This is a genomic window from Parachlamydiales bacterium (assembly GCA_041671045.1).
Lineage (GTDB): Bacteria > Chlamydiota > Chlamydiia > Chlamydiales > JABDDJ01 > JABDDJ01.
Genome location: JBAZCF010000002.1, coordinates 288,357 through 403,699, shown reverse-complemented (window position 1 = coordinate 403,699; position 115,343 = coordinate 288,357). Strand labels below are relative to the sequence as shown.

The following is a 115,343-nucleotide window of genomic DNA, read 5'->3' as shown; positions in this document are numbered from 1 at the left end:
ACCACATATAACCATCTTCAATTATCATTCCATAAACAACATAGTTTTTATTCACTTTAATAGGGAATTTCATATCCCTATATTTTTCAGGTAATACATCTAACGGTAATTTTGTTGCTTCATTATATAATGTTTTAATAATCATTTTAAGTTGTCTTTGTTTTTCTCCCAGAAAACATACCCTTCACTGTCGTATGCTCCCACTATGATATATTGGACATTCTCATAGATTTTTTTAAAATCAGATTTCGCCATTAATGCTGGGATATGAAGAGGTTGATCCATTAATATACATAGAAAATGCCATCCTTCTAATGAAGCATAAATACATTCCTCAATAACACCAACATTAGGAACAGGACCTTGAATTAAAGTAGCGAGGATTATTCATAATAGTTTGACACTTAGGGCAACGGACAAGTGCATCAAGTTTATTGGTAGACTCCCATGCATCAATACAGAGAGGACAAAGTAGCCAGCTTTCATCTCCAATTTCAGCTTTTATGGTTACGGTTGGATCAGGAAACTCTAAATCCATGAGTTCTTTATACCTCTTGAAAATTTCAATTTCTTTATCAAAACCATCTGTAAGTCTATCATAGTAATCATAAGGATTTTCAGCCCATTCTGGAAATGCAATAACAGATATATAATCAAATTCTTTTTTACATGAATATACCCAATAACGAGAAAGCTGATTATTAATAACTTCAAAAAGCGGAGAAGGTTTCCACACGGGATAATATGAATATGTCTCATCACAGATGTAATACCACATATAACCATCTTCAATTATCATTCCATAAACAACATAGTTTTTATTCACTTTAATAGGGAATTTCATATCCCTATATTTTTCAGGTAATACATCTAACGGTAATTTTGTTGCTTCATTATATAATGTTTTAATAATCATTTTAAGTTGTCTTTGTTTTTCTCCCAGAAAACATACCCTTCACTGTCGTATGCTCCCACTATGATATATTGGACATTCTCATAGATTTTTTTAAAATCAGATTTCGCCATTAATGCTGGGATATGAAGAGGTTGATCCATTAATATACATAGAAAATGCCATCCTTCTAATGAAGCATAAATACATTCCTCAATAACACCAACATTAGGAACAGGACCTTGAATTAAATGAAAAACTTCATTTTCGTAGATAATTGTTTTTGTATATTCGATATCAATATTTTTATAATTGGGCCTTGAAACAGAATGTTCAAATATTGCACCATTGTATTCGCTACTTTGTAAAAATTCGCTAATGAAATTAGTTAATTGTGAATTTATATTGGGTATTGGCCATGCATTCATATAAGGTGCATTTTCATCTTTTTCAAGTTGTGGAAGTACACCACCGTACTTAAAAGCATATAGGCTTTCATTACGAACATTTTCAGGAAGCAAAGTAAAAAAATTCCCTTTTTGGAAATCAATATTTCTAAAGGACTCTTCAGATAGTGTAAACCAATTTAATAAAAAATCGTGAAAATAGGAAATAGCCTTACTATAATTCAATTCATATTTGAACAGAGTGCCTTGAAAGTTATCCATGTAATTCCTTTTGCTTTAGCTATTCCTTTTTAGTTTTTCCTCAAATTTTCCATCTGGAAATAACCTCCAGCTTCTTCTATCTGTATTTTTTCCTTTTGAATAATCCCAATGAGGTCCTACAGGTGGAGAATGATTTAGATCAGGATTTAAACTTTCCTGAGTTTTACCATTATGCCAATTACCTCTTGTTCCTGGAGGTCCGGTCCCTTTTCCAAACAAATCCTTCAGCAGGGCATTTTGTAGGATCGTTTTCAGGGAGATAGGGTGATTTTAATTTACCTTCATCCTCGATAACAATATCTTCTTGAACATGTTCATTGATCGTAGTTGCCACTTCATACGCTAACACAGCCACGAAGCAAGTGTACGCAGCAGTTGCTATAGTTTCTATAGTGGCTATTGCAACAGTCTGTTCTGCAGCGCTAAAGCCTTATGTAATTAAGCTATTCATTTCACTTTCCATAAAAATTGCACAGAAATATTTACTGGAAATATTAGCCTACAAAGGCTTCTTATACAGTTGTGCATAGGGTATTATCTTATAGCGAGGATTATTCATAATAGTTTGACATTTAGGGCAACGGACAAGCGCATCAAGTTTATTGGTAGACTCCCATGCATCAATACAAAGAGGACAAAGCAACCAGCTTTCATCTCCAACTTCAGCTTTTAAGGATATGCTTGGATCAGGAAACTCTAAATCCATGAGTTCTTTATATCTCTTAAAAATTTCAATTTCCTTATTAAAACCATCTGTAAGTCTATCATAGAAATCATAAGGATTTTCAGCCCATTCGGGAAATGCAATTATCGGTATATAATCAACTTCTTCTTTGCATGAGTATACCCAATAACGAGAAAGTTGACTGTTGATGACTTCAAAAGCAGGAGAAGGCCACCAAGCTGGATAGTATGAATAATACTCGTCACAAATGTAATACCAAATAAATCCATCTCTTATAGTGGATCCATAGACAACATAATTCTTATTAATTATTAATGGAATTAGGCCATGTTCAACTTCTTCTGAAAATACTCCTGTGGGCATTTTATCTGTATCATTATATAAAGCATTAACAATCATTGAGTTATTTCTTCTATTTCTTTTTGCCAGAAAATATATCCCTCATTGTCATAAGCCCCAATAATTATATATCGTGCCTTTTCATATATTGTTTTAAAGTCTTCTTCAAACATTGTAGACCCTATTTTTGGCATGTTTTCTGTAAGAATACACAAAAAATGCCAGCCCCTTCCTGAGATGAAAATACAATCTGCTAACACATCAACAGAAGGATATCCTTCTTGAAAAATGTAATAAACCTCATCCTTGTAAAAAGACATAAGGCCCCCCTCTACTCCTATATGAATATTAGTAGGCTTTGCAATTGTATGTGCGAAAATTGCAGAATTATCATTTCCAGCACGAATAAATTCGCTTACAAATTCCGCTAATTGAATATCTAATGTTGGAGTAGGTTGAAAATTAGAAAATCTTTCTATTTCTTTTTGAGGCAATTGAGGAAGGACACCGCCATATGAGAATTCGTACAGTTGCTTTTCAGTGATACTTTCAGGGAGTAGAGTAAAAAATACTCCCTTTTTTAGATTTATATGCTGAACTACATCAGTTGAAAGAGTATTTCCACCTAGTAAATAGTCCACAAAATGATCTATTGTTTTATCTAGATTTAGAGGATATTTTATTAATTTTCCAAGATAATCATTCATAATTAATTGCTTTGCACTTTTTATATTTATTATTTTTTAATATAAGTTCCATCGGGATATATTCTTCCTACTTCACCATTTTTTTTGTTACCCTTAGAGTAATCCCAATGAGGTCCAATCGGTTTTCCATGATTCAAATCAGAACGTAAACTTTCATCTGTGTTATCATTATACCAACTACCTTCTTTTGATCCTGGAACTCCTGTTCCATTCCATACAAATCCTTCGGCAGGGCATTTTGTAGGATCGTTTCCAGGGAATGGATAGGGTGATTTTAATTTACCTTCATCCTCGATAACAACATCTTCTTGAACATGATCATTGATCGTAGTTGCCACTTCATACAATACCACCCCCACGATGCAAGTGCACACTGCGGATGCTATGGTTTCTATAGAGGCTATTGCAACAGTCAGTTCTGCAGCGCTAAAGCCTATGGAAAAGAAACATAATACGAAAGCAACTCTTCCGTCAGGATCAATATATTTCAGGGGGTTATTATGAATATAGGCATAAATATTATTGCCATCCATAAATTCTGCAGGGTCGGGTGTTGTCCATCGGCCTGTTTTTGGATTGTAGTATCTTTCACCGAAGTATAGCAAACCTGTCTCAGGATCCACACGTTTAGAGGAAAAGCGCCAAGGGGTAAAGAAGGTTGCGTTAGTTTCTTCTCCATAGACAGTGTAGGATAGGCTTTCCACAATTGTGCCTTGCATATCCAGAATCTGAACAATGTTCCCAAAGGAATCATGAATAGGGATAAACACCTTATCGTGTAATTCAAGGACAACAGCAGCGCCTATTTCCGCGCCTAACCCTAACCCGAGAATGCGTAACTCCTCTATTTTCCCTTCGGAATTGATCAGACCGATCTCATTATTACCCTCGTATAAATAGTAGGAAGTGGTATTCCCGCTAGTTTTTGATAAGCGGCGGTTGAAAGCATCGTAAGTATACTGATAGTCACCGGAAGGGGTTTTAGCCGAAGTCAACCTATTCAAGGCATCATAGGAATAGGTTAGTTTTTTACCTGCGGTTATTTCTTCGATAAGGTTACCGTTGAGATCATAAGTATAGCGTGTTTCATTCTCTTGCAAGAGCTGGTTCAAGCTATTAAGCGAGTAAGGGGTCTCATCTTTAGAAATACGGTTGCGCAATGAATCGAAGGAATACCGGTGAGTTATTTTGCCTGATTCAGAAGTAAGATTATACAAGTTGTCGTAGGTATATCCGTACTTATCATTTTGGACTCCTCTTTCTTTCACGTTACCCACAATATCGAACGTTGTTTCTTCACGGTAATGTGGGGAAGTTAATATGGTACATTGTCCATTAAGATTGTAGGTAGTGTTAATTTCACCTAGCTGAAAAGGGAGTTGGGAAGTGGCGATTTTGCCATTGAGATCATAATGCGAATACCTATGTTGGTACGCTATTTTTCCGGTACGTGTAACAGTCGTGAGATGAACAGAGTTATAGGCATAGTGAACTTGAGTGCTATCAGGAAGTGTGAGTACCAAAGGCCGATCAAAGGCATCATAGGACTTGTACAAAGACTGTCCGTGGCCTAAGGTCTCCTGTAAGCAATTACCAAACGCATCATATTGACGGTAAGTTGTTTGCTTTTGGATGACATCATAAACAGAAAGGAGGTTGTCATTTAGATCGTATATATAGGTGTAATGTACACTCCCATCCGAAGAAGATAATTCCAGGAGGCGACCTAAGCTATCATATGTGTAATTAAGGATTGTTCCATCTGGCTTGATGATCTTTGAACGTTGACCATTTGCTGTATAGGCATATTCCGTAATTTTATTTTCAAGGTGGCCATCGCCTTCGGATAGGCGAACAAGTCTATTCATCGCATCATATTTACGAGTCAGGACATATCTGCGTGGGGGTGCATCCAGCGAGTAGACGACTTCGGTTTCTACTTCGAGGTTACCTTTCACATCATAATGAAAGAGAGTAGTATGCAAAGTCACCCCCTCAGAATCTACTTTAACAACTCTATTTACACGCTGCATAGCATCTAGAATGGTCAAAGTTTTATTCTTTTGGGCATCGATCTCCACACGACAAGCTACCTTTTGCCCTTCATCATTGAAATGGTAGTAGTTATTGAAAGCTGTGCTTTCGTTGCCTTCTGCATCGACTATGCGGGTGAGTTGTCCGTGCGTATCGTAGTCTTTTACTGTCAATGCGCTTCCATGATCTGTCTCCCTAAGTGTGGAGGAGCAGTTACCTTTTGCATCATAAGAAAAGGATGTTTTGCTATAGAGCGTCCCTTGATCATCTTCTACTTTCTCTTGGAGGACTTGTCCTAATAAGTCGTAGTCTCTGAGCGTAATACGCTGGCTTCCGGCGCAATGGTCAATTATGTGGCGTAAGCGGTTTTGTAGGTCGTAGGTATACTCGCTTTTCTTATTCTCTTTTGTTTTGGCTGTTAACCTGCCTGCAAAGTCATACTGGTAATGTGTAACATAGCCTAAAGCGTCTGTCTCAGAAAGAAGATGAAAGGCGTTATACGTGGAAAAGGTCTTTTTGAGTAATTCGCCTGTTTCTGAATAGACGCTCGTATTTATGATCCGACCTTGTTCATCCTGCTCATAAGTCGTCGCTACTCCTTGCCGGTTCATTTCTTTGACGAGCCACCCTTCTAGACTATAACGATAATGTTCACTGGTTCCGTCCGGATGTTCTACATCCAAAATATCACCACGGATATTTCTGTTATAGCGTGTGGAATTCCCTTGGGCGTCTATTTTTTCCACGAGCTGATTTAATGTGTTATAGAGATACTTCTCGGTAGCCCGGATGCATTCGCCCTTGCTATTCGTCGTAGGAGGATGGATAAGTTCTATTAATCTTCCTAATTCGTCATATTTATAGTTTGTTTCATTTCCATAGATATCGACAGCGGCCACTTTATTCGAACAAGCATCATAGGCATATCTTTTCTCTAGGATCCTTCCAGAAGGAAAGACTTCACATTCTTTTACAAGGCGGTTCATCGCATCATATTCATAGGTGAAGTAGCTGTCTAGACAAGGTCCCTGTTCAAAGACTAAGTTGTCGTTAGGGTCAAAGCGCTTTTTCGTGCAGCGGGACAATAGGTCATTCTCTTCTATGCAATGTCCTTTGGAATCATATTGGCGAGTTATTGAACCTAAATATGTTTCATTTGCGTTAAAGTGCTTTTCTTCAATTAATTGTCCTTGAGGAGAGTATGCACGCTCTATTCGACTTAAGGTAATTTCTTTACCTGTAGCTAAGTCGAGGCATTTTTCGGTAATGCTTTGTTGTAAACCATAAGGGGGGCTTTGTGTATAGGTGATCTCTTTGATATGTCTTTCTGTAATTCCTGCAAGGCTATCCGCTTCTTGCTGGCAGCCATCATCTTCAATTTCTCTCGATAGAAATCCATCCTGGTCGTATTGATAAAAAAAGCGGCGCTGAATTCCTGAGCTTGTCCAAACAAGTTTTGCAATAAGTTGATTCGTGCCGGGAGTATAGGTATAAACAGTTTGGGTTCTGTCATCTGTTTCTTTTAAGAGTAGATTTAGACCGTCTTGACTATAGGTAAAGTGTTTTTCTAAGCAATCGCATCCATTGGAAAGGGGGGTATAATCGATACCCACGCAGAGTGCATTTTTATTGTTTCCGGTTAAATTACCCCACAAGCTTTCGCTGGTAATATTCCCCTGCACATCATAGTCTAAATGCCTGCAAAATAAGGGTGTGCTGTTGGATGTAAAATGGATTCTATTCGTTAAATTACCTTTGTATTCTCCGGTTCCCCATGTCAAGTGGTCAGTGGAATAACATTTTGTCTGGAAATGCCTCTTAAATGAAGTTAGCCTAAATTGCTTGTCAAAGAAGTAGACTGTAGGGTTATTAGCTGCATTAACAACCACTGTGCGCCTGTCGTGGTAAATGAACTTCTTTGTAGTTAGAGGTAAGCCTAATATATTTGCAGGTGCACAAAGAGTTCTAACTTTTCCACTATCTTTGCCTTCGTAATAGTAATTCAAGAATACATACCGTCCATCGGGCCTTGTAATGTTCGATAAGCAGTATGTTCCATCATTTAGCTGGGTGTAGGTATAGGATTCATCCGGACCGGCAGGTCTTTCCACAGAACAAAGTAAGGATGTATGGGCATCTTTTTGGAAATGGTTCTTCACTTCTCTTAAACCAATAACGTCTTGATAATGTGTAGATTGAAACTCTCGATTTTTCTTCCGCAGAGTCCTTATCATCGGTTGTCGGAGTTCTGCACAGGTTTGTGTAGAGAGGGTTTGTCCATCAAACAATGTTTTAAAGCCGTCAGGATGTCTCTCTTCAAACCATTTGTACGTAAAATGGTTTGAAGCTTTTTTAAAGCTAAATGTACTGCCGGAACCTGTGTGAATCTTGGCGTTATCTATATCTGCAAATTGTATTTGTGTGTTTTTGGGATGTGTTTTCCCATTGATGCGTCCGTGTGCATTAGTCAGGCCTTTTTTAAAGGCTTTTTCGTCCAGCTTTAATACATTGTTTTTTGACACATATGTCAACCCTATATAGGGACCGTGGATAATGTGGGCTTTGTTGAAGGATTCGTTCAATTCGAACTCGCCTGCAAGACTTGTTTCCCAACATTTTCCTAAACTTCCAGAATATCCTTGTAGGTATGTGCGTTTTAACCGCACAGATTTGGGGCCTTCTACGGTCATATCTGTGGTAGAATAGGTAAAATGACCGGATATGACATTCACGCCATCGACATAAGTCGTGGGTTCTGAAAACAAATCATAAGGAATTAGCGTTAAATCAACGTCATCTTCGGCGGATAAATTGAATAGGATGCAGAGTGCGAGTAGAAAAGTAAAAAAACGCATAGTTCCTCCTTGGAAAAGTGAAGGAATTAAAATGTGTTCTTGCAATAACTTCAAGAAGTATTTTTGCGCTTAATATAATTTTCTCTTTGCGAAGTAACTAGTGGGCTTTAGAATGCCCAGATAAGGTTCATATTAGCAAAATAGACATACATATCCCGGAAGTTTCCGGATACTACCCCTGCCAAAGGACCTCTGCCTTGGCTGCATCTCAAATTACCCTGCCATTGCAGCTCAGTAGCAAAATCTAGTTTCAAGTCATCCGTTAGTTTCCAACGGAAGCCTGTCCCATAACGCCACTGATGTCCCACAGGAAAATCCAGCACCATATTGACCGGTTTCACGATAGAAGAATCGTAGGCGATGCCTGCAGAAAATGTCCAATCTTCGTTCCAACGAAATTCTGCACCCAAAGCAGCATGCCAACAATCCTCAAGTTTTGGAGTAAATGATAGGGTAGTATCGGCAGGATTGGTTACAGCGATAGAAATTCTCTGAAATTTGGACCATTGCTGCCAGCCAATATCTGCCATAAGGGACCAGCAATCCAAGTCATGATAAGCGCTTAAAATCAGACTTTGGGGAATATTTGCATCTAAGTTTATTTTGGAATTCCCGGCTCCTGTATCTGCGAGGGCTCGAGTGAGCAAGGGTCCAATATTTCTAAATTCCGGTTTATTCTTAAAACCGATATGCACGCGCGTTAGATATTGGGCTCCAAAGCGTGTACAGGGTGTCATCTCATAGAGCAGACCTATCACGCCCCCAACACCGAAACGATTATTGCTTACTTTTAGGCTACCATCCCCAGCACCAGGCTCCAAATTACGGACAGCAGACTTCTGCAAAAACATGCCGTACATCACATTGACTCCGACACCTACTGACAATTGATCATTGATGCGATAAGCTGCGGAAGGAACACAAGAAAAAGTTTGCAACCTAGTTTTGCGCACATAGTAGCGCCCTACCCAGTCGCCATTATAAACAAGCTCTGCCCCTAAATAACTCAGAACGCTTAGTCCTAAAGTCAAGTTATCGCTTACCGGCTGCACATAGAAGGTTCCGCCACTGGGGAAAAATTTACACCCCTCCCCTTTACTGCCTGATACTGTGGTGCTGCTATTCGGATAAAAATCTACATGCTGATAAATCGCTTGGGATCCAAATTCGATTTGGCGTCCGCAAAGGCGCGACATCCCAGCAGGATTGGTGAAAGCTGTCGAAGGGTCTTCCGCACGGGAGCTCCAACCGGCGGATCCTAGGCGGGTGTCAGCAGAAGAAATTTCATAAAGCATCACTCCCCCCGCCTTGAGGGGGTCATGGAAAACTAGAAAAATCAATAGCCATAGAATATAACGCACTATTACGACTCTTTTTTGTTGTTTCTGCCCCGGAAGATTCCTTTTGGCTTTTTTGTCTTCATTTTCTCATGCAGCATTTGCATGGTTTTGACACCTATCTCCACATGTTCTTGAGTATGGTTCTGATAGACTTTTTCACTTAATTCTTTAGTTTTTATTCCCTCTAGTTCCAAGGGGAGATCCGAAATTAACAACAATGCTCCCAAGGGCAGCTTATGATAGTAGCTTGCTGTAAACAATGTCGCGCACTCCATTTCGACAGCTTGGGCGCGGCTTGCTTCCAAACGGGCACGGAATTCGGCATTGAATTCCCAAAAGCGCTTATTGGTCGTATGGGTAATGCCGATATGGTAAGGGATATGGTCCTCTTCCAAAATAGTTGTCGCAGCTTTCTGCACAATAAAGTTAGCCATCGCAGGTACTTCCGAAGGGAAATAGAAATCCGATGTTCCTTCGCCGCGTATGCCTGCAATAGGAACGAAGAACTCCCCTACTTTATAGTGATCTCTAAGGCCGCCGCACATCCCTAATAATATGGACGCTTTGATCGGTAGATGGGCGCATAAGTCGACAACCAGTGCTGCAGCTGGAGAACCAATCTTAAAGTCTAAAATAGTGATATGCTCTTTGGGCGAATGGGCCACTTTGAACATAGAACCTTCCGAAGTCTCCAGCTTCCTGCTTTCGGCAAAATATTGGACATAGCGTGGAAAGTTTGTCAGGAGGAGAAAAGGCTGAAATTCACTTGCAGGAGAACCGCAATAGCGCTCCAAAGTATCACGTGCAACTGCTTCTTCACGTTGACTAATTTCTTTTTCATGGTATTTTCTTGTTGCCACTATCAGCTCCAATCAATTTCAGAGGGTTGGTGTTTATCATCCAGCAAAGGTCCAAAAGTTTGTTTCTTTCGTTTTTCATCCTTAAAAAGGCTGTTGCATCGAGGACAAGTGAAATCAGCTGTACGCTGCCGGCTTTCAAGAATATAACCGCACTGCGGACAGCGGACATAGCGGACATATAAATCCCAGGTATGGTTTCCTTTATCCATGCGGCTTCGCCTTTTTTATACCCATAAAGTACTCTATCCACCTTCTGAAAAAGCCTTTTTTCTTTGGGCGATAAACATGCACGGTGTTTCCCCATCCATTGATGTCATGCATCTCACAACCGATGATCCCCTTGCCAGGTTCTAATCGTTCATGTTTGAGGGGCAGGTCCGTAGGGTAGTCTTTATATTCTCTGTGCCACATAATCTAATCTTTCATACTCGACACATAATTATTTTACTATAGAAACGAGGCTCCTTCGGTACTAAAATCACAAGTGTATAGACACTGAGTCGCGTAATATGGTATCTTTTTAACTATCTTAATTTATCTATACAGGAAATTTTATCATGGCTCAAATAAGCACAAGTGATTTAAAAACAGGCTTAAAAGTTGAAGTTGACGGCGCACCCTTTAACATTATCTCCAACGAGTTTGTTAAGCCCGGAAAAGGCCAAGCCTTTAACCGCGTTAAATTAAAACACCTTTTCACAGGAAGGGTCATTGAACGCACTTATAAATCTGGTGAGAAATTAGAATTAGCCGATGTAGGCGATGCTCAGATGCGCATGCTCTATCGCGAACCCGACGGCGTAGTGTTCATGGACGATAACTCTTTTGAACAGGTCAAAATACCCAACGAAAATATCGGCGAAAATGACAGATGGCTTATGGAAGATAAGCTTTACGGTATTTTATTCTATAAAGGCGAGCCCGTAGCCATCGATCCGCCTACTTTCATGGATATGCGTATCGTGGAGACAATGCCCGGCGACCGTGGCAATACTGCTTCAGGCCGTGTCCTAAAACCTGCTAAAACAGAAACCGGTGCAGAAATCCAAGTGCCGATATTCATCGACCAAGATGAAATCGTTAAAGTGGATACACGCACGGGTGAATATGTCTCACGCAGCACGTCATAGCGAACGCTCAGCTACTTCTAAGATAACCCTGCTCAAAGACCGGGCCGCCATGTTAGCTGCGGCACGGGCCTTTTTTTTAAGCAGAAATGTCATGGAAGTAGATGTTCCTTTATGTACTTCGCATGCTTGTATTGATGAAAATATAGACCTTATGACTGTGGTGGATGGACAAGGGAGCAAACGTTACCTCCAGTCCTCGCCGGAATATGGCATGAAAAGGCTCTTATCTGAAGGCAGCGGAGACATCTATCAGATCGGTCACGTCTTCCGCGATGGGGAAGTCGGCTCCCGCCATAACCCTGAATTCTCCATGGTTGAATGGTACCGATGCGGATTTACTCTGGAACAGCTTGTCGCAGAGACAGCTTTATTCATCGAACTCTTCCTAGGACAACAGCCTTGCAGCATCCTCACCTATCGCGCCGCCATGCACACCTATGCAGGTATTGACTATGTGAATGCTGATGAAGAACAACTACTTCAATGCATCCGTAAACACGGTATAGAGCTTTCCGCTGAACTTGCTGCCGGTAATAAAGACGACCTTTTAAATATTCTCATCGGCAGCGTCGTGGAACCTCATCTAGGGCGCCGGCAGTTGACAGCGATTACGGATTTCCCAGCTACTCAATGCGCTTTAGCCGAGATTGAGATAAGTGAAGGTGCCCCCGTAGCTAAGCGCTTCGAATTCTATTATGAAGGGAATGAGCTTGCTAACGGCTACCGTGAACTGCGCGATCCCCAAGAGCAGAAAATGCGCCTCGAGAGATCTAATCAAGCGCGTCTTAAAAAAGGAAAAGAGGCTCTGCCTGTCGACCCTCTCTTTTTAGATTCATTGAGAAAAGGGTTTCCAGCCTGCTGTGGTGTTGCCGTCGGATTTGATCGATTAATGATGCTTAGGCATAGCGCCGCCCATATCAAAGATATCATTCCCTACTGCTGGACAGAATCCTGACAGCAGATTCGCTGATGTTTCGGTATGATTATGTTATCATAATGTGAAGTTAAACTTCGCGAATCAAGTGGTTTTGGATACAATATTTTCAAGTAAATTTTTAAGTTAAGACAGTCAAAAGTTCGAAGTGTCCCAGTAAAACTGAAGGAGTTCCGTCACGTAACACTTTTATAGACTCTTCTACACCCCCATCAAATTCCTATCCCAAATACCACGGACGTAGAAGCCCTATGCCCTAGATTTCCAATCTTGTTGGAAAACCGCTTATAGGGAAAAGATTCACTGACTTCAATGAAAGGTTGGAATAATAAAATACTTTCAAACTGCATTCCCACGATGAGCTCTCCTACCAGTCCTGAATAGCCGGTGTTCCGTTTTGAATTGACGATATAAGCCCAGCTAGCAGCTGCCCCCACATAAATACGGTTGGAATGCATAGGATTAACATAAAGCAGTGCTGCGATCCTAGGAGAACTGTAAAAAGCAACTTTATGTTTTTTGCTAGCTGCAATGCTCCACGAGAAATCCAGCGCAACCAGGGACAAATCATACCGCTGGCCTATCCCTGCCACGGGTGCTATCACCTCTTCACCCAAAAATGCTACGCCTCCTTTAACATAACTGAAGGCAGACAAGCTAGAAAAATGGAGGATTAGTACAACCAATAGACACACTAATTTATTCGCTTTGGACATGTTTTATTTTACCCAGCGTTGTACGATAGGGAATTTCCTTCCTATCGAAAAGGCACGCTCAGTTACTCTAAGTCCAGGAGCGCTTTGTCGGCGTTTATACTCCGAACGATGGATGCGTTTTACAATGTCGTGAACTATTTCCGGCGGGATGCGGTATTCCAAAATAATGGCCTCAGGTGAACGGTGCTTTTCTAAATATTGCTCGAGTACAATATCAATGTAATCATAATCAGGCAATGAGTCACTATCTTTCTGGTTCTCGCGTAGTTCAGCAGAAGGTGGTTTATCAATAGTACTTTTAGGGATCACTTCTTTATCACGGTTGATCCATTCCGCAAGGGCATAGACGCGTCGTTTCGAAAGGTCGCTTATCACCCCCAGACCGCCGCACATATCGCCATAGAGCGTTGCATACCCCATTGCAAGTTCGCTTTTATTGCCGGTATTCAACACAACATAGCCGAATTTATTCGAATAGGACATTAGGATAATTCCGCGGATGCGCGACTGTAAGTTCTCCTCCGTTACATCAAAGGGGCGCCCCTGAAAATCTTTTTCCAGCAGCGAAAGAAAGTTGCCGTATGAGGAATCAATAGGAACATTCAAGAGGCGAATCCCCAAATTATCAGCTAATGCTTGCGCGTCCGTAATGCTCCCTGGAGATGAATAGCGAGAAGGCATAGAAATTCCTAGCACATTTTCTTTACCTAGGGCATCGACAGCAATGCAAGCGACCAAGGCGGAGTCAATTCCCCCTGAAAGGCCCAAGCATGCCGTAATAAAGCCTTGTTTCGAGAAATAATCCCTTACTCCCATAACCAAAGCATTGTAAAGTTCTTCCAAGACATCCCCTTCATGCAAGGATATTTTAGGCGGCATGTCATCGATATCTACCACAAAACCATCCTCTGCAAAGCCTAATGCGCGATAGACCAAAGCTCCTTTTGCATTGACAGCGATGCTTCTACCATCAAAAATCAAGCTATCATTCCCCCCTACCTGATTGCAAAGGATCGCCGGGCAATGGAGCGCTTTAGCTGCTTTTTCCAGGGCATAGGTACGCAATGGAGCTTTAAGGACGCTGTAAGGTGAAGCGGAAAGATTCAATAGGACATCCGGACGCTGAGAAGTCTGTCTTAGTTCCATTACAGGATCGCGTGCGTAGCGGTCGAAGAATATCTGCTCACTGTGTTCCCAAATATCTTCGCAGATGGTAATAGCCACCTGCTTACCTGCAATATGCCAAAGGCTTGTCTGTCCACCGGGCTCAAAATACCGTCGTTCATCGAAAACATCATAGGTAGGTAAAAGGATTTTATCCTGGTATCCTACGACTTTTCCATTTGAAATGACGACAGCGCTATTATGCAAAGGTTTGCCCACGGGCGTATGGCTTTCCCTAGGCGCTCCTATGATAGCAACAATATCGTATACACTCTGTGCTAATGTTTTGAGAGCATCTTCCGCGGCATAGATAAATTTGGGCATCAAAAGGAAATCGTCGGGAGGATACCCCGTTAGCACCAACTCGGAAAAGAGGACTACATCGGCCTGCTGGTCTTTTGCCTTATGAATCGCTTCCAATATCTTCACACAATTGCCCTCGATATCGCCAATGATAGGGTTGAGCTGGGCAACATAAATCCGCATGTTATCGTCCTTATAGGGAGTTATATCCAACAATTTTTACAGTGTGCAATTTAGTAAATCAATGGTTATAATCGCAGACAAAAAAATCTATGGAGTGTTTATGAGCAAGGGTACTTTAGAAATACACAGCGAGAACATTTTGCCCATCATAAAAAAGTGGCTTTATTCGGATAAGGACATTTTCGTGAGGGAACTCGTGTCCAATTCCTGCGATGCCATTCTTAAAGTCAAACATCTTCAAGAACAAGGCGCCCTCCCCAAAAACGGCGAAGAAGAAAACCGCATCGATGTGACCGTCGATAAGGAAAAGAAAACTCTTGTCTTCAGCGATACCGGTATCGGCATGGACGAAGAAGAAGTCAAAAAGTACATCGCACAAATCGCCTTTTCCAGCGCCGAAGAATTCATGGAAAAGTACAAAAGCAACAAGGAAGGCGACCAGATCATCGGGCATTTCGGACTAGGCTTCTACTCCGCATATATGGTCGCAGAAAAAGTGGAAGTCAATACCCTTTCCTACAAAGAAGGAGCTAAACCTGCTTTATGGACTTGCGACGGTTCCAGAGAATATGAACTTAAGGAAGGCACTCGCACCCAAAGAGGTACGACTATTACTCTCTTCGTTAGCTCCGAAAATGAAGACTATCTGGAAAGGGCCACCATCGAGAAAATCCTAAAGCATTACTGTACTTTCCTCCCCTATCCTATCTATCTCGGTGAAGAAAGAATCAACCCCAAAGAACCTTTATGGATAAAGGCGCCTTCCGAATGCACAAAAGAAGATTACCTAGATTTCTACAAGCATCTTTATCCTTTCGAAGAAGCTCCCCTCTTTTGGGTCCACCTTAATGTCGATTACCCATTCCACCTAAAGGGGATTCTCTATTTCCCAAAAATCAACCGTCAATTCGACTACCAAAAATCTAGTGTGCAGCTCTATTGCAACCGTGTTTTTGTGTCCGACAATTGCAAAGACATCATCCCTGAATATCTGATGATGCTGCGCGGCGCTATCGACAGTCCGGATATACCGCTCAACGTATCTAGAAGCTATCTTCAAATGGATAAGACAGTTAGGCAGCTATCCAGCCATATCTCCAAAAAAGTATCTGACAGCCTCGCCACCCTCTACCGCAATGAACACGAGCGCTACGTATCGGTATGGGAAGATATCTCTCCTATCATCAAATTAGGGGCTTTGGAAGATGAAAAATTCTATGACCGCGTCAAGGACGTCATCATCTGGAAAAATGTGGAAGGCGAATGGACTACCATCCATGACTACCTAGAGCGCAATACAGATAAAAACAGCAACAAAGTACTCTATACCACTGAATCTAAACATTTTGGACATATCGTTCACCTATACCGCGAAAAAGGGATCGAGATCCTCATCGCTGCAGGTCCGGTAGACAACTACCTTATCCAATTTTTAGAAAGAAAACTCGCCCCCACAGAATTTAAACGTATCGATGCCGAGATCAGCGACCATCTTTTAGATAAAGACAGAGAAAAAACCGCATTGGATGAATCAGGTCGCAGCGAAGCTGCGAAAATCGCGGAACTCATCTCTCAATGCCTAGGAAATGAGAACATCGAAGTCGTCGCTAAAAGCCTAAATGCTAATGCCTTACCGGGCTTTATCGTAATAGATGAACAACAAAGGCGCATGCGCGACTATATGCTGCAAATGGCAAAAGGCGATGCTAATTTAGACTCAATGGGCGACCTCATTGGAAAGAAAACTTTTGTCATAAATACTAACAACCCTCTTGTCAATACTTTGGAAAAATTGCATAGTCAAAATCCGGAATTAGCAAAAGATTTAGTCCAAGAAATGTACGATTTGGCATTGTTAGAACAGAAAGAACTTTCTCCACACGATTTGGCAGGATTTATCCAGCGCAGTAACCGTGTATTAGAGAAGTTAGCTGAAAAAGCGACACAACACTAAAGAGAATGTTCACAAACTTTGATCGGATGACTTAACTTAGCCGCAAAGCACCCGGTCATAGTTTGTGAACCTCTCTAAAATGCTAGCATGCTAGCAAATGAACACAAAACGATTACGACGGGAGACCTTGTGCTGCGCATCATCCTATTCTTTTTACTCATTCTCCTACCCTCCACTACAGGAGCTGACCAAGGAACTCTTATCGTTACTTACCAAACCGGCTCCTTAGGGGAAAGGCTGGACCGTATCCGCTTCTGGCTTAAAGATGAAGATGGACATTCCCAGTTCTTCCCCAAAAGCGGCGGCTTTTTCGAAGACGACGCAGGCCCCTCACGCAAGGTCGTGATAGAGAATCTTCCCGCAGGAGATTACTCCCTTACTTTTGCACTCCCCAACTATGATAACTTTTTTGAAGGCATCCCTCCACGTTCTGTTCATATTCAATCCGCAAACGTTACTAAAGTTGACCAGCACATCAAATTGATAGAAAAACCTGTTCCTTTTGTCAAATCCCCTCCTGAGGAATTGATCCCGGGCTTCATCGCCCAGAATTTTTTCCCCTACAACAGACCGACAAGCGTTACGACCTATCCCCGATCAGGTTTAAGGGTTTATAATTACTCCCCTTATGACGATGGATACTTCAATGCAACATACAAAGTGAATACTAATTTATCCGATGCCCGTTGGGATATCTCTTCCGGACCATATAAAGTACAGAATGGACAGGGCAGTTCCATGTATGGAAACATCCAACCCTACGTTCCTTATGCTGTCAGGGCCGAGCAAAAAGAGGGCTATCGTGTCTCTATCTATCCCGAAACTTTCACTCCGAATCCCGGCGATACGATCAATATTATGATCGACTATAAAGCAACTAGGGGCAAAATCGAATTGCAAGCTCCTCTCCCCTCCGGCGATGCTATTAAAGTGACCATCAAACCTGTTGTGCTTAAATCCAACCCTATCGTCGCCCCTATACGCTCTCTCAATGGCAAAGCTTCCTGGCGCAGCTCCTCTATCCCCACGGGACGATATGTTGTTTCCTATGACCTGCCTGCCTATTTTACTGCTATTCCTCCCCATACTATTGCTGTCAATGAAGATCAAACTACCTTCCTCACTCCTCAATTCATCCCCGCTCGCTCTCTGACAGTGCAAACAAATAATCCGGACGCGCTTTACACCCTTTCCTCCGCAAATAACAGTATCCCTCTCCAACACGGCGGAGGTACCAGCTACACTTTTCGCAATCTCCTCCCCGGGCGCTATACCGTTACCTACTCCACTAACAACCCTGCAAATTTTCTCCCGCCAGAGCCACAAAGAATTGAAGTCACTGCACAAAAAGATGCTGTTATCAATGCTGATTTCCGTGCTATGGGGCAGCTTACCATCTCAACCAACGTCCCCAATGCCCCTGTAAATATCTCTTCTTTGGAAGGCCCCCGTTACGAAGCCAGTGAGGTCATCTCTCAAGGACGCTATACTGCCAATCTTCCTGCCGGAAACTACCGTGTCTATTTCTATCCTCCTAAAGGCGATGCTCGCATTGAATTTAGCAATAAACCTGATCCCATAGATGTTCAGGTTTCTGCAGGTAGGGAAACGATGATTAGCGGACAATACTCCGGCAATTCATTGCCCACTCAAACTAAAGAAATCGCACCCACAGTCCCCGCAGAACAACCTATAGAAAAAGAAGACTCTTCAATACCTGCTGTACAAAATCCTGAAGCTCCATCCGACACTGAAAATACTATCTTAGCAATTCCCTCAGGCGAGTCCATTGTCGGAGACCTGAAAAAAGCCGGTAACTCTGACCAACAACCTGCACGCAGAGTTTTTGTCGACGCCTTCAAAATAAATAAATATGAAGTGACTAATACCGAGTTCATCGCATGGCTTAATGAAGCCTTCGATAATGAAGAAATTACCTATATTTCCTCCGGTGGACAAAACGGCATTGTCTTCGATAAACAAGGCAATCCTATCTGCAAAACATTCAACTCGACCAACACCAGCCAAATCATGGTTTCCCTCAAGGATGATCTGTGGAATTTCTATCCACTGCTAGGAAAGGAAGACTTCCCTGTGATTAATGTCACATGGTTTGGGGCCAATGCCTATTGCCAAAGTAAAGGCGGGCGCCTTCCTTCAGAAGCCGAATGGGAAAAAGCAGCCGGAATGGCCGTCGCTAAGCCGGGTGAAGAACTTATAAAATTCCTCTATGGAACAGGAACCGACACGATCGATCGTCAAATGGCCAATTTCAAAGCTAACGACAACCCCCTTCAGACAGAAAAAGTACTCACTTCCCCTGTAGGTTTTTATAATGGAAAAAATATTCTCCCTCTAAAAATGGGTGATAAAACTTCTGTATCTACTTTAGATGCCCACAGTCCCTATGGCGCTTATGATATGAGCGGAAATGTCTGGGAATGGACGAATGACTGGTATAAAGCTGATTATTTCTCACATATGCCCGAACGTAATCCTAAAGGCCCAGCTGAAGGGACACAAAAAGTTGCTAAGGGCGGATGCTATGATAGTTTATCTGATGGTGTGAGAGTTGCAGAACGACTCCCCCTTCCACCGGAATATTCCGATCAATTTACTGGTTTTAGAGTCGCCTACTAAAAGGCGCTTTAAAACATCGCCGTTTTCTCTTTTCTTATCTCCAGTTATCACTCTATGGAAATTAATAAAACCCCATAAGTATAAATTATTAATTTATTAACGAATTATTAATCTATTGCTCAACATTTATGCTTAATAATAGAATTAAAGTAGAAACTAACATGGTTGGATTATGCCAGAATTAAGAGCATTGAAAGTATTTGATGACTATTCGCATGATAAGTTCAAAACTGACCATAAGCAAGGAGCCAGTCCTTCAAAACACTGGACTGCTAAACCACAACCTATTGCAATTCAAACACTTCTAAACTCTCCACCTACAGATTCTCCTAAACGCGACCTAAAATCCTCTACCACTGCAGCGCCCTTTCAAACTGAACGCCATAGGATTCCTTCTGAACTACAATCCGCTTTAAATGAACTACTTCCAGAACAAGCCGCATTTTATCTGGGAGAAAAAACCGACGTTTTCGACCTTCAATATCAAAAAGATAAGGAAGCCTCTAAGAAGAAATATGAGGGTTTTACAGGCTCCATGAAATACTACGCGATCAAAGTCGGTCAACAAGCCCTAGACTGGATAAGTACTATCTTATCTTCTCCTCTAATGCAAAGCACAGGTTCCCATGTAGGAGTGCTCATCGATCCTGCTCTCCAAGGAGTTGCCTGGAATGAAGCACGCCTAAAGAACAAACACCACGCAGAACAAACAAAAGAAAGTGAGGGATTAGGTAAAAGAATTCTAGATAACAGCCAACTTACTGGCCATGAATTGGAGGAAATAAAAAAGGTCAGGCTAGATAAAATCAAAGAGAACAAAGAAGTAGAAAGTATTTTCCAATTAGAAAATCCCAGCGCCCATGAAAGATTTACAGCCCAACAATTAATACAATCTATTACTAACAATACCTCATTAACTTCCACGCATGTTCGTCTCTTAAATGGTTTCATAAAAGAGCTTAATCTCGATGAAGAAAAAACCATAAGCTTTGCAGATCTTCAGGATAAGTATACAAACCATACTGTAGGCCTATCTATAATGGCAAGACACGCCCTCATTGAACAAAACAAGATCAAAAACAAAACTGAAAAAAAGATTTTCCAATGGGAACGCACAAATAACGGCATACAATTCAATATATCTGTGGCAACCGCTATCACTTGGTTCACCTTAAATGTGGTCATGTGGGCAGGAGTGGGCGTTTCAAGCGCAGCGTTGCCCGCCGTAGGTTACACTGCCCTGGGTATAGGCTGTGCGCTATCCCTTATAGGTTTAGGTATCCTTGCCTACCGCTCTCCCCACCAGTTCATTGAGGTCATGAAGCTCACATATATTCGTAAGTCTATAAACTGGATGAAAAATTACACTCTTAAACATATTCTCGGGAATAATAAACAGGCAGTAAAAAACGCCCAAGTCAGAGTAGAGCAGTATTCTGAACAACTCCAAGCTCTGCGTGTCAGTGAAGATAAATATAGCAGCCTGGCGAAGAGAGCAAAAGATAAGCTTACTCTAATGGAGATTGACGATACAAAATTTTACATCGACACCAAAGAATTTAAGCATATTAATAAGAAATTACAAAATGAACAGAAAAATATTGAAAAAATCAAAGGTCGTCTTGAAAGCATCTCAGCAGGAGCTGCCTACTATGAAGATAAAATCACTACAGCAAAAATAAAAGACCACCAGCGGACCCACCGCATGTATGAAAAAGTCGAGGGAAAAAAACAGTACATAGAATCTTTCATGGATGAAGTAGCTCTTATCGCTGCCAACGATATCTCCCGACACGCTGATGACAAGCTTGCTAACGATCTAGCCCACCTGTTAGTCCGTCAATATGGTGTTGCTATAGCTGTAAACAAAGACCAGGCTCTTACTCCTGCCGAGTTGCATAAAAGCATTCACAAAGGAATTGAAACTTTTGTAGGCGGAGATAATGACCGCATAAACAAAATTAATTTGCGGCTGCGTCATGCACAAAAATCTACTCATCGCATGGTACTTCATGGAGCTCTCTATCATAAAAGGAATCAAACTCAAGCTAGACAAATACTCAATAAATATGGATTTGATGTACAGCCTGTCAAAAAAGAAACACCTGAAAACCTCAAAAAACAAGCAGAATTTTTACGTCGCCAGATAAGCAATAAGTTGCCAAAAGAAGAAGCTATGGTATTGTATGGTGAATTATGGAATTTAATTAGGACGAACAATGCCACAAAATAAAAATCCCCCTAAAACTACCTCTGAAGAAGAAAAAGTGTATCTTCTAAAAATAAAGGAATACCTCGCTACCACTGGACTGCCTGTAGAAATCGCTGAGAATGAATCCGGTGCAGCTATCATCATGCCCCTTGCTCCTACAGGTCCGACTGCTGAAGCACCTTTAATGATCCAAATAAAAAAACAGGTCGTCGCTAATCTTGATTTAGAGTCGGGACAAGAAAGCCCCACGATGATCTCCGCAATTTTCATGGTGCACCTCCCTTTCACAGTCAAAGCTTCTGCCCTAGCAGATACTGTTCTCCTAATGAACTTTATCAATAGCACTTTTCCCGTGACTGGTTTTGATGTGGAAATGGGTGAACTGAAACCAAAGTTTAAATACACACTTCTAAATTCGGTAGACCATATTGACAAAACCGTTATTCTCAGCGTTGTGGGAATTATCATGTATGCTATGGATCTGTTTCTAACTCATATTAGAAACGTAGCTGAAGGGAAGTCAAAATTCCAAGATACTATCCAACAGCTTATTCCTCCTCAAGAAGGATAGCTCCAACAATTACGGGTTAAATAGAAGGAACTATTTTTTCCCGTGATTGCTTATTCATCCTCTCCTTCAATTAACTGAAATCTCCCCTTGTTGTAATAGTCTTCTTTCAAAATTCCATTTGATTGCCGCTTGACTAAAGTTGTAATGCAGACTATGGATTATGGAAATAGGGGGTCCTCCTATGCAGCCCATTGTTTGCTTTACAGCTCATAATCAGCATGAAAACGCTATCTGCATTCAAAATAGCAAAGATCAGAGGATTTTTGTACCTAAAGAAAGAACGATAAATGCCATTATTCCTAGCATCTCGCTAACTCATACTACCATTAAAAAAGGTGCTTGGCGCTGCTATCATACAGATTTGCCCATGGATACCATTAAACCTTCTAATGGATACCACGCCCATATCCATAAAGTTCCCTATATGTACATTTTTCAAGACGAAGAGACGAAAGCATTATGTTATTCTCACGATGGGTGCTCCATCATAAAACTGAATGATCCTCAGACGCAAGATCCTATGCTCTTAGATGCAATCTTTTACTTTAAAGATAATAAGGTGACTATCAAGAGTTATCACAAACTGAAAAAACCCTTCCTAAAACAGGATGACGGCTGTAGAATACTTTAAAATTATTTTCTCCAACCTTCTTCGCCAATCAGGGGGACAAAACGCACTCCTTCCAATTTTTCTTCGGAAAATGTGTCTTCGCTTATCCGTTTTATGCGTTTTAGTTCTTGCGAAACTGTGCCCCCCACCGGAATGACTAAAGTGCCGCCTATTGCGAGCTGCAACTTAAGATTTTCAGGAACAACAGGAGCGCCTGCAGTGACAAGGATACAGTCGTAAGGAGCATGTTCTGCAACGCCGACACTGCCATCCCCCACCTTGAATGTGATATTGGTAAACCCAAGATCCAACAATTTTTTCTGCGCCGTCGCCGCTAATTGCGGTAAACGTTCTATCGTCACCACACTTTTACAGATATGTGCAAGGATCGCAGCAGCATAGCCGGACCCTGTACCTATTTCCAATGCTTTTGCGTCTTTATGCGCACGGACAAATTCTGTCATCAATGCAACAATAAATGGCTGGCTTATGGTCTGCTTTTCGCCAATAGGTAAGGGATTGTCATCATAGGCGTATTTTTGAAGTTCCAAAGGGACAAAATAATGACGTGGAACCGTCAACATTGCTTCAAGAACGAGAGGGTCTTTGATACCACGAGGTATTAGCTGCTCAGCCACCATGTGTTTTCTTTCCTGATCCCTCTCCATCTTTTACTCCTCTTTAGCAACGTCTCCGTTGGATTTCACTTCGCCTTCAGTAGAAGGTAGTGTCTCTGATATAGCACCTTTGACAAATTCTAGTTTAGAACCATCGTACATTTTTACGATAACGCTATTGTCATTGACGCGGATGATCGTACCGATGATACCCATTGCATTGACGCGATCGCCTTGTTTCAGCGAGGAGCGCTGCTCTTCGGCGGCTTTACGTCTTTTTTGCTCAGGACGCCATAGGATAAAATAGAAGAAAGCTACTGCTAAAGCCAGCATAGTAAATGTCTGATACATTCCCTGATCACTTACAGGAGTGTCATCTACAGGCGCTTCTGCAAATAGGGATAGCTGAAGGCAACAAAAAAGGCCTGTAAGCAGCCATGTCATTTTTTTATTCATAATCACACCTTTAATTCGGATAAATTTGGCACACATGTTGATATAATTCATGCAAGGTCCCACATCGGATAGCTTGCCGAATGCGTCGCATGAAATCAAGGTAAAAGGCAATATTTTGCATCGTCACATAAGTCAGGCCCGTAATCTCGTCCACATTAATAAGATGTCGTATATAGGCTTTACTGTGGAACGCTGCTTCATGGCTGAGCTCGGGATCGAACGGAGTAAAATCGGCTGCGTACCTTCCCGCTTTTATATTGATCTTCCCGTTCCAAGTAAAAGCTGTCCCATTACGGGCATTGCGTGTCGGCATAACGCAATCAAACATATCGATACCGCGCATCACAGACTCGATTAAATTGCGCGGTGTACCGACTCCCATTAAATAGCGGGGCTTCTCTTCAGGAAGCAATGGCGCTGTGGCATCTAATAGTGCATACATCATATCCATGGGTTCGCCTACTGACAAGCCGCCGATAGCATACCCCTCAAAATCCATCCCTCGTAAAGCTTCTGCGCTTTGACGGCGTAGATCTTCAAACATGCCCCCTTGGACAATGCCAAAAAGATTTTGGTGCGGCTTCAACGTGTAAGCACGGCATTTCTCCGCCCAACGATGCGTCCGGTGCATCGCTTGCTCTACCTCTACTCTGCTGCATGGATAAGGAGCGCATTGGTCAAAAACCATGACAATGTCTGAACCTAATGTCTTTTGGATGAACATGCTTTCATCCGGTCCCAGAAATAACTTTGCCCCATCGATGTGGGATTGGAACTTGACCCCTTCTTCTGTAATCTACTTAACGCTGCTAAAGAAAAAACTTGAAATCCACCCGAATCAGTAAGAATCGGCCGGTCCCACTTCATAAAAGAATGGAGCCCCCCGGCTTTTTCCATGATGTCCATACCGGGACGTAACATCAAATGATAGGTGTTGCCTAGGATTATCTGTGCATCCAGCTGTTCTAAATGATGCTGGGTCAGTGTTTTCACTGAGCCGCGCGTACCCACTGGCATGAAGGCAGGTGTTTCGATCACTCCATGTGCTGTCTCAATCGTCCCTAATCGGGCAGCGCTATGTGTGTCTTGCTGATGAATTGTATAACGGAATGAAGGCATGATTATTGACGAACTAATAGTGCGATAGTTTCTATATGCATCGTTTGTGGAAACATATCGACAGGTTGTAATGAAATAAGTTTATACCCAAGGCTGGTCAAAACTGTAATATCTGCGACCATAGTGCTGGGATTGCAAGAAATATAAAGAACCCTTTCAGCATTTAAACCGGCGATCAGCCGTTGACCTACATTCTCCATCCCCACGCGCGGAGGATCGACGATCACTACATCAGGTGTGGATTCGTGGCGATCCTTCTGGATCTGCTGTAAAATGTGATGGACCGCCCCTGCAAAAATGTTCACATTGGTCAAACCATTCAGCTTGGCATTTTCGCGTGCATCTAAAGCTGCCTCCGGCGAAACTTCAATGCCTATCACTTCCTTCACAGAGGAAGCTGCACTGATCCCGATTGTTCCTGTACCGCAATAGAGATCGTAAACGACATCCTGCGGTTTTAGTTGGGCCGTCTGCAGGGCCAAAGAATAGAGTTTTTCCGCCTGCAACGGATTGGGCTGAAAAAAGGATGCAGGACTAATTTTAAATTGAAGTGTTTTTGCAGGCTGGTCGCTGTAAAGCTGGATGTGCATCTCTTCACGCACAACATCGGGTCCATAGAGAAGCATCTCATAGAAATTGGTCGCCATCCCCGGAGCTATCTGCTGTATGCGCAAAAATATGCTCAGCCTCGATTTCCCATCGTGAAGCTCGATCGCGTTGCGTAATGAGGAAACGAAACTATTGAGCTGCTGTTTTTTGGGAGCATAATCGGGATTGCCTGAGACGGTAAGCATCACAAGACGATCCCCGGTTCTTACACCTTCCCTCACAATCAAAGTCCGCATCGTCCCCGTATTTTTGTAAGGATGATACGCCTGTAAATCTGTCGATTCCCACCACTGACGCACTGTATCCAAACACTCTGTATACCAAGGAGCCACTAAATGGCATTCTGTCAAATTCAAGACCTTTCCTTTCGATCCCTCCATCACCAGACCAAGATAACGTGTGCCATTCAGGTCGCTAGAAAAACTATACTCCATCTTATTGCGGTATTGCCAAGGACTGACCGAGGGAACAATAGGCTTGATTTCTACTCCTGGAACAGCAATTTCCTGGAATAGTTTTCTGACAAAAGCCTCTTTGTATTGAAGTTGCGACTCGTAGCTCATCTGCTGCAAACGACAACCGCCGCAGACGCCAAAATGTTTGCACAACGGCTGCACCCTCTCCGCTGAAGGGGAAAGAACTTCTTCCAACCGCGCTTTCTCTTTACCATGCTTTTTTTTAACCACAGTAGCGCGAACAGTGTCTCCCGGAATGGCAAAAGGAACTTCAACGATCCGTTCCGATCCATCCGACCTTACTGTCTGTCCTATGCCATTGCCTTTAGGACTTAAACGATCGATGGGGAGTTCAACCGAACTGCCAGTGCTTTTCTGTTTCATGGAGTGGATTTAATATGGGGGTTGCTAAACAAATAGTTTAGCTTATGGAAACGTATATTGCAAAAAAAAAGGGAGGTCATAAACCTCCCTCCCAAATTCTGAATCTTAAGCGTTAAGATTAACGGAAAGACAATGAGCGTGATGGCAGCTTAGCTGTTGGACGCTTTACAGAAAGTGCGCGTGGACGTGCTTTAGCAATAGCAGCTTTTGGCTTCGCTTTTACTTTTGCAGAAGAAGCTGAAGATTTGGCGTGGCTTGGGCTATGTCCATGAGACTTAGCTTTTGCAGCTGGCTTATGTGCTGGTTTTTTAGTTCCATGAGAAGAGGTCGACTTTTTTGAAGAACGTGGCTGCTTCTCGCTGTGAATAGATTCTTTACGGTATTGTTTTGCAATCTTTTCAAGTTTAACTGTACCAGTGCGCACGCGCTGTGATGCAGCTTTGTTTCCACCTTCGGCTTTTTCAATGTCCGTAGTGATGTGGTTTAACAATTCTTTTAAATGCTTGGTTGTATCTTTCAAGGCCATGTCATTTCTCCTTTTTCTTGTTTGGATTTGACAATAATTTCTCTATATTAACTTTGGTACTGTTGCGCAACATAATTCGATAGTCACTAGCCATTAAAACCAGGGTCAGATCTAATGTTCCTTTTCGAACCAAACCTTAAAAACCCTCAGCTATTCCCCAATAGCACCTGCGAACACCGTATGTTACATCATCATACTCACAACTGCACCATTTCATATTTTATATTTTTTTCCAAACAAGAAATGTGTTGGAAAGCAATTTTACGCCAATTTTTTTTCTGGATGGTCATTTTTCAGTCATTTTTCCAAGGGCTGGCTGCCTTTTCGATCGATTCCGAACCTAAAAAAAATCCGGAAGAATTCTTCAAAAAATACGCTTTTGACTCAAAAAACATACAAATAAAAAATTTAATCGCCTTTCCAAAACATTTTCCTGATCATCCGCTTCAAATCTATGTTTATTATTACATGGGCTGCAACGAAATGATGCAAAGCAGCTCGGACAAAAATTCCGAAAAATATTTGTTAAATGCCCTAAAAGCATTTGACAATGTGGAAATAGCATGGATACGACTAAACTCTAAAAACGATATCCCGATGGAACACTCCCAAGAATATGCTGAAGTCAAAGACGCTGCCCTCATCCAATCTGCAAACATCTACCTCACACTAGCAAAACAATCCCATGGCATAAAAAAAGACACTCTCCTCCTCAAAGCCAGATCCTATCTTGAAAAACACCAAAATAAAAATTTCTTTCCTAAATCCCAATTCATCCATGTAGCCATCCTGCTCGAAGAAAATAAATCAAACGACGCCCTCGCCACCCTCAACCTCATGGAAAAGGAACTCCAACCCTCCAACCACTATCTAAATAAAGCCCGCCTCATCGCCGCACACCACCTCTCCTCACTATATCAACCTCAGCAAGCCCTACTCTTTCTTAACGCTATCCCCGAAAACTCCCTCTCCCCCACGGAAGCGCTTGACCTTTGGATACTACAAAGCCTATGCTTGCGAGACCAACAAAATTACCACGCTGCCCACCTTGCCCTCTCCAAGGCAATAAACAGCTCCGTAGCATCTTCACAACGCCTACGCGCCATGTGCCTCCGCGCCGCTTTATACGAAATCGAAGGCCGCGATGACCTCGCAATAAAACAATGGGATGCAGTAAAAAATAAAAGCGGAAAATGGGGACAGCTCGCTAAACTGAAGCTAAAAAGGCCATAACATTATGCTCGATATCTTAACTCAGCTCAATAGCAATGCCCTCATCCTATGGATTCTTATCCTCTGCTCCCTCATCGCTATGGCCGTTTTCATCGAAAGGCTATGGATCCTCCGACAGTCTGAAATCAATACCGACCAATTCATCATACAACTAAGACAATCCATTCAAGACGGCAACATCGTCGAAGCTATCCAACAATGTGATGATGCCGGCGGCTCCCTCGCCTCCATCATCAAAGCAGGCCTCCTCCGACACAACAGCACCACCGAACGCATCGAACGCAGCATGGAAGCCGCCGGCAGGCTCGAAATATCTCAACTCGAACGCAACGCCCGCGTACTATCTATCATCAGCTACGTCGCACCCCTCATCGGACTCCTCGGCACCGTCCTAGGTTTTATGCAAGCCTTCAGCGAAATGCGGCTCAGCGGCATGGTCGACATCACTGCCTCACGCATCGGCTCCGCCCTAGAATACGCCCTGCTCACCACCGCCGTCGGTCTCATCGTCGCCATTCCCGCCATGATAGCCTACAACTACCTCGTCAGTAAAATCGAAGCCTTCGTTCTAGAAATCGAAACCACCTCCTCCGAAATCGTCGATATCCTCCTCGCTCGACAGGAAGATTACTAAAATGAAATTCCAAACCCGACTCAAACACACCGGATCCCTCATCGACATGACACCCCTCGTCGACGTGATATTCCTCCTGCTCGTCTTCTTCATCATCACCTCCGATACTCTCCCCCTCAAATCCATCCACCTTGATAAACCCAACATCTCCCTCAACGATACCCCCCTAACAACTCAACTCGTCCTCGTCATCGACAACGAAGAAGTCATCTACCTCGGTTCATCTAAAGATATTGTCGACTTGGAAAGCCTCCAAAATAAACTGCATGACGAAATCGAACTCTACAAAAAAAGCCACTCTAACATAACTCCCACCATCACCCTCAATATCGACAAATCCATCCCCTATGACACTTTTCTCCAAGTCCTAAACAAAGTATACTCCACCGGCGCCACTATCCGACTCGCCTACAACGACGAAACACCCTAACCATGCTACACCTCACCCAACACAAATCCTCTATCCTCATCGAACCCCGCCCACAAAAAAACCGCATCTCTAAAATTTTCTTCCTCGCACTCCTCATCACCGCCTCACTACACTGCATCCCCCTCATCCTCTTCACCGTCGAATCCCAAACCCCTCCACCCACCTCCAACATAAACCTCCTCCACCTCGCCGAAATATCCTCCTCCACCCCAATGAAAATTTGGAACGAACCCCTACCTTACCCCTCTTTCCTACAATGATCCCTATATCACTACCTACCCTCCTACTCCTCTACCTCACCCTCACTACCCTGTCCATCCTCATATGGTGGGCCTACGACCAACGCCTAAAAAAATCCCCCCCTCCTCCAGAACACAAACTCACCACCTGCGAATTCTGCTCCTTCCAATACCTCGCTCCACACAACAAACCCATCTCCAAATGCCCCCAATGCTCCTCCCTAACCAGGGGACTCCGTCCCCTGGACCCCTGCCAAAGGGCAAAGCCCTTTGGAAACCGCTTTCCTCCCTCCGGGCAGTAATACTCTTCTCACCCCCGTAAGCTATTCCACCCACTTGAAAAGCTATTTTCTAAAAAGATGTGAGATGAATTTTTACTATTTTTTTGAAAAAGCGCATGAGTCTTTATAAAAAATATTATTGATGAACTGTAGATTTTATTTTCTAGCTCAAAAGTTTGGCTATCTCTCTTACAAGTTAAATTTAAATTTTTAGCTCGTTAAAATGACTTACAAGGATGAGAAGAGTATTACTGCCCGGAGGGAGGAAAGCGGTTTCCAAAGGGCTTTGCCCTTTGGCAGGGGTCCAGGGGACAGAGTCCCCTGGCGCGGGATATCCAGGTGTGATGGGAGATGACTTTTTGGCGGCCGTTGGAGATGAGTGTTTGGAGTTGTTGGGGGTTGGAGAGGAGGTTTTGGATGAGTTCGTTGAGGTGGGAGTAGGAGTTGGGGGTGTATATTAGGATATCGTTGAGGTGTGAGAACTGTTCATGCGTCCATATGGAGTCTGAGGTTAGCGGGAGGGCGCCGGCTTCTAGGGAGGTTAGGATGCGTTCGTGGGAGCCATTTTTGAAGAAGGGCATACTATTGAGGCATATTTTAGCTTGGCGTTGAATTTTTAGGGCGTCGGAGAAATTGAGAGCTGGGTGAAGGGTGATGTTAGGGAGGTTGCCGAGATAGTAGTCCCAGCTTTTCTTAGCGGAGGGGTGGTCTTGTCCTAGTTCGCCGAAGATGTGGACTTTGCAGTCTTTGAGGGATTTGACAAGGTTGATCCTATCTAGGCCACGGGTGTAGTAGTCGATGAGGTAGAAAAGTTGTTTGAAGTCGATCTCTTGCTGGGGGAGGTTGGCGAGGTGCCAGGTGGAGTGGATGGCTTGAGCTATGGAGATGCAGTTGGGGCCTAGGACGAGTTCTGTTGCAGCGTCTAGGATAGGTAGGAGTTGGGGGGGAGCGCTTTCCTTTAGGCTTTCGTAGTCATAGCATGATCCTGTCAGAACAACATCGTAGATGCGTTCTTCATAAGTTAGAGGTTTTGTGGAGGTAGCGTGGGGCCAGAAAAAAACATTAGTGTAGCCATTATCTGCAAGCATTTGGGCATCATTACGGTCGACGCATGAAAGGTATAGGTAGGGGCTGGGAGGAATGTTAGCGTAGTAGATGACGGGGTCGACGATCACGAAAAGGGTAGGAATTTTAAGAATATCCCAGATGTATTCGCCATTGGAGAGAGGTTGGAAGGAGTTGAAGGAGAGGAGAAGGTCCGGTTTGAAATCTTGGATTTGCTTAAAAAAAGTAGATTTTGATTTAGCCCAATCGAGGATGAGGGTAGCGATTCCGCATTCATCGAGAGCTTTTGCCAGCTCTGCGGTGAAGACGCGCTTGGACTCATATTGGTTGTAGTTCGTGATCAGACAAATCCGTTTTGGGTTCATTTAAAATTTAGTTTTTGTGGTTTTAAAATAAAGCCGTTTAAATTTCTGAAAGGGGAGCCTTTTTCAGATGTACCGGTGCGATGGGGCGAGCTTACATCGAAGCCGAAGCTTTGGGCGAAGATGGTGACGCCGGCAACACATATATCTGTCAGTTTATTGAAAAGGGGGGCAACAGGAGCTAGGATAGAGTTTCCTATCGATATGGATTTTGCGCAGGGTCCGATCCAGCTATAGTAGGTATCAAGATCGATAGGAGCATGGCTGGATGAGAATAACTTCTCCATCATAGGGCGGTTTTTCTTAAGCATTTCCACTGTTCCCTCTGTATCATTAATCAGCCGTTTTTTTGCTTCGGCCAAGTTGATCAGGATGCGGGATGCATTGCGTGAAGTGGATTCCGGGGTCCACATGAAAGTGGAAAGAAAATCTCCGATGAATGCGGCAAGACAGATCATCTCATTGATCACTGTCACAGTGCGGTACATTTGGTTTCGCATAAAGTTATAAATACGGCTGCTGTGGCTATAAATTGAAGCTTTAGTTGAATGAGGGATCCAAGTGAAATTTTTAGTACAAAGCTTAGTTCTTTCTTTACAGAGAGAATTATATCCTGTTGCAGAGCGATAAAGCTCTTCAAGAGCGTTAGGAACACGGACACTTTGTTCTAAACAACGTGAACTATCGGCAATGAGGGCTACAAACCATACACTTGCGTTGGAGATAGCGGATTTATTTTCGTAATCCCAAATTATCCATTCTCCAGCAAATTTATAGAAAATATTTTCCGGGTTGCGATGGAAGATGTAAGCGTCGGAAACATAGTGAAGATATTTATTTGCAACAGCTGCGTATACACAGGCGCCAATGCAGAGTCCTACAAAAGTACGTTTACTAAATAAATCATTATTAATAGGAGAGACGACGATGGAAGCTGCTGCGAACACTAGGGAACCTAAGAATTGTTACTAATGATTTTATTATTACTAAATGATGCCAATGCGGTCAATAGGGACAAATCCCTGCACCCCCTCAGGAGTACGCACTTTAGCCCAGCGGCCTTCATCCGTAAGTTCAATGATTTGCAGCTTTACACCTTCGGGTAAAGGATTACTTTGGACTTTAGCGTATTGTTTGCCGGCGTCTCTATACACATCGGAGGGTCGTAGTACAATAGCTTCTGCAGGCTCAGAGAAGTGAGTAAGGACGAGGCTTACCAAGACGGCAAAAGCAAGGGAACTTGCAATCCATGCGTAGGATTTAAACTTCTCTATTTCCTTCCATATATAAAAAGCAGCGAAGAGTATTGCTGCTAGAGCTAGAGCAAAGAACATCTGTAATCTTTGTGTTTCAGGAATTCCCAGAGAGGGGCTGAAAATAGATTGCCACCAGGGACGTGCGTCGGCATTGGAGATTTGCAGTTTTTTCAAGGCTACCTGTAGATTGGCCCAAGCCTGATCATTCCATGGATCCAACTTGAGAGCTTTCTGGTAATAGAGGACGGCGGAGGGATATTGCCCTAATTGGAAGTAAGTATTGGCGATATTGTACTGCAGTTTGCCGTTGCCGTGCGAAGTTTGGTAGTCGTCTTCTAGGTGTTTATAGAGCATAAGGGACTTATTAAAATGTTCTTCCCTTTCTGCAGAAACTTGTGAGCGTTCTGCTTTCTGGTAACTTCTATAGGCTTCAATGTGCCGTCCCTCGCCTTGTCCGGACAGAAGAGAGGCAATGATTACAAAACCCAGGGCTAACACAAGACACCAAAGGACCAATGCCTGCACATTTCGTGGACTCATGTACACCTCAAGACGTTATGTGTAATTTTATGTCATCATATAGCTTAGTTGTTTCGGTTAAAATCTCTTTGGATGAAAGAGACTTATGCCCTGTAAAACGTTTTTCTTCGATACTGTTTAAAAAGGCTTGTACGTCCCCGCTCACTCCTTCGCGAGGTAAATCGTGTGGAGTGATGTTCTCATTAGGTATTATACCTTTCTCTTTTAATATGCCAATGAGTGCTCTTTCGATAGAATGGTATAGTTTGGAGGGGTCCTCTTGGTTTTTGTAAGCCAATTCCAACCAATCCTGGCTAGAGTTTTCAGTTTTTGCTTGTTGTATTTCCTTGTCCATCTTTTTCAGATGGTTGAGCATCCACAGGAAGAATGCACCTATGGGAATGATAAAGAGTACCCACCAGGATCCGAAAGCGCGGTCGCTTAGGTCAGAATGATAGAGGGCAGAGTTGCCGGAGATTTCAATACCGGAGGCTGGGGTGGAGCTAGAGTTTGCTGCGGGAGCCGTATCGGCCGGGGTAGGGCTGAGAGAGTCTGCTTCTGCATCTTGAAGGGCTTGGTTGAAAGGAGAGTCTGCAGGATGGACGGTGATGGGAATAGGAATGCTGCGCAGAGTGCTGTATTTCTGAGTATCGGGATTATAGAAGCTGAATTCCACGGGAGGGATTTCAGTTATCTTATCACTCAATGGGCGGAGATCAACGACGAATGCTTTACTGCTACCTTTGACAATACCTACAGGAGGGATATCGCTTTGTTGGAATTTCCCGCTGAATCCCGGCTGGCAGCAGACTTCCGGCATAGGTACATCATCCAGGTTACCTTTTCCGGTTATTTCTAGAGATAGAGTCACCTTATCCCCTACAGAAAGTTCCGGAAGATTGAGAAGTCTGACTGCAAAGGTATAGTTGCCTATGGCGCCATTAAAAGAAGTGGGGGGATTTCCGGGAAAAGCGAGGACTTTGATAATCATAGGCGGGGCAGTAGCAAGGATTTTCTCTTGTGGTAGAGGATTACCTGCAGCATCAAACTGGTAGATAAAACCGGAAACAGAAGATTCTGCAAATTGGTAGTCGCCTGGAGAGATAGCTTCAATTTCCTGAAAGATCTGTCGGACGGCATATTTCTTTTCTTTATAGTCTTTGATGATAGGATCGCCCACTTTTTTAAAGCCCTCGGCTTCAAGAAGAGGGAGAACTTCCTCACTCAATTGGATGTTACCATTAAAGATGTAGCGATAACCTATGACAGTGCGCTGGCCTGGAAAGAGGGTGGATTTTCCATCGATGAAAGTCTCTAACTTCAGCCAAACAGAATCCGCTGCGGCTTTTCCATAGGTAGTGGTTGCGGTGGCAGGCGCTGAATTGCCATTCACCAAATAGCTTTGTGAAACAGTTTCGTAGGCTATACCGCCCACGGGAATAGAGATAGAAGGAAGAAGTTGAAGGCCGTGTTCTTTGGCGGGAAGGTTAAAAATATATCGAGTTGTCTGTATCCCCCCATTTGTTTCTTCGGAGACTTGGGTAACTTTTAGAGGGGTATCGCCAATTTTAATAGCAGAGGAATTTATTTTTTCGGAGGGTTGATGTTGAATATTCAGTGTGCCCTGGATTTCTTGTCCTGCTTTAAGTGTATTCTTATCAAGCTCAACTTTGACCAAGACAGCCTGCAGTCCTGCAGGCAAGAGAGATAGGATGGCTACGAGTAATACTCTTAGAAATAACCTCACCATGGCTTTTCACCAATTTTCATGACACTTTGGGGTTTCTCTATTTTATCGTCTTGTTCCATCATCTGGATTTGCCTCATTACATTCTCAATAGGTTCAGGCGAGCTCTTTTCCGGTGCGCTGGGTGAGGGTTCCGGCTTCTTGCTTGGTGGTCTTTTCGTATAACACGAATCATTCCCCTCTGCAATAGGTTCCAATAATATTCTTAATGCCTCACTTAAATTAGCCAGGTTCCGCTCTTGGTGTTGTAAAATCCTAATATAGTTTTTTCCTTGGGCTTTGTCTGCGGCAGCCCAGGCAGAATAGAATAATGGCATGACGCGATCCCACGGTTTATGTTGGCAACGGCCGGGAATTTCTTTGGTTCCTTTAAAACCTGAGCGTTGTTCCTTTAATGCATATGCGGGAAATTGCGCCATCAATCCAATGACCTCTTGCTGTGCAGGTTCTATGACGTCTACGAGAACAGATTTCTCTTCAGACAGATCCCGCTGGGCAGCGGCTAACATTCGTGTTAGTTTGGTCGTATTCCGTTCCAACGCCATGGCCAAGATGAGGATATCGCTAGCTTTTCGGAGAGGTGTTTCAGATTTAAGGATGGATCCTGAAGTGAGGATATATGCGGCTTCCAGAAAAATGCGGGCAGCTGCGGGTTTTCCTTCTTGCATTGCTTGTAATGCCATCTCTGAATACTTTTGGGCTGACTGAGCTTTGGGATCGCCTTTAATTTTTCCGCTTTCAAAAACTTTAAGGATACTTTTGACAATATTTTCAGGAATAATTTTACCCCTTAATGCCATCTCATAAAACGCCATTAGCTGTAAAAGCGCTCCGATATCGGCTTTGTCAGGAAATACAGCCTCCATCCATTTTTCCATTGTCTGGTCGCTGTTTACCAAGGCATTTTCAGCTGCTGACAGGGAATTGGAAGCGATGCTTGCCTGAAATTGGCGGATATTTTCTCTAAAGAAATCATAAGAAGGACGCATTTTTTGCGGGACATGGATAGAAGCGTTTTCCAACAAGCTATAAAAAAGGCTGACGTTTTCCGAGAATTTCTGTTCGTATTTTTTAAGCAAACCCGTATTGCTTTGCAGGTCTTTTAATAGCTTAAGGTCTTCGTTGAAAGATGTCAGGGCTAATTGCGATTGCCAAAGAGCTTCCAGCAGGGATGCTGGATGGAGGATGGACTCCTGCCTTAAGACAGAAACCTCTGCTTCCACACTATTTAGCCATTTTAATAGAGGCGTCTCATAGCTATTCAATGGACAGACAGTGCCTCCTTGGCTTTTCCATAGCAGACAGTTAGTTTCTCCTGCTTCGTCGTAAATTCTGCGCGCCTCAGCCAATAGATCCAAGGCATAGGCAAGGAGGGCAGGATCTTTGCTGCTAGAGATAGCTTGGTGGATGAGAACCTCGGAGAGGGCAATCTGAATATCCCTCTTGAGCGCAGGTTGTAGGCCGCTGAGAGCTAGGGCTAATCGGAATTCCGACGACGCATCCCCCCACTGTTTTTTTGTGGCGTACGATAGGCCTAGCCCATAACGGGCAATCGCTTGATCTGATGGAGCTGGAGAAGTGGTTAAAAGCTGTGTATAGGCATTTTCAGAAGCATCGTAATCCTCCGCTTCATAGTAGATGCGCGCCTCCTCAAAAGTAGAGGGTGCAGCCTTACAGGAGAAATTCCATGCTATAGAAGGGAGAAGGAGCAGCCCAATCAAATAAGCCTTCATTGTTCTTCCTTCCGTACATCCACATCAGGTAGGACAAAATAAAACAATAGGGCAAATAGGGCAGCAGTTAAAGGCCATTGAAAATAACGGTCATAAATATATTGCTGTGGCTTGCTGTCAATTTCTTGTTGACCGGTACGCTTATTAGAACTAAGGATCTGACCGCCTATGACTTTGGAAAGATTTAAAGCATTCATCCTATTTGCTGAGTAGTATTGCCCCCTTTCGGCAGCAATTTTCTTAAGCCACTCTTCCTCCAATTTCGAGTTCACCGGCTGACCTTTATATGTCACATTGGGGACGGTATCCCCTTTTAAGGAGCCGACGCCGACAAAAAATATCTCCCAGTCCATTTTACGTAATTTCATTAGTTCTTCGCTGATTTTCTGTAGGTTAGAAGAGTTATCTCCCCCATCGGTAAGGATCACTAACGAGTGTTTTTTATCTTTTGAATCCTCCTTATATTCATTGGACAGCGCTGTCAAAGCAGCGGACAGTTGTGTGCCGGAAGAATCCCCTTCATTAATTTTAAGCGCTCTCAATGTAAGAATAGTGAACAGATAATCCGGTGTAGCAGGGGCTAAGGGTGTCAATTCAGAAGTAAAGGCATACAACGCCACATTCTGCCCCTGTAATTGTTCAATGATCAACTCCGTTAATCCCTTCGCTTCGTCCAAACGGGTATTTTTCCCTCTTCCATCATGCGTAGCCATCGAGGCAGAGGCGTCGATAAGGAAAACCACGTCCTGAGGAGTTTGGCGCAATCCTTTTACAGGTTCGTCCCTACTTTCATCGATAGCGCGCGGATTACCCATAGGGCCCATCAAAGCAACGGTCAAGCCAAGCCATACGATAGATAGAAGAACTGTTTTTAAAAGGTATATGACCGGAGAGCGGGGCCTGACGGTGATCGGCAGATGCTCTAAAACTTGAGACCGATATGTAGATAGCCGCCAGCGCATAGTCCAGATGAGCGGGAGCAGGAGCAGCAGCACAGCCCAATAGGCATTTTCCCAATAAATCATTAAGGGACCCTCCTGAACACCAAAGTTTCGACGGCCAGGGCAGAAAGAAATAGGAGTGCAGCAACAGCCATCAGCCACGGTGCAAAATATGCAGCTTGCAAACGTTTTTGAACCTTTTCCACTGGACTATCTTGTAGGTAGCTAAGCTGAGAAGATGGCAGAGCGCTTTTTTCCAATTCTTCAATTTCCTTATAGATTTCTCCTAAAGTGCGGGAATCGCCCGCTAGGAAAAACTGCCCGCCTGTCAAAGCTGTATCCTGCTCGAGGTGTTTACGTAAAAGAGCATATTTAGGCGATGCAAATTCAGGTTCCACATTGATGATATATAAGCGTATTTTGTTGTCCGCCGCATATTTAGCAGCTTCTTCAATCGGTATGTTGCGCCATTTTTTCCCTTTATCCAAAGGGTTATTCTCTTGCACCCCATCAGTCACAAGAATGATTGCATAGCTTTGGATAGTATACGCAGGTTTGCCTTCCGCAATCAGCTCTTCCGCAAAATGCCGGGTAGCAAGTATGAGGTTGGCAGTCTTATAAATGGCATACCCTATCGAAGTGCCGTCTTGGTCATTCGCGCGCATAATATCGAATTTTTTCAGCCTTTTGACCAATTCTTTATGGTCTAATGTCAAAGGGGAAATTACCTGCGCACCTCTAGAAAAACCCACGATACCCATGAGATCATTTGGCCTTCCCTGCATGTTCAAAGCGTCATCTCCCAAGATGAACTTTTCGGTAATCCCTTTAAGCAACTTCAGCTTGGTCGTTTGATAGCGTTTGCCATTATCGCCTTTGTTTAACACTTCTCCTTCCATCGATCCGGACTGGTCCAAAACCAAGTAAATGGCTATGCCTTCTACAGGAGGGGGCTTTCCCTGTTCCTGCAAGGGGGATGCTTTGTTAAAGCTAACTTCTTTGCTGTAGTAAGGATCTGCCAAGGCCACGAGCATGCATAAGAAAGCCCCCCCGAACAAGAAGGGAGTTAAATAGAATTTATAGTTTAAGTCGGATTGTGTAATAGGTGTAGATAGCGCCACTGTAGGCTTCGTTTGATTTCTGAACCAAAGCCCAGAGAGAACGGCCAACCCCGCTATGAATAGCGAAGCAATGCATCCAAGAAGATCAACGCCCATCATCACCTAATAACTAGATAAACAATCTGTTATTAAACATTTTTTTCAAACGGGAAGCAATCCTAAACGGATAAGATAGATAAAGTTATTTCTTTATTACTAATAAATCGGAGGGCTATTCATTCATTCCCAATAACGCGAGCAATCTGTCGATATCATCTAGTGAATAATAGTCGATGGTGATCTTGCCTTTCTTGCCGGCTCCTTGCACTATGACTTTAGTTCCCAATTTTTCTTCGAGCTGGCGCGCCAAATGTTCTAAATAGAAATCGCGCGGCCGGAAAACCAACTGCTTCTTTTTATCTTTTTCGGCCAAGCGTTGAGCTGCCTGCTCCGCTTGTCTCACGGAAAGTCCGTCACGCAGAATTATCTCGAGCAGCAGCTGCTGCTGTTCTTCTATTTCCAAAGCTAAAATAGCCTTTGCATGTCCCATTGTGATGCTTCCGGATGATGTAGCCTGCTGAATATTGCGTGGAAGGCCCAAAAGGCGCAAATAGTTAGCAACTGTGGACCTCTTTTTGCCTAAAATCTGTGCCAGCTCGTCTTGGCTATGCCCATGCAATTCCATCAGCTCTTTGATAGCTTTAGCTACTTCCATGGGATTCAAGTCGACTCTTTGGATATTCTCTATCAGTGCTGCCTGGGCAGAATAAACGGCATCTCCGGTATGCACTACGACAGGAATCATATCCAGCCCTGCCAGTTCTGAAGCGCGCACCCTTCTTTCGCCTGCTATCAGGATATACCCATCCCCTTCCATATCTTTTTGCACGGCAGGGGGATGAATAATGCCTACTTGCTTTATGGAGGCAGCTAAATCTTTGAGCTCCTCCGCGCAGAACTGTTTGCGAGGCTGGTGGGGATTGGCTTTGATATCAGCCAGCCTAACCATACGGATAGATGTACAAATGTCTTTTTCAATCAAAATAAACTCATGGTCTTTACAACAAAGGAAACAAATGGTAACAATCATCCCAGCAAAATGCAAGGGAAGCTATGAAACAACATCACGATGATTTTTATTTAGGCGAATGGCTCGCCGAGTACAAAAAGTATCTCATTGGAGGCGGCATAGCCTTCGCTCTACTTTTACTCTTGCTGTGGTCACAGCTGGGAAGCGGCGCCACACAAAATGATTATATCATAGCTTCTAACCAATATACGGTGTTTAAAAAAGCCATTTCCAGCCCTAATACCGCGAACGAAGCTCTGTCAGAGTTAAGCAAGCTCAGCGCCCTAATGGATAAATATCCTGTACTCCATCAAAAATATGATGGCGACATTGCTCAGCTGCTCTTGGCCGCCGGACAAAAAGAACAAGCCCTTCCTTTCGCGAATAATTTTTTGAAGTTGGACTTTGATCCCTCCGTTAACCTTTACAAAGAATTTGCTGAACAAACCATCGCCCTTTCTGAAGGTAATACACAAAAAGCAATCGAAAAAGGCAATGCCATCACTCAGGCCTCTTCTCCTACCAGCGGATTGTATGCTTTCAGTTCTTTTCAGACTGCACTTCTAGAGAAATCCCTAGGGGATGTAGAAATTGCCCGTCAAGCATGGTCGCGTCTTAAAAATTCTTTGCATGAACCTGCTTTTCAAGCTATATCTCCTTTATTTACAATGGGAAATGTAACTTTAATGCAATTCATTAGTTCACAAAACTAAATTTGATATTAACTACTTCCCATTAGTTACTATCTCCTCTATGCGTCCTGTGTCTCCATTTTCTCAAGAAATAGAGACACAGGATAATATTCTTTTTCTTTGCATTTCTATCTTTATCCTTCCTTATCAAGCTAAAAATTAATTGACTGTTTGCATTTTTTGCTATAAATTGTTACATGCTAAAACTAGGTAAGGTAAACATTTTACTTTACCCATCTTAATACTAGTGGAACGACAGAGCAGAGAAGGAGGTGGCTTTAGTCATTAGCAGCTCGAAACCACGCACTTTGAGATGATTAACGAAGATTATTAATTTGAACTTGAACGTTCAGAGCAAAAACTCTGAACGCTAGAACTTGAAGGACCAAGAGTCACTCTTGGGCTTTCTACATTAGACAAGCCCTAGAGGCTTAGGGTTCTTCCAACTATCTACGGATAGATGGAGTATAGTGTGAGCTTTAACCATGCAACCGTTGCAATAGACGATCTGCAAGAAACAGAAATGGAATCTATGACTGAGATCAATGTTATAGAACCTCATCTGTTCCTCTTACAGAAGAAGTCTTCTGAGGTAGGTTTTGTCGGAGCAAATTCCGTAAAAACCATTACCATCAGCGGTATCCTATCAGTCTCTTTTTAAATATGTTCCGCCGGAGGAAATCCTCCGGCGGCCTTGTTACAGCAAAAAATATTCCATCTTCTTGCATCTAATTAAAAAAAAGATTAAGTTCAGCCACAGACATAAGCCGACTGTTTGTATTCCTACAAGAGCGTGCTTACAATCCATTTAAGCGAATGGCCTGTTAGCTCCGCCCAAAGCAATATATGCAGCTTTTACAAGGTGACGCAATGAATTTACTCTCTCCCCGGTGGCTTACTATTTTTCTTATTGCCACTGCCCTTACTAGCTCAGCTCAGATCTACGCTGACGATTCAGATTTCATAACAGAAGATACTAGTTTCTATTCTTCTTATAACTCTGGATCTTCCTCTTCAAGTTACAACTGCCCTCCGGGTCCTCCAGGTCCTGCAGGACCTCCAGGCCCTCCAGGAGCACTAGGTCCTCCAGGCCCTGCGGGTCAAGTTGGTCCTCAAGGCCCTCCTGGCGTACAAGGTAACCCCGGCACACCAGGCGCGCCCGGTGCAGCAGGAGCTCCCGGTGCTCAAGGTCTGCAAGGCCCTGCAGGACCCCAAGGACCTAACGGTCAAAACGGACAACCAGGCATGCCAGGCGCAACAGGAACAGCCGGAGCTCCAGGAGCCGCGGGCCCCCCAGGCGCTGACGGCATCGACGGCGCTGCAGGAGCCCCTGGCCCAGCAGGCGCACCCGGCGCACCAGGAGCCAATGGAGCTACAGGCGTTCCCGGCCCTCAAGGTCCTCCAGGAGCTGTAGGTCCAACTGGAGCCCCTGGCGCTAACGGTGCCAACGGTGCCAACGGCCCTGTCGGTGTACAAGGACCTGCCGGACCGCAAGGACCCGCAGGACCTGCCGGACCGCAAGGCAATCCCGGCCCTAACAACTTAGTTGTTCCAGCTGGAGCCACAACCATCTCTATTGTCGCAGGCATTATCGATGCAGGAGATATAAATGGTAGCGGACCGGGTTATACCTTTACGCGTACTAATACTACTCCAAGAAGATATCAAATTGCTTTTAATACTTTAAGCCTACCTGCAGTAACCCTCTCTTATGAGAACGGAAGCAACGTAGGTAACACACCGTTTATCTTGTCCAATTCAGTGGGCTTAGTCGAGGTGGAGTTCTCTGATAACGTTAACTCGCTTGACTTCATAGCTATTGAAGCCAACTAAGTGCTAAAGGTATTAAAAATGTTGAAATACTCATTACGAAAGCTATGGCTCCTAGGCATTCCTTTCATTGCCCTTAGCGGCAACTTGAATGCCGAGATAGCTATTGATACGGATCTCCTTCTGGCAGCAGCAGGAGATCCCCCCTTATTTGATACACGCTCTAGCAGCGGGTATTCTTCGGGGAGTGGATATAGCGGAAGTTATTATTCAGGGGCTCCCGGCGTACAAGGTCCTCCAGGTCCTCCAGGTTTTCCAGGCCAAGCAGGTCCCCCAGGACTCAATGGTGTGATGGGCCCTCCAGGCTTACAAGGTCCAGACGGTGATCCCGGTGCAGCCGGTCTTACCGGACCTCAAGGCACCCAAGGCGTTCAAGGTATACCGGGCGTCATAGGCCCCCCAGGCACAGATGGTGTTGACGGTCTTCCCGGACCGGCAGGGGCTCCGGGCGGCGTCGGCCCTCCAGGACCGACAGGTGTTCCAGGCACAACAGGCACATTAGGGGCTTCAGGCCCTCCAGGTCCTCCAGGCCCTACTGGTGACCCTGGAATAGATGGTACGGTAGGCAACCAAGGTGTACAAGGCGTTCCAGGTGCTGGAGGCAATCCCGGAAGTCCGGGTCTTGCGGGCACTCCCGGACTTCCGGGAGCTCAAGGTCCAGTGGGACCGCAAGGCATTGCAGGGCCTCAGGGTCCACAAGGCTCTACGGGTCCAACGGTATTGATTATCCCTGCAGGAACCACTACAGTGTCCATTGTGGAAGGAATCATCGATAAAGATGATCTCAATGGATCGGGCCCCGGCTATATATTTACGCAGACCAATGCCACACCACTTAGGTACCTAATTAATTTTACCACACTACAAGCACCGGTAGTGGTATCAACATTACAAAATGGTGGTAGCGGTTTGTCTGAACCTTTCATCTCTGGTAGAGGTGCAGGTTCGGTCACGATTGAAGCCGACGCGGGCACTAACTTTATTCATTTCCAAGCTGTGGAATTTGATTAGATATGCACAATATGGAAACGGTCTCGACCGTTTCCATTTCTATTCCTAATTTCTAGAAAAAGATATCGCTTCTGTACTATAGTGCTAATATCATCCCATAAAGGTCAAAATATGAAAAAAATTATTAACTCATTAGGTTTGATCCTCCTAGCAGCTGCGGCAGGATATAGCGCATATTGGTATGTTTTAGCAAACAAAGCCGAAACAGCTTTTAAAGAAAGCGTTGCAGAATGGCAGAAAGAGAATAATATCGAGACCGTGACATATGACTCCCTCTCGAAAGAAGGCTTTCCTAGCCACATCAATTTACGTCTTGAAAATGTGAAGGTAAAGAAACATCAGCAAGACAGCAAAGAAAATTTCGAAGTAAAAGTCGACGGCTCCCTGACCCTTTCCATTCCTTTATGGCAGAAAGAAAGGCTGATCACAAGCAACGGCACAACGACAATTCAGTCTGAAATGCTTTCTCAAACAGGACTCCCACATACATTAGTGGTCAAAGGAAAAACAGCATTAGCGCTGGAAGATGGAAACTCCTCCCATTTCGACATTCTGAAAAATGTCCTCCTACAAGAAAAAAATACTACCCAAGACATGAACCTCAGCTTCCTATCTTTCAAGTCCAACCTTGAGGAGATGTCTTTTAACACTGAGATCAATGAAAAAACACCTCTGCAAATCACTTCGGGTCCATTAGACATAAAAGTCAACAGAAGGGACTATAAAGAAGGACAGCAAGACATCACTTACTCTTTATATACTAAAGATCTGCAAGTCAAAACTCCTGATTCCGTTGAAGTGCTTAGCACTTTTTATTATAACCCCACAGACATGGGTAAAACGCAAGTAGAATTGGAAGGTTCTGTATGCTATCCTGAACCAGGAAAATGGGAAGACCTTAGTTCCAATCCATTCCAACCTAGAAAAGCTGAAGCTTGCTTCAAATTAGATAAGTTCAGTTTCAACTCTGAAATCTACACCAGCACCCTGCAAAACTTCGTATTATCCCTATTGCAAGACAATACTTTGTGGACATTAACTTTTAAAGGCTTTGCTGAGAGTACTTATACAGAAAAGTATGATCAAGCTATCCGTAGAGCTTTATCTGTGCTTCTCAAAAGTCCTGAGTTCGCAAAAACTTTTGTCGGAGATAATCCAAAAGAACAAGAACAGCTAATGAATGCTAGAGAGGACATCATCAAACTTATTCCTGCTCTACATGAATTTGGGAAAATTACTAACAAGGTCGATTTCATTGGTTCTGCCGACATGCAAAATAATGTCGTTGAATTCGGTAAATTTGACTTAAGTGCTTTCGACTATATTTTCCCTCCTTATGCACTGTCTATTACGACTAAAGGTGATTTTAAGAACAACTTCTCTGATCCTAATGTCAATGGCTTACTAAAAATCACACGTTATAAGCAGCTCGTAGAGAACCTTACAGATTTCTACAATAAAGTCGTACAGGTTTATAACAAGTATTCCATCTCTAAAGACAACAGCGTTGCATCCTTAAGTCCTGAAGCTATCAAGAAAACTCTAACATTCCTGAATGAGATTTCCGATGATCCGGCTAAAGACACGACAGATCTGCGCGTAACATTTGTATATAATGATCAAGATCACTGGAAAGTGGGCACACTGAAACTGCCAGAGTTTCTAGGAAAAGCCTTTGAATTATATGGCACATTGGTTCCAACTCCTGCACCTGCTCCAGTAATTCCACCACAGGTTTTACCGGCACCTAACAACAGCACTACTCCTAAGGCTCCGGCTGCACCTGTTGCTCCTGCAAAATAAGCAGTCTATTCCCAAAGCGTTGTATAGTGTAAACTATACAACGCTCTTTCTTTTTGACCTTCAGGCCAATTTCCGTTTTATATACATTGTTGACTTAATGAGATATTGCCAGTCCTTCCAGCGCTGGACATATGTGTATAAACAATACTTAGGGCATCGATAAGGTATAAGTGTTACCTAATATTAAGGAATCAACTTGAAGCTTGCCCATAGAGAGGGCTGCTGTTCGATTTGGAATTCTTCGCTTACTGCACTAAAATGCTGCTGGGGTCCAACTGTACGGTTAACTCGATAGGAAATGCCTATCCGATTAAAATTCTCCGGATCGTAGCCTGTCATGCAATGTGAAGGTATAATCAAAGTCAATGAATAAGAGCCGCTATGCTTGCTTGCCTTAACTTCCAAATCTTCATGATTGCACCATTCATGCGCATCCTCTGTACGGAAGTGCGTAATCTCACCTGCTTGGTGTCCTTCGATGCTTTCAGGCAAACAATAAAAATGGTGGCAGTAGCGTGTATTATAACCACTGGTTTTTACGTCACGTGTATCTAAGAAAAGCTCTAAGCTATCGCCGCGTGTCACATCTGGATAGGATACTCTATTAAATGTCTCATTGCAGAGTACATGGATTGCAAGACCCTGTTCAGCCCATCCCATATATATTTCTGCAAAAGCTTCTTCTGCACATAAGCCGGATAAATCCGGGAGACGATACTTCGGATGAGAGAGACGCTTCCCTAAAGATGCCAGCGGCTGTAAATCTATCTTATGCAGTTCAAATGCAAACTGAAAGAAGTTTACGGGTGTCAGTATTAGGGGCGTCTCTTCATCCATGCACTGTGTTCCTTATTCCGGAAGGGTCTCAGGAAGCCCCATTTCGGAGGCCCCATTCCCGGGTGATCCAAGGAACTCTATTGATATCGCTTTTTTCTCTAACATATGATCAACAGAAGCGGAAGCTAGCTTCTGCATTGCTTCGTGGCCAAGGAGACGATGTGCTTCAATAGTTTTATCAAAGAGTGGATCGCTCGCATCTCCGAGCCCCTTATTGGTGACTTGGAAAAAAGCTAGGTCTCCGTTCACAGGCGTTGACACTTTAGACCAATCATTGAGTGTTAAGCTGAAGGCTTGATTCAGATCTATGTTGGCATGGGTAGAAGATCTATTCTCTTTGAAAGGCTCTGCTACTAATTTCCATTGGTCTTGAATGTTTGGTAAAGGTTTCCACGTGATTTCTGAACCTTCTCCCTCTGTGATGGCTTCATTGACCATTGCATTGAGGGAGGTTGCATCTGTAGCAGCTTTGTTACGCAGAGTACGCATATATTTGTAGAGGCGCAATGAAGCAGCTCTATCGCTCGTGAGCGGAGGGGCATCTTTGGGCATCAAGCCGCTTGCGACAGCATCATCACGTATGTTTTTTAAGATGATTGCAAAATAATCATCGGCAATTTCATTACGTACTTCTTCAAATTGCTTCCAACTGCCATCAGGACGTTTGAATTTTTGCGGGTTTTTGTCGCGAATAGTCAAATAATATCCCTTGAGAGAGGCATCGATAAGCGGATCAAGCAATCCACGTTCTTTCGCAGCTGCAAAAGGTATTATTTCTGCTGTTTTTGGTTTCTCGACAACGTTGATACTATAATAATGAGTCTCGTCTGTAGTAAAGCGTTTCAAAGAAGCATGAGCCGACATAGAATCAGCTTTATCGCTAAAAGATCCCTTGCCGACCGGTGCGTTATCTAATAGCTCAATAAGTTGTGCATTATCCTTCAAATTAGTAAAAGGTGCGGCATTGCCACGGTAGCTGATAGCAACTTCCTGTTTCTTTACAGGGGCTTTTGCTAGGGCATCTGTCAGCCAGTCATTATGCATATCCACAATCTCTTTGCGTGCATAGAAGTCTACTTTTGCACGCAAAGCAGGTTCTAAAGCATCAATTGCGTTGCGCTTATCTTCTGGCTTTGTGACTTGGGCTTTTCCAAGCTCCGGAAACTCTTTTACGATTTTATTCCAGCCGGCAGGAGAAGTTTCCCAATCCCACATTTCTTTAATGGAAACTTTGCCTTGAAGTGTTTTTTTATCTACCGATGCAATTTCTAAGATATAGCGTTTTTGAGCTAACTCTGGATTACGGTTGATGATTTCATCTACACTGAAGAAAGTTTTGGGAAGTTCTAGAGGGTCGCTACCTTTCTTTGAAATAGATTTAAGGTACATTTCAAGAGCTTGAAGATCATGAAAGTCTTTAATTTGCAATGCTTTAGGTAATGCATACCCTACACCGACCACACCTTCACCTGCAAACTCACCAAAGCGCTCGAAAGCGAATCTGTTGACCAGCGCAAGGCTGCCCGTGTTATTATATAAGCGGCGGAAAAGCATCACTTGCTGCCAAAGGTGGACAGCACGGCCCTGGTCTAAATTCATTCTTTGCAGCTGCTGTCTAAAATAATCTCCGGTTGTAGAAACACCTAAGCGGGGATTGTTTTGTAGCTGTTGGAAACTGGTCGAAGTATTTTTTATCAGATCGGCCAAAGCCTCTTCACGTGAAACTTCATAACCCAGTTCGCGCGCTTGAGCAGAGCTATTGTAAATGAATTCAGCCAATAAATGAATAAAGCGGGGGCCAAACCAATCGGAGAGGTTATGGTAGCCAAAGAGAGTCAAATCTGATTGAACAATCGAATCATCAGGTTTTATCCAGTTATATTGCTGTTGTTGGTATAACAGCATCTGCTTAAGCATTGGCTCAGAAAACTTTTTTTGAGCAAGGTAAAGGTTGATCCTGCTGCGTAATGCTTCAGGTGTCACTGCGCTGGATTGCTGCTGAAGTTCAAATAGCTGCGTATTGATTTCCGGAGCGAAATAATTCCATACTGCAAGGGAGCTTAAAAAAGGTGCGCTGGGATGTTTGTACCCTTTAAATCGCTTTTCTTTTTCAAGTTTAGCCTCTAATTCAGGGCTAAGCACGCCCGCAAATTTTTCTGCAATAATTGCTGCTAACCCCGTATCGAGGAAATCCTTGGATATCACTCCATCATTGAGGAAGTTAGGGCCCCACATTCCTCCAAAGAGGACTTTATCTTCCATGTCAGTCGACAGGAAAAGTGCCATATCATCCACATCCGCACGTGTGATCTGTGTGCCGTCTACAGCATCAAAAGTAGGTGTATTCAGCGGACGCATCGTAGATATTGCGTTGAACGTTCCGAAAAAGGAAAAAGAGATCACAACAAAAAAAGTGATGATCAGAAAGAAAGACCGTTGGTATTTGCGAAAAAATTCGAGCATGATAGGAAAACTCCAGATTTGCTGTCAGGGATGCTAACAAATCTTTAGCTTTCCCCTCAAGTGGTAAACCCAACATATCCACTAAAATCGGTGATTAAGTTGAACTCTCGGTGGATGTAGTAAAGCAAACTTCAATGATAGAGAAAATTTTAAGCCCAATTTTGTATTAGGAAGTACAGCCGGCATTCCAATAGGAAATAGGAATCAGACGCATCCCCCCGCGGGCAGAGAACTCACCTTTGACAGTTAAGCTTTTGGGTTGAAGTGCTTTGCCTAAGTCGTCGCAAATCTTGTTGATAGCGAATTCCTGGAAAAACTTAGCGTTGCTGAATGACGCTAAATAGTTCTTTAGCGAAATCATCTCGATCAATTTCTCACAAGGCGTATAAGTGATAGTCAATGTCGCAAATTCAGGCTTGGAAGTGTAAGGGCATAAGCAGGTAAACTCGTCACAGACGAGGGTAACCTCATAATGGCTATGCGCATATTCGTTTGGAATGATCTCCAATAATTTCTGATTAGGCATCCTAAAAATTTCTCTTGTTTCACGTGAATTTTAATAAACTATAGCATAAGGTAGCTTATCTGATAAGACTTAGCTGGAATATATATATACAGACTGTGCAGTAATTTATTGAAGCACGCGCGGAGAATATGACAATGCAAACTCCATTATATCCTATCCACGCTGCTTTAGGCGCTAAGATCATCGACTTCTCGGGCTGGGAAATGCCCATCCAATATCAAAGCATCCTTGAGGAACATAAAGCTGTACGCGAACACGCGGGTATCTTTGACGTATCTCATATGGGACGCATCTCGGTCATGGGTCCTGACGCTGAGCTTTTCTGCGACTTTGTGTCGACCAACACTATTGCACATAAGAAAGATGGGCAAGCCATCTACACCGTTCTCTGCCGCGAAGATGGCACTGCCATCGATGACGTCATTATTTTACGCCACTCCCCGCAAAACTGTTCTGTCGTTTCAAATGCATCTAACAGAGAAAGGGTACTTTCACACCTTCAAGTTTCAGCGAAAGATTTTAATGTCGCTATCAACTCTCCCTACACAAATGAGGGCATCTTAGCTATCCAAGGCCCTTCTTCATTGACCATCGCTTCCAAATTATTTCCCGAAACTGCCTCATTAGCTCCCATGACCTCCATAAAAACTGCTGGACTCCTCATCTCCCGCACAGGTTATACCGGTGAGAAGGGAATAGAAATTTTCGTCCCTTTTTCACAGCTGAAAGAAATATGGGACCTCTTCATACAAGAAGGTGTAGTACCTGTGGGCTTAGGCGCAAGAGATACCCTCCGCCTCGAAAAAGGTTACGCCCTCTTTGGACATGAACTCAGCGACACCACCCAACCCACAGAAACTGTCTCTGCCTGGGCGGTTAAACTCACTAAAGAAAATTTCATCGGCAAACAAGCTCTTTTAAAAGAATCCTCCGGTAGACATCAATATGGAATCATCCTGGATGAGCCGGGGATTGCCCGGGCTGGGTGCCCTGTAGTAATGCAAGGAAACCAAATCGGCGAGGTCACTTCCGGAACTTTCTCTCCTACATTGAAAAAAAGCATTGCTATCGTTATGGTACATCATGTGCTTCAAGCAGGGGATAAAATCGAAGTTAATATTAGGGATAAACCCTGCCGCGCCACTGTTGTACAACTCCCTTTCTACAAAGGACCTTCCCAATGAAATATACCCCCTCACATGAATGGATCGAAACTAAACCCCAAGATTATGCCATCGTAGGCATCACTGACTACGCCCAAAAAGAACTCGGCGATATTGTCTATATTGAGCTGCCTAAAGTGGGACGCCTTGTCAAAGCAGGCGAGCAAATTTGCGTTCTAGAATCAACTAAAGCCGCTGCCGACGTATATAGCCCCGTCTCAGGGACTGTAACTGAAGTGAATGACCAACTTAAAGATAACTCCAGCCTTGTAAACTCCGATGCCGAAGGCTCAGGCTGGCTATATAAAATAGACTTGTCTGCCCCTAATGAATTAGATTCCCTCCTCGACCAAGATGCATACCAAGCACGCATTTCGTAAGGACTGACTAATTCCAACGTTGTAAAGGACTCCCGCACAGATGGATTTTATCTCCAACAGCTCCCACCAACAAAAAGAAATGCTGCGCATCATCGGTGTCAGCTCCATCGATGAACTCTTCAAATCTATCCCCTCCGCTATTCTGCAGAGTTCAATTGCGCTTGATGACGGCCTCTCAGAAAGCGAAGGTATGCAAAAGATGGAAGCTATCGCCGCAATGAACACCTACCCGGCTTTTGATAGCTATCTCGGTGGCGGCGCCTATGAACACCATGTCCCCGCTATTGTTGGGGCCATCTGTGCTAAATCGGAATTCCTCACTGCATACACTCCCTACCAACCTGAAGTTTCTCAAGGCATGCTTCAAGTCATCTTCGAATTCCAATCTGTGATCTGCGCACTCACGGGTATGTACGCCGGAAACGCTTCTTTATACGATGGAGCCTCGGCCTGCGCAGAAGCTGCTCTCATGGCTTTAAGGGTCCAAACCCCCAAAAGAAAACTGCTTATCAGTGCTTCCCTACACCCCTCTTACAAAGATGTCATCCGCCAATATGCAGAATTCGCCGCTTCCGAAATCATAGAAATCCCTTTCAATGACTCCCTCACCATCGACGAATCTCAATACGAATCCCTACTAGATGACAAAACCGCCGCTGTCATCATCCAATCTCCCAATGTCTTCGGCTGCATCGAAAATACTCCCCTTCTGTTCGAAAAAGCCCACGCCAATGATAGCCTTGCCGTCCAATGCGGCAATCCTCTCGCCTATGGAATTTTCCACTCCCCCTCACATGCCAAAGCCGATATCGCCGTTGGCGACTGCCAGCCTCTCGGCCTCCCACTCAATTTCGGCGGTCCCTACGTCGGCTACATAACCTGCACGCAAGAGCTCCTCCGGCAACTTCCCGGGCGGATCGTCGGCGAAACAGTCGACACCGAAGGACGCCGCGGCTTCGTCCTAACCCTCCAAGCCCGTGAACAACATATCCGCCGCGAAAAAGCGACTTCCAATGTCTGTACAAACCAAGCCCTCGCAGCCCTCGCCAGCCTCGTCGCCATCCTTTGGTACGGTAAGACAGGCCTTCCTAAGCTTGCCCTCACCAACTACCAACGCGCTGCCTACCTGCGCCATTCCCTCGCTAAACTACCTCACTTCACTGTCATCAACAATGACAGCTCTTTCAATGAGTTTGTCATCACATCATCCAAACCCATCGACACTGTCCTTAAACATTTCCGACAAGCAGGCATCATCGCCGGATTCCCTCTGAAAGAGTGGTTCCCTTCTATGGAAAACTCCCTCCTCCTCTGTGCCACGGAAATGAAATCAAAATCTCAACTCGACCGCTACGTGGAGGTTGCTTCCCAATGCTAACCGCTTTTGAAAAATCTCAAAAAGGCCAACGCTCCTACAGCCTTCCCAAAGAAGATTCGGCCTGGACAAACTACCACCCACCGCACAACCTCCTCCGCGAAACACCTCCCCCACTCCCCGAAATATCCGAAATTGATCTTACACGCCACTTCAGCCAGCTCGCGCGCAGAAATATGGGCATCGACACCAACTTCTACCCTCTCGGCAGCTGCACAATGAAGCTTAACCCCCGCGTCAACGAATGGTGCGCCTCCCTGCCCTCTTTTCAACGCTCCCATCCCTTAGCACCCAGCGACACTGTCCAAGGCAACCTCTACGTCATTTATCATCTACTGCAGCTGCTGTGCCAAATTACGGGTATGCACACTGGATCCCTCTCCCCTAACGCAGGTGCCCAAGGCGAACTCACCGGCATCAAAATGATCGCTGCCTTCCACGCCCATAATAATGATTCCGGACGCAACGAAATGCTCGTCCCCGATAACGCACACGGCACCAACCCGGCCACTGCCGCCATGGTAGGATACAAAATCATCGTCCTACATACCACCCCCGACGGCGATATCGACCTGGAACAGCTCCGCTCCCTAGCAGGACCGAAAACCGCCGGTCTAATGCTCACTAACCCTAATACTCTCGGACTTTTCAGCTCCAAAATTCTCGAAATAGCTAATATCGTTCACTCCGCCGGCGGCCTCCTCTACTACGACGGCGCCAACTTAAACGCTATCCTCGAAATCGCCCGCCCAGGACAAATGGGCTTCGATGTTATGCACCTCAACCTCCATAAAACTTTCTCCACCCCCCACGGCGGCGGCGGGCCCGGTTCAGGCCCTGTCCTATGCAACGAGAAACTCTCCCCTTTCCTCCCTCTCCCCCTTATCCATAAATCTAACGACTCATTTCTCCCCGTCCCCTCCTCTCCCCTATCCATCGGACGCATCGCCTCTTTCTTCGGTAACTTCGCCATATACCTCCGCGCCTACCTATACTCTATTCTCCACGGCCGCTATGGCCTAAGACGCATCGCCGAAAACGCCGTCCTCAATGCCAACTACCTAAAGAAACTTCTGGGCAACCTCTTCACCGACCCCTACCCCCAGCATTTCTGCATGCACGAATTCGTCCTTCAAGCTGACAAATTTCCAAACATCAAAGCCCTCGACATCGCAAAACGCCTGCTCGACTACAACTTCCACGCCCCCACCATCTACTTCCCTCTCATCATCAAGGAATGCCTACTCATCGAACCCACCGAAAGCGAATCAAAAAACACTCTAGACTCCTTCCTCTCCGCCGTCCTCGCCATCCACACCGAATGCACTCAAAACCCCGAACTCCTCAAAAACGCCCCCCTACTTCAACCTGTCTCCCGCCTCAACGAAGTCCAAGCTGCCCGACACCCCAAACTCACCACCTTCCATTAGAATGAAGTTGTCAAAGCTATAGCAATGCTTGGAGGGTGCCTTGGGAGGGTGGAAGCGTCTCCAAGAAAATGATCGATACAATAGAAGAATTTGGGAATTATTCAATTTGAAAAAGATGTGGGTACTAGACAGGCTATAGAAGTACTAGACGCTTGTTTAGCTTACATCTCATTAGAGATGTCTGAGGAACAGATTTTTAGACGAATGTTATTAAATTTGTCTGGCTTAAACTTCCGTACTTTTGTTTTTGGAAGCCAGGAACAAAAAATTATAGATAATGATGGCCATTAAGCATTTTTTACAGTTGAAGAGATCAAGAAAATAAAAGATGCGGAAGATACATTAAAAAGGGAGTTGTTATCCATCATTCTTTGCGATGAAATATTCTTAATCCAATTTCTGGGATTTTGTCTGATAATGATAAAACAATTCTATGAATATTTATGGAAATATCTATAAAATCAGCATAAATTTCCGTTACTACTATTTCTGATAACTCCTCCTCTTCTTCAGAAGGAGGGGTTTCATAATAAAAATAAAGCTCAACAGTATTTTCTTTCAAATTAGTATTTATCGCTCTTAAATTTGGAGTAATACTCCCTAAAAGAGCTACTTGTAAAGCACATCTTATTGCAGATATTGTTATATTCATAAATTACCAAAAGTAGATTCGGGATGTGCTGGAATAATATGCGCACCTTTTTTTGAATAATGAATGTGACCTTTTGCTGTGGGTAAAGAAAGAGTACTCTCTTTATCTTTCCATATACCTATATGTTCACCAAAGTCAATTAATTCTCTATGGTTGGGATTACCAGGAATCTCTTTGTTTATAGGCCTACCTTTACCAGCAAATTTTGTAATTAAACTTTCTGGATCTGGATGCTCAAAGATACTCTTCCCTTGTTGGTAATTATGTTTTCCAACTATATGTCAAGGGGGCGAAGCCCCCTTGAGGCGGTTTTCTAGGTCGTCGACAATTTTGGAGCTTAGACCTTCGTCATCGATGGGGGTGGAGGGTGGAGCGATGGGGGCCATGGAGGTGAGGACATCTTCGAGGGTTTTGAATTGTTCGAGGATGTTGTCGGTCATATTAGTGATGGCGGGTGCGTCTTGGTGTGAGGAGTTGGCGAAGAGATTTTTAATGTCGTTGAAGGGTTGAAGGAGGACATCGAAGGAGATAGATTTGTCATTTTTGAAGATATTTTTAGCATTTTGATCGAGTTGCGAGAGGAGGACGGTATAGAAGGGAGCGATTTCGAGGTAGGTGGTATCGACTTTTTGAGGCAGCATTTTAGCTAGCTCCGTCAGTGCGATAGAAGATTTGAATGAAATATCGGGGATATTATGCTCTGACGCTATGCGTGTGGCACGTCCTAGGTATAGTAAAGGATATTGTGCTGTGGTGATGTCGTATTGGGCGGCATCAAGAGCTATTTTTCCTAGGATATTCACGACATGGGAGCATATCGGTTCCAACTTCATCTCGGCAGCTTTGTTGTTGATCATTTCCAAACGTTGAAAGGCAAAAAGCAGGACGTAGGAAACGGTATCGACACCCGAGTCCTTTTTTCCTTCAGAAACGTTAGGAAGGTGATGACTAATGCTTTTACTAGCCTGCAGGAAGTTGCGTAGAATATCATGGATATCGTCGAGGACTTGCATAGAAAGGGAAAGACGGCCATTGCGTGCTGCTTGGACGCCTACTTCGGAGATAGCATCAATCCAGGCGCAAACCTCGCCATACTTTTCTTCTTTAATGCCTTTTTTGGCTGCAGCATTGAAGTAATCTAAAGTATGCGCAGGGCTTAAGTAATTGCTCATACGCGCTGTTGCCACCTGGATGGCATCTAAGGATATTCCCAGTAATACTACAGCTATCGCTAGCAACGCAGAGACAGGAATGAAATGCGTAATAGATAAATCAATTGCTAACACAAACATCAACAAAGGCAACAGCAAACTCCAATAGCGAATATAGCTGAGTATATTATCGTTGTGGAACAGCTCTGTTACCCTCGGCGTAGCCGTTAACTCAGCTTTCTGCAAGGGACGCCAAATCATCGCACTCAAGAATGGCAACGCCAAACCCATAATCAAGCCCACTAACGCAATAACTGCCGCAAAGGCATTGACACTTCCACTCGCCACTTCGATAGGATGAAATGACAGATACACTGCTACCGCTACCGATACTATTGTCCCTAGCATAATAAAGCCTCTAATATATACTTTATTTGCATACTAACGAATTAATGACTTAGAGGGAATGGAAATGCCCCGCTCTCAGGAGAACTCAATGAATACAACACCTATCGCCGCCTTCGACTTCGACGGCACACTCACCCACAAAGAAAGCCTTATTCAATTTATTAAATTCACTCACGGCTTCCCCATAAAACTGATACGCACCCTTCCCACTCTCCTGAAATCTGCCCTAGGCCTCGCCTCACGACAAGAAGCTAAAGAAGCCATACTCTCCTGCCTCTACAAAAACACTCCCCGCTCCTCTCTAGAAGCCACCGGACAATCCTTCTCCGACTCCATACTCGACAACATCCTCAACCCCGAAATGATGGAAACTCTACGCTGGCACCAAAATCAAGGACACATCTGCGTCCTCGTCAGCGCCAATATCGACATCTACCTCGTCCCCTGGGCAAAAAAACACAACTTCCACCACGTCATATGCTCCCAACTAGAAACCTCTCCCTCCGGACTCATCACCGGTAAACTCGCCCACCCCAACTGCTGGGGACCCGAAAAAGCACGACAACTCCTCCTCCTCATCTCCTCACAAAACTACAACCCCTCCCAAATCTACGCCTACGGCGACAGCCGCGGCGACACCGAAATGCTCGCTCTCAGGGGGCTTCGCCCCCTGAACCCCCACCAAAGGGCAAAGCCCTTTGGAAACCGCGTTCCTCCCTCCGGGAACTAAACGTGTGTGGGGCTTGGTTGATTGTGTAGTAAAAGCAGAATTCACGTGGCAATTAAATTAAACGATTTAAATACAATTGTTTAATCTAATTGTAGTGAGCTTAATTAGAGAGATAGCTCTGTCTTTCAATTAAAAAATAATTATTTTAATTAGATTAGTTACAATGTAGCGATATAACTTGCGGATTCCAAAGGGCTTTGTACTTTGGTGGGGGTCAAGGGGGTGAAGCCCCCTTGAAGTAGTCGGGGAGTGGAGCTGAGAGGGTGATGATATTTTTGAGGGTGGGGTGCGGGAAGGAGAGCGAAGAGTGGTGGAGAGCAATGCCTTGGGGAAAGGGTTGGTGGGAGTTGTATTTGGCATCGCCGAGTACAGGATGGTTTATAGCGCTGAGTTGAGCACGAATTTGGTGGTAGCGGCCTGTGATAAGGTTAATTTTTAGTAGGGAGGAGTTGTGGTAGGAGGTGATAGTTTCATAGCATAGCTGACATTGCTTAGCTTTGGGATGTTTGGAGAGGATGGCTTTATGTTGGAATTCGTCGTGGAACAGGGAGTGGGTTAGGGTGTTACTGTGTGGTGTAGGTTTACCTTGGACTAGGGCCAGGTATGTTTTAGTGAAAAGATTGTTACGAAGGGACTCATTAAGACGGCTGAGGGCTTTACTAGAGGTAGCAAAAAGAACTATTCCGCTTACCGGCGTATCAAGGCGGTGTACTGGATAGAGGAATGTCTTTTGGGAATGAGCTTTAACAAGGGCTTCAAAACTATTATTTTCTCCTTGTGTGGGTATTCCTGCTGGTTTTACTGCGGCTAGTACGTGGTTGTCTTGATAGAGGATGATCATCACGCGCCTCTTTGTCTTAAGGCTTCGTAGAGGAGCAGCGTCGTTGCCGTAGCGACATTGAGGGAGTCAGCCACGCCGCACATGGGGATAGCGACTTGCAGGTCAGCTTGCTGCATCCATAATGGCGAGAGTCCGAGCTGCTCGGTGCCGACGGCGATAGCGAGGGGTTGCTTCATATCAGCGTGGGTGAAGAGTGTATTAGCGCTGGGTGTTGCAGCTAGGATAGCGATCTTATTTTCCCTCAGCCAAGCAATAGCTTCGGCGCTCGTCGTTTCGATCACAGGGATAGTAAAAAGAGTACCGACGCTGGCGCGGACAACATTGGGGTTATATATGTCAGTGCAGCGATCGCAGACGATGACGGCAGTGGCACCTACGGCATCCGCACTGCGTAAAATAGTGCCGAGGTTGCCGGGCTTTTCTATTGCTTCTGCGATCAGATAGAGTGGTGAAGCGTGCTTGGAAAGTGAGCTTAGCGTGGGGTGGCGTTGGGGGGCTTCAGCAAGGAGGCCGTCAGGACGGTCGCGGTAGGCCATTTTTGTGAAGACTTCTTTACTGCAACGGAATATTGCAGTTCCTTTCTTTCGGATTGTGTCTATGAGGGTGGGCTCGTTAGTACCAAGGAAAAGTTCAGGACAGTAATACAGGGTGGATATCCCCCATTGGCTATCCACAGCCCGCAGGAGTTCGCGATAGCCTTCGATGAGGAAAAGATTTTTCTCATCGCGTTCGGAACGGTTGCGTAATTTTACAACGCCTTTAACACGTGGATTTTGGTTGCTGGTAATAGTGAGATCGTTATCCATGGCACCACCAAGCGTAAGTACCGCTAGGGAGGGGGTAAGATCCCTTTTGTTGCGTTTCAAGAAGAAGTTCTCCAGATTCTACAGTACCCTTAAGGCCATGCATCGCTTGCTCCATCAATTTCTTGATGATGTAAGGGGTGAATCCCGGGGTATGGCAAGAAAGGGCTATGAAGAGGGGTTTCTCGCTTAGAAGCGCGCGGCATTGGGTGAGTAACGGAATGATTTGCTCTTCTATTTTGAATACTTCTCCGTTAGGACCACGGCCAAAAGAGGGCGGGTCGAGGACGATAGCGTCATATTTTTTACTTCGGCGTTGTTCCCTTGCGAGAAACTTGCTGACGTCGTCCACGATCCAACGGATAGGAGCATTATCAAGATTATTCAGGGCAGCATTTTCGCGGGCCCAGGCAACCATAGGTTTGGAAGCGTCGAGATGGCAAACCTCCGCACCTGCTTTAGCAGCAGCGAGGGTGACACCGCCTGAATAGGCAAAAAGGTTAAGTAGCGACGGTTTAGAAGGCGCATTTTGTAGGATGTCCGTCATCCAACGCCAGAACATTTGCTGTTCAGGAAAGATACCTAGGTGGCCAAAGTCTGTGGGGGAAATTTTGAAGGCGATATTTTCTACTTCAACAGTCCAAAGAGGAGGAAGAGGGAGCGCGGAGATCCAACGGTTGCTGCCGTCGCGTGTGAAATTTGCGTGCGCTTTTTTCCATACATCTTCTTTCTGCTGAGGAAGCCATACGGCTTGTGCGGCAGGACGGGCGATGATAAAGGGCCCGAATTGCTCTAGTTTCTGTCCATTGCCGCTATCGATTAACTGGTAAGACACAGAGAGTTTCCTTGTGAAGTTTTACAATAATAAAATAAAGAAAATCATAACACTGCAATCCTTTTAAAAGAAGTGAAAATTTAATTTACAATAACACTTTAATAATGATATAAAATGTTTAATTTTTAAAATTAAACCGAGATTTATATATGGCTAGCTTTATTAATGATATTAATTTCACTTATTCTAGTGTACTTACACAAATGGGAAAAGTTTATTCAGAGTGGCAACTGGGTGGAATCGCAGGTATCAAAGAATCGAAAAAAGGCTTTGCTTCCTTTGTTGGTGCTTCATTCAAAACCTTAGGTGCACTAGCTTTTGCAGGTTCAGTATTTGCCTTCAAAGCCGCCTTTTTCAATGCGGTCAGCATTCCGGGTGCCTTAGGCTATGTCGCTCTCAGTTCTTTAGGCCTCCTTGCAGGTCATGATTTAGGTGAGATCGGATATAAAAAAGGCGATGCCAATAGTAACAACGACAAAAGGCCTATCTATTTTGGAGATATTCCTGAAAAAGAAGGTCGGCCGGCTTTAGGAGGCGGCATGCTTGGATGCATATTTTACTTAGATGATCACGGCATAAAGCAAAATAGAACAAATGAGATGCGTAATAGAGCTCTTACTGATCAAGCTAAAGCCCTCGCGTATAAACGTGATGAGCATCTTATTACGGTTTCTCTAAAAGATATGCGCATGGTTTCTCTTGTGAATGATTATTTTGAACAAGACTCTTGGTATGCTCCTTGCTCCTATATTGGAAGACTGGTGTTCAGCATTCACCTATACTGTTTACACAGCAACGCTTACAACGGCTTTTTAGGAAATTTCATTGCTGACCATAACTATGACGTAAAAGGCAAATCCCCTGAATCTCCACAATAGTGTAGAGAATAACCTTGTCCTAGTATAGGAGTACGGTGACTTGTCCTTGCAGTTGGACATCTTTTTCTTGCATTATATGGAATCTATCTTCAAATTATTGCAGTCCTTCGAAGGACTGCATTATCCCATACAAAGGGCTAAGAAAAGCTCGCCCGCTTCGATTTCTCTATTGGCTTGTAGGATCAAAGCTGACTCAGATACTGTCAAATAGGGAATTTTGGCGCTCGCATACCACCATCCGGCTATGCCTGCACAGAGGGGTAATGTTATCTGAAGACCTAGGGATGCAGTTGGGTATTGTTCTATTGTTGCGCTAAAAAGGGGCGCAATCATTTGTTGGCTTGCATATGTTCCTACCGAAAATACAGCTATAGCTACTTTATTTCTGTGCTCACATAAAACATTCCGCATTTTATCCAAATCAAAGCTATGAAAAGAGCTTTCAATTTCTTGTTACACTCTTTCTAAAAACAATATTTTAACTATGAATTTAATCACGAACTATTACAATACATTAACGATTATATTAAATCTAATAATATACATTTATCTATAAAACAACTTATACAGCTACAAGTAATATATTTAAATTAAAACGCAATAACTATCATTACTAGAATTATCAAACGCCTTTAAACATAATTTTACATTTCTTAACACAAAATTAATATTAATATTTTAAAATATTGTATTATTAACTGTTTTTCGAGGAGAAAAATAATGGGTCCTATAAATACATTTATAGAAGATGTTAAAGAAAGTTACTCACATTTCCCTAAAAATCTAAAGGGGGTTTATAAGGGACTTTCAAGAGGAATGGATGGTATTAAGTCTCTATCCTTTCAATTTGCAGCCGCACGTACTGCCCTACAAACTGTAGGGGGACTTGCATTTGTTGGTTCAGCATTTGCATTCAAAGCCGCTTTGTTCTCTTCCACACTTTCCGGCGGTTTAGGTTTTGTGGCCCTCGGAGCTCTTTGTCTAATGGCAGGTCATGATCTCAGCGAGATTGCTGCAAACATTGGTTCAACTTCAGTACCTCCTACACGCCATAGCGATGCTAGTTGGATAACCCAACGTCTTCAAGAAGCCGCGAATGAGGTTAATTCATTTGTTGAAAAAGCAGTTGGTTTTAAGCCTAGAATGTCTGAAGCAAAAGCTATAGTGGAAAGAGGTACCTTTCCTACACCTACAGATGCTGTAGTAATTAAGTTTTACAAGCCAATTAATCAAATCGCAGACAATACTTATTTTGAAGCAGGGACAGATAAACTTCACTGCATCATGCTAAAACACGACGTGTACAACACAGTTGCGAACGGCGTGATTTCCGGAGTAAATACCATTTATGGAATTTACAGTTCTTTAGCGAATCGCGTCTCTCAAAGCGTGTAGAACTTCTTCACAGGCGGCATGGATAATTTCTTCCCTGCCGCCTTTTAATTTCAAGAGCATCCCTTTCACATTTTCCGGCGTAGCAATCGCAATCCAAACTGTTCCGACAGGCTTTTCGGGTGATCCGCCTGTGGGCCCGGCAATACCTGTAGTTGCTAAGGCATAGTCTGACTTTAATTTGCGCTGTATGCTTTGCGCCATTGCACAAGCTATTTTTTCGCTGACTGCGCCATTTTCAGCAATCCATGTGTGCGGGATATCTAGCAAGATTTCTTTGGATTCATTCGAATAGGTGATAACACTTCCCAAATAGTATTTTGAAGCACCTGGAAGCAGGGTGAAACAGTGGGAAAGGGCTCCGCCGGTACAGGATTCGGCAATGGACAGTGTGAGCTTCTTTTGTAAGAAAATGTGATGAAGCTCTTCTGCCAAAGTCATCATATTAGATGACCTGGATATTTTGTGCTTTAAGCTGGCAGTGATTGTTTATCCAGGGCAGACACTCTTTACCTAGACGTAGAGAGCTGCGCACTGTATGTTCCCCTGTTTGAAAGGATGTAGGCAAAGTATTGTGTCGGATCCAGCGTTGGAGGGTTTTAAACAGGCTGTAGTTGGGTGGGTTATCCTCTTCTGTGGTTTGACAGACACGTCCTGTACCGCTTTCGATATACATCTGAGGATAGGAAAGCTGTACTCCCCACGTGATAGCTTCTTTCCCGAAGACCATGCTATGCATTTTATTATCGTAAGGAGAATAGCTCATCGTATGGTGTTGAATCTGAATCAACGGGTGGTTGGGACGGAGAAGGAACTCCCCTTTCTGTACATCTTGGAGGTAAACGGAATCATCGTCTGTAGAGAGACAAGCAGAGAAAAAAGTCCTGCATTTAGCTAGATCAGGCTGCTCCCCTTGGCTTAAGGCCACGATATAGTCGTTATAGGCTTGGCTGAAAAGAACGGAGTGATTAGCAAATTCATCTTTTTGCCAAAGACTTCCACAAAGATAGAGGGAAGGCTGTGTCAAATGCTCTAATAAGCTATTGAATTCTTCAGGGGCTAGCAAAACCTGCAAAGCAGTCCATTTGGAGGCTTGCAAAACAGGTTTTTGCTGGGGTGTGCTAATCGGAGGTATTGCCTGCATGGGGAACTTTATTCACTTCAAAAAAGGCGTTAATGCAAAGTAAAACGGCCCCTACGGTAATAAAGGCATCGGCAACGTTGAAAACGGCAAAGTCATGTCCCCAGAATGTAAAGAGGAACATATCGACCACGAAACCGTAGACGAAAGTGTCGATGACATTGCCCAGAGCGCCGGCTGCAATGAAAGTCAGTGGGATGACCTTGAATGCGTCCCTATTAAAGAAGACGAGGTAGCCTATAAGGGCAAGAACCGTCGAGATGCGTACAACCAAGAGGGTGTTTTGCCAGCCGGCGAAACTGCCCCAGGCGGCGCCTTTATTAGGAACGCAGGTGATAGAGAAGTCTATTCCCCAAAAATCTTTGAAGACAGGGTATTCCACAAAGAAAAAGGGGGATTCTTGAAACGTGGAATAGACAGCGTACTTTGTCCATGCGTCGACACAGAGGATTGCGATAGCGATGAAAAACGCCCAGTTTAAAAGTACGCGGTATTGTCGGTCCATGCGATTAGATCAACCCTTTTTCCATTTGCTCTTGGACTTTTACAGTGACGCATGCATAAGGAATTGCGTAGAGTCTGGCAGGTGGTATTTCTTCGCCGGAAACGTCGCAGATACCGTATGTATTTTCATCAATTTTCTGCAGTGCGCGGTCAATATGCCTAAGAATAGTATATTCTTTACTGGTCAATTCCAGGTTGATTGTGCGGTCAAAGTCATCTGTCCCCTGGTCGGCTTGGTGTTGCGAGTAGCCGGTAGCTTCATCTGGGGTTTTAACTTCAGCGGCAGAACCTTGAAGGGTTTTGGTTAGCTGTGCGCGTAAAAGCAAAAGTTTATTTTTGAATTCAGCGATTTCGCTCTTTTTTAGAGCCATTGTTGCCTCCAGGCTTATATTGTTCTCAAATGGTTCTAGATAATATTTATATTATATATAAAACCAATTAATTTAGTTATCAATTAAAACAGGCTCTTCTTCGCCATCTTTTGCGGGCAGAGCTTCAATAAGGTTTCTTAATTGATCGATCTTTTTAAAACGGCGGTAGACGCAGGCAAAACGAATGTATGCAACAGGGTCAAGTTCCTGCAGGTGTCGCATAACGATTTCCCCAAGTTCTTTCGTATCTATAGCTCTTTGGGGAGAGTCCATCAATTCACCGGTAATCTTATCTGTAAGGATAACCACTTTATCATGGCTGACAGTAGTATGATTACAAGCTGCGGCGATGCCATTCAGAAGTTTGTGTTTTTGAAAATCTTCATAGCGTCCATCACGTTTATGGACTTGAAGAGCAAGCTCGACAGTTTCAAATGTTGTAAAGCGTTTATTGCATTTTTGGCATTCACGGCGGCGGCGTATAGCATTGTGCTCGGCAGCTTCACGGGAGTCGGTGACTTTCAATTCGTCATGTTGGCAGAATGGGCAGCGCATTGAAGTTTGTTAAACACTCTAATAATAAGGAATCGCTAAAATGAAGGATTGGGAGTTTTTTTGTCACGCGAAATGATCTTGCATTCCTAGAGAAGTTTATAAAATACGAATCAGGCAAAGCGAGCGGGTTACAAAAAAATGATTTTCCAAGCTGCCTAAAATGTTTTAGCAAATATCTTATCTACTTGAACTGAATATTTGACCTTTAGAAAAACCTAAATGCAACTATCCTATTTTAATTATGATATTAATTTTATGGTGTATGAAAATGTCAAAACTGAGATAATTTGCTTATTTAAGTTTATATACCTATTAATAAGTAAATAATGTTTATACGGTAACCTTTCATGACCTCTCCAGTCTCCCGTTATCCTACGACTACTAGACCAGGATATAGAGCGCGCCCCTCCCCCCAAGAAGACAAAGAGGAGTTAGCAAAGGCAATTCTTCCTTTATCCCAATGGCTTGCGTCCCATCCCTTCCATGCTTGGACTTTTGCAAGTATTAATAGTGTGGCAATTTATAAAACTACAATTACTACGAATGAAAATAGAAATCTCTTATTATCCGATTTTAATAGCTGGCTAAAAACACCCTTGCTTTTCGGGGCTCCTCCTTTTACTGATATAACACTCGAAGATCTATTAAATGAACTAAAAGAGTGGAATCCTAAAGCCTATTTTACCGGAGAAGACTCCTTAAAAATATTAGGATTAGATTTTTGTAAATCCGTTCTCAGCATATGGGGTGTTCCGCAGCCTTTAATCAATGAAGCTTTGACTAATCAGACATTTTATAAATTGCTCCGGCGCCCGCCACCCAACGAATGCCTAACACTTTTGATTGAAGTGGATAAATTGCCGCCCCAAGATAGACTTCGCATCAAAAATACTAGTCCTTGGAGCGAAATTAATCTAGAAGGAGAATGTTTCCTTTCCACACAAGTCAATGATCCCCTGCATAGCTTCAAACTTTACGTAGTCATTAAAACCAAACAGGAGGCATTCGGCGAATTGCGCTTGCCTGTGTTTGACAATAGCGCTACTGATCCACTCAATTTGAAAGGGTGCAAACTCATTCATCCTTTCGGCTATTCTGCTCTTTTCCTACGGACCTTAAGTATCTCTGCCTCAGCCCCACATGAAAAAGTAATTAAAAAAGGTTGGGCGGTAGAAATCGAGAACTCATTACGTTCTGCTAAAAGCGTCGGGAAATTAATTCCTAATGACATGGTTGTTAAAGGAGAACTTTCAGAGGCGATTTCCTATGTGTTGGCTTTAAAACAGCATGATCCCATTGCAGCTTTTGCCTTCATTCTACAAATATGTTTGATCCTGAATGAAGTATTGCTTCCTTATAAATTGAAACTTATTTGGATAGAACTGTTCCAATTGATCCCACCCCTGCACATAAATAGTTCAAGCATTCTTTCTGATCTTTACATACTACTTAAAGGCCCTCACGTCATCCACTTTATCGAAGCGATTTCCTGGATCGAGTTGGCACTTATTTGCGCTCATGCAATGGGCTCTGATGATGTTCTGGAAGAAGTAGAGAATGACGGTGCATTTAGAATATGCTGTCATAAAGATCTGTGGCTTTCTTTTCCGAATCCGCGCAAAGAATGGAACTGCATAAATTTCCTTAGAAAAGATGAAGTTATCCTAGAAATCATCCCGCGCTTAGTCGGAAAGATCAGTGATCTGAACCGATTTCCTTCCACAATGCACGTTCGCCCTTTGCCTTCAGAAATTTCAACCACCATCCATTATGAAGCCATTGAGCTCTTAGAAAGTCCCGATGTAGCATTTATCCATTTAGGATATTGCCTCATCCGTTATTGCGGGATATTACAAAACGTAAACCAGGCTGAAACAGATCTCTACTGTATGCGGATACAACCTAGATTTCCTGCGCAACTCGAAGACCCTTCACGCATTAAAGCGATGATGGAGTTCATTTCTCCTGATAGCACTGATCTAAGTTCGGAAGAAATGTTTCCCGGTGCCCTGCCTGAAGAGGTTGAAGCTCAGGTAGAAGTCCCCATTATGGAGATCCCTACAACTATTTGGAAAAGAGGGACTGAACCTGCGGAACCACCCAAACTTGTTGTTGTCCGCACGGAAAAACACGTGGAAGGCTGGTTTTTAATGGGAATACAGCTGGACCCCGTCGCAGATGCTCAGACAATAGAAAGTCTGAAATCAAGACAGGCCCTACAAAAATCTTCAGCGCAAGCCTCTAAACCTTCAGAAGCTGAAATTGAAAGAACACAAATCTCGATGATAAGGTGGAAGTTAAGTTTACCCCTTTTGGCGTTTGAAGAAGTTAAAGAATGTGCAAAATACCTTTTATTGCTGTTAAAAAAGGGACCACTTGAAAAATCTCCAAACTCTGTCCTTTTTCTGATTTTGAAATGCTTCTCCATGTATCCGGATAAGACAAGTGCCTTAGTCGCCTATGTGTCAGAAGAACTTCTGGTTGTGTTCTCCAAGAAAATTCCTTCCACACCTGAACAAAATGGAGAGGTTGAAAGCTTCATCAAGAAAATCACCCCTGCGATGGTAGATGCCCTAGGTGGAAGAGCCCCTGCTTGGGTAAAGGTAACGGAAAAGTTAGCAATATTTCCGTTTGCATACAGTGAATGTTCTCAAGAAGCGCTCATGAAATTGATCCGAAGCCTTGTCATGATGCCAGATGTAAGTGTAGAGGCTGAACGCAGGATTAAGCTCCTTATTCCTTTTATTACCTCTTTACAAGACAAAGCCTATATTTACTCCTCAATACTCGCTAAACTTAGCTTGAAGAAGTCTCATGCTACTCTTACTATTTATTGCATCGAAAAATGGATCGAGTGCAAGCCTAAGGTCAGTGAAAATAACACTTGCACACTGAGAAATCGCATGATGAAGCTTATTGAAGCCTATCCTGATGATGCAGTATGGCTGAAATTATGGACGCAGGTATTGGAAAAAGGCTTTATTTCTTTTGAAGATTGGAGAAAGCCCATAGAGAGCATTTGCAATGCACGTTTACAAAAGAAAGAATTCGATAAAGTTGTCGTTTTTCTTTCCACAGAAGGATTATTAGGTAAAGAAGGCTACAAATTCATCAAGACCCTTTTTAAAAATAACATTAAGAGAAAAGGTAAAAGCAGATCTGAAGAAGAGCTGCGTTATCTTTGGTTTTTATATTCCAATTGCAAAAGCGTTTCATCTACTGACATAAATACATTTTTTGAAATATTTTTCTCTTCGAACGACGATGCTTTAATACGCAATGCTTGCCAAACGCTAAATATGCAAGACCTTCCGGGTATTGTCCGCTTTAGTAGCCAATGGATTGTGATCTGGAAGAGGTTCAACCAAGAGAAAAAATGGATCCTATCTGAGGAGTATAGCAGGCTAGCTGCAGACAATGAATGGCTAGATGCTCTATTAAAACATAAAGAATGTAAATCCATTGCAAAATCGATTTTTTTCGAGTTGCTAATTACTTGCAAAGCAGATGAATTAGATCATGTATGGAATTTCTACAAAAAAATCTCTAAAGAAATCTCCGTTAAAAATGATGCCCTCATCTACGAAAATCTGGTGAAGCTAATTATTGCTGTTTCTAAGGAGGCTTCAAACAAAATAACATCGGAACATTTGAAAGTATGCAAGGACTTATTGATCACAGGCAGCGCAACAAAAAAACAACCCTGGCCTGGACTCATCATAAATGTTGTCGATATGTTGATCGATTTAAAACATCTTGCAGACCATATTTATGAGCTTGAGAACATCATTTACAACTATGTAATTTTAGGCGCTGGAGAATGTGGAACAAGGCACCCTGGTTACATGCTGATTGAAAAGCTGATAAAGACCGGTGATGAGCCTGTTCTAGTTGTATGCAGAGGTTGTATATTCAAGTTATTGAGTGAGCCAAAACCTTTTAAAGAAGTCTGGTTCTATTCATTCCTTAGCTTACTCAAAAAATGGACTAAGGCATCTTCTCTGGAATCATTGACGATGTTTCTGAATGCCGTCAGGAACTTCTCTGGGGAAATCTATGATACTACTTTTTTCATTGTGGCAAAAGCCATATTTGTAAGTTTGAACAAACAAATTATAATGCTTCCTATTGATCACCAGGCCATACCTAGCAATTTTAAAAATGCTGAAGATCTTTTCAGAAATTGCTGCGACAGAAGACAATTCCGATCTAAAGATAGAGGAATATTTAATCAAAATTTTACCTTAACGCTCCTTTACTACTATTACCTTTGCATAGGGCTAAAGCTTAAAGGTTTTAAATTTCCTACTTCTCCTTTCATCAATATAGATAAACTCCTGCTCATCTATGTCAAAGATGCAGTAACCAACCCGAGTATCATCAAAAATTTTGGTAAGTTTATTAAATTCCTTTTGGAAAACAACAAAACTGGAAAATCGTATGTAGAAATGGCCAAAACTCTTCACCAATTCATCAGAAACCATTTCGTATTTTTCACGGTTACTCAACAAAAAGAATATTTTACCCTCATAACAAACCTTTTGCTCAATCACAATATTCCTCACCTCGACTTGTGTTTTACTTTTCAAGATAACTTTGGCGAACTTGTTTATAACTCAAAATTCAGCTGCCTATTAAAAGGAAAAAACACACGTTCTATAAAAGGTTCCGTTGAGTTCAGCAGTATGGCTTATACAGGACTCCTCCTATTAGGATTAGATACTTCAAAGCATATTGACTGCAAAACTGAACAATATATTCGAGACGGAATTTTTGAAGCAGCCTCTGAATTGATAGAGCGTATAAGAACGCATACTGCAAATGAAAAAGAAAGAATTAGTTGTTTAATGTGTCTGTGTATTCTCCTTGATATTAATAAAAGATGGATCGAACCAAGCTTCACTTATGATGGAAAAAGCTTACTGTCTATCATTGACTCCATCGTGGAAATTTTCCCGCTTTTATCCCTCGTCTCTCTGACGACAGGAATAAGAAAAAACCGTTGCTGTATTAAAGCCCTCATGGAATTAACTAAATTTGAGTTAAGTTGGCCGGAACCTTTTGGATCCAATTTACGCGCTCACGAATTTATTTTTGCACAACGCTATACAAATCTCCTGAAATCGAATTTATTGAAACCCATCCCCATCAATCTATTAAGGGATGGTATTTACGAAATATTATCCCAAATTGATTACTGGCAGAGTTTTTCAAATAAATATTGGACAAATAAAGAACTCACTGTTCAAGCAAAAATCTGCAGTGAACTTTATGAAGTACTTACCTCTTTCCCTGATCTAGAGAAAGACGTAGATTGGTACGATAACACCTTAAAATTGATCGCTTCTGCTCATACTTACCTCGGAATATTAAACTCTAGAACACTCGACAAAGATTGTGCTGAACTGATTTCTAGCTTCCAGAATATCCTATCGACTGCTAATACTATAAAATATAATGATCCTTATGATAGCAACACTGATGAATATTCTGATGAGTAAAATATGCCCAGAGAAAATGAAAACCTCCAAGAACTCGAAGAAACAATAAAAAATTTAGTAATATCTTATGGAGGTAAGGACGGCCAGCTAGACTCTGACTTAGTCGGCCAAATGATATTCACTAGCCTTAAGCTTCTGGATGGTCACGATACCTCGCAAATTAAGCTGATGACCCGCGCACTCAAAGAAATGAGGCACGCTTTCCATATATTCAATGGCTATCCCCACGTACGGAAAATCAGCATCTTCGGTTCTGCCAGGACCCCCTCCAACCACCCCGACTACACCGCAGCAAAAGCCTTTAGCCAAGCAATGGCCGAGATGGGGTGGATGTGCATCACAGGCGGGGCTCACGGTATCATGAAAGCCGGGTTGGAAGGACAGCATAGCGACTCCCGCTTTGGCTTATCTATACGGCTTCCCTTTGAAAGCACTGTCAATGAACTATTGGAAGGCGATAGAAAAGCAATCATGTTCCGCTATTTCTTTACGCGTAAATTAATGTTCATGAGCCACTCCGATGCATTAGCCGCCTTTCCCGGCGGCGTCGGTACTATGGACGAATTATTCGAAGCCCTTACCCTGATGCAGACCGGTAAGGGAGCAATTATTCCCGTCATACTAATGGAAGGGTTAGATGGCGGATATTGGCAAGCTTGGCGCGAATTTGTAGAAAAAGGAATGCTTGCCCAAAAAATGATCGATCCTGCCGACCTGCACTTCTTCTATCACGCTTCTTGTATTGAAGATGCTGTGCAGCATCTTAACGCGTTCTATAAAAGATACCATTCGAGTAGATATGTCGGAGACTTACTTGTCATTAGGCTGCGGGAGACTTTGAGCGAAGAGAAGCTTGACCAGCTTAATCAACAATTCGCGGGAATTGTGGCAAGCGGTAAGATTGAACAGTGTCCGCCATTGCCCGAAGAGGACGAATTTTTAGGTCTGCCGAGGCTGGTATTCCATCATACGCGGCGGAAGTTCGGACTTGTGCGTGCGCTGATCGACGCCATCAACAGCTAAATGAAGGCACGGCGTTGTGGATTGTGGTGGTCTGTGTAGCGTTTCTCTGGCAAGAAGCTTCTCTGCGATCTCTGCGTCTTTGCGTTCAAAAAACACTTCACAAACATTGCTACAGACAGCTTCTTGCCAGGCGGAGCTTCTCTGCGATCTCTGCGTCTTTGCGTTCAAAAAACACTTCACAAACGGTGCTAAAGACAGCTTCTTGCCAGGCGGAGCTTCTCTGCATTCTTTGCATTTTGCCATGCTTATCCTGAAAGTCGCGCAAATAATGCCTCTTGAAGCTGCTTACGCATAACCACTAGCTCGTCGGCACTTCTACCCTCAGCCAGCGGAAAGCTGGTATTGCTGATAGCCTCCACCAGGACGGCACGCACCTCTTCACGGAACAGTTTATTCAACAGATCAACTTCCGGTACATTAAAGCAGATGGTTCCATGATGCAGAAATCCTTCTTTTGTACGTCTTTGCGCCGCTCCCCCTACTTTTTTGCCGTCGATGACGACATCATACTGTGTGGGGTGTGCCATACAAAAATGCTGTCTAGCTTGCTGAAGGGGCTCTTTAGCATTAACAAGAAGCTGCAAGTGACTTATAGAGAAACAATCTTCCACAGCTTGAACCACAGCTTGGTTGATATAAGCATAATTGTCCAATGTACAGCAGGAGAAGTGTGGATCGCAGGCTGGAACAAAAACCGAGAATGCCATATCGCCGATGTGGATGGTTAGTCCGCCACCGGTAGGGCGTTTGGCCAGATCAAACTGCATTTCACTGAGTAGGGCAAGATTAAGCCATTGGGCTGGATTGGAGAAATAACCGAAGGTTATGGAAGGGTTTTTCCAGTCGTAAAGGCGAAGAAGAGGTTTGGAACGTTGGGATAATCCGTCCAAAAGTGCTTTATCAAGCGCCATGTTTTCCGCCGCCGTGAGAATTCCCGAGTCGAGCAGATCCCATGACGCCATCAAATCACCTATAGATTACAGGATTATTTTTTTCATTCAGCCTGTCACCAGGATTATATCCTGCTTGCCGATAGCTATGTGTATGCGGGTCGTTTTGTTGTACGACATATACGCTGCGGTCGCGGCAATAGACGACGGCGAGATAGAGCGCACCGGTATAGCCTTGTAGATGCTGCAGAGGTAGCATATAATTATTGGAAACAACTAGTAAGCTACCGGGAGTCGAAGGCCAGCCTGGTATAGGATTTGCAGGGGCTTCCAGACAAAAAATGATACCGCCCAGTACACCTTGGATGCTTCCCATCTTTTCCAGAGTTTGCTCCGTCTCAATATACTTGGAATAATGCAGGGGTTCTGCTCCGGAGAAGGAGGCATAGCGTGCAGCGGGAAGGACTAGGTCGTACCCTAAGCGGATGGGGCGTTCATCCATCAGCTCGTAAAGGATTTCGCCAATCTGGTTGTTGGCTATCGCTTTCTTCACTTCATTCTGGCTGCGCCAGATATCATGTCCAGCGGTGAATAACTGCTGGGCTGTACATTTATCTAGACGGGATTCCTCTGTATTTAACCTTAAGGCAAGGGTCTTTTTTACCCCGGATTTAAGAATTTCGAATGATTTCTCATTCAAGAGTCCGTCCAATTCGATGTATTGGTTATGTTTAAAAAAACTTTTTTGTTCTGGTGCTACAGCAAATTTCATTATTATTTTATTTGAAAGATAGATATAAGTTATTGGTTTGATAGAATAACGAAATACATTATTTAAAACAATTTAGAAAACAGTGAACTTAGGTGATGTCTACGAACTTAGAACAAATTGTCCAGGTAGAGGCTATTGAAAAGCAGTTAGGCTATTCTTTCCACGAGAAGAAGCTGATCGCTAGCGCCTTCATCCACTGTTCATATATTAATGAACATCGGACCGTCACCGTAAATAATGAAAGGCTGGAATTCCTCGGCGATTCAGTTTTGGGAATCCTTATTGCCGACGATCTTTACAACCGTTTCCCTGAAAAAACTGAGGGCGAACTCTCCACTCTACGCGCCAAGCTAATTGAAGCAAGCTCTTGCGCTATCTATGTAGAGAAATTAGGCGTCGAAAAATACCTGCTTCTAGGTAAAGGTGAAAAACTAAATCAAGGCCGCGGACGTCAGTCGATTTTAGCTGATCTTTTTGAAGCGATCATAGGGGCTATCTACCTAGATGGCGGCATCGCAGCAGCAAAAGACTTTCTGTGGGATAGATTCCGCGATACCATCCAAGAATTGATCGATAGTCCTGAAGAAAACTGGAAAGCAATCTTCCAAGATCTTTGCCAGAAAAAATACCAAATGACACCTGTCTATTCTATACTCCAAACGCACGGACCTGAACACAACAAGAATTTCGTAGCCGAAGTCCTGGTCAACGGCGTTTCCTGGGGACAAGGCACCGGCCTTTCAAAAAAGGAAGCGCAACGTAATGCCGCCTTGGATGCTATCAACAAACATTTTTCCGATAGGTAGATAAATGGCGGTAAAGCAGAAAAACGTATGGTCTTGTAATGAATGCGGCCATCAGGCTCCGCGCTGGCTCGGGCAATGCCCGCAATGCAGTCTATGGAATACTCTGCATGAGGAAACTATTGCTGCCCCACTTTCACGTCGTTTTGAAGGCCAATCCAATACTCCCAGCAAACCGGTCAGGCTAAAGGAAGTCAACACCCAGGCTATTCCGCGCATGTCAACGACGTTAGCTGAAGTGGACCGTCTCCTAGGCGGAGGACTTGTCCCCGGTGCGCTAACGCTTGTAGGCGGCGATCCCGGCATCGGCAAATCTACCCTTATGCTGCAGCTAGCGCAAGCGATGGCGAAGCAAGGCCAGCTTGTCCTTTACGTCTGCGGCGAGGAATCGGTAGAGCAAACATCCCTCCGCGCTAAAAGGTTAGGCGTCGATAGCGACAACTTATTTTTGCTCAATGAAACACACTTTAGCGCCATCAAAGCGCATATCGACACCCTCTCCCCTACTGTTGTTATCATCGATTCTATTCAGATAGTTTATAAGAGCGAGCTTACCTCGGCACCCGGTTCTGTTGCACAGGTGAGGGAAACGGCAGCGGAATTCATGCACCTTTCTAAAGGGCGCAATATTGCTATCTTCCTTATAGGACACGTTACCAAAACAGGTGAGATCGCGGGACCAAGGGTTTTAGAACACCTTGTAGATACCGTCCTCTATTTTGAAGGCGACAGACAGCATAATTTCCGCATTGTCAGGGCTGTAAAAAACCGCTTTGGACCCACCGACGATGTTGCCGTCTTCCAGATGGGCGAATGTGGACTGACTGAGGTGAATAATCCTTCGCAACTATTTCTAGAAGAGCGTTCAAAAGGGTTGATCGGCTCCGCTGTCATCCCTACGTTGGAAGGCTCGCGCGCGCTGCTGATAGAGGCGCAAGCCCTAGTTACGGACACAGTCTTCAGCACACCTTCACGCCGCTGCACAGGCGTAGACCAAAACCGGTTGGCGCTGCTGCTAGCTGTTCTAGAAAAAAGACTGCGCTATCAAATGTTCAAATTCGATGTCTTTGTTTCTATTGCCGGCGGCCTGAAAATCCAAGACCCTGCTTTAGATTTGGGTTTGCTAGCTGCTATCGCCTCTTCACTGCGAAACCACCCTATCAGTCCTGAAACAGCTGTCATCGGCGAAGTAGGGCTAGGGGGTGAAATCCGTTCCGTTCCCCGCATCGAAAGCAGGCTTAAAGAGTGCATCCATATGGGTTTCCGTCGTATCATCCTACCTAAACGCAGCTTGAAGGGCGTGTCAAAAGAGCTTCAATCTCAAATCCAATGTGTCGGCGTCGAGATGGCCGAGGAAGCAGTCCATGCCGTCGTCGGTTAATGGAGTTATAGAAGTGTTGTAAAGAGAATTTACAAATAAGTCCTTCATTACAATCGATGACAACCAATTCATCCTTAAACAGTTACGGTTACAATTCGATAGTTGCTTCGAAGGCTACTGCCGAGGGAATATCATTACATCGGCCCTATCACGGAAAATAAATTGACTGCCTTCTTCAGTGAAAGTTGCTTGCAGTATTCTTCTTTATAGGACACAATCAAGTCAATATTCACTCATTAAGGGGTTAGCTATGACTCAACAAGAACTACTAGCAAAAAAATTCCAACTACCTGACCTTCCTTATGATTTCGGCGATTTAGAACCGACTATCAGCGCTGAAATCATGATGCTTCACTATACAAAGCACCATAATGCCTATGTTACAAACTTGAATAAAGCGTTGGAACAGTATGCCGAAGCTGAATTAAAAGAAGACCTCGCAGCGATGATCGCTCTGCAACAAGCCATCCGCTTTAACGGTGGCGGTCATATCAACCACTCTATTTTCTGGACTAACCTTGCACCAGTAAGCAAAGGCGGCGGCACTCCACCTAAAGGCCCCTTAGCTGATATCATCAATACGCAATATGGTAGCCTGCAAAAATTCATCGAAGAATTCAGCACAAAAACCGGTGCCGTACAAGGTTCAGGTTGGGGCTGGCTCGGCTACGATAAGAATTCCAAAAGGCTGCTCATCACTACCTGTGCCAACCAAGACCCATTAAGCACCCAGGGCTTCACACCTCTGCTTGGCATCGACGTCTGGGAACATGCTTACTATCTACAGTATAAAAATGCACGTCCTGATTACCTTAAAGCTATCTGGAATGTCGTCAACTGGGCGAATGTCTCTGAACGCTACAATAAAGCAATCGGTTAATAATAACCGTCGCTAAATAGAGTTATCGCCAGAATAAACCTTGTCCCGGTATAGAACTGCGGTGATTTGTCACCACTTTCATAGCCCTCGACTTGTCGAGGGCGTCTTACGCAATGTTTTAAAAAGAACATTTTGTCCCATACTAGGGAACGTTTTGCTTCGCAAAATCGAATTATCGCCATTTCCTTTTTTAACCCTTAATTATTAAAAAACAATTAATTAAACATTAAGATAACGTTTAATTTAAACTTTAATCAAAGTAGTTGAAAATTAAATATAAAATAAAACAATAATATAATTAGAATTATATTAATTTATTGCATGGAGGCAATAATGACTGAAGCTTCAGGCTCTCTTCATCGTTCGTTATCCGAGGGGCATTTAGCTGCATACTCGAATCCTCCCGCGAAAACTGCATCATTAACACCTCCTATGCAAAGAGCTAGTACCGTATCAAAATCTGTTTTTCAGAATGCTGCTCCCCTCACCTCTTCCACTGCAACTCTTAGTGCTACTCCACCCCAAACTCCCATCGCTCCCAAAGGTTCTACTCACCCCTATGTAGTTGATCTATGGTCTTCTTCCCCCGAGGACTTAAACCATGCAAGCGAAGAAATAATTGACCAATTAGCTCAAGGCGTCCCCCTCTCAGAAGTTTCTGTCGCTCCTCCCTTTTCACATCCGGAGAGTCAGTCTGCAAATCAACCAACGGTTATGACAGAATATGAGGATGATTCCCCTTTTGAGGATATCCCCTTAAATCCCCCCCCCACAAGCGCTAATCCTGATCCTCATGCTGCACAAATCAATCCAGCTGTAGCACCGCAGATCAATCCAGCTGCAGCACCACAGAATCCGCCTGCGGTGACTAAACCACAGAACCAGCCTCCCGGTCAGCGTGCAGTAAAAAATAAAACTTGGGCATTAGAAAAATTCCTCACTTATAAAAAAGCGTGCCTCATTGGCGGCATCTTTCTTGGTGTACTACAGGCCGTTTTTTTTCTCGGCGTAGGCGGCGCCCTCGTCGGCCTTGGGGCTTCCATTACCGGCGCTACTCATGGTTTTGGAGCCATAATCGGCGTTCCCTTAGCAATGTTAGGGATCATGGTTGCCGGCGCAGGTGTCTATGGTGGAATTACAAAAGGGGTCGACTCTGTCCGCAAATATCAAGGAAAAGAGACCTATACTGCTCAAGTTAAGCGCGAAAAAGCAGAAAAAAGAAAAATCAACGCGCAAGCTAAATACGATAAGAAACAAGGATTGCTAGCCGCTGCTGCTGCAAAAGCGGCTCAAGCACAGCCTGCGAATGCTACTCAGCCTGCTAATCCGGCTGCTGCAGGAGCTCCCGCAGGTTCGTCGGCACCTCAACAGGCGGTTCCTCCAGGACCAAACACACCTATCAGGCATGGACCTCCTCCCCCATCATCCCCATTACCTGCGCTGCCTACAGGACCACATTCACCCGTTAGAACCGGACCTCCTCCCCCATCATCCCCATTACCTGCGCTACCTACAGGACCACATTCACCCGTTAGAACCGGACCTCCCGTCCCGCCATTAAACTTAGAGACGATAATTTCTGGAGTTAAGGATGAAGATGACACCGATAGTACCCCGCTCATTTCCCCTAGACAAGACCACGGAAGGCGGCTCTCTGGAGATCTAACAGCGGAAGATAACACCTCTAAGTTACCCTTTAGCGAGGCTTTAGCAGCTGTCATCAGCAAGGAATATGAGGAGGTTGAGCGGAAAGAACAGGAAAGACAAAACACACTGATACAAGAAGAAATTAGACAGCATCAGGCTGAGTTTCCGCCCAATACAAGTGGCGGGAATACAACTACGTCCTAGGTATGTCTTGAACAACGCACTGAGTAAAAAGGAATTTTCCTATGCTAGATGCAGTATCGTTACAGACAGCCATCTCCACGGGGAATATTGACGGTAAACCCTTTGAAGTACTGATTAAGGATAAGGAATTTTTATCCTCTAAAAATCTCTACAACGTGGCGACCGAAGTCTATAAAGATGCCCTAGCTAATTTAAGAAAAGAGGGTGACGAATCTTCTAAAAATGCCACTCTAAGCAGACTCTATAGAGCTTATATCGTTTTGCAGGAAGCAAAAGATCCTGACTCTCCTATGCAAACACAAAGAAGCAAAATTCGCGCCTTTATCTCTCCAACTTTGCGACAGCATCAAAGCCGTATTAAAGAAGCGGAAAAAACTTTCGCAATGCACTTCCAAAATTACCTGGAAGCCAGAAATGGCCTCCATATTGAAACACCCCTAGATAAAAAGCTTATCCACCATGTGGATTCCATAGAGCTTGCATTGGGGGGACTTGGTATAGCTAGCAAAGAATGGAAGGGATTGAAAGAAGCGCTTGCTATAGGGAACACTAAAGAAGCTATTTACTTGTGGAACAATATTGTCGCCCTAGTACGTGATGCGTCGCCTCCACATTTAAACCTAACCACGGGAACCGCCGTTGAAGAGCTTTTATTAGGCACCAAACCGCTGAGCGCTTTCCTTAAACAGGATACAAATGAAGTAAGAAACGATGTCCTAAAGAATTTCGAATCATTAGAAAACCGGGCGAATTCAAATCCAAAATCCCAAGGATTATGGGACAATGTTAAAGCTGCTTTAATTAAAAACGATAATAAAGCACTGGAAAAAAATATCTATCTATATTTTAGTATCCCCGATGAAAGGATTAAACAACCCGCTCAGCAGAAAGAACCCCTTCCACAAGCCTTTATTGTGCAGGAAACGAATATAAACGAGCCTTCTCCTCGAAACTCATTAAATGCTGAAAATGAAAGTGTTGCGAGCCAAAATGAATTCAGAAGCATCCCCAACTACAATGCAACAGAAGTAAGATTTAATGAGGATTTATTTTCCGCATTGCAAACAGCCCCTTCATACAAAGCATTACACCGCCTGTTAATGCAAAGCCCTGATTTAAAAAAACTTTGCGAGAGATTACAGATTCCACTCGAAGCTGATAATCTTCAAGCTAAAGCTAAAGCTGCAGAAGAAGTTATTCTCACTTGGCTGCTGAATGTATCCTCAAGATTCTTCGAAAATAATGGCATTGCTGAGAGCACTAAATTTGTTAAGGCTGTTATCTCCAATCCTTTGCTTCTTGAACCCCTTTTTCAATTACTTGCGAATGGTAGCCACGTTTTTAATGGTCTTTCAGATACCCTCACTATCCTGGAGAAAAACAAAAGCACAAAACCACCTAAGCCTCAGCACTTTTTAGAAAAAATACAAGATCAATATATCCCAAAAGCTGACGTGTCTTCCAGTAGGTATACTCCCCCCGCTCCTACAACAACCGTCAGTACATCAAAATCAGATAGTGCCTCGGATCTTTCGGATTCATCGTTATTCATCAATGACGAATATGACAGCTATGAACCCTCCTCAGCTATATTCAAATCCTCTTCAAACGAATTACCCCTTCCTGATGTGACGGTGAATGAGAAAATACAAAAAGACATACATGAGCTTTCATTACTGACAAACGTAAAGCAAAGATCCATTACTCAAAAAGCAAATAAAGACGTCGTAGCAAAATACCAAACAGATATTGATCTTAAAAAAATGATAATATTCCAAAATCTACTCTCTTTAAGTGAGAAAGAAATCAGACAAATAGATCCCAAAATTTTAGTTCAACTACAAGCGATCGATCCAAAACTATTTAGTCAATTGGATAAGATATTTATTACAATATATCCATTTCACGAATTGTTTAAGCTGGAACTAGACTTCGTTAAAAGTCTATCCCCGGATAAACGCTTCATCATGATGCAGCGTATTAAAGACGACCCTTTAGGTAAAGATACTATTGTGGATTTTAAACGGCTTTTTTTCAGTGGAATTCTTGTGACTTTACCTCCTGAATTCCTTTCTACACTTACCAAGGAAGACTGGGCCTACACCAATGAACTCATCTATTTAAATAGCCCTTCAAAAATACAGGATCTCAGTTTTAACTTAGACCAATTAGCAAAAATTCCGTTGCAAAACTTACCTGATAAATATCTTTTCCAATTGGAAAAACAGCTTAGCGAGACAACGCCCCCACCTAAAGAGCTATTAGGTCAAATGGCGGAAGAAATCGTACGCAGAAAAAGCGACAACCTCGGTACTATGACGCCTGAACAATTAGCGGCTATTCCCTTAGATAACCTCTCCTTAGGGACCCTGCTTAAACTTGAGACAGTTTTAAGCGCACTACCTACTCCTCCCCAAGAGCAAATTGCGGCAGTGCTGCATAAGATTATGGATAGGACAATAAATCAGCTTGGTGCTATGTTACCCCGGGCAGCTTACGTGTTAATCTTCCGCCTCCTTAATATTTATACCCGCACGATTGAGATTGATAGATCGACCGACCCTTCACTTGAAAATAAGCTTAAAGAAAGCATAAAAGAATTCAAATCTTTCCAGAATTTAGATCTCAAACCCAACGAAGAAGAAGTGATCAAACCACTTTATTCTAATTTAAATACTATTATTAATTCTCTCTACGGCAAATTCCCCGATTCAGATTTTGCTCCTCTCACCTTACTTCTTCGAACTTTAGATCCTACAGCTAGAAAAAAAGCCGAGTAATCATCTAATGGCGCTGTTTGGCATTAAATTTGCACTAAATTGACCAGATCAATGTAGGAAAAATACCATGAGCATAGACGCCACTTCCTTAAGAGCACAGATAGACACTACAGATTTAGGCACTCTTATTAAAGATGGGAGTTTTATTTCTACTCCGGGTGTTTACGAAGCTGCCATAGGAGCATTCAAAGATGCACAAGGAATGCTCAATTCGAAAAGCTCACTGGCTCGAAACGCCGGAGTCACTCTGCTGCTTAAAGCGTATACAATCTTAAAAAACACCAAAGATCCTAACTCCCCTTTACAGAAGGAAAGAAGTTCCGTTAGGGAATTTTTTTCCTACAGCTTAAGGCAACATAATAACCGAATTCAACAAGCAGAAAGAGTTTTTGTCCAAAATTTCTCACCCTTTTTGCAGGCAAGGCAAGCTCTTCACCTAGAAAACACCTCCATAGAGCATAAGCTTAACAACCATTCTGATAATATCGAACTCGTATTAAACGAATTCCAAGTGGGTAAAGAAGAGTGGCAGGAATTAAAAGACGCAGTGACCCACGGCAGCGACAGAAAGGCTAAACAACTGTGGAATAGTATCGTTTCGCAAGTGAGGGCACAAGCAGGTCCCCAGACTTTACCTAATACGCGCGCCGCAGAGAATTTTCTTTTAGGGACCCTTCCTTTCGAAGGCATAATAAAGGGAGATGACCCATTCACAAACAGGTTAAGAGAACATGCTTCAGGCCTTCAAAGTTTTGCAAATAGTGATCTTACTAAATTAAAAGCATGGAATAAAGTGACCGCAGCCTATGTTAAAGGAGATCATGCTACCTTTGAAAAAGAACTCAGCGCTTTTACCAAAACTACAGGAATTCCTTTCGTCGGTGCATATATTTTTAAGGGCATTCCTATTCCACAACAGCCGCCACCTAGCCAAGAAAAATTGGAAGACTCCAGCTCATCCTCCTCTTTCACTCATCCCCCCCAAGAAGAAATAGCTCCACCTCCCACACCTCCAAGAAAGCGTAATGGAAGTAAACCTGCACTCTCGAAGAAGAGGCATTCTCTTTCATCCATACAGCTCGGGGACGATAAATCCACACGTATTCATAATAGACGCTCCGCCCACTTTGAGCCTGTAAATATAGAGTCTAACCCGACCACATTTTTTGATCCTCGTAAATTTCTATCCTCAAGGTCTTCCGATAATGAATACAAAACCTCTGAGGATACTGAATCTCCTTCAGATGTAGAAAACACACTATTTCAATCCTTAGAATATGACGATGATATCTTAAAAAGACTCTCAGATCCTATACCAGAACTTGATGAAAGGGATATCTATGAAATACCTCCTGAAGAACTAATACAGAAACACCCTAATGCGTTTAAAACACTTAGCGACGGGGCTATCAATAAATTAACACCTAATCAAATATCATATCTCACGCCTAAACATCTTGAGGCTATCCCTCCAAGGCAACGCCTGCTGATGATGGAGCGCTTTAGAACTGATACACAGCTTATCGAGGAATTTAGAAAGCAAACATTCACTCGCATATTAACAACCTTGCCTCCTCAGGAACTTCAAAACATATCCAAAGATCAGTGGGCATTCTCTGCAAACTACCTATGGCAAATTAAATTTCACCCTCCTCTAACTTTCTCACGCGAACAGTTGTCAGCCCTCCCTTATGATAAATTGCCTTTACAGGCTCTCACGGGTTTAGTGGAACAAATGGGTAAAATGAAGCCTTTATCAATAAAATGGTTCCATGTTCTGATTGCTACTAACGATAAGCTAATTGAATCTTTGCCTGCTCAAACCCCTCAAGAATCTTATCAGGTATTGCTATCCATCCTGAACAATACTACAAATTCCTTTTTGGCCGGTATGCCGCATTTGGCCGGTATGCCGCAATTCCAAAAAAAGACAAATACTCAACTTCAGACGGCTCTTGAGAGGGCTAAACTTGATAAACTTGATCCTAAAATTTTCGAGGAAACGAAAGCGCAGTTTACTCCTCTTCTAGAACAGATTATCAAGCTTAGGAAATCCTTTAAAGATAGTCCTGAAATGACAAAAGAACTTTATTCCTTAGGAAATATTGTAAGAAAGACTTTCCCTTTGCCTGCTTTAGCGATTTTGAAGAAAAAACCTTTTATAGAGCGCAGGGAATCGGAAAGACTCAATACATAAAGAAATTTTAAAAATTATTTAAAAATTAAAATATGAGGTGTCTTATGGGCGCTATCAGTCAAACTCAAATGATAAATTTGCTAGAAGATGGCCAAATCAATGTGGGGGGAGCACCCATGAGTTTTGCGCAAGCCCTCCAAAATCCTACTATAAAAGGCAACAAAGCACTTTATGAAACTGCAAAAGCAGCCTTCAAAGATGCCAAAGCTCAGTTGAAAAAAGGTGACAACGATCAGGCGATGGAAGTTCTCGTCAGGGCCTACACCATCCTCACCTCAAAAAAACTGGATGCCGGCCCAGCAAAAGCAAAAGGCTTTTGGCAAAACATTCTAGGCACATCGGAACTCAAAGAGCATGCAAAAATGGTCAAGGAAAGTAAGGAACTGTTCGCCTCCCATTTTGACAGCTATTTGCGTGCTACCCATCAGCGTGTGGAAGATAAAAAAGTTGTTAAACAAGGCCACGGTGCAATAGCTGAGGCATACGACGATACTCACACAAAACTGTCCATGCTGCAAGATCTGGCAGGCAATACTGCCCGGATCGATACATACATCAAAGAATTTAATCCAGAAGCTCAAAAACTATGGCAAGAACTAAAACAACAGCTTGCTGAGAAGAAATTAAGCTCCAAACCTGGACAACACGCCGGTACCAAAACAAGCAATGCTTTGGATACCTGGAATAAGCTGCGTCCAAAACTAGCCCTCCCCAAAGGAAGAGACGATAATATTGCCACAACGTTTAAGGATGATGATCATTACGGAGGACTTACTGTAGACCAGAAAATCTCCGGATTCCTTAACGGAAACATCAATGTACGCGCTCTACTCGGAAAAGCGGATAATCCTACAATAGCTAAAACCCTAGCTCAGATGGATAACCTTAAAGAGGCTTGCAAAACCAAGCCCGCTCTAAAAGATGCCATTGTTAAACTTGAAGTTGCTCTTCTTCGACAAAATGTGGCGTCTATTGAAACCCTAGTAAAGAAAATCTCTAAAGAGTCCAACCATCCCGAGCTTGCTAACTTCATTTTAGGAGATGTAAATGCACAAGGTTTAAAAGCATTTTCGGACAAATTAGGTAGTATGAGGCCTAACGCTAGGGCATATGAAAGATCGAGAGAATTTTTAGCTGAAAAGAAAGATGTAAGAGCTGATAAAACCCACTCTCAAGAGTTGTTTGAAGCAGGGGCAAAAGCGCACATTAAAACGCCCTCTGCCCTCGGCATTGATGCACATACGGTAACCATAGGCAATAACAACAATGTGGTTTCCAGTGCACCTAAAAATGCAGATCAAGTGAAAGCATACTTCACCAACCTAGAAAACAATAACACACAGGTTATCGTGACTCTGCATGAAGACTATGAAAAGGGCATGGGTAATTTCCATCTCATTCCAGAAAATGTTGGAGACAAAATCAAGCATGGAAATGTGGAAATTACTTTGATAGGTAAAGGTACAGTACCTATCGAAAACACTTTACATGGGACTCACACCCTTACGACTTCTACTATTGAAGTAAAAAAAGATGGTGTGACAAGACAATATGACATTGTCAAAATCGACCATTGGGACAAAGAAAACACAGCTTTAGATCTCGTAGCATTAAGAAAACTTAGCGACACCGTACAGGATTTAAACCAGAATGGCAGACTTGCAGTCACAAGTAATGAAGGTACAGGACGAGCTGCAACCTTCCTATTATATCATGAATTAGCTCATGGAGATTCCAATTTGTCCCCTACGGAAGCATTTCTGCAATTCAGCCGTGTGCGCCCTGCTACAAGCGAAAAACAATTTGCTACGGTTGTGGGAGCTCTGCATGAAGAGAGGCTTGAAAGATTTCAGGGAGCAGGCAACACTTTACCTGCGGAAGGCTTAGAACGTGTAAAAACAGAGAAACATCCAGAGAAAAAGATCGCAGAAAAACTGATCAATTCTCCTGAAGGAAAATTCCTACAGTTCTATCTTAAGAATGATAAGGTGTTAGCAGAAGACATGATGGATAACAAAGTAAAAAACCCTGCTGCTGATCAAGCCCTCTCATATCATTTTGAACAACAGATAAATGATAGATTGTTTGATGGATTATCACCTGCCGAAAAACAAATCTTAAAGAAAAAAATCTCTCATTTAGGACCAAAAGAATTGGATCGATTAGTTATTATCCTGAATGCCGGAGATAACGTCATTAAACATTATAGAAAAAATATTGACTTACTTAAAGATGATGAATTTTTTAATGCTAAATATATTTCTCATAAAGATTTTCCTTTAAATAAGTTGGTTGAAACTCAAATCCGGGCAACAAGAAAAGACTCAAAACAACCTAATCCTCCTCTTGACTTTGAGTCTTTAATACGCCTAAAGAGTGTAATGCATAGCCCTACCTCTGACTTTGGCGTGAATTTCAATAGAAACATAAATAAAATGGAAGATCACTTTAAAAATCTACGTACCTACCTTATTAATAAACAGAAAGACACGATCAACGATAACCCTGCATTGCTAATGATTCTCCCCAAACAAACTAGGGAGATGCTGGGAGTAGAGTTAATCAATAAATTAACACCGAACGCAATGGCTCAATTGGACCCACTTTTCTTTCAAGAATTGACAGAAGAACAACGCTTAGCAATAAGTCCAGAACAAGCTAACGTGCTAACTCTATCACAATGGACTCAGTTCTTAAATACAGAACCAAAAATAATAAATAAAATCCACATCGATACATTTACACTTATGCCTAGAGAACTTTTCGCAAGTAAAAATGTATTAAATGAAATAAGTCCCCGCAAAATGTTAGCTTTGATTAAGGAAGCAAACACAAGAGGGGATATGCTTTCAGACTATACTGTAGATGAAGATACACTTCGTGAAAAGAAATCAGAAGTCAGACGCTTTATGCAGCACATCAACCCTGCAGGAAATAAATATAACGAAAAGGATTGGGATTTAGTTCGACAAGAACTAAGTAAAAACACTCTAGAAGTTGCGGAATTCCAGCATTATTACGATGCAAATATCGCTCTTCTTAGTACTAAGCGCTCCAAAGATAACTCTATAAGAAATGAAGGTTTCCCTATCTTAGTAGATGTTTTAAAACGCTATACACATGCAGTGGATAAAATTGTTCAAAAAACGGATAGATCCGGTAAAAACGGGCATGCGGTATTCACTACAGGTAGTACATTTGCTTCTGAAGAAGGTGAAAATGGTCATATTGCTATGATTAAAAAGCATATCGCAACCATAGACCCTAAGTCAGTTCCAGCAGACAGGGAGACTTTAAGAGCTTTAGACAATGTTGAAAAAGACTTAAATGAAATAGCCAAACAATACGGGCGCCTCCCAGATATAAGGGAAGGTTATGAAATCTTAGATAATCTAAGATCCAAAATCCGTAATAAACCGAGTACCCGATAGACATCTAGCTAAGGTCTAATTCTCAATATTCACCTCGGAAGTTAAATTTCCGAGGTGAATATTATTTTGTTCGGGGGCTTACCTAATAATTTTCAAGGAGAGTTTGTTATGGCATCAGTAGGGAGCGGAAATTACGAACCCGACTTTATCAATCGGCTTGTTCAGTATGGCAATGTGGAACAGCAATCCTTTGACGATCTGATCTCAAAGCAAGAATTCAAAAATGCCCCTGAGCTTTACAATGTTGTGTATGAAAGTTTCTATAAAAATAACAGTTCTGAAAAGACATATTGGAATTCGATCGATTTCTATATGCGTATTGCAAAAGTCATCCACACCAAAGATGTTGCTAGCCTTCCTCCTAATCAAAGCGGGCTATTTTCACGCATTTCAAAATATAATTTTAACACCTTCACAAATGCAGTAGAGCAAAAGCTTGTCAACCGATTTGACGAATACTTAAGCAATCAAGTTTCTTCAGGAAAAGCAACTCCTTTAGAAGCAAAATTGAATCGGCATATTGCCCATATTGAAGCATTCCTAAAGTCTATCGGAATGGATATGAAGGATTGGGATGAGCTCAAGCTAGCTGTCGTACGTGAAGATCCGAAACAAGCCCAACAGATTTGGAATAAGATTATCGCTGAGGCCCGCGACAAAACCGTTTTTAAGACCACCGGAGACATTGAAAACTATTTAACACAAGCCCAACCCTATCAGCAACTTATCACACCCTCAGATAATATGCAGGCCAGATTTTTCGCCCGTTTACCGGAAATTAAAGCGCAGGTAGAAAACTTGTTAAAACAAAACGAAGACGTATCGATACTTAGGCAAACAGTTAGGACGGAAAAAGGAATAGCCAAAAAGCAGTATCAAGAAATCCAGGGTTTGCTGCATCGATTGGAAATCGGAGCTATTACAGGGAATACTCCAGCATTTGAAAATGGCCTAAAGGAACTTACAGCACTATTAAAAAACTCCTCCTTAACAGAATACCTATTAAATCCCCCTCCTAATCTGCAGAAGAATCTTAGTAATGAAGAAATTCTGAAGAGAAGTTTTCCAGAGCCTTATAAGGAATATCAACTGCAAGGTATCGCCCTAGATAAGAAAATCTACGTCGCCTCTACAAATCCTTTTAAGACAGATAGGGTCCCTCAAACCTTAAATTATTTCAACTCTTTAGAACAGCATAATGTATCTGTCATCGTGAATCTCGCAGATACTTTTGAGCAAGGCAATGAATCTATCCGCTTTATCCCTCAGAACGTGGGAGAAAAAATCACCTTTAGCAGTGGTTCTGGTGAAAAAAAGGAAAAAGATGCCACTATTACACTCCGAAAACGAAAAGATATCGAAATACCCGGCGATCCTAAAAGCATCCACTATATCACCCAATCAACCATTGAGATTGAACGAGGGGGAATAAAAAAAGAGTATGAGGTTTTCCACTTTCACAACTGGAATTCAGAGGCTGCTCCAGAGCCTAAAGCTCTGGAATTCTTAAGTCAATCTGTCGCTGTTGCAGAAAAAGAAACAAAAGGAAATATCTCTGTCTTTGATTCCAAAAAATTCCTACGTACAGCCAGCTTTATTACCTTTCACCATTCTGCTAATACTCCTGATGCCTCTTCTCCTAGGCAAGTATCAGAACAGTTTATCCATGCAACTGCAAAAACACAAAGGTTTTTCCCCGCAGAAGGGGTTGTAGAAGGAAAAGACAACCTTCCGGTAAGTACTCACCGCGCTATTGTTCTTAAGAATTTAACAGATTTTATATATAGCCGGACCATTCTGAAAGATGAGCCTCCACCTGAAAATACTGATAACCGTTTGTTAGAAAAAATGGAGCATTTCGTAGAGGGGCTGGAGCCTCCTATAGGGGAAAGGATTTTATACCGCCTCTCTCATGCAAAGGGCGACAACACAGCCCAGATGAACCGTGACATCCTATTAGCTTTCATGCTGGAAAATAATATCAAATACACCGATTTGAAGGATAAAATTCGAGAACTGGTACCCCCCGGAACACCCATTGACGATGATTTGGTCTTTGCAATTTTGGACGGCACTGCAAAAACTGATCCCGCATTTGCCGCAGTTAAGGATTTAGATCACTTGAAACTCTACCCTGAAGCGCAAAACCTTGACTACGATAAAGATAAATTTAGAAAGATATTTGACGAACGTAATGAGACCGATACACCGGAAAACCGCTTGAAATATATCCTAGAAAAAAACCTACTTATTACGAACCGCATACACTCGCATCTTGTAACCCGCATACTCTCGGATGAAGCAAAATTCAATGACATTCCTTGGCTGCAAAACTTAGGTCTGAAGTTGTGGGCTAATCCGGAAATAGCACGCCCCATTATGGCAAAATTGCAGCCTGATTTTATACCTCAGCTTTCACCTGAGATTTTTAAGGTCATAGACCCCTCAGTGCTTAATGCCGAGCAAAGTAAAAAAATGACTCTTCCACAATGGCAGGGGTTATTCAGCAACCCTGTGATATATAAATTAAATAAAAATTTGCTTCAATTGGCCCCCTCAGAAGCATTTACTCCAGACTTTTTTAAAACATGGGACGTACCATCCATCACGGAATTTATTTCGTACAATCCTCTTCTCAAGGACGCACAAAAGTTGGGGCTGCTAAAGCAAATCCAGCAAGACCGCGGTATCAATACTAGGATTTTACAACGCACCCTCGTTGGATCATTAAAACCTATACGTAAGCATCAGCGAGATATGCATGACTTACTATTAAAGGGTGAGGATAAGCCTTACAAAGCCCATCAATACTTGGGAAGAGCATTAGAACAGTTTATCAATGGGATTGAACAATACATCGCATTGAAAGTCGATAATGAAAGTTTCCAAGAGTATTTCCCTGCATATTATACACATGCATCTATCGATCAAGGACAAAAGGTAAACATCCCTGTAATGGTTGTAAATCATTTTGTGGAAGAGGTCAAAAATTCGAATGTGCCCCCGCCTACACCGAAAGAAATCACTAAAATCCAAGATCTCTACAAAAACATTCAGCAAAGGGATAACAACTTCAAAAACCGTGCAGACATAAGCTATGTCCTGAGAATAATCAAAAATTACGCTGATAAATTTAAAATCCCCTTGGAATAACAACAGACATAAAAAATGATAAAATAAGTTCATTTAGCATTAGGAAGGATCCTATGGCAAACTTTACGGATTATAATTTTCTTAAGAGCGCTATTGCGGACGGACACGCTGCCTTAACCCCTGAACATGCTAAGACAACGGAAGACGGCTACAGCCTTCCTACCCTATTAAAAAAAAATGAATGCCTCCAATCCGAACACCTTTACCAAGCAGCCTTGGATGTCATCCAAGAAGCAAGCAAAGAGTATAAAACGTCGCATGACCCGGAGGCTATGGAAAAGATGGTCCGCGCCTATAATGTCTTGCATCGGGTCAAGCGCCAGCCTGCAAAAGGCATCTTTGCTTTTTTCAAGAATTTGAAGGCTGAACGTGAATTAAATGCCGCCATGAAAAGAGCAGAAAAGACTTTCACCAAGGATTTTGCTCATTTCGTAGAGGCCAAAAGCGTAAACTTCCACCATGAAGCTAAGCTGGAAGCTGCCATCTATACCCATGTGGAACATATCGAAAAGTCGTTAAAGAAATTCAATATCCCCACCGAAGATTGGAAGGAGCTGAAGCTTGCCTTAGCGCAAGACAGACGCCCCGATGCCCACAGAATATGGAATAACATCTTAGCTGAAATCAGAGTCCAAACCGACGGACAATTTAAAACCACCAAGGAAGTAGAAAAATTTCTGTTCGACGATGTTTCCAAAACCCCTGCATTAGATTCCATCACCCATGACCTATTAACGCGCAGCAAGCCGCTTCAAGCTGTTCAGGAATACTTCATAAGTAATCCGGATGATTTTAATCGTTTAAGAAGTCTCCTGCCGCTTTCTATAGAAGACGAAAAAAGCATCCATACATCCACTCCCAAAGCAAGCGACAAAGAAATTGCTGCAAAAATACGGCAAGATCTTAAGAACAATATTAGCAAATTTCTAGAAGGCCTTAACGAGGCTGCAAAAAAAGAAATTAGAAATGAAATTTCAAAATTAAAACCGGATGAACTTAACCGTTTGCAATATGTCTTATCCTATAACACAACATATAAAGACTTAGAAATATTGGCCCAGCATTCCCCCCTTACTATTGTACGGAATCCGGAAACCTTTAAAAGGCATTTTCCGCAGGGTGCTAACTTTAATCTTGTCCGCGATTGGTTAAAAGAAGTAGGTCCTAATCACTACCTTCCCGGACTTCAAGAACTTGAAAAACTCACAAAGCATACTCCACCACTTCCACAAAAGAGAGAACCGGTAGCTCTAGATGCTGACGATAGCGATTGGGCAGTAGTTGAAGCAGAACAACCTAAGACTTCTATTCTCCACGAAGCCCGTGAAGAACTTGTACATCAAATCCTACAAGAAAATAAAGACAAGTTAAATGATCCTGAAACCTTAAAACAACTTTTTACTAGCGATAAAGCCCGGCTTCTAGGACCTGAACTGATCTCCCTCATAAAATTAGAGAATATCCGCCATCTTAATATTGAACGTTTAAGTGAAACCCAGATTACCGCCTTAACCCCAGAGCAGGCTGACAGATTAGAGGACAAGCAGTGGGAGGATTTAGCATCCATCAACTACAAAGGCATGACTCCTGAAGCCTTTGCCCGACAACATTTTGAACTGTTAGATATAAAATTAAATCCAAAGCATATTCTAGGCTATATTAAAGAACATGGTCTTTCCCAAGACCACGCAGCCCAACTTTTTCCCCAACTTCAACATCTCAATATGCATGAAGTCCCCAGAGAAACTCTGGATCAAATCTATCGTCATGTTATTGCATCGCTAAGTCCTGAAAAAGCGGAAGAATTCCTCGCCAATATAGATCACTACGCAATGAATAGATTTCAAAAACCGGAAAATGTTTACCGTTATCTGATCTTATCTCTTCCGGGGCAGAAAGGCGCGACAGACCGTATTCAACGCGAAGCGGATACTATGAAAGCATCAACCCACCCTGCACAGAACCTCACTAGAATGCTCACTTTAATTTATAACACTCACAAATCTTTACATAATAATCCACAGGCACGTGGCATAAACAATATCCTTTCAGAAACAAAAGAAGGGGGGATGTTTAAAATCTTTTATGATTCTTTGTCACGCCTAGTTCTTTTAAACAAAGATGATAAAGCTCTCGCCGAGCTCGAAAAACTTGAGAATAAAGTAAGTAAGCATCTTGAAAAGACACCTGATGATGCTGATTTAATCTCATTAAAAGAAGCCATTATAGCATTAAAAGTAGCCGTAGTATGACAAAAAATAAAATCTGGCACCTTTTTTGCAAAGTATGAGTAAAACATGAGGATTATATGAGTTTTCCGCCTGTAAAGGATTATAAAAATTTCCCCAACTTTTATGACGCAGCAAAGAATACTATTGCTACCGGAGAGGACAGTGCCTTTAAAATGGGAAAAGGGAATACCATCGTCGCAAGAAAATACCTAACTGAGGGAAATAAACATTTAGATAGCCAACCAGAACATCGACGCATCAACGTTGCCACCACGAGAGCTGCCGTTGAAATTATCCACGAAAGCGGCGAATACTTGAAAAGCCATCCCGGCGACCTGAAAGCAATGAAACAATTGTTAAGGGCATACGATTTTCTGCGTACTCAAGAAGACCGTATTATTAATAAGAAACGCTCCATTGTAAGAAATATATATACTCGCATCTGGGGAAGCGTTAACGAATATAAAAATAATATCCAGTTTGCTGAAAAAGCAATGCTGGGCCAATTCAATACCTACCTAAAAGCGCACAGTAGTTTATCTGAAACACCTTCCATAGAGAAAAGACTCAAAGACCACATTATGGATATTGAATACAATCTAGATGCTTTTGGGGTCAAAAAGACAAATTGGAACAAAGTTAAAGAGCATATTATCCATAATCAGCCTAATCAAGCAGAAGTAGTATGGAAAACTATCCTAGAGGATGTATCCAAGAAAGCCGGCAAGCTAAATCTCTCGGGTCCTGAAGAAATTGAAAAATATCTTCTAGGAAGCATCCCCATAAAAAAACTGATAAAATCTAAAGGCCCTGAATTTGCTCGATTCTGTGCCCGCTATGACGAACTGGAAAATATTTCCCTTCAATCGCCTTCTCTACGAAAATTATGGATCAAATCACAAGTATTCGCCATCAAAGGCGATAATAAAAACTTTGAAAAATCCATTATGAAATTTTGTAAGGAAGCTAAAAATGACGAGATATCTAACTACTTTTTCGTCAAACCAAAACTAGTAGATAATGAAGTTAAAAATGCTCTTAGACAAGGTGACTATAACGTTGTCTTTTCGAATCTAACTATTAACAATAATGACTTTTTCAATCGAATAGATGCACATGCCATGCAACTGGGTCAACCCGACAGATCTCATTTAGGCAAGTTAAATTTACAGACTGTTGCCCTGGGTAAGAACAATTATATTGCCTCAGCCGCTCCAAAAAATGACCGGCAGGTTGAAGCGTATTTTGATGCCTTAGAAGCAGGGGATACTAGCATTATTGTTGACCTCAAAGGTGATTTTGAGACTAAAATGCAACGGTTTTCTCTTCTTCCCGAGAAGGAAGGAGAAAAAAAGATCTTTGGAGAAACTACTGTTAAGCTCATCAAGAACCGGACGTATGATGTAGTTGGTGCTTGGGAGAATGTAGCTAGCATTAACCGCATTCGCATAGAGGTGACGCGCCCTGATGGATCTACCAAAGAATATCGCATTTTCCGGTTGAATAACTGGGAAGAAAATTCACCGCCCGACCTTGTTGCCTTAAGGACTTTAGACAAAAATGTCCGTGACGTGATGGGAAAGAAATACGGATCCAACGTTGCAGTCCAATGTGCTGACGGATATACACGGACAGCCACTTTTCTAATGTACCATCATCTACAAAATGAGCCTAAGGCTAGGCCTTTAGGGACATATCTAGAATATAGACGCTTAAGGCCCACGATTCCTCCATTATCTAGTAGCGCCACTGAAAGACAAACCCAAAGGCAGCAAATATTAGCCAAACAACAGTTAGCGTCCCTTTGCGCCGCACAATTTGAGGAAATGAATTCCTTGCGAAGAAACGCCCCCCCATTATCACATCCAAACGCGACGATAGAGTCTCCTCAAAATTTAATGAATTCTACTCTTTACAATACCCACCATGCCGCACTAATCATTAAATACATCAAACATAATCCCGGAATTCACGATAGCCTTGTAAAGCTTCACTCTCCTAATAATACGGAAGTTACCGCAGAATTTCTCTATAAAAAATTTCTTAGTGCCAAGCTCAACACGTTTTTAGATGGACTTCCTGAAAATACAAAACATGAACTGCAAATAAAATTTAAACATTTGAAGGAAGATGACCTTAACATCCTATTTTTCTTCCTTTACAAGGGTCTAACAGCGAAGGACATTATTCAACGCGTATCCCCACAAAGTTTTATTAACTTACTTACCAGCGAAAGTAAGGATCAACTCTTCAGCTATTTTCATGAATTCAATAACACCTCCATCCACCCTATTGAAGCCTTCATGCAGAATACAAAAGTAGAGTCCAGATACCAATCCCCTATTCATACGCTCCTACAATCCACGGATGCGATTCTTCAAAAAGGAGATTTAACGAGAAAAGAAGGTGAGGTGCTTCAGCAATTGAAACAACACTACCTCATGCAATTCCGTGGTGAAATGCATCAAAATATGGAAAATGATGAATTAAATTTCTATGATGCAATTGCATCAAAATATGAAATCTTCAATGAAGATTTAGATCATTTGTCGGTTCTTGCACTGCCCTCCGAAGTTATTCAATACGTCCATCCAGACTTTTTTAAAGAACATGGCGTTAGATTATTGGAAGACCTTACAGAAGCTCAAATAAAAGCATTAAACCAGGAACAAATAACAGCTTTATTGGTAGCAGCAGCTGGTGGGAAGACATTTCATTATCTAAAAAAATTACCTTATGAAATCTTCATTAAAGAATTAGATCATTTGTCGGTTCTTGCACCGCCCTCCGAAGCCCTTAATTACGTACATGCAGATTTTTTCAAAGAATATGGCGATAGATTATTGGAGGACCTTACAGAAGCTCAAATAAAAGCATTAAACCAGGAACATATAACAGCTTTATTGGTAGCAGCAAAAGGTGGTGAGAAGACATTTCATTATATAAAAAAATTACCTTTAGAAGTGGTTAAACGGTTAACACCTAATCTTGTTTCGATAGAACTCTTCAAAGAAATGAATCCTTCCCAACTCCTAGCATATTACCAAGGTAACCCCATTACAGATTATAAGGATCCTCTCGCTCATGCAGCACTAGTACATTTGCAAGGCTTAAAACCTCAGAATGAGTTAGATAAAATCGCTTGTAGAGATGCAATTAAATTAATAACAAATTCAATATCTGATTTAGAAACCAATGAGATTCAATCTATACTATCTCAACTTTCAGCTATCACCACTGTAGTAGAAAGAACCTTAAATTTAGTCAAAGATACAGATAAAGAAAGAATCAGAAATCCTTTAATTAATGTCTTTCATGATAAATTAACCTTATTAGAAGAAAAAATTAACTCCTTAGATTGGATGGTTAAAGTAATCACATCTCGGGACATTAATGATGCTAAAAAAATATTAGAAAAGGTTTTTTTCCTTCGAAAAGATTACCAGGAGAATGCAGATTTGAAGATTATTTCCACAATACTCACAAAGATCTTAAGTAAAACAGATGAAATTTGGGAATTTATCGATTATGATCAGTGGGAGTATATTGAGAGACCCAACGATACAGAAACAAAATAAATAAAAAAATGTTTTCCCATTCTTACAGCATCAATTCTTTACGGGATATTAATATTGTTATTTTAAAATATTAATATGTTAATTGAAGACGCATCCTCTATTCTACAACAAATTAATAGCCGATTTAATCCAGAAAATTCAGTGGAATGGGTTATTAATGACATGTTTGCCCCCTCCCTTTGGGGATCAAGCCTTGTCGAACGCACCTCTCTGCACGGAAGGATCTCACTCTGGGCTTATTCCTATGTATTCAGCACACCTGCAGCTGAGAAAATCAAAGATCTTGTCATCACTGCTTTTTCCCACCTGCAGCAAAGAGATCCTGCCTGCGACGGAATTTCGTTCCACTTACGTAAAGCCTTATTCCTCCTTTCTCAGCCGGCAAGCATCGCAGCACCCCAACCCATCCTTAATACACAAAATATTGAACTTCACCGCGATTTCTTATGCAGCCAAAGCCTATTTATCGCACAGAGGCATACAAATTCACCCATCAATGAAGATACAGTCAAAGACTGGTTAAACCTATCTACTTCGCCCTCTTCCTCGGTATGGGATTTGTTAGCAGAATACTCTCCTACGTCGCGTCCCTTTATTGACAAAATAAAGTCCGCCCTAAATCAAAGGGCCGATTTCAAACAGCAAATCATCACTCAAGCACACGACGATAACTCTGACAACGTCACAAGCTTGGGAAAATTAGCTCAGTCTATAACGAGTCGAATTCATGATTTAAAACCGGGTGAGAAATGGCTTTTTTGCTCCGGCGGCAGACAGAGTGGCACCTCCTTTGAGCTGTTACGCGCTTTAAACCACCTCCCCCCTGCCCTGGCAGTAAATCTGCCGGCCGAATGGAGTGATATCCAAAAAACTGTTTCAGAAATTTCCCAACCGGAAGATTTTGTCAGAAACCTTATCCATAATCAGCTTACAGAGTTTGGCAAAGAGCTGCCTTTATTAGCAGAAAGTTTGAAAGAGCCGGGCATATCCCTTCTTTTTCCCAATGAAGCGCATAGATTCCCTCCTGAAATTACGGACGAGCTCCCTACCATCTATTCAGAAGGCTTAAATGCATTAGCTAAGAATGGCTTGATACAGGCTTGCTTGCTCATTCTCCCCTCCGGAACAGCTAAGGATATGATTGAGTGGGTGCAAGCAAATATTACTGACTTGTCTTCCCCAGAAAAAATGCCTAAAAAGCTTAAAGAAATTGAAGACAAACTTTGTACAGTGCTTTTACCTTTTCTGAATCAGAGTGTGGACATATTGGATCACTCTACACAAGGCCTTGTTCAGTCTATACAGAAAATCATCCCCCCTTACCTTCTGGAAGCCATTGGTTTAGAGCATATCTTAGGACAAGGGACGATCTGGCTAGAATTTGAAGGTAGTGAAAACAGCTCAGTCAGCTTGAAAATCTACGGCGTCGGCAACGCATTGATCTATCACCCCTCTGAACACTCTACAGAAAATATTATTTGGCCATTATGCTACGAAAATATTCCTCTAAGCAAACTGAATCAGGAGTTCCTTTTTGCAGTCGTTTCACATACCTTTGAGCCTTTAATCAACCCCAAGAAAATCTCATCCCCAAAAGACTTTTACAATGGCGTTCTTCAAGCCCTAGAGCTTCCTCCCACATCCATCGCAGGCATGTCTATACCTTCTACCACATCTCTCGCTGATTTATGGGAATTTGCTCTTGCTATGATCAAACCTTCCACAACCCCCTTCCTACAAAAATACACAATTGTGAAGGAAATCTTTCTAGGGTACTCCCATAGCATTAAGGACGCAGACGGTAAAATCCGTCCCTCTGAAATGACTTTGAGTTATCTGGAAAGGTTAGTCCTTTCAATGCAAGAGCTGGCAGAAAAAAATAAAGACCTAATTACCGCTCAAGAATTACTCCAATTGCAAAATACACAGCAATGGATCCTATTTGAAAAGCAACAGCTGAAAAAGGCTTTAGATAATAGCGCCATTAAAAAATCCTTGTTGCCGCCTGATCTTTTAATAAAAGTTAAATCTCATTTGAAAAAGTGGAATATTACCCCAGAAAAATGGCAAGAGGCAAAAACACTGATAGTCAAGGTCTTCGGGACTGATACAGAACAGCTTTTAAGCATTGTGGAAAAGGATTTCTTCGACGAAAACTTTGAGGAACTTCCTACCAAGAATGAAGGTAAAGGCTGGCTGCAAGATTCTTTACAGCGGCTGTATTCTAATCTTGCCTATAACACTTATAGGGCTGCTATTGGGATTTCCAATCAGCATGCCACAGAATACCGCTTTTTTCAGTACACCAAAGCGGTCCACTATTTTATATCCAGCTACCTTCCCTCTCCCGTCAGGGAGTGGTACTGCTCTGCCATCGATTACCTTGAATCTTTCTTTAAAAGAGCTGCTTTCGGTCTTGTTATCTGGATACTGTCTAAAGCTATAGGCGAAGAAGGCTTAAAGTCCATCGAAGAAACACGGCTTCTTCTGCAAACACACGTGAAACAACTCACAGCATATATTGATCCCCGCCCCAAGCTAACTCTAGACTTAACTCCTGATCTATTAGTACCCGCAGTGTTAAAATCCACTCCTGTGCAAACGATCCATTCCTACTCTCCTCTCGAAGATATATCCGTCTATTCCAAATTCAAAACCGTATTTATCGAAGAACCTCCTACCCCCTTTCCACTAAATGCAGAAAGTGTTCATCCCTATTTCATTGCAGTGATAAAAAAGTTAAAAAATATTAATCTAAGAAGTAAAAAATCGGAATCGCCCGGTTCCATTAACGCCACCTTTTACGCGCTAAACACTTTATTTGATTGGCCGATCCCTACACTCCATCAAAAATGTATTTGGGACGATGTAGAAAACCCCGAAGAATTGATGGAATATATTTCTGAAGTAACTTCTTATATTAATAACTTCGATGATACCACCCTAAATGGCTACTTTAGTAAATCTAACTTCTCCACCATCGCAAACTACAGCTCCCTTGCTATTTTGGATAAATTAGCCCGTCGCTGCGATCCGCTGCTGGGCGACACCCCCATCTATGCTTTGCCGCTCCTTAACATCTATAAGAGTCAGAAAGCATTAATTTCAGCCGATCAAGTGGCAAGGTTCAAAAACCTCGTCGCTTATTTTTTACCCAAGATTGATACGAAAACACTGAAAAAAGGCCGTTTTACCCAAAATCCGCAAGTAAAATATTACCAAGAAAACTCTCTCTTCTATTTTACAAGTGGAGCCTTCCCCAAGCGCCGTACTGTCGTGGATTCTATAGAAGGGCAATATTACAAGAAACTTATGAATGGCAGGCCGGCATCTTCCCTATTTCCTTCTTGCCCTTCAAAACGATTTACCCCTCAAAATGAAGTGGAGGCTCTTCTACTGCTGGAAAATGAGTCGCACATCCTTAACGAGGAATATTCCCCCATTCCAAGAACGTTTGCTTTGCTCAAAAGACAGGTCTGGATTGCAAACTCCCAAGAATCCTATGGAAATTTACCAAGAATTACAACCTATCATAAACCTATACTCCCCTGGAATAGCCCAGAGTCGAGCAGAGCAAACATCGATTTCTCCCTATGCGATAATGACCGATTTTTACCTTATGCAAACAATAAATCTAATCCTGGAACATTAGAAGATACGTTAGAAATTGGTCATACGCAGCATAGTGTCATGGAATCCTCATTCGCTCACATCAACACTATGGATTACAGCCTTGTAGACATTAAACAAAAAGACAGCTTTTTAAGATCATTGGAGTTACTCCAACTACACTTTGATTACTATGAACGTCTCCCCTCTCATGCTTACGAATTCTTTGAAATATTTCTTAAATGCCCCGGACTCGATTATTCCTTTCTCACATACGACTCTGCTCAGCGCGCACTGCAAATAATTGGGGACAGCATCCAACGTTTGATAAAGATAAAATCAAAGTGGGTCTTTGAATGGATTTTATTGGGACTCAGACTTCAAAATTTAGAACCTATTTTTAAGTTCGACCATGCTTTAACTTTCCCTCCTTTTAAGGATATTCTCTACAATATGGTAAACTCCTATCCTCGGAAATATAGGAAAGCATGGATCCTGCTTGCTTTTTCCCTACCCGATAATCCGGACGAGTTAAGCGAAGACGAACAACGTGAAGGCGCGCGGTCCCTCCTTCTTACTCACTTCAGAAAGAATTCTTCCAGAACTCACGCAGACATTTGTATTAAAATGGTACGCTGGAATACTGTTATAACGGCTTTTTTGAATAAACCTGCCTTTGCTAACTCCATAGGGCAAGAGATTGTCACCTTATTCCATCCGGAAGCTCCGGAAAAGCCCCAGAAATTCTCTTATAGTTCCTATACTTATAATAATGGACAACCCGTAAGAATAATAAAAAGCAAAAATTTCTTTATTGTCCTACCTTGCGGTTCAATTTATCACTTTGGTGCAGACTTAAAGCCTGAAGCGCTCTTTACTGAAACTATAGCTAGAAATCACCCCCGCCAAAATTTTACAATAACTGATACCGGCCAATTATTATCCGAGCAAGGCGATTGCATTTTTGAAAAATCACCCGATATCTTGGGATATACGAAAAAAGTACTCATCGAAGGCAAATGGTATCTATCCTGCTTCAATTATGTTCCATCACCCGGTCTAGAGGGTTTGATGGGAAGTTTCCCCACGGAAGTCTTTCTGGAAGACGCTCCCCATTCCCATAAAGTACTCCGCATTGATAAGGATAGGCAGGTAGTTATAGATGCACAAAAAAATGATTCCCAAACCATCCTTAACATCCATTTACACGGTCAAAATCTGATCCCTGTAGATCCTCACCATTTCTCTCATCTGATCCAGCCTATCCTCCGCTTTACCTCACTTAATACTATCGAGTGCTGGTGTGATGCCGAAACAAAGGCTTTAAAATATATCTACCTCCTAGACTACAAATTATTGGTCACCGTAGAAGTACATGGAAGAAGGGCCAAAGGGTTTATAATATTGGAGGGAACAAAATATTTTCTCTCCGATACATACTTCGAAGGCCAGAAAGGGCTTTCTTTATTTTTGGGCCTGGAGAATGTTCATGGCCGCAGATACGTGATTGTCGTCGATAGCGGACAGATCGTAAGCTCTGTCCTTAACAGACTGAAAGACTATCTGCAGTTAAGAGAGGAGGTTTTTGAATTCTTCAAATGGATCAACAGATCGAGCAGCACCAGTAAATTTCTTTTATTTGAATTGGACGAAAGCGAACACCTTAATAGCGATAATCCATTTTCCCTTGCTTACGCTTTGAATTTATACCTTCTCCAAGGCAACCTCAAACAAGCCCAGGTCCTTTGTGATAAATTGATTCACCTCAGCCGTCAAGGCCCACTTCCCCTGTCCATTCTAACAGAGCTTTCTGCGTTGCTCACCATTCCGGGAAGCATAGAAGGGTATGGTTCCATTCGGATGAAGCTGCTGGCAGCTTTGGGAATGAACCAACACCTCTATTGCCAAAAATCCATTCCGAAGAACGACTATACAGGACCATTTACGGCTCTCTTCTCTATCCTATCGCTCAAAGACTTGAGTGATCTACAACTCAAACAAAATAGCATGAATCTCTCTGATATGGAGGAATGGGCACTCTATAGCTTCATCATCAATAGCCTTAATTATTATCTGCATAAAGGCGGTATAAGCACTGAGTTCAATTCCGAACTCTCTTCGCTGCCTCCGGAAACAATCCTATATGTTTTGAATCTATCTCCAAAACTGTCTGAAAGGATTATAGCCCTCAATAAGAAATACTCAATCGAAGAATCCTCCAACCAAAAATATATTAGATTCGTAGCTGATGTATACAACCGTTCTTTTCCTATTCCTAAGCAAAAACTAGATTCAATACATCATCCCAGCAGTATGGATAACCTCTGGAGCAAGTATATTTCGGAAATTCTCACTAACGCACATCTTAAGACAGATATTTATAAGGATCTTTTTACAGACATTTTAAAGCATCCTCCCCAAGCTGATTTAACCCAGGCAGGTTTCAGAAAAAATCTAATTCCATCCTTCTGTGCTTATTATGAGATCGCACAAAAAAGAACAAAAAATGACTACCCAAAGCTCAAAAAGCTACTCCAACTAAATAAAAGCGGTTGGTCTGATGCCTCTCGCTTACTCATCCATATTTTAGTCATTATTACAAACTTCCCGATAAATCAATCTCCCGTAGAAAATTTGCAACAATGGCTTAATAAGAAACCCGGTGGAGTCGGTGAAAAGAACTATGAGTATAGACTGAATGGTTTTAAAAAATTTCTAGATAGTATTTTGAAGTCTCAATATACCGATAACCAACTTCTATTTATTACAAAAGAAATCCTTTTTCCCCTCTTAAGTTTTCAACTGGAGAAGGCTGGAGTTAATCCCTTGGTTATAGTAAATCCTCGTACTCTTAGCCTTAACATAGCCCAACTTACAGGAAAAATAGCTTTATCCCTCTATAACAGAAAAGAAATAGACCCGGCAGAGTACAACCCTCCGCAGCGTTATTGGGCCCCACCCTCTTCCTTAAATTCTGTCGATGCCTATGACCAAGAAGTGGATGCATTCCTCAAAACTATTTACGGCATAGCATTCGAAGAAGTTCCTTTTAACGATCCTCAAGAAACTATTTTCACCCTTTTCTCCACCCCTAGAAACGCATCCGACGCTGAGAAAATTAAGCTCAAACATATCAATGATAGCTTGATAAAATACTACACCCGGCAAAACCGCATCCCCTCCCAGAACAAATTCAAAGGATCAGAACAACTATGGGAAGCCTTTACATTTGCCTTCGCATTTAATCATGACATGGAGCGAGAATTCTCTGCTCATAAGGCTGCTCTGGAAAAAGTTTTGAATCCACCTGAAATGCCTTTTCTACCACATACTTCGCTTAAAGAGCTGCGACAAGCCATCCTTGATGAAGACCTTAGCACAATCAGAATAGCAAAATACCTATCTGTAGATGACATGGAAAAGTTAGTCCTGGGAATGGTACAATGCGACGCTATGGAATCACGCCTGCACCAAATCCATAAACTCATGCAGTACATGGATGGTGCCCTAGCTGCGCTGGCAGATGGCAAAGGACAAAAGTTTGGCGAGCAGCTGGAACTGCTTGGAAATGAATTAAAGGTTGTCCGTGCCTATACCTTTACTTCCATCCCCTTCAGACTAAGCTTCCTCTATCTTACCTACGAAAGGTCCACACAACGCATCCTTTGGCCCAAACAAGCCAAAGCATTCACCCGACAGCTAACCCTCCCAGGAAAACACCTTCTAAGTGAACTCATGCCTTCTTTAGGAAAAACTGAAGTCGCCTTAGGTTTACAGAAAGCTTATATCGCCGACCGCAGGCATGTTCCCGTCACTTCTGCTCCTTCCCAGCTAGCCCCCACAAACTTTAAACTTGTCTCCAAGCAATGTAATGACATTTATGGCTTGCAAGATACCATATTAACTATCCATCGAAGCCAAAATCGCACTTCAGCAGACTTTCAAGGGCTTTATATAGCTTATGCTAATGCACTGGAGAATAGAGGGAGCATTAGCATGTGCAAAGAGGGTTCGCAATCGCTGGAGTTGGAATCCATCATCCGCGGTTATATGATGATAACTCATTCCTTCTGGAAATCTGAAGAAGAAATGAAATGCCTGGAGTCCCTTAAACAAACACTGAGCTTTAAGAAGATCTACTGCGTACTATTGGGGGATGAATGGCATGAAGATGGCAAGCAAAACAAAGAGCTGATCTATCCCGTGGGAAATAAGAAGCATCTAGAACCGGATATTGAAAAAGTTATCCTTATGACGATACAGAGCTTTATCGAGTACCCGGGCGTTCAAGAACTGCTCATGAAAGACGAATTAAAAACGATCACTCCGCAACAATACCGTAAAATTGTTACCGTTATCGCTGACAAGCTAAGCTATAGCTGGCAATACAATATCAAAACCCCTACAGACAGAGCAGATTTCATTAATTATGTGATTGATGAACGTAGCGCCATTCCTGAATCTATTGAGAATAATCCATTTTGGAATGAGATTTCCACCATTAGGGGAATACTCTCAGTCATCATCCCCAGTGTTAGGCAACAGTCCATCAACGTAAATTTTGGTGTGGTAACCGCAGCGCATGTAAAGGATAAAGACAAGGCAGACGAAAAGAAACTCCCCCTAAATACATGTCCTTTTGTAGGGAATAACGCCCCTCTGCTTGGACATACCGTTCAACTCCCCTATGAAGACTATGTGAAATCCTTTTTTAGCTATATGTTCAACGGGATAGGAAAAGAGAACATTCATACTACACTGGATTTTCTTCTCACACATGCTACAAATGCATCTAAGCAGCAGCAAAAGCCTATTGAAAACACCTCGGCACATAAATTCTTCAACTTGATCTGCAAGGAAACACCCTTGAAGAAAATAAGCGAATATAGCGCAGACGAAATATTGAACATTGAAAAAGCATTTCAACATAGCCCGGAAGCGTGCCACCTTTTCCACTTACATTTTGTATCCAAAGATATCTACTATTGGGAACGCTATGCTCGCAGCAATCCTACCAACTATGTAGATATGTTCCACTCCTCAAAAGTTCAAACAGGCACCCCTTACAACCACGATGTATACTTCGCTGACATCCAACTGCTTTTCGATAAAGGAACCCTAGGTGAAATCATCCACCTGATCTCCAACAGATGCCAATTAACAGCTAACGGTATCCTCCCCAAAGCAAGCCCGGAGAAACTTCTAGATGAAATCCTTCTACGCTTCTTCACCCCTGAAAAAAATAGCAGCCTCCTTGTGGACGGTGCTCCCCTGTTTAAGGGAATCCTAAACATTGATGTCGCCCATAAGATGGCCCAATTCTGTTTAGACCATCATCTAGAAAAAGAGGCTATCGTCTTCTATCATAAGAACGACCTCGTTGCTATGGATATAAATACGCGTACATTACTCCCTTTTGCCGATTGCAAACTAAGTCCTGAACAGCATATCACCTATTTGGATGACCCCCACGGATTCGGTTCCAACATTCCCCAAAGCGGTAATGCAGTCAATACCGTCGGCGAAGAACCATTCTTCAAAGTAGTTCAGGAATCTTTCCGTTTGCGCGAAATCAAAAAAATCATCAGTTTAATTCTAGAAGGGAATTATGCAGCTTTTGCCGCAGCTTTCAGCGAAGTCAAAAGCCAAGAAATTTTTTATGTTATGCTGGAAGAGACACGCGATAAGATCCATCCTGCAGGCCCTATTCCCACAGTAAAAGAACTTTTTGCTTACAGCAGAACCTTGGAAAGCGAGGATAGCAAGCCCGACAACTACGAAGCATATCTGCAAAAATTGCACAATGTCGTGAGGCGCGAGATACTTAATAGAATGTACTTTGCACCTGACATAAAAACATTCCTTGAAGTTCTAAAAACCTTCGCAGAATTTCTTGTTCCGCAAACTGTCATCGACCCTATACGCCTTTTTGGCTGGATGCAGAAAGATATCCTTGCAACTGACGCCATCGAGATCACTAAGAAAAATATGATCTCTATCATTGATAAAACACCCTGGTTCTCAACTGCGGAAATCGTTGAAGTAAGAAGTAAACTAGACTCCATCCCATTACCACCTATCCCTGAAACTGTACGTGTTCTCACTTATGGTAAGAAAGTCGACACATTTGTCAACGATCAACTTAACAAAGAACTCTACGTAAACCAGCAAAATGACGTTGAAACTTCCAAACAGTTACAGCAGGAGCGCAGCAACCAAGTACAAACGACAAAGCCTTATTCCAGCTCATTCAAAGAAAAAAAATGGAAGCTTACCTATAATCCCCGTTCGCTTGAATGGAGAAATACAAGCTCCGATAATCGTGCCGTAGCCCTTATTAAAGAAGGGTTGCAACGTTTAACTAAAAAAAATACACAGTTGAATAATATGGAGTTGAACTCTTTTGCTTTCATCTGCTCCCAAGCCCCTACGAATACAGTACAGCGTATTGCCCCCTATTTCGACAAACGCCTTTGGGCCTCGGAAAACTTCATTCCTCTCAATAAGCTCATCATAGGTAAAACAGTTCCTTTCAGATTCAGACACTGTAATGTATTCGAAGTACTTCTGCATATTCAAATCAATGAAGAAGGACTCCAAGTGGCTTCAGCAGGCTGCCTTAGCCAAAAAGATGCAAATCGCTGGCGTAAAATCCTTACTCAACCCCCTAAAGAAAATGATCAGTACAAAGTCATTTTGTACGACGTTTTCTCACGCTCTAAAGCTGCGGGTGACGATGTCGATATGGATGCATTAAGGAGTAACGCCGATTTCAATATATTGGAAGCGCAGATCCGGTTTTTCAACGGCAACCTGAACTATCCTCAAGAGCTGCAAAAACCCCTGGAAGACTGGATAACGAAGCATCCGGCACTTGAGCTTGCCATCGCTATAAAACATATAGCCCTTCGTATTCCGCGTCATCCTTACACAGGATCCGATATGGAACAGTTGTTCGCCAAAATCCTTAACATTCCTATCGCAGAGCTCATCTAGAGTTTTTTCGTTCAACATGGCGTTGTGGATGTGAGGGTTTGTGTAGGTTTAATGGAACGCAAAGAACGCAGAGAACGCAGAGAAGCTGCCGCCCAGCATGACGTAGGTGAATGTGACGGCCTGTGTAACGTTTAATGAAACGCAAAGACGCAGAGAACGCAGAGAAGCTGCCGCCCAGCATGACGTAAGTGAATGTGACGGCCTGTCTCCTGTCGATCTCACATCGGTGCGGTCCCCCGCGGGACCGCACCGCCAGCCATTGACATGCTCGCTTACGCGATCATGCCAAGCATAGTAATACACTCCATTCGACTCACAAGTTTCCAGTATACACTGCAGCAACAGATTAATAATCTAAAAGAGGATTCCTAAAAGCAGTCCTTGACGGACCTTCTGTAAATATTTATATTTTAGCCTCAAAATATTTGAGAATAAGTAATATGGAAAACGAATTGTCTAGAAAAATTATTGCAGCTGCAATAGAAGTCCATAATTGCTTAGGAGGTCCTGGCCTATTGGAAAGCGTTTATGAAGCTGCCTTATATCACGAACTAAAACTCATGAAGTTTTCAGTACAACAACAAATTCCTATTCAAGTGATCTATAAAGGCCAGTCCGTAAAAGATCCATTTTATTTAGATTTGTTAGTTGAAAATAAAATCATCGTTGAAGTCAAAGCTACTGAAAGCAATAACCCACTTTTCCAAAGCCAGCTTTTGACTTATTTAAGACTATCTAATAAGAAATTGGGATTAATCATCAATTTTGGAAAAAAACAGATAAAAGAAGGTATAAGTCGGGTAGTCAATGGTTTAGATAGATAGCTTGTTGCTGCAGTGTATACTGGAAACTTGTGAGTCGAATGGAGTGTATTATTATGCTTGGCATGATCGCGTAAGCGAGCATGTCAACGGCTGGCGGTGCGGTCCCGCGGGGGACCGCACCGATGTGAAATCGACAGGAGACAGACCGTCACATTCACCCACGTTATGTTGGGCGGTAGCTTCTCTGCGTTCTTTGCGTCTTTGCGTTTCATTAAAACGCTACACAAACCGTCACATTCACCCACGCCATGCTGGGCGGCAGCTTCTCTGCGTTCTTTGCGTCTCTGCGTTCCATTAAACGCTACACAAACCGTCGCATACACAACGTTACGTTATGCTAAGCTAAGCTAAGCTTCTGATTAAAATGGACTTAACGAATAGACAGCTTAGCTGCTTTGTTCTCTTCTGTCAGAACACGTCCGGCTAGTGCGAATAACGAATACATTATCCCACTCGTCAGCGAGATCAAGAAGGGGTTAGTGAATCCCGACACCAACCACAAGGCATACATCGCAGCAAAAGCGATTTTAGGCAGGTAATAGGGCGGAAACCAGTAATACCAACCTAAAGCAAGAAATGATCCTAGTACTAATGCAACTCCTACAAAGCCTAGCTGCATATTAAAAGCTACCCATTGCACCTCATAAGAGTGCAGCAAATGGTTATCCCGCACACAATCCGGCGCAAATCCTCCTAAACCTTTACCAAAGAAGGGATGGCAGGCAATTTCTTTGCTCATCGCATCCACTTGATCGACACGGGTTTGGTCGGACTGATAGTTGTCCACACTGAAGAGGCGTTTTTCGACAACCTTATATACATTAGAGGGTCCAGCGACTAGTACGCCCAGGCATAGGAACATTGCGGCGGCTACACCAGCTAATAGCTGTTTTAAAGGGCGTGTCGTCACCCAATAAAGGAAAAGGGATATCCACGACACCGCAATGAGATATCTAGAGAAACTTAACAGTACAGAAACAAGAGCGATAACGACATAGGCATACCTGAAGCCGCGAGGAAAGCGTATTCCGAGCCTATCGCTATTTAACACGAATAAGAGCAAAAAGGGTGTCACAATATCAACGGATGTCTGTAAACGTATCATTCCGGCATGGATGTCCATACTCATGAAACGAATCTTGATCTTAGACATGAAAGTCAGAATATTGACAATCTTAGCAACATGTAAAGTGGCTCCCAGGACCTTGAGGGAGCTATAAAAAAAGTTGGTGTAGATGGCGCACTTGAAAACGGTTTCCGGACGAAGCACACCGGCCTCTACATAGTACAAGACCATTGAGACGACCGACAATGTAATGATGAATAGCTTGAACTGATCAAAAAAGCTGGCAAAAGGAGTTTCTTTATAGATAGCGCCAATCCCCATCCAAATGAGGAGCAAGGATACGATAGCCAAGCAAGTAGCTAGAAGCCTTAGCTCCCTGCCGCTGAACTTGCGCTGCATAATAACGAAAATCACCCATGAGCCGCCCGCCGCTAAGAAGGAAAGGCTTTTTGGACTCATTACACCGTGATTTCCATCGGAAGGCAGCAACAGTCCGAACGCTATCATTGCTAGTAAGGGAAATACTAAAAGCCCCTTTAGCAGCATCTAAATCTCCACAAACATTAACGCTTCAGGAAGATAGTTGATGATGTCTGATGCAGTCATACAATAGGAGGTATGGTCCATTGCGGCATGCTCTCCGGCGTTTCCATGGACGAAGACTCCCATCATTGCTGCTTGGGCAGGCGGCATCCCTTGGGCAAGGAAGGCGGCGATAAGTCCAGTCAGGACATCTCCGCTACCTGCGGTTGCCATTCCGGGATTGCCCATAGGGCTGACGGCAATGGGTTTTCCAGGATGGAAAATAAAGGTAGGCCCTCCCTTTAACACGAGGGTAGCTTTATGATCTTCAGCATATTTCTGGCAGATATCTAAAAGGTTGTTATCGACTTCTTCGATAGACTTGATGCCTGCCATGCGTGCAAATTCGCCGTGATGGGGCGTCAATATGGTATTGCCGGGCAGCTGGACTTTATGTGCGGCAAGGAAATTCAAAGCATCGGCGTCAATGACGCAGGGCACTTCAATGCGGGGGATGATTTCACCTAGCAGGTGGTCTATGTGTTTTGTTTTCCCTAGTCCCGGACCGATGAACACTGCAGTGGCTTTGTTCATGTGCGCCAGTATTCCGGCAGTATCTTTTGGCTCGTAGGATGTTTTGATGAGTTCAAAAGGGGCAGAAGTCAGCTCACCGCGCATTTCGGCAGGGTACATCAAACGCACAATACCTGCTCCCCCATGCAAAGCGGCTGTGGAGGAAAGTAAAGCTGCGCCGGGCATTTCAAGGGATCCTGCCAGCCCGACAACATATCCGGCTTGGTATTTATGGCGGCTGCGTCGCAATTTTGGAAGTAGTGGTTTTAGAAAGTCGGAGGTAAGCAGCGTCATCTTGGTGGCATGCTTGTCAATGTATTGATCAGGCAATCCAAAATCCACATAGCGGAGCTTGCCTACGCAATCCCAACCTTCGCGCAGAAAAAAACCTACCTTGGGAAGTCCTAAGAAAGCTGTTTCGGCTGCTACGACGACTTCGCCTTCAATAGCCCCTGTTTCCCCATTTAGTCCTGAAGGGATGTCGATGGCTATGATGGGCTTGCCTGATTTATTGGCAAAATCGATGATGCTAGCGAAAGGCTCTTGGACAGTACCGCGGAAGCCTGTACCGAAGAGTCCGTCGACAATAATACCCACTTCACGGAATATCTCAAGGGGAGTAGAACCATCCCATATCTGACCGCCGGCTTCGAGGAACTTATTATAATTTTCACGGCATAGGCGGACAGTTTGATCAATAGGTACCATTTGCAATGCTGTCACATCATATTCCATCTCTAGCAATCGTTGCCCTGCAACATATGCGTCACCTGCATTATTGCCTTTTCCGCACATGAGGAGAACGTGTGGATCTAAGCCGTGGTTTTCAATATAATCGCTTATAATAAAGGCTATCCCTTCACCGGCTTCTTCCATGAATTCATCTTCCTGCATTCCATCTTTGTAAGCCTTTGCTTCCAGCGCGGCCATTTCTTTCGACGTGACAATCTTCATAGATGTTCCTGTTTTACACTGCGCTGCATCAATAAATCTACGGCATATTGGGGCGGCATGGATAAGTAAACTATTTTATATACCATTTCTGTAATTGGCATGGCTACTTGAAGTTGCTTACTTAGCTGCAATGCTGAAACACAGGTGTATGTTCCCTCGACAACCATTCCGATTTCTTTTAATGCCGCTTCGGGCGTTAGCCCTTGGGCAAGCAGGTAACCATAGCGGAAGTTACGGCTGATGGGGGCTGTACAAGTTAAGCAGATATCCCCCATTCCGGAAAGGCCGTTCAAAGTCTCGCCTTTGCAGCCGCGGGCAATAGCCAATTTACGTATCTCATGCAGACCGCGCGTCATCAAGGCAGCGGCGCAGCTGTATCCTAGGGACAGGCCTTCTGCCACTCCGCAAGCTATAGCAATAATATTTTTTAAGGCGCCGCCGTAGGCGACTCCTTGGACGTCGCTGTTGGGATAAACGCGGAAGGTTGAAGTGGTGAATGCTTCGCACACTTGCATCATTGCATCGAAGTCGTAGGCGGCGCCTACGACGGAGACAGGAAGACCACGGATTACCTCTTGGGCGAAGCTTGGTCCGCTGAGGATACCCACTTTATTGCGTGCTTCTTCACCTAGGATTTCGATCACGACATCGGGCAGGATAAGGCCGCTATCTTGTTCGATCCCTTTAGATGTCATAATGATGGGACAGTGGGGGGGCTTCAGTTCTTTAACTTGGCGGAAAACGGGTCGGACGCCGGCGGAGGTGACGGCTTCGATGATAATTTCAGCTTTGGAAAGGGCCTCTTGCATATCGGTGGTGGCAGAGAGGGTAGGAGGCGCCATAAACCCTTGAAGATTAGGATGTTCACGCTTAGAGTTTATATGTTCTGCAAGCTGCGGCTTGGTCGTCCATGAAGTCACATTATAACCTTTGGAGGCTAGAAGGTGAGCCAGGGCGAAACCCCATGTTCCTAATCCGAGAAAAGCAATACGCATATTAATCCTTATCCAATCAACTACGATGCGTAAGAATAACATAAAAGTGATAAAAAAAGACTATGAATTTGTCCGCTATTCTCCTGACAATTTTGTTATCCTAAGTTACATTGTTTATTAGATATTCGCGCGCTTCTTTTGCATTGTTGAAGCGTTGATTTCTATCTAGGTGGTTTAGTTTCCAAATAAACCAGTCCCAACTTTGCGTATTGGAAGGACGAACATAGCAATTGGCGCATCTTACTCTTTCTGCTAAGATGTCGGGATTGTAGCCAATGACCGCATCCTTTTCCACAATCCACCAAGGCTCATATGAAGGAGCACAAAGGCATTTTCCAAGAGCATAGAGGTCGGCGCGTTCATCCGCTACATGTCCCATACTAATTTCCGGTGCAAGATATCCGGGAGTGCCCCTATTGACCAGCATTCCTTTCTCTTTAGAGAGATCAAAGTCGCTTAGTCTTGCTATGTAACGTCTAAAAATATGAGAGAATTCTATGATAATATTTTCCGGTTTTGTGTCTCGATGAAGAATTCCCAGAGAATGCAGGTATTCAAAAGCGCTGAGAATATCTAGAGCAAAATTCTTCTTGATCCGAAGAGTATAGGGAGATCCATCAGGCATCATATCCATTTCTATGATTTCAAAAAGCGAACTATCCTTATAGTATGTCTGGGTAAACTTAATCTTCTCCACTTCAGGATTTCCGGTTTTTTCTCTCACATCAATAGATTTAGATAGGACAAAATGTCTTTCTGCCTCGGGATGGATCTCTTCGTAAATGTAGTCATTTAATCGTCCTTGAACAACAACTTCCGTTTCAATTCTCCCTTTATCTTTATCCTCCCCCGTCTGAGCATATAACCCGGCTGTAATCCTTAAGGTCTCATAGTTCAAACATTTGAATACCTTTTTTAAGGAACCCTCTATGATATAAGCCATTTTGACGTCTATTCGCCCTATTTCCTCCTTGCATAGTCGGTCCTCGGAAAACACATCTACTTTCACTACAAAGTCTTCATGGCACGTTCCCTTTACTTGAACTTTTTTGCGCAGCCACACCTCTTTACCGCTTGCTTCTGCTAACCATTGCACTTTATTTTTTTCTATTTCGGCAACTAAATCAAAGAGTTGTTTAAGGTTAAAAGGGATGTTTCTGAGGGGTTCATTTTTAGGTCTGGGCAGAAGAGGAAAATTTCTTTCGTTATTGTACATGAAAAAGAATTGAGTTATGCCCTGTTTTTCCTGGATAAGTCGGATCACTTTATCGATTTCACCTTTCTCTAATAACCCTTGGATCTCGGGATTATCAGAGCGGAGTTTTGTAGGATTGACATGGACTGTCTTGGAGAAAAAAAGGGGATCGTAAACTTTTATAAGTGTATACATGCCATTTAGAGGACTGCGGCTTAAGCAATTTTGGGCAGTCGAGGTAATTATCTTCAGCGTAAGTAATATTTTGTTATGATGATCTTCTATGACTAAACGGCGATAGGGTGAATTTTCAATGGTGTGATATGAACCAAATACACACGGTAAGACCGAAGCCGTTGCCATGAGAACACCTCGCTAGAATGTCATTTTTTTTGATATATGCTCCTTTTAAATGACATTTACAAGTACTGATATCCAGATCTTAGGACTCGCATTTAAATAAATTATTACATATCTAGCTATTCTTTCCATCTTCTCTTACGCGTTTAGCCGAAGGCTCTCCCCCCTTATTCTCTTTTTCACGTAAGTTAATATCAGGAGTATAGAGTTCTTGTTTGATAGGAAATTTATCAGCATCCATGAGTAGATTTACATTTTTTTGGCGAGTCAAGGCCATGTGTTCCACTAAATCTACATTTTTCACTAATAACATCTCAGCTCCCAGATCTAAGTCATCTAATACTGGATCGGGAAGTTTCTCCAAATAAGCCAAAGCTTCTGCAGCGGACTGAAAACGCTGGTTTACATCAGGGTGTGTAAGCTTCCAGCTAAACCACTGATAAGTATTTTTATCCTCTGGCTCGAAGAAGGGTGATTGACCGGTATTTAAATAATCTTCAATAATCATGTTATTGGGTATGTATGTCTTACCATTATCATACCACCAAGGATCCGGCTGGAAGCATAATGCTTTTCCTAAGCTATACAAATCAGCGCGATGATCAAAGTCCTTATTTAATATTATTTCCGGTGCTGCATAAGGGGGGGTACCTGCAACCAAACCGTTGTTTTTTTTCGTAGAAAGATCAAAATCAGATAATTTTGCCACATAGCGGCCTAGTTTTTTCGAATATTTAATCATCACATTTTCTGATTTGACATCTCTATGAACTATTTTCAACTTATGCATATGTTTTAGGGCTTTCAAGAGATCAATATAGAATAGTTTTTTCATTCTTGAATCTAAGGGCGTTCCATTAGGTAATTTCTCATCCAGCAGAACTTCCAGTAGCGATCCTTCTCTATAAAGAGACTGGGTAAACTTGACTTTAACATAAGCTTTAGGAGGCGTGGAAGGGTGTCTAAAATCTATGGCTTTAGACAAAGCAAATTGCTTCTTTTCAGAAGGATTGATAGTAGGATCTATACTCGCAAGGATCGCTTGTTGTGTATCTATCTCGGTACTTGTTCTATCGTTCTCGTGGAACATTTTTGCGTAGAGGCCTGCGGTGACAGTGTTTCTCTCATAATTAAAAGACTCATTCACAGACTTCAAGCTTCCTTTTCCGATAAGTTTCATTTTGATATCTATCTGCCCGAGATCCCCCACCCTTTGCCGTGTATTAGGATAAACTTCTACAGTGACTTTGATAGTCCCCAATTTTTCATCTGTAATGAGGATTGTTTTCTTAATCCATCGACCTAGGTTATTGGCTTCTTGAATCCACACTTCTTTATTTTTTTCTATTTCTGAAACGACCTCAAAAATTTGAGTCCTATTTAAACGGCGGTTTATAGTGTTCTTGGAACCTTTTGCACCTACCGAGACAGGTATAGCCATTTTCATGGCGTTAAGATGTTCGTATCTATCTAAACCTTGGTATTTGTTGACATGATCAAAAAAAGCATCTTCGCCTGCCTTGCTACGTAAGGAAGCTTGAGCCCATTCCTTAAAAACTTCTGCATGGATATTTAAGGTGTTTTTTTTAACAAAGACGCGCTGCTTTTTTTTGTCTTCATTGATGAATAAAACCTCGCGGTAATTTCCTTTATCCGTAAGCGCTTGATATGCTATGAAGGGAATAATTTCTGCTGAAGCTAAGACGTTATTATGATAATCCTTCATGAGGATAAGGTTTTTTTTCTCTTGACCCATGATTTCTAGCGAACCAAAAATAAGTGGTATATTGGCGGTAGAATCTGTATGGATTGACATTATCTTCTCCAACTATTTAATAACTTATTAAAAAAATCATCTGTATATCTCTCAAAATGCATCTAAGACTTATGTTAGAAATTCATACTATTTCTGCGCGGTTCAGGTTCCTTTAGCGGTTTATTTGAGATGTTCGATTCCGATTGAGTGGTTTTATTTTGCTCATCTACGGCATCATCAACAAATTCATCTTGAGATTCATAGGTTGTATATTCAGGTTCGGGAGGGATGTCGCCTTGCTCCCAGAACTCCATATTCCCCTCCAGCTGTGATTCAGCTGAAATATCGATCCCGGCAGCCATAGGATCAGGAAGTTTTTCATAGTAGGATAAAGCTTCTGCAGCAGATTGAAAGCGCATATTTGGATCAGGATGCGTCATTTTCCATGCAAACCAGGGGTAACTATTATGGTCCGCGGGCTCCTTATAGGGTGTTGTATTCTCACTTCTAATTCTTATTAGCTTATCAAAATCGATGGACCATTCCCCGGTATCGGCATTTTTTTGCCACCAAGGATCCGCTTGTTGGCTCATGACCTTGCCTAAGCTATAGAGATCGGCACGTCCATCAAATCCTTCCACTAAAATAATCTCAGGTGCAGCGTAGGCTGGTGTTCCTGACGCATTTTCATCATAATTTTTCTTCGTTGAAAGATCAAAATCGGCCAGTTTAGCGACATAACGCCCTAGTTTTTTTGAATACTCGACTTGAATGTTCTCATCTTTTACGTCTCTATGGACCCTGCCGATTTTTTCCATGTGGCTTAAAGAGATTAGAACATCTATGTAGAATTGTTTTATTATCCCTGAATCCAACGGCTGCCCATTAGGCAGGTACCCGTTAGATAGAACCTGGGATAACGACCCCGCTTTAAACACAGGCTGGGTGAACTTTACTTTGCCGTAAATTTTGTTGGGTTTGATCACGTGAGTGACATCTACTGCTTTAGAAATGGCAAATGTGGTTTTTGTATGGGGTTTATTATCGGGGGCTTGGAAACTTGCGATCAGCTCTGTTTGTGCTTGGATTTCCTCTTCTGTCCGGGTGCTATCCGTGTCGATTTTGGCATATAAGCCCGCATGCAGTTTATTTTTTTCATAGTTAAACGATTCGTGAACATTTTTTAGACTGCCTTTACCTAAGTGCTTCATTTTGATATCAATCTGTCCTAAATCTCCCAAACGTTGTCGAGTTTTGGGAAAGATCTCTACCGTGATTTTAACTTCACCCCACACCGGGTCGGAGACATTAAAGGTCTTTTTAACCCAGTGGCCTTTCGCGTTAGCTTCTTGGATCCATGTGTCTTTATTCTTTTCTATTGTGGACACCACCTCAAAGATCTGGTCTTTACCTAATCTATAGTTGGTAAATGACTTTTCGCCTTTTGGTCCTGCAGAAATAGCTATTTGCATGCCTAATTTATTTAGCTGCTCAAATTTATCTATCCCTTGATGCTGCATGACGCTTCTAAAGAAAGCATCCTGCGAGTCTTTCTTATTTAGGATTCCTTTAGAAATAATACTTTTGAATGTATCTTGAAAGGCTTTAATCGTACCTATTTTTATATAGGCTTTTGAAAATTTCTTGTTATCATCGACAATAAGAATTTCCCGATAATATTCTTTATGGGACTTGGTAATATAATTCGCCCTGGAAATAATCTCTCCAGAGGCAATCAAGTTGTTATGATGATCCTTCATAACAACAACCATTTTCTGTTTTGGACCCTTAGCTTGTATAGATCCATAGACAAGCGGAGTCGCAGAGGAAGCTGAGGGTGTTATTCCTGTCATAGCGTTCTCCTACTAGGATGAACTTAGATCTTCAAAATATTCACGTGCTTCTTGCGCAGTATGGAAACGGTATTGCTGCTGAGGGTGGGCCATTTTCCGTAAACCCCAAGCTTTAGTATGGGTAGGTGTTTTAATATTATCATTCTCGTTATATCCAAAAGCACATCCTAATGCGTAGATATCACTGCTGGTATCGCTAGGGCCTGCAATATTGATATCCGGAATTTTTATGGTGTAACGTCCTAGATGTTTTGAGAATTTTACTTTAATGTTCCCACTGCGGAGATTGCCGTGAACAATGCCTAGCACGTGTAAAGGCTGCAAAGCTTTTAAACAATCTATCAACAGTTGCGTATGCATTTTTTCGGTCAGAACATCTCCATTTGGAAGGACCTTCTGATCACAGACCTGGTAGAGCGATCCACTAGGGTATAATTTCTGTCTAAAGGAAACTTGTATATTTTCAAGTTCGAGCTGATTCAAAGCACTTTTATCGGAAACGCCAGCTTCCTTTTGTACTTTCTTATTTTGGTTGTGTGATTTTTTTAAGCTATTCAGAGACATTTATCGCCTCATATTTAAATCACCAAGAAAATCAAAATGTTAAAGACTGAAAAAATGTCTTTGCCTCTGCAGCTGATTGAAAACGTTGATTAGGGTCGAAATGGGTCATTTTCCAAACTCCCCATTCAAAGCTATTTTTATCTGCGGGTTCCTCTGCAGGGATTTGTTCAGTACCATTTTTAATACTTAAAAGCATTCCTATATCGGGTATACCTGTATCCATATCCCACCAAGGGTCGATGTCACCATCTGCAAAGGAAGT

The 115,343-nt window shown here is 42.8% G+C and carries 89 protein-coding genes and 1 pseudogene (2 of these 90 cut by a window edge); 39 read left to right on the top strand and 51 right to left on the bottom strand.

Annotated elements, in window-relative coordinates:
• From WC222_04590 to WC222_04540, 11 genes are all read right to left on the bottom strand, one after another.
• On the bottom strand, window positions 1-145 hold the start of the coding sequence (locus WC222_04590) for a hypothetical protein (GenBank protein ID MFA6915652.1). The gene continues 437 nt to the left of window position 1, outside the view; the window shows 145 of its 582 coding nt (coding positions 1-145); the start codon lies at window positions 143-145; its stop codon lies off the left edge, out of view.
• Window positions 146-349: 204 nt separating this feature from the next.
• Complete coding sequence (locus WC222_04585) at window positions 350-916, bottom strand: hypothetical protein (protein MFA6915651.1); 567 nt, start codon at window positions 914-916, stop codon at window positions 350-352.
• Complete coding sequence (locus WC222_04580; protein MFA6915650.1) at window positions 913-1,560, bottom strand: hypothetical protein; 648 nt, start codon at window positions 1,558-1,560, stop codon at window positions 913-915. The genes WC222_04585 and WC222_04580 overlap by 4 nt, the downstream gene beginning before the upstream one ends.
• Before the next feature lie 178 nt (window positions 1,561-1,738).
• On the bottom strand, window positions 1,739-1,894 hold the full coding sequence (locus WC222_04575; protein ID MFA6915649.1) for a hypothetical protein: 156 nt from the start codon (window positions 1,892-1,894) through the stop codon (window positions 1,739-1,741).
• 165 nt (window positions 1,895-2,059) lie between these two features.
• Window positions 2,060-2,644 (bottom strand): hypothetical protein, encoded by a 585-nt coding sequence (locus tag WC222_04570; protein ID MFA6915648.1) that lies wholly within the window; start codon window positions 2,642-2,644, stop codon window positions 2,060-2,062.
• Window positions 2,641-3,291, bottom strand: coding sequence for a hypothetical protein (locus WC222_04565; protein ID MFA6915647.1), 651 nt, complete (start codon window positions 3,289-3,291; stop codon window positions 2,641-2,643). The genes WC222_04570 and WC222_04565 overlap by 4 nt, the downstream gene beginning before the upstream one ends.
• A 29-nt stretch (window positions 3,292-3,320) precedes the next feature.
• A complete protein-coding gene (locus tag WC222_04560; protein MFA6915646.1) occupies window positions 3,321-8,180 on the bottom strand; it encodes an RHS repeat-associated core domain-containing protein in 4,860 nt (1,619 codons plus the stop codon).
• Window positions 8,181-8,287: 107 nt separating this feature from the next.
• Window positions 8,288-9,541 carry an outer membrane protein transport protein gene (locus tag WC222_04555; protein MFA6915645.1) on the bottom strand — a complete coding sequence of 418 codons (1,254 nt, stop codon included), beginning with the start codon at window positions 9,539-9,541 and terminating at the stop codon, window positions 8,288-8,290.
• Window positions 9,542-9,543: 2 nt separating this feature from the next.
• The gene (locus WC222_04550; GenBank protein MFA6915644.1) at window positions 9,544-10,380 is read right to left on the bottom strand and encodes an AMP nucleosidase; all 837 of its coding nucleotides are present in this window, start codon (window positions 10,378-10,380) and stop codon (window positions 9,544-9,546) included.
• A 2-nt stretch (window positions 10,381-10,382) separates the two neighbouring features.
• Window positions 10,383-10,589, bottom strand: coding sequence for a hypothetical protein (locus WC222_04545; protein MFA6915643.1), 207 nt, complete (start codon window positions 10,587-10,589; stop codon window positions 10,383-10,385).
• Complete coding sequence (locus WC222_04540) at window positions 10,582-10,791, bottom strand: hypothetical protein (protein MFA6915642.1); 210 nt, start codon at window positions 10,789-10,791, stop codon at window positions 10,582-10,584. The genes WC222_04545 and WC222_04540 overlap by 8 nt, the downstream gene beginning before the upstream one ends.
• 146 nt (window positions 10,792-10,937) lie before the next feature.
• Here WC222_04540 and efp point away from each other — a divergent pair, with 146 nt between their 5' ends.
• Window positions 10,938-11,510 carry an elongation factor P gene (gene efp, locus WC222_04535; protein ID MFA6915641.1) on the top strand — a complete coding sequence of 191 codons (573 nt, stop codon included), beginning with the start codon at window positions 10,938-10,940 and terminating at the stop codon, window positions 11,508-11,510.
• Entirely contained in the window at window positions 11,488-12,465 is a 978-nt protein-coding gene (gene epmA, locus WC222_04530) for an EF-P lysine aminoacylase EpmA (GenBank protein MFA6915640.1), read from the top strand. Before efp ends, epmA begins: the two co-directional genes overlap by 23 nt.
• A 191-nt stretch (window positions 12,466-12,656) precedes the next feature.
• Here the strand turns inward: epmA and WC222_04525 are convergent, their stop codons facing one another.
• Both WC222_04525 and WC222_04520 read right to left on the bottom strand, forming a co-directional pair.
• On the bottom strand, window positions 12,657-13,160 hold the full coding sequence (locus WC222_04525) for a hypothetical protein (GenBank protein ID MFA6915639.1): 504 nt from the start codon (window positions 13,158-13,160) through the stop codon (window positions 12,657-12,659).
• Window positions 13,161-13,163: 3 nt separating this feature from the next.
• Complete coding sequence (locus tag WC222_04520) at window positions 13,164-14,810, bottom strand: NAD+ synthase (protein MFA6915638.1); 1,647 nt, start codon at window positions 14,808-14,810, stop codon at window positions 13,164-13,166.
• Between the two features lie 100 nt (window positions 14,811-14,910).
• Between WC222_04520 and htpG the strand changes: the two genes are divergently transcribed.
• The 5 genes from htpG to WC222_04495 all read left to right on the top strand — a co-directional run bounded on the left by htpG (window position 14,911) and on the right by WC222_04495 (window position 22,818).
• Window positions 14,911-16,764 (top strand): molecular chaperone HtpG, encoded by a 1,854-nt coding sequence (htpG, locus tag WC222_04515; protein ID MFA6915637.1) that lies wholly within the window; start codon window positions 14,911-14,913, stop codon window positions 16,762-16,764.
• 87 nt (window positions 16,765-16,851) lie between these two features.
• Complete coding sequence (locus tag WC222_04510) at window positions 16,852-19,404, top strand: formylglycine-generating enzyme family protein (protein ID MFA6915636.1); 2,553 nt, start codon at window positions 16,852-16,854, stop codon at window positions 19,402-19,404.
• A 172-nt stretch (window positions 19,405-19,576) separates the two neighbouring features.
• Window positions 19,577-21,637, top strand: coding sequence for a hypothetical protein (locus WC222_04505; GenBank protein MFA6915635.1), 2,061 nt, complete (start codon window positions 19,577-19,579; stop codon window positions 21,635-21,637).
• Window positions 21,624-22,187, top strand: a complete 564-nt coding sequence (locus WC222_04500; protein ID MFA6915634.1) for a hypothetical protein — start codon at window positions 21,624-21,626, stop codon at window positions 22,185-22,187. Before WC222_04505 ends, WC222_04500 begins: the two co-directional genes overlap by 14 nt.
• 181 nt (window positions 22,188-22,368) lie before the next feature.
• A complete protein-coding gene (locus tag WC222_04495; protein MFA6915633.1) occupies window positions 22,369-22,818 on the top strand; it encodes a hypothetical protein in 450 nt (149 codons plus the stop codon).
• Window positions 22,819-22,820: 2 nt separating this feature from the next.
• On the opposite strand, the gene WC222_04490 is transcribed toward WC222_04495, so the two are convergent.
• The 5 genes and pseudogenes from WC222_04490 to WC222_04470 all read right to left on the bottom strand — a co-directional run bounded on the left by WC222_04490 (window position 22,821) and on the right by WC222_04470 (window position 26,963).
• A complete protein-coding gene (locus WC222_04490; GenBank protein MFA6915632.1) occupies window positions 22,821-23,465 on the bottom strand; it encodes a protein-L-isoaspartate(D-aspartate) O-methyltransferase in 645 nt (214 codons plus the stop codon).
• A gap of 3 nt (window positions 23,466-23,468) precedes the next feature.
• Window positions 23,469-23,870, bottom strand: coding sequence for a preprotein translocase subunit YajC (gene yajC, locus WC222_04485; protein ID MFA6915631.1), 402 nt, complete (start codon window positions 23,868-23,870; stop codon window positions 23,469-23,471).
• 10 nt (window positions 23,871-23,880) lie between these two features.
• A pseudogene (gene tgt, locus WC222_04480) lies at window positions 23,881-24,989 on the bottom strand (tRNA guanosine(34) transglycosylase Tgt).
• Window positions 24,990-24,991: 2 nt separating this feature from the next.
• Window positions 24,992-26,437, bottom strand: a complete 1,446-nt coding sequence (rlmD, locus tag WC222_04475; GenBank protein ID MFA6915630.1) for a 23S rRNA (uracil(1939)-C(5))-methyltransferase RlmD — start codon at window positions 26,435-26,437, stop codon at window positions 24,992-24,994.
• 118 nt (window positions 26,438-26,555) lie between these two features.
• Complete coding sequence (locus WC222_04470; GenBank protein ID MFA6915629.1) at window positions 26,556-26,963, bottom strand: histone; 408 nt, start codon at window positions 26,961-26,963, stop codon at window positions 26,556-26,558.
• 114 nt (window positions 26,964-27,077) lie between these two features.
• Here WC222_04470 and WC222_04465 point away from each other — a divergent pair, with 114 nt between their 5' ends.
• The 5 genes from WC222_04465 to WC222_04445 are packed head-to-tail and all read left to right on the top strand — an operon-like array spanning window position 27,078 to window position 29,801.
• Window positions 27,078-28,196 (top strand): hypothetical protein, encoded by a 1,119-nt coding sequence (locus WC222_04465; protein MFA6915628.1) that lies wholly within the window; start codon window positions 27,078-27,080, stop codon window positions 28,194-28,196.
• 4 nt (window positions 28,197-28,200) lie between these two features.
• Window positions 28,201-28,830 (top strand): MotA/TolQ/ExbB proton channel family protein, encoded by a 630-nt coding sequence (locus WC222_04460; protein MFA6915627.1) that lies wholly within the window; start codon window positions 28,201-28,203, stop codon window positions 28,828-28,830.
• Between the two features lies 1 nt (window position 28,831).
• Window positions 28,832-29,260 carry a biopolymer transporter ExbD gene (locus WC222_04455; protein ID MFA6915626.1) on the top strand — a complete coding sequence of 143 codons (429 nt, stop codon included), beginning with the start codon at window positions 28,832-28,834 and terminating at the stop codon, window positions 29,258-29,260.
• A 2-nt stretch (window positions 29,261-29,262) separates the two neighbouring features.
• Entirely contained in the window at window positions 29,263-29,520 is a 258-nt protein-coding gene (locus WC222_04450; protein MFA6915625.1) for a hypothetical protein, read from the top strand.
• Window positions 29,481-29,801 carry a hypothetical protein gene (locus tag WC222_04445; protein ID MFA6915624.1) on the top strand — a complete coding sequence of 107 codons (321 nt, stop codon included), beginning with the start codon at window positions 29,481-29,483 and terminating at the stop codon, window positions 29,799-29,801. Before WC222_04450 ends, WC222_04445 begins: the two co-directional genes overlap by 40 nt.
• A 227-nt stretch (window positions 29,802-30,028) precedes the next feature.
• Here the strand turns inward: WC222_04445 and WC222_04440 are convergent, their stop codons facing one another.
• From WC222_04440 to WC222_04405, 8 genes are all read right to left on the bottom strand, one after another.
• Window positions 30,029-31,210, bottom strand: a complete 1,182-nt coding sequence (locus WC222_04440) for a glycosyltransferase (GenBank protein ID MFA6915623.1) — start codon at window positions 31,208-31,210, stop codon at window positions 30,029-30,031.
• The gene (locus WC222_04435) at window positions 31,207-32,154 is read right to left on the bottom strand and encodes a hypothetical protein (GenBank protein MFA6915622.1); all 948 of its coding nucleotides are present in this window, start codon (window positions 32,152-32,154) and stop codon (window positions 31,207-31,209) included. Before WC222_04435 ends, WC222_04440 begins: the two co-directional genes overlap by 4 nt.
• Before the next feature lie 39 nt (window positions 32,155-32,193).
• Window positions 32,194-33,003 carry a tetratricopeptide repeat protein gene (locus tag WC222_04430; protein MFA6915621.1) on the bottom strand — a complete coding sequence of 270 codons (810 nt, stop codon included), beginning with the start codon at window positions 33,001-33,003 and terminating at the stop codon, window positions 32,194-32,196.
• Between the two features lie 7 nt (window positions 33,004-33,010).
• The gene (locus WC222_04425; GenBank protein ID MFA6915620.1) at window positions 33,011-34,732 is read right to left on the bottom strand and encodes a BatD family protein; all 1,722 of its coding nucleotides are present in this window, start codon (window positions 34,730-34,732) and stop codon (window positions 33,011-33,013) included.
• Window positions 34,726-36,462 (bottom strand): tetratricopeptide repeat protein, encoded by a 1,737-nt coding sequence (locus WC222_04420; GenBank protein MFA6915619.1) that lies wholly within the window; start codon window positions 36,460-36,462, stop codon window positions 34,726-34,728. The genes WC222_04425 and WC222_04420 overlap by 7 nt, the downstream gene beginning before the upstream one ends.
• Window positions 36,459-37,487, bottom strand: a complete 1,029-nt coding sequence (locus WC222_04415) for a VWA domain-containing protein (GenBank protein ID MFA6915618.1) — start codon at window positions 37,485-37,487, stop codon at window positions 36,459-36,461. Before WC222_04415 ends, WC222_04420 begins: the two co-directional genes overlap by 4 nt.
• Complete coding sequence (locus WC222_04410; GenBank protein ID MFA6915617.1) at window positions 37,487-38,623, bottom strand: VWA domain-containing protein; 1,137 nt, start codon at window positions 38,621-38,623, stop codon at window positions 37,487-37,489. Before WC222_04410 ends, WC222_04415 begins: the two co-directional genes overlap by 1 nt.
• Window positions 38,624-38,735: 112 nt before the next feature.
• Window positions 38,736-39,545, bottom strand: coding sequence for a ParB/RepB/Spo0J family partition protein (locus WC222_04405; GenBank protein MFA6915616.1), 810 nt, complete (start codon window positions 39,543-39,545; stop codon window positions 38,736-38,738).
• A 71-nt stretch (window positions 39,546-39,616) separates the two neighbouring features.
• Here WC222_04405 and WC222_04400 point away from each other — a divergent pair, with 71 nt between their 5' ends.
• The 5 genes from WC222_04400 (at window position 39,617) to WC222_04380 (ending at window position 44,908) form a co-directional block, all read left to right on the top strand.
• On the top strand, window positions 39,617-40,285 hold the full coding sequence (locus WC222_04400) for a hypothetical protein (GenBank protein ID MFA6915615.1): 669 nt from the start codon (window positions 39,617-39,619) through the stop codon (window positions 40,283-40,285).
• A 451-nt stretch (window positions 40,286-40,736) separates the two neighbouring features.
• Window positions 40,737-40,925, top strand: coding sequence for a hypothetical protein (locus WC222_04395; GenBank protein MFA6915614.1), 189 nt, complete (start codon window positions 40,737-40,739; stop codon window positions 40,923-40,925).
• 209 nt (window positions 40,926-41,134) lie between these two features.
• Complete coding sequence (locus tag WC222_04390; GenBank protein ID MFA6915613.1) at window positions 41,135-42,097, top strand: hypothetical protein; 963 nt, start codon at window positions 41,135-41,137, stop codon at window positions 42,095-42,097.
• Between the two features lie 18 nt (window positions 42,098-42,115).
• A complete protein-coding gene (locus tag WC222_04385) occupies window positions 42,116-43,105 on the top strand; it encodes a hypothetical protein (protein MFA6915612.1) in 990 nt (329 codons plus the stop codon).
• Between the two features lie 111 nt (window positions 43,106-43,216).
• Window positions 43,217-44,908, top strand: a complete 1,692-nt coding sequence (locus WC222_04380) for a hypothetical protein (protein ID MFA6915611.1) — start codon at window positions 43,217-43,219, stop codon at window positions 44,906-44,908.
• A 183-nt stretch (window positions 44,909-45,091) separates the two neighbouring features.
• Here the strand turns inward: WC222_04380 and WC222_04375 are convergent, their stop codons facing one another.
• The 3 genes from WC222_04375 to queF form a co-directional block, all read right to left on the bottom strand.
• The gene (locus tag WC222_04375; GenBank protein MFA6915610.1) at window positions 45,092-45,745 is read right to left on the bottom strand and encodes a hypothetical protein; all 654 of its coding nucleotides are present in this window, start codon (window positions 45,743-45,745) and stop codon (window positions 45,092-45,094) included.
• A gap of 12 nt (window positions 45,746-45,757) precedes the next feature.
• The gene (locus tag WC222_04370) at window positions 45,758-48,208 is read right to left on the bottom strand and encodes a hypothetical protein (protein ID MFA6915609.1); all 2,451 of its coding nucleotides are present in this window, start codon (window positions 48,206-48,208) and stop codon (window positions 45,758-45,760) included.
• A 166-nt stretch (window positions 48,209-48,374) separates the two neighbouring features.
• Window positions 48,375-48,734 (bottom strand): preQ(1) synthase, encoded by a 360-nt coding sequence (gene queF, locus WC222_04365; protein ID MFA6915608.1) that lies wholly within the window; start codon window positions 48,732-48,734, stop codon window positions 48,375-48,377.
• A 134-nt stretch (window positions 48,735-48,868) separates the two neighbouring features.
• On the opposite strand from queF, the gene gcvT reads away from it, so the two are divergent.
• From gcvT to WC222_04340, 5 genes are all read left to right on the top strand, one after another.
• On the top strand, window positions 48,869-49,918 hold the full coding sequence (gene gcvT / locus WC222_04360) for a glycine cleavage system aminomethyltransferase GcvT (GenBank protein ID MFA6915607.1): 1,050 nt from the start codon (window positions 48,869-48,871) through the stop codon (window positions 49,916-49,918).
• Complete coding sequence (gcvH, locus tag WC222_04355; GenBank protein ID MFA6915606.1) at window positions 49,915-50,277, top strand: glycine cleavage system protein GcvH; 363 nt, start codon at window positions 49,915-49,917, stop codon at window positions 50,275-50,277. The genes gcvT and gcvH overlap by 4 nt, the downstream gene beginning before the upstream one ends.
• A gap of 40 nt (window positions 50,278-50,317) precedes the next feature.
• Window positions 50,318-51,655 (top strand): aminomethyl-transferring glycine dehydrogenase subunit GcvPA, encoded by a 1,338-nt coding sequence (gcvPA, locus tag WC222_04350; protein ID MFA6915605.1) that lies wholly within the window; start codon window positions 50,318-50,320, stop codon window positions 51,653-51,655.
• Window positions 51,649-53,082, top strand: a complete 1,434-nt coding sequence (gcvPB, locus tag WC222_04345) for an aminomethyl-transferring glycine dehydrogenase subunit GcvPB (GenBank protein MFA6915604.1) — start codon at window positions 51,649-51,651, stop codon at window positions 53,080-53,082. Before gcvPA ends, gcvPB begins: the two co-directional genes overlap by 7 nt.
• Window positions 53,083-53,172: 90 nt before the next feature.
• A complete protein-coding gene (locus WC222_04340) occupies window positions 53,173-53,373 on the top strand; it encodes a hypothetical protein (GenBank protein ID MFA6915603.1) in 201 nt (66 codons plus the stop codon).
• A 73-nt stretch (window positions 53,374-53,446) separates the two neighbouring features.
• On the opposite strand, the gene WC222_04335 is transcribed toward WC222_04340, so the two are convergent.
• Together WC222_04335 and WC222_04330 are read right to left on the bottom strand one after the other, a co-directional pair.
• On the bottom strand, window positions 53,447-53,734 hold the full coding sequence (locus tag WC222_04335; GenBank protein ID MFA6915602.1) for a hypothetical protein: 288 nt from the start codon (window positions 53,732-53,734) through the stop codon (window positions 53,447-53,449).
• A 281-nt stretch (window positions 53,735-54,015) separates the two neighbouring features.
• Complete coding sequence (locus WC222_04330; GenBank protein MFA6915601.1) at window positions 54,016-55,293, bottom strand: hypothetical protein; 1,278 nt, start codon at window positions 55,291-55,293, stop codon at window positions 54,016-54,018.
• A gap of 88 nt (window positions 55,294-55,381) precedes the next feature.
• Here WC222_04330 and WC222_04325 point away from each other — a divergent pair, with 88 nt between their 5' ends.
• Entirely contained in the window at window positions 55,382-56,023 is a 642-nt protein-coding gene (locus tag WC222_04325; GenBank protein MFA6915600.1) for an HAD family hydrolase, read from the top strand.
• 214 nt (window positions 56,024-56,237) lie between these two features.
• On the opposite strand, the gene WC222_04320 is transcribed toward WC222_04325, so the two are convergent.
• From WC222_04320 to WC222_04310, 3 genes are read right to left on the bottom strand one after another with little or no spacing between them, the layout of a single operon-like run.
• Window positions 56,238-56,864 (bottom strand): pseudouridine synthase, encoded by a 627-nt coding sequence (locus WC222_04320; protein ID MFA6915599.1) that lies wholly within the window; start codon window positions 56,862-56,864, stop codon window positions 56,238-56,240.
• Window positions 56,864-57,670: an RNA methyltransferase gene (locus WC222_04315; GenBank protein ID MFA6915598.1), complete on the bottom strand. Its 807-nt coding sequence runs from the start codon at window positions 57,668-57,670 to the stop codon at window positions 56,864-56,866. The genes WC222_04320 and WC222_04315 overlap by 1 nt, the downstream gene beginning before the upstream one ends.
• Window positions 57,663-58,502, bottom strand: coding sequence for a class I SAM-dependent methyltransferase (locus tag WC222_04310; protein MFA6915597.1), 840 nt, complete (start codon window positions 58,500-58,502; stop codon window positions 57,663-57,665). The genes WC222_04315 and WC222_04310 overlap by 8 nt, the downstream gene beginning before the upstream one ends.
• A gap of 149 nt (window positions 58,503-58,651) precedes the next feature.
• On the opposite strand from WC222_04310, the gene WC222_04305 reads away from it, so the two are divergent.
• A complete protein-coding gene (locus WC222_04305; GenBank protein MFA6915596.1) occupies window positions 58,652-59,380 on the top strand; it encodes a hypothetical protein in 729 nt (242 codons plus the stop codon).
• A gap of 120 nt (window positions 59,381-59,500) precedes the next feature.
• Here the strand turns inward: WC222_04305 and WC222_04300 are convergent, their stop codons facing one another.
• Window positions 59,501-59,791, bottom strand: coding sequence for a hypothetical protein (locus WC222_04300; protein ID MFA6915595.1), 291 nt, complete (start codon window positions 59,789-59,791; stop codon window positions 59,501-59,503).
• A gap of 309 nt (window positions 59,792-60,100) precedes the next feature.
• Here WC222_04300 and WC222_04295 point away from each other — a divergent pair, with 309 nt between their 5' ends.
• On the top strand, window positions 60,101-60,775 hold the full coding sequence (locus WC222_04295; protein ID MFA6915594.1) for a hypothetical protein: 675 nt from the start codon (window positions 60,101-60,103) through the stop codon (window positions 60,773-60,775).
• Here the strand turns inward: WC222_04295 and WC222_04290 are convergent.
• The 5 genes from WC222_04290 to nrdR all read right to left on the bottom strand — a co-directional run bounded on the left by WC222_04290 (window position 60,746) and on the right by nrdR (window position 63,343).
• On the bottom strand, window positions 60,746-61,216 hold the full coding sequence (locus tag WC222_04290) for a CinA family protein (GenBank protein ID MFA6915593.1): 471 nt from the start codon (window positions 61,214-61,216) through the stop codon (window positions 60,746-60,748). The genes WC222_04295 and WC222_04290 overlap by 30 nt on opposite strands.
• Window position 61,217: 1 nt before the next feature.
• Window positions 61,218-61,916 (bottom strand): hypothetical protein, encoded by a 699-nt coding sequence (locus WC222_04285; protein MFA6915592.1) that lies wholly within the window; start codon window positions 61,914-61,916, stop codon window positions 61,218-61,220.
• Entirely contained in the window at window positions 61,894-62,418 is a 525-nt protein-coding gene (gene lspA / locus WC222_04280) for a signal peptidase II (GenBank protein ID MFA6915591.1), read from the bottom strand. The genes WC222_04285 and lspA overlap by 23 nt, the downstream gene beginning before the upstream one ends.
• A 4-nt stretch (window positions 62,419-62,422) precedes the next feature.
• Window positions 62,423-62,788, bottom strand: a complete 366-nt coding sequence (locus WC222_04275) for a TraR/DksA family transcriptional regulator (protein MFA6915590.1) — start codon at window positions 62,786-62,788, stop codon at window positions 62,423-62,425.
• A gap of 72 nt (window positions 62,789-62,860) precedes the next feature.
• Complete coding sequence (nrdR, locus tag WC222_04270) at window positions 62,861-63,343, bottom strand: transcriptional regulator NrdR (GenBank protein MFA6915589.1); 483 nt, start codon at window positions 63,341-63,343, stop codon at window positions 62,861-62,863.
• A 347-nt stretch (window positions 63,344-63,690) separates the two neighbouring features.
• Between nrdR and WC222_04265 the strand changes: the two genes are divergently transcribed.
• Together WC222_04265 and WC222_04260 are read left to right on the top strand one after the other, a co-directional pair.
• Window positions 63,691-68,844: a hypothetical protein gene (locus tag WC222_04265; GenBank protein MFA6915588.1), complete on the top strand. Its 5,154-nt coding sequence runs from the start codon at window positions 63,691-63,693 to the stop codon at window positions 68,842-68,844.
• Between the two features lie 3 nt (window positions 68,845-68,847).
• The gene (locus WC222_04260; GenBank protein ID MFA6915587.1) at window positions 68,848-69,867 is read left to right on the top strand and encodes an LOG family protein; all 1,020 of its coding nucleotides are present in this window, start codon (window positions 68,848-68,850) and stop codon (window positions 69,865-69,867) included.
• 109 nt (window positions 69,868-69,976) lie between these two features.
• Here WC222_04260 and WC222_04255 read toward each other — a convergent pair whose 3' ends face one another.
• Genes WC222_04255 through WC222_04245 form a run of 3 tightly spaced genes read right to left on the bottom strand, consistent with a single transcriptional unit; the run spans window position 69,977 to window position 71,529 of the window.
• Window positions 69,977-70,132: a hypothetical protein gene (locus WC222_04255; protein MFA6915586.1), complete on the bottom strand. Its 156-nt coding sequence runs from the start codon at window positions 70,130-70,132 to the stop codon at window positions 69,977-69,979.
• A complete protein-coding gene (locus WC222_04250; GenBank protein MFA6915585.1) occupies window positions 70,113-70,829 on the bottom strand; it encodes a lipoate--protein ligase family protein in 717 nt (238 codons plus the stop codon). Before WC222_04250 ends, WC222_04255 begins: the two co-directional genes overlap by 20 nt.
• A gap of 4 nt (window positions 70,830-70,833) precedes the next feature.
• A complete protein-coding gene (locus tag WC222_04245) occupies window positions 70,834-71,529 on the bottom strand; it encodes a hypothetical protein (protein MFA6915584.1) in 696 nt (231 codons plus the stop codon).
• Between the two features lie 95 nt (window positions 71,530-71,624).
• On the opposite strand from WC222_04245, the gene rnc reads away from it, so the two are divergent.
• The 12 genes from rnc (at window position 71,625) to WC222_04185 (ending at window position 105,243) form a co-directional block, all read left to right on the top strand.
• Window positions 71,625-72,335, top strand: a complete 711-nt coding sequence (rnc, locus tag WC222_04240; GenBank protein MFA6915583.1) for a ribonuclease III — start codon at window positions 71,625-71,627, stop codon at window positions 72,333-72,335.
• A gap of 4 nt (window positions 72,336-72,339) precedes the next feature.
• Window positions 72,340-73,713, top strand: coding sequence for a DNA repair protein RadA (radA, locus tag WC222_04235; GenBank protein MFA6915582.1), 1,374 nt, complete (start codon window positions 72,340-72,342; stop codon window positions 73,711-73,713).
• 250 nt (window positions 73,714-73,963) lie between these two features.
• Entirely contained in the window at window positions 73,964-74,593 is a 630-nt protein-coding gene (locus WC222_04230; GenBank protein ID MFA6915581.1) for a Fe-Mn family superoxide dismutase, read from the top strand.
• 333 nt (window positions 74,594-74,926) lie between these two features.
• Complete coding sequence (locus tag WC222_04225) at window positions 74,927-76,444, top strand: hypothetical protein (protein MFA6915580.1); 1,518 nt, start codon at window positions 74,927-74,929, stop codon at window positions 76,442-76,444.
• Between the two features lie 41 nt (window positions 76,445-76,485).
• Complete coding sequence (locus tag WC222_04220; protein MFA6915579.1) at window positions 76,486-79,224, top strand: hypothetical protein; 2,739 nt, start codon at window positions 76,486-76,488, stop codon at window positions 79,222-79,224.
• A 67-nt stretch (window positions 79,225-79,291) separates the two neighbouring features.
• Window positions 79,292-81,421 (top strand): hypothetical protein, encoded by a 2,130-nt coding sequence (locus WC222_04215; protein ID MFA6915578.1) that lies wholly within the window; start codon window positions 79,292-79,294, stop codon window positions 81,419-81,421.
• 44 nt (window positions 81,422-81,465) lie between these two features.
• Window positions 81,466-84,852, top strand: coding sequence for a protein-tyrosine phosphatase family protein (locus WC222_04210; protein ID MFA6915577.1), 3,387 nt, complete (start codon window positions 81,466-81,468; stop codon window positions 84,850-84,852).
• Window positions 84,853-84,960: 108 nt separating this feature from the next.
• Window positions 84,961-88,005: a protein-tyrosine phosphatase family protein gene (locus tag WC222_04205; protein ID MFA6915576.1), complete on the top strand. Its 3,045-nt coding sequence runs from the start codon at window positions 84,961-84,963 to the stop codon at window positions 88,003-88,005.
• Window positions 88,006-88,058: 53 nt separating this feature from the next.
• A complete protein-coding gene (locus tag WC222_04200; GenBank protein MFA6915575.1) occupies window positions 88,059-90,257 on the top strand; it encodes a hypothetical protein in 2,199 nt (732 codons plus the stop codon).
• 56 nt (window positions 90,258-90,313) lie between these two features.
• Window positions 90,314-93,814: a protein-tyrosine phosphatase family protein gene (locus WC222_04195; protein ID MFA6915574.1), complete on the top strand. Its 3,501-nt coding sequence runs from the start codon at window positions 90,314-90,316 to the stop codon at window positions 93,812-93,814.
• Between the two features lie 75 nt (window positions 93,815-93,889).
• Window positions 93,890-104,419 carry a hypothetical protein gene (locus WC222_04190; protein ID MFA6915573.1) on the top strand — a complete coding sequence of 3,510 codons (10,530 nt, stop codon included), beginning with the start codon at window positions 93,890-93,892 and terminating at the stop codon, window positions 104,417-104,419.
• Between the two features lie 440 nt (window positions 104,420-104,859).
• Entirely contained in the window at window positions 104,860-105,243 is a 384-nt protein-coding gene (locus tag WC222_04185; protein MFA6915572.1) for a GxxExxY protein, read from the top strand.
• Between the two features lie 370 nt (window positions 105,244-105,613).
• Here the strand turns inward: WC222_04185 and WC222_04180 are convergent, their stop codons facing one another.
• The 8 genes from WC222_04180 to WC222_04145 all read right to left on the bottom strand — a co-directional run.
• Window positions 105,614-106,855 (bottom strand): O-antigen ligase family protein, encoded by a 1,242-nt coding sequence (locus tag WC222_04180; protein MFA6915571.1) that lies wholly within the window; start codon window positions 106,853-106,855, stop codon window positions 105,614-105,616.
• Window positions 106,856-108,358: an NAD(P)H-hydrate dehydratase gene (locus WC222_04175; protein ID MFA6915570.1), complete on the bottom strand. Its 1,503-nt coding sequence runs from the start codon at window positions 108,356-108,358 to the stop codon at window positions 106,856-106,858.
• Entirely contained in the window at window positions 108,355-109,353 is a 999-nt protein-coding gene (locus tag WC222_04170) for an NAD(P)H-dependent glycerol-3-phosphate dehydrogenase (protein ID MFA6915569.1), read from the bottom strand. The genes WC222_04175 and WC222_04170 overlap by 4 nt, the downstream gene beginning before the upstream one ends.
• 100 nt (window positions 109,354-109,453) lie before the next feature.
• Entirely contained in the window at window positions 109,454-110,911 is a 1,458-nt protein-coding gene (locus tag WC222_04165; protein ID MFA6915568.1) for a protein kinase, read from the bottom strand.
• A gap of 112 nt (window positions 110,912-111,023) precedes the next feature.
• Entirely contained in the window at window positions 111,024-112,724 is a 1,701-nt protein-coding gene (locus WC222_04160; GenBank protein ID MFA6915567.1) for a protein kinase, read from the bottom strand.
• A 74-nt stretch (window positions 112,725-112,798) separates the two neighbouring features.
• On the bottom strand, window positions 112,799-114,517 hold the full coding sequence (locus WC222_04155) for a protein kinase (protein ID MFA6915566.1): 1,719 nt from the start codon (window positions 114,515-114,517) through the stop codon (window positions 112,799-112,801).
• A gap of 12 nt (window positions 114,518-114,529) precedes the next feature.
• Complete coding sequence (locus tag WC222_04150) at window positions 114,530-115,081, bottom strand: hypothetical protein (GenBank protein ID MFA6915565.1); 552 nt, start codon at window positions 115,079-115,081, stop codon at window positions 114,530-114,532.
• Window positions 115,082-115,112: 31 nt separating this feature from the next.
• Window positions 115,113-115,343, bottom strand: the end of a protein-coding gene (locus WC222_04145; protein ID MFA6915564.1) for a hypothetical protein. The gene runs 1,467 nt beyond the window's last position; 231 of the gene's 1,698 nt are visible here — the last part of the coding sequence; the start codon falls outside the window, past its right edge; its stop codon occupies window positions 115,113-115,115.

Coding starts and splice junctions, on each gene's coding strand:
- WC222_04585 (MFA6915651.1), bottom strand. CDS start 916: ATGATTATTAAAACATTATATAATGAAGCAACAAAATTACCGTTAGAT.
- WC222_04580 (MFA6915650.1), bottom strand. CDS start 1,560: ATGGATAACTTTCAAGGCACTCTGTTCAAATATGAATTGAATTATAGT.
- WC222_04570 (MFA6915648.1), bottom strand. CDS start 2,644: ATGATTGTTAATGCTTTATATAATGATACAGATAAAATGCCCACAGGA.
- WC222_04565 (MFA6915647.1), bottom strand. CDS start 3,291: ATGAATGATTATCTTGGAAAATTAATAAAATATCCTCTAAATCTAGAT.
- WC222_04560 (MFA6915646.1), bottom strand. CDS start 8,180: ATGCGTTTTTTTACTTTTCTACTCGCACTCTGCATCCTATTCAATTTA.
- WC222_04545 (MFA6915643.1), bottom strand. CDS start 10,589: ATGGATAAAGGAAACCATACCTGGGATTTATATGTCCGCTATGTCCGC.
- WC222_04540 (MFA6915642.1), bottom strand. CDS start 10,791: ATGTGGCACAGAGAATATAAAGACTACCCTACGGACCTGCCCCTCAAA.
- efp (MFA6915641.1), top strand. CDS start 10,938: ATGGCTCAAATAAGCACAAGTGATTTAAAAACAGGCTTAAAAGTTGAA.
- epmA (MFA6915640.1), top strand. CDS start 11,488: ATGTCTCACGCAGCACGTCATAGCGAACGCTCAGCTACTTCTAAGATA.
- WC222_04525 (MFA6915639.1), bottom strand. CDS start 13,160: ATGTCCAAAGCGAATAAATTAGTGTGTCTATTGGTTGTACTAATCCTC.
- WC222_04520 (MFA6915638.1), bottom strand. CDS start 14,810: ATGCGGATTTATGTTGCCCAGCTCAACCCTATCATTGGCGATATCGAG.
- htpG (MFA6915637.1), top strand. CDS start 14,911: ATGAGCAAGGGTACTTTAGAAATACACAGCGAGAACATTTTGCCCATC.
- WC222_04510 (MFA6915636.1), top strand. CDS start 16,852: ATGCTAGCAAATGAACACAAAACGATTACGACGGGAGACCTTGTGCTG.
- WC222_04505 (MFA6915635.1), top strand. CDS start 19,577: ATGCCAGAATTAAGAGCATTGAAAGTATTTGATGACTATTCGCATGAT.
- WC222_04500 (MFA6915634.1), top strand. CDS start 21,624: ATGCCACAAAATAAAAATCCCCCTAAAACTACCTCTGAAGAAGAAAAA.
- WC222_04495 (MFA6915633.1), top strand. CDS start 22,369: ATGCAGCCCATTGTTTGCTTTACAGCTCATAATCAGCATGAAAACGCT.
- WC222_04490 (MFA6915632.1), bottom strand. CDS start 23,465: ATGGAGAGGGATCAGGAAAGAAAACACATGGTGGCTGAGCAGCTAATA.
- yajC (MFA6915631.1), bottom strand. CDS start 23,870: ATGAATAAAAAAATGACATGGCTGCTTACAGGCCTTTTTTGTTGCCTT.
- rlmD (MFA6915630.1), bottom strand. CDS start 26,437: ATGAAACAGAAAAGCACTGGCAGTTCGGTTGAACTCCCCATCGATCGT.
- WC222_04470 (MFA6915629.1), bottom strand. CDS start 26,963: ATGGCCTTGAAAGATACAACCAAGCATTTAAAAGAATTGTTAAACCAC.
- WC222_04465 (MFA6915628.1), top strand. CDS start 27,078: ATGTTCCTTTTCGAACCAAACCTTAAAAACCCTCAGCTATTCCCCAAT.
- WC222_04460 (MFA6915627.1), top strand. CDS start 28,201: ATGCTCGATATCTTAACTCAGCTCAATAGCAATGCCCTCATCCTATGG.
- WC222_04455 (MFA6915626.1), top strand. CDS start 28,832: ATGAAATTCCAAACCCGACTCAAACACACCGGATCCCTCATCGACATG.
- WC222_04450 (MFA6915625.1), top strand. CDS start 29,263: ATGCTACACCTCACCCAACACAAATCCTCTATCCTCATCGAACCCCGC.
- WC222_04440 (MFA6915623.1), bottom strand. CDS start 31,210: ATGAACCCAAAACGGATTTGTCTGATCACGAACTACAACCAATATGAG.
- WC222_04430 (MFA6915621.1), bottom strand. CDS start 33,003: ATGAGTCCACGAAATGTGCAGGCATTGGTCCTTTGGTGTCTTGTGTTA.
- WC222_04425 (MFA6915620.1), bottom strand. CDS start 34,732: ATGGTGAGGTTATTTCTAAGAGTATTACTCGTAGCCATCCTATCTCTC.
- WC222_04420 (MFA6915619.1), bottom strand. CDS start 36,462: ATGAAGGCTTATTTGATTGGGCTGCTCCTTCTCCCTTCTATAGCATGG.
- WC222_04415 (MFA6915618.1), bottom strand. CDS start 37,487: ATGATTTATTGGGAAAATGCCTATTGGGCTGTGCTGCTGCTCCTGCTC.
- WC222_04410 (MFA6915617.1), bottom strand. CDS start 38,623: ATGATGGGCGTTGATCTTCTTGGATGCATTGCTTCGCTATTCATAGCG.
- WC222_04400 (MFA6915615.1), top strand. CDS start 39,617: ATGAAACAACATCACGATGATTTTTATTTAGGCGAATGGCTCGCCGAG.
- WC222_04390 (MFA6915613.1), top strand. CDS start 41,135: ATGAATTTACTCTCTCCCCGGTGGCTTACTATTTTTCTTATTGCCACT.
- WC222_04385 (MFA6915612.1), top strand. CDS start 42,116: ATGTTGAAATACTCATTACGAAAGCTATGGCTCCTAGGCATTCCTTTC.
- WC222_04380 (MFA6915611.1), top strand. CDS start 43,217: ATGAAAAAAATTATTAACTCATTAGGTTTGATCCTCCTAGCAGCTGCG.
- WC222_04375 (MFA6915610.1), bottom strand. CDS start 45,745: ATGGATGAAGAGACGCCCCTAATACTGACACCCGTAAACTTCTTTCAG.
- WC222_04370 (MFA6915609.1), bottom strand. CDS start 48,208: ATGCTCGAATTTTTTCGCAAATACCAACGGTCTTTCTTTCTGATCATC.
- queF (MFA6915608.1), bottom strand. CDS start 48,734: ATGCCTAATCAGAAATTATTGGAGATCATTCCAAACGAATATGCGCAT.
- gcvT (MFA6915607.1), top strand. CDS start 48,869: ATGCAAACTCCATTATATCCTATCCACGCTGCTTTAGGCGCTAAGATC.
- gcvH (MFA6915606.1), top strand. CDS start 49,915: ATGAAATATACCCCCTCACATGAATGGATCGAAACTAAACCCCAAGAT.
- gcvPA (MFA6915605.1), top strand. CDS start 50,318: ATGGATTTTATCTCCAACAGCTCCCACCAACAAAAAGAAATGCTGCGC.
- gcvPB (MFA6915604.1), top strand. CDS start 51,649: ATGCTAACCGCTTTTGAAAAATCTCAAAAAGGCCAACGCTCCTACAGC.
- WC222_04335 (MFA6915602.1), bottom strand. CDS start 53,734: ATGAATATAACAATATCTGCAATAAGATGTGCTTTACAAGTAGCTCTT.
- WC222_04330 (MFA6915601.1), bottom strand. CDS start 55,293: ATGCTAGGGACAATAGTATCGGTAGCGGTAGCAGTGTATCTGTCATTT.
- WC222_04325 (MFA6915600.1), top strand. CDS start 55,382: ATGAATACAACACCTATCGCCGCCTTCGACTTCGACGGCACACTCACC.
- WC222_04320 (MFA6915599.1), bottom strand. CDS start 56,864: ATGATCATCCTCTATCAAGACAACCACGTACTAGCCGCAGTAAAACCA.
- WC222_04315 (MFA6915598.1), bottom strand. CDS start 57,670: ATGGATAACGATCTCACTATTACCAGCAACCAAAATCCACGTGTTAAA.
- WC222_04305 (MFA6915596.1), top strand. CDS start 58,652: ATGGCTAGCTTTATTAATGATATTAATTTCACTTATTCTAGTGTACTT.
- WC222_04300 (MFA6915595.1), bottom strand. CDS start 59,791: ATGCGGAATGTTTTATGTGAGCACAGAAATAAAGTAGCTATAGCTGTA.
- WC222_04295 (MFA6915594.1), top strand. CDS start 60,101: ATGGGTCCTATAAATACATTTATAGAAGATGTTAAAGAAAGTTACTCA.
- WC222_04290 (MFA6915593.1), bottom strand. CDS start 61,216: ATGATGACTTTGGCAGAAGAGCTTCATCACATTTTCTTACAAAAGAAG.
- WC222_04285 (MFA6915592.1), bottom strand. CDS start 61,916: ATGCAGGCAATACCTCCGATTAGCACACCCCAGCAAAAACCTGTTTTG.
- lspA (MFA6915591.1), bottom strand. CDS start 62,418: ATGGACCGACAATACCGCGTACTTTTAAACTGGGCGTTTTTCATCGCT.
- WC222_04275 (MFA6915590.1), bottom strand. CDS start 62,788: ATGGCTCTAAAAAAGAGCGAAATCGCTGAATTCAAAAATAAACTTTTG.
- nrdR (MFA6915589.1), bottom strand. CDS start 63,343: ATGCGCTGCCCATTCTGCCAACATGACGAATTGAAAGTCACCGACTCC.
- WC222_04265 (MFA6915588.1), top strand. CDS start 63,691: ATGACCTCTCCAGTCTCCCGTTATCCTACGACTACTAGACCAGGATAT.
- WC222_04260 (MFA6915587.1), top strand. CDS start 68,848: ATGCCCAGAGAAAATGAAAACCTCCAAGAACTCGAAGAAACAATAAAA.
- WC222_04250 (MFA6915585.1), bottom strand. CDS start 70,829: ATGGCGTCATGGGATCTGCTCGACTCGGGAATTCTCACGGCGGCGGAA.
- WC222_04245 (MFA6915584.1), bottom strand. CDS start 71,529: ATGAAATTTGCTGTAGCACCAGAACAAAAAAGTTTTTTTAAACATAAC.
- rnc (MFA6915583.1), top strand. CDS start 71,625: ATGTCTACGAACTTAGAACAAATTGTCCAGGTAGAGGCTATTGAAAAG.
- radA (MFA6915582.1), top strand. CDS start 72,340: ATGGCGGTAAAGCAGAAAAACGTATGGTCTTGTAATGAATGCGGCCAT.
- WC222_04230 (MFA6915581.1), top strand. CDS start 73,964: ATGACTCAACAAGAACTACTAGCAAAAAAATTCCAACTACCTGACCTT.
- WC222_04225 (MFA6915580.1), top strand. CDS start 74,927: ATGACTGAAGCTTCAGGCTCTCTTCATCGTTCGTTATCCGAGGGGCAT.
- WC222_04220 (MFA6915579.1), top strand. CDS start 76,486: ATGCTAGATGCAGTATCGTTACAGACAGCCATCTCCACGGGGAATATT.
- WC222_04215 (MFA6915578.1), top strand. CDS start 79,292: ATGAGCATAGACGCCACTTCCTTAAGAGCACAGATAGACACTACAGAT.
- WC222_04210 (MFA6915577.1), top strand. CDS start 81,466: ATGGGCGCTATCAGTCAAACTCAAATGATAAATTTGCTAGAAGATGGC.
- WC222_04205 (MFA6915576.1), top strand. CDS start 84,961: ATGGCATCAGTAGGGAGCGGAAATTACGAACCCGACTTTATCAATCGG.
- WC222_04200 (MFA6915575.1), top strand. CDS start 88,059: ATGGCAAACTTTACGGATTATAATTTTCTTAAGAGCGCTATTGCGGAC.
- WC222_04195 (MFA6915574.1), top strand. CDS start 90,314: ATGAGTTTTCCGCCTGTAAAGGATTATAAAAATTTCCCCAACTTTTAT.
- WC222_04190 (MFA6915573.1), top strand. CDS start 93,890: ATGTTAATTGAAGACGCATCCTCTATTCTACAACAAATTAATAGCCGA.
- WC222_04185 (MFA6915572.1), top strand. CDS start 104,860: ATGGAAAACGAATTGTCTAGAAAAATTATTGCAGCTGCAATAGAAGTC.
- WC222_04180 (MFA6915571.1), bottom strand. CDS start 106,855: ATGCTGCTAAAGGGGCTTTTAGTATTTCCCTTACTAGCAATGATAGCG.
- WC222_04175 (MFA6915570.1), bottom strand. CDS start 108,358: ATGAAGATTGTCACGTCGAAAGAAATGGCCGCGCTGGAAGCAAAGGCT.
- WC222_04170 (MFA6915569.1), bottom strand. CDS start 109,353: ATGCGTATTGCTTTTCTCGGATTAGGAACATGGGGTTTCGCCCTGGCT.
- WC222_04165 (MFA6915568.1), bottom strand. CDS start 110,911: ATGGCAACGGCTTCGGTCTTACCGTGTGTATTTGGTTCATATCACACC.
- WC222_04160 (MFA6915567.1), bottom strand. CDS start 112,724: ATGTCAATCCATACAGATTCTACCGCCAATATACCACTTATTTTTGGT.
- WC222_04155 (MFA6915566.1), bottom strand. CDS start 114,517: ATGACAGGAATAACACCCTCAGCTTCCTCTGCGACTCCGCTTGTCTAT.
- WC222_04150 (MFA6915565.1), bottom strand. CDS start 115,081: ATGTCTCTGAATAGCTTAAAAAAATCACACAACCAAAATAAGAAAGTA.